Below are 115,343 nucleotides of genomic sequence, written 5' to 3' on the forward strand. Positions count from 1 at the left end.
CGGTCACCTGGTGCAGCATGTCGACCCCGGGTCGCAGCAGCTCCTGATCACCACGGAACTTGTTGATCACGAACCCGGCGATGTGTGCCTGGTCCTCTGCACTGAGCAGGGCGACGGTGCCGAACATGGCGGCGAAGACGCCGCCCCGGTCGATGTCACCGACGACGATCGCCGGCAGCCCGGCGTGCCGGGCCAGCCCGAGGTTGACGAAGTCGCCCGCCCGCAGGTTGATCTCGGTTGGGCTGCCGGCCCCTTCACAGATCACCACGTCATACTCGCCACGCAGCTCGGCGAGGGTGGCGTGCACGGTGTCGGCGAGGCGGGAGCGCATCGCGCGGTAGTTGGTCGCGGTGACGGTGTCGACCGCCTCCCCCAGCAGCACGACCTGGCTGGACCGGTCACTGCCCGGTTTGAGCAGGACCGGGTTGAACCGCACCTGCGGCTCCAGCCCGCAGGCGGCTGCCTGCACCGCCTGGGCCCGACCGATCTCACCGCCCCGGCCGTCGGACCCGACAACCACCGCCGAGTTGTTGGACATGTTCTGTGCCTTGAACGGCGCGACCCGCACTCCGCGCCGGTTGAGCCATCGACAGATCCCGGCGGTAAGCAGGCTCTTGCCCGCGTCGGAGGTGGTCCCGGCGACCAGTAGGCCACCACCACCGGCGGGGCCAGCATTCCCCGGCACCCCGGACTCCCTTCCACTCCTGGTACTGCCGCTACCGGCGGCGAATTGTCCGTAGGGCGGCCCTGACCATCTGTACGGTCAGCTGTGCGGCGGCCAACTGCACGGCCGGCGCCGCGAACCCGGACGCGACGGCAGCGGTGTCGCCGACCCGCCGGGACAGGGTGGCTGCCCGGCGGATCTGCCGAGGCGAGGGACGCGGACCGTCACCGAGATACGGACGCACCTCGGAACGCCCGAAGTAGATGTTGCGTCCACCGAGCCGGATCCCGAGCGCCCCGGCGAACGCCGCCTCGCACTGACCGGCGTTGGGGCTCGGATGGTCGGCGCGGTCGCGCCGCCACACCCGCCAGGCCCGTGCCCGGTCGCCCTTGACCGTCGGCGACCACCACACGGCGGCCAGCCCGGTGAGCCGCGACGGCACGAAGTTGAGCAGGTCGTCGAGTCGCGCCGCAGCCGTGCCGAACCGTTCGTAGCGCGACGACCGGTGCCCGATCATCGCGTCCAACGTGTTCGCCGCCCGGTAGCCGACCAGGCCGGGCAGACCGGCGACGGCACCCCAGAACAGCGGCGCGACCACGGCGTCCGAGGTGTTCTCGGCGACCGACTCGACGGTCGCCCGGGCCAGCTCCGGCGCGTCGAGCGCGGCCGGATCCCGGCCGCAGAGATGGTTGAGCCGGCGTCGGGCCGCTGGTACGTCTGCTCGGCGCAGCGCCCGCGCCATAACGTCCGCCTCGGTCCGCAGCGTACGGCCGCCGAGCACCGCCCAGGTGGTGCCGGCGACGATTGCCACCCGGGCGATCGGATGCCGCCGGGTCAGCACCGACGCAGCCACGGCGGCGATCACCGGCCCCCCGACGGCCACGGCTGCGTAGGCGACGCCGGCCCGACGGGTCGGCCGGTACAGCCGGCGCTCGGCGGCACCGGCCAACCGGCCGTACCCGGCGACCGGATGCCAGCGGCGGGGGTCGCCGAAAAGGGTGTCCAGGGCATAGCCGGCGACCAGGCCGCCGGCCGTGGCGGCGGCGGCCGACGTGTTGACCCTGCCAGCGCTGGTAGCCACTCCGGCAGCCTACGTGGGGCCGGTGACAGGTGACGGGTCGGCCGACGGTCACCTGTCACCGGGCGGCTGACCGTCGAAGCGGTGGTACGGGCGGGTCGGCCCGCACCACCGCGCTCGTCGGCATGAACCGGGCCAGGGTCAGACCGGCACCGCCGTCCGGCTGCGCGACCGCCGGGCCCGGCCGGACGAAGCCGGCCGATCCTCGGCCGGCAGCGGATCGCCGGTCGGATCGTCGGGAACCCCGTCGCCGCCGAGCGACTGCGACGACGATGTGTCCACCAGCATGTCCAATAGCTCGTCACGGTGACCGGCGTCGTCGCCGGTCGTCGTGGTGCCGGCTCCGGCGTCCTCGGTCGAAACGGCGGCTGCGCCGGCCTGGGCCGAGGCGGCTGCCTCGGCGGCGAGCACGTCCACCGCCAGCGTGATCGGCCGACCACCCGGACGGTTCGGTTCCCCTTCGACCGGCGACGGCACCGACGATTCCAGGAACATCGGGTCGTCATCACCGTCGAACAGCTCGTTGCGGGTCGCCGGCACCTCGGCGGCCGGCACCTCGGCGGTGGCCTCGCCCTGCACCCGCCGCTCCGGGTCGTCCCCGTCAACTTCGCTGGTCGCCAACGTCGGCCGGTTGCGGGTGAACCGGCCCCGTCCCCGGGCCAGGTCGTGCCCGACCGCCACCGCCTCCATCTCGTACTGCAGGCGGTTGGTGCCGTCGCCGTCGACCCAGTCGCGGGTGTAGAGCCGGCCGACCACGACGACCGGGTCGCCGAGCATGACCGAGGAGCAGACCCCTTCGGCCAGTTTGCGCCAGCAGTTCACCCGGACCCGGAGGCTGTTGCCGTCGACCCAGCGGTTGCTCTCCCGGTCGAGCCGGCGCGCCGTCGAGGCCACTTTGAAATTGGCGACCAGCGTGTTGGTCTGGGTGGTACGCCGCCACTCCGGCGTGGTCAGCACGTTACCGACAACCGTTACGTACGTATCGAACATCGCATCTCCGCAGGGGCTCGTCGGGTTGATCTGATCGAGTCGACTCGACGCACAGCCTCGATTGACGGCACCCCTGCCGCCAGCCACCGGCCGGTGGTTCTGTGGACAGAACCACGGCTGTGGACAACCGCACCGATACCGAGTTGATCTGCTAAGACGCGACACGGAACCGGCGGGTGGGCCGCTGCTCAGCGGCCCACCCGCCGGATGGAAGTCGGATGGTGTCCGGTGGTGACCGGTAGGATCAGCTACCGACCTCGGACCGGCTCTTGGCGATGAACCTGGGAAGACTGTCCTTGACGTAGTATCCCCAGGCATCACTGCAGCCGCCGTAGCACTCGAACTGCGGCACGAGCCCCTCGTGGGTGAACGTGACCTCCGTTTTGCCGTCCTTCTCTGCGATGTCGAAGACGACCCGCGTGTCCTTCCACTCTGTCCTGTCCGCCACGAAGGTGATGTCGGCCTCGGTGACGAGCCAGACGACCTTCTTTCCGGGCACGAACTCGGTGACCTTCTGCTTCGAGTAGTGCAGCGCGCCGTGTCGGTAGGTGAACTCGGCGCCGAGACTGTCCGCCGTTCCCTCGATCTCCCCGTCCCACCACCCGCGTACGTCGTTGATGGCGTGGAAGACGTCCTCGGGGTTCTGGTGCACGCTGAAGGACGTCGTGTAGCTCTCGCTCATGTCTTCCTCCTGGTTGGGATGTTGCGGTGGACGCAGGTGCCCCGGATACGAACACGACACCGCGGCGGGCGGTCTATCGGTCCTCGCCGCCCGGCGAGATTCACGCCTCTCCTCGCCAGCGTACGGCGCACCGGACGATCCCCGGGGATCCTGCTCTACATCGGGCAAAATCGGAGAACTGTGGGACCGGTCGTCGGTCCGGAGATGCTCGCGGTGCCCTTGCCGCCGCACCGGATCGGTACCGTGGAGTTCCGGAGCAGTTGCGGATGCCGGCAGCACGGCACCTCGACCCACGAGTTGGAGTGAACCCATGCCACTGATGCCCAGGGACGAGGCCATCGATTTCAATCGAAGAGTTATCGAGGAGTTCCGCGCGAACGCAGGCCGAGTCGGCGGAATCCTGGCCGACTCCCTCGTCATCCTGGTGCACCACGTCGGCATCCGGACCGGGATCGGCCGGGTCACGCCGCTGATCTGCTTTCCGTTCGATGACCAGCGCCGCTACGCCGTCGTCGGATCCAACGGCGACTCTCCGGTCCGCCCGGCCTGGTGCGCGAACCTGGCCGCCATGGCGAGCACGACCGTCGAACTGGGCGAGGAGACCTTCTCGGTGACCGTCGAGCCACTCGACGATGGCACCCGCAGCCGATTGTGGTCGGAACTGTTCGGCGAGGCCACCGGCCCGGACGAGTTCGCGGCCAGGACCGGGCGGCAGTTGCCGATGTTCCTGCTGACCCGCACGACCTGACGGCACAACTCCGGTCAGCGGGGCGGCCACCTGGCCAGTTCAGCACATCTGCTTGCACCACGCAAGCCAACATGCCAGACTTTGGCTTGTGCTGGGACGCCTGTACGCCAACGAGGTCTGCTCTGCCGCGCGGACACTCGAGGTCGTCGGCGAGCGCTGGAGCCTGCTCATCATCCGCAACGCGATGTTCTTCGGGATGACCCGGTTCACGGACTTCCAGCGGGACCTGGGTGTGGCCACGAACATCCTGGCCAAACGGTTGAGCGAGTTCGTCGAGGCGGGCGTCTTCGAGACACGGCCGGGTGCCGGTGGCGCCCACGTCGAATACGTGCTCACCGAAAAGGGTCGCCAACTGCAACCGGTCATCCTCGCACTCACCGAGTGGGGTGACCGGTGGGCCAATCCGGAGGGGCGGCCGGTCGCCTTCGAACACGAAGGCTGTGGCGGCCACGTCAGTCTGCAGGTCGGATGCGCGGGTTGCGGCACCTCTCCGTCGTCCAGCGACGTGACGGCGCGCGTCGACTCCCGGTTCATCGCGCTGCGCGAGCAGCGCAGACAGCGACGCTGACCCGCCGCAACCTCGACCGTGCTGCTGGTGCGGCCAGATCTGCCGGTGCGGCACCGTGCCAAGGGTGCGGGTAAACGGTGTGGTCCGCTGGCCGCGCGCCCAAATGGACGCGTGGCCGGACCCGTGGGTCCGGCCACGCGTACGAGGCAACTTCTACAGGAACATCGTGTTGGGCTCCAGGCCGCACAGGACACGGCCGTAGGTTTCCAGGTTCGTGTTCGGGTGCATGATGCCGTGCAGGTTGATCGTCTGGACGTCCCGCTCGATCCGCTGGATCGGCACCTCGGAATACACCGACGAACCGCCACTGGCGTTGTTCAGGATGTCCACGGCCTCCTTCGCCCGGGCACAGACGGCACCGGCGTCCATCCGTGCCGCAGCGCGGTCCTCCAGGGTCCACGGCTCGCCGCTGAGGGCCTTCTCATCGAGCCGGCGGACTGCCCGGTGCAGGTGGAACTCGGCTTCGTCGATCTTGACTCGCGCCTCGGCGACCTGCAGGTGGGTCAGCGTCGCCTCGATCTGCTTCTCGTAGTTCGTGTAGGTGATCCGCCGGCTTGGCAGCCGCTCCATGAAAGCGTCCCAGGCGGCCCGCGCCATGCCGAGCGCCGGTGCGGCTGCCACGGCGACCGCAAACTGCAGGAACGGCACCCGCCACGCCTGATAGTCGGCGTTGATCTTCGACGCATGCTGGTTGTGCATCATGACCGGCACCATGTTCAGCACCCGGTTCTCGGGCACGAACAGGTCCTGGGCGATGGTCGTGACACTGCCGGTGCCGCGCAGGCCGACCGTGTGCCAGTCGTCGACGATCGTCAGGTCCGAGACCGGAACGACCGCCATACCCGGCACCATGTTGCCGTCACCGAGGTCGATCATGATGGAGTGGGTGTCCCACTGCGCCTGCGGGGCACCGGTGTTGAAGTGCCAACGACCGTTCAGGATGTAGCCACCCTCGGTCTTCACGGCGACCCCGTTCGGGCCGACCGAGCCGCAGAACCGGTCCTCCGGGTTCGCGAAGATCTCGTCCTGCGCCTCGTCGGGCAGCAGGCCGGCCAGCCAGGCACCGATCGTCATGGTGCTGATGGTCCAACCGGTGGAGCCGTCGCCGTGGCCCAGCTCTGCGACCACGTCCACCACCGTACGCGCGTCCGGCACGGTGCCGCCGTAGCGCGCCGGGAACCGCAACCGCAGCAGCCCGGCGTCCTTCAGCGCGTCGAGCACCTCCGCGTGCAGGGCGCGGTTCTCCTCCTGCCACGCGGCGTGCTTCTGGATCAGCGGGATCAGGTCCCTGGCCCGCTGTACGAGTTCGGGCTGTGGCGCGGACTCGATTACCGTCATCTTTACTCCTCCAGACGAAGGCAGAAATTGGTGCCTGGCGCAGCTACTGCGGCAGGATGTCGGGGGGACGTCCCGTCGTCACAAACTCTGGCATGAGGCCCCTACGGTCCACATCTCTCACGTTGCTCAGGAACGAACTGCATACTGAGCCGCCGGCCGAGTTCCAGTCCGACAGAACATTCGTGGGCTGAACACAGATGGGCAGTGGACGCCATTTCGACGACGTCCACTGCCCATTACTTACCTGCCTCGGGCGGCACCGCCCGTCATGGTCTGTCGCTCAGGCGGACTGAGCTGCGGCGATCTGCGCCGCCATCTGTGCGTACTGGCGCTCCAAGTTCTTCCCCCCGCCCGAACGCCAGCTGTCGGCCAGCGGCTCGGCCATGGCATCGGGGAAGATCTCCTCCTCGCCCTTTTCCAGCCCGTCGTAGACGTTCTTGGCCACGTGCTCGGGCGCCGCCTTGGCCATCACGTCGAAGCCCTTGGTCATGTCGGTGTCGACGAGCCCGGTCATGACGGCGTGCACGCCGACGCCCTTACCCGCCAGCAGACCACGAAGCGACTGCGACAGGTTGAACGCCGCTGCCTTGGCCGCCGAGTACGACGAGACCAATGGGAACGGCGCGAACGCGTTCACCGAAATGTTGTTGATGATCGCACCCTGGGACCGGATCAGCGCCGGGAGGAACGCCTGAATGGTGTCGTACACGCCGAAGAAGTTCACCGCGAACATCTTCTCGAGCACCGCGCGATCGCTCAGGTCGTCGAACGTGACCTCGCCGGCGTTGTTCACCAGCACGTCGAGTTCGCCGACGGTCTTCGCGGCCTGTGCGATCTGCCCCGCGTCGGTCACGTCCAGCGTCACTGCGGTGACCCGCCCGTCCGGGTGGTCGAACGGCTGACGCGTCCCGGCGTACACCCGCTTCGCGCCCCGGTTGAGCGCCTCCTCGAGCAGCGCCCGGCCGATGCCGCGGTTGGCGCCGGTCACCAGGACCGTCTTACCGGTGATCGTGTGCATTCCGTACTCCCTTTCGTATGGACATGCTTCTGACACCCGTCCGATCAGGACGGGAGCTCGACCGACTGCCGGTGGTTGAAGAAGTTCCGCGGGTCGTAGGCCTTCTTCACCGCCTGCAGCCGGCGGTAGTTCTCCTTGTAGTAGAGGTCGTACCAGGCGAAGGCCGACCCGTTCCAGGCCGGATCGCTCAGGTCGGCGTCCGGATAGTTGACGTAGCAACCGTCGGTCTGGTCGTTCGGTACGGGCACGCCGCCGGTGTCCGCGAAAGTGTCACGGTAGGTCTCCCGGGCCCACGCGATGTTCGCCGCGTCGTCCGCCGGATTGGCCCACTGCGCCTGCCAGAGCAGCTTGTAGGCGGCCTCCCGGTGGGGAATCGCCGTCGCGGCGTCGGGCACGGCCGCAGTCCTGCCGCCGTACGGGCTGATGACGATGTTCAGATTCGGATTGTTGATGTCCGACCGGGTCATCGCCCGGTAGATCGCGGAGGCCTGCGCAGTGGTGAAGGTGTCCTTCATGAACGCGGACTTGTACTCGCCGCGTAGCGTCGGGTCGTTGTTCAACGTGTTGGTGGTACCGGTGAGCTTGCAGAACTGCAGCCATGGCATGGTGCTCTGCGAAGCGAACACGGCCGGTGTCACACCGTTCTGCAGATGGGCCAGGTAGCTGTCCAGCATCTGTTGCGCGTTCGGCACGGCGGAGTCGACGAAGGCGTACATGTGTATTTCGCCGTTGGACCGGTGGAACGACTGGATCAGGCTCGTCACCTCGCGGGTGGGGCTGTCCGGGGAGATGTTCGCGACGTGCCAGCTGGCGTAGTTCTGGAGCAGGCGGATGTAGTCGGCTTCGGTCATGGTGCTCCAGCTCCATAGGGCGAAGCTGGACAGTACTTTGGACGGCGGTTTCGGCAGAAGCTGCGCCGGGGACCGGCCGTGCGCTCCAGGCGAGCGGAAGAAGTACCGGGTGACGACACCGAAGTTCCCACCGCCGCCACCGGTGTGGGCCCACCACAGGTGGCGGTGCGGGTCCCGCTTTTCCCGCGTGGCGATGATCGTGTTGACCCTGCCGGCGGCGTTGACCGTGACCACCTCGACGGCGTACAGGTGGTCGACGATCAGTCCGTTGCGGCGGACAAGCCAGCCCCAGCCGCCGCCGGCGACGTGGCCGCCCATTCCGACGGAGTAGCAGACACCGCCAGGCAGCGTGACGCCCCAGGTCTGGTAGAGCTTCTCATAGACGTCGAGCAGAATGGCGCCGGCCTCCACCGCAACAGCCTTCATTCTCGCGTCGTAGTAGATCCTATTCATGTTCGTCATGTCGATGATCGTTTCGACTTCACTGTTGTAGACGAAGTCTTCGAAACCGTGACCGCCGCCCCGGACGGTCAATTTGGTTCCGCGACGCACCGCGCGTCGGACGATCGGGGCAACCTGGTTCGGGGAATCCACCACGTACACCGAGTTGGGTGTCGCGGTCCACCGGTTGTTCAGCCCCATCACAAGGTCGGGGTATTGGGGGTCAGCCGGAGTGACGGGCGCTACCAGCGCACCCGACGCTCCACTCCCGTGCGCGAGTGCCGTGCCGGGCAGTGCGGCACCGGCCAGGGCGACGCCTCCGGCCCCTGCGGCACCGGCAAGTAACGTACGCCGTTCGAACTTCCGCTCTTCGTTGGTCATGGCAATCCTGTCCTCTCTGAATCGAGACAGTGAGAGCGGACGACACCAATTCCCCTGGCCACGTCCGCGCATCGGTCGCCAGGCTATGATCCGGCGACACCCGCCTGCTTCCTTGAAATTGCCCTCTCCCAGTGACCGCTTCTTTTTGCCACTACTCGCTGCGGTTGATTGAATTTCCGTCCGTCAGGATCGCGATTAGGCCGGCGACGACGGCGGCAGTAGCCAACAGGGCAATACGGAAGTGGCCGAGGAACATGAAGAATTGGCAGAGTCGAGCGCGCGTCCCGGTTCCGGGCAGCGACCCGAACCCACCGTCCGATGTGGGTGACCAGTAGTCAGGTGACCGCCCCTCGGCGGGGACCAGCATCGCACCGGCGCTGCTGCGTCACGCCTCGGGCTGCACTTGGAGAGGACTGGAGACGATCGCGGAGAGACAGCAATCGAGAAGTATACATTCTTCGCCAATCGTCATAGCTTGGACGCAACCCGCCATATGCGGTCGACAAGAGGGAGAGGTAGAGCCATGTCGCCACGGTTGGTCGATGCTCGGGTCAGGGGATCGCGGTTGACACTGAAACGGATGATCGTCGGAGGGATCACCGCCCTGGCGGTGATCGTCGGTAGTGTCGGGGCAGCGGTGGCTCACGGCTCGAACGGCGGCTCCGACGCCACCGCAGCGCGAGGTGGACACGCCCAGCGGGAGCCGGTCGTCGGTCGCGCGGTCTTCGACCGGACCTTCCGGCATGGTCTGGTCCGCACCGACGGCGGCAAGGTGCACTACGTCAAGGGCGGTTCCGGGCCGGCGCTCGTGCTGCTGCACGGCTGGCCCGAGACCTGGTGGGGTTGGCATCTGGTGATGCCCGAGCTGGCCAAGACGCACACGGTGATCGCGTTCGACCTGCCCGGCCTCGGCTACTCCGCGATCCCGCGGGACGGCTACGACCAGAAGACCACGGCCGCCCGTCTGCATCAGGCGGTGAACCGGCTCGGGTACCGCGAGGTGAAGGTCATGGGGCACGACATGGGCGTTCTGGTCGGCTACGCCTGGGCCCGGGACTACCCACAGGAGGTGACCCGCCTGGCGGTGCTCGACTCGCCGCTACTGGGCTTCGGCTTGGAGGACGCGTATCCGCTCAGCTTCCACTTCAAGCTCAACATGGCGCCGTCGCCGGTGCCGGAGAAGATCGTGGACAACAGCGACGTCTCCACCTACCTGAACTACGTCTTCGAGTTCGCGGCGGTCCCCGACGCGATTGACCGGGACAGCCACATCCGCGCCTACCTGCACCCGGCCCGGCGCAGCGCCGGCTACAACTACTACCGGGCCTGGCCGGAGAACGCGGAGGACACCAAGGCCCACGCCGAGTCCAAGCGGCTGACCCAGCCGGTGCTTGCGATGGGTGCCGAGTTCGTCTTCGGGCTCGGTGTGGCGGCCTCGTTCGAGCAGGTCGCCGATGATGTCCGAGGCGTCGTGGCCCCCGGGGCCGGTCACTGGATTCAGGAGGAAACTCCGGAGTTCCTGATCGACTGCGCCAACCTCTTCTTCGGACCTGAGGGCGTACCCGCGCCCACCGAGCCGCTCTCGAGCTGCGTCGCCTGACCGGCCTTTGCGGGCACGGTTCACCGCTACCGGTGGACCGTGCCCGCGCCGTGACCAACGGTCACCGCGCTGGAGGCGAACCAAAGACATCGATGGTCACGACTGGCGGAAAGTGTGTATTGCCAGCATGTGAACCTTGCTTGACGGCACGCCGACACGCCCCACACGTGACTTGCGTGACACAAGTAGACGCATTAGCCTAGGTCAGTGGGTGCGCGACACAAGCCGGCCATCCAGAAAGGATGCCGACGTTCCGACAGCTCCGCCCGATGCGGAGCATTGCCGACTTCCGCGACGCACGGTCGCGGGACGTCGCCAACCCCTTTTCCGCATACCACGAATGCGAGGAAATCATGACTGGGCCGAGTTACACCACCGAGTTCACCGTGGACCAGTCCCCGAAGGAGGCGTACGAAGCCATCACCAATCCGCAGGGATGGTGGTCGGCCGAGATCGAGGGCAGCGCCGAGAAGGCCGGCGACGAGTTCCGGTACCACTTCGAGGACCTGCACCGCTGCACGATCCGGGTGACCGAGTCGGTTCCCGGCGAGAAGGTCGCCTGGCACGTGGTGGACAACTACTTCTCGTTCGTCAAGGACAGCTCCGAGTGGGTCGACACCACGATGACCTTCGACATCTCGGAGGAGGGCGGCAAGACCAAGGTCCTCTTCACCCACCACGGGCTGGTGCCGGAGTTCGAGTGCTACAACGCCTGCCAGGAAGGGTGGGGCAACTACATCAACGGCAGCCTCAAGGAACTGATCGGCAAGGGCCAGGGCGCGCCCAACGCCACGGGCCAGGCACAGACCACGGCCGAGGCAGAGCTCGGATCGGCCAGCCGCTGATCCGCCGTAGAGCCCCGGTCAACCCGACCGGGGCTCTACACGCCGGCCGTCCAGGCAGTTGCCCGGGCTCATCCGGACCGTCACCTGTGCACGTCCGGGCCGGCACGCATAACGCTCACCCGGATCGCCACCCGCTTGTCGCGGCGCATCGCAGCCCGATAGTCGTCCCAGTCGGAATGCTCTCCGGCGATCCGTCGGTAGTAGTCGACCAGCACGTCGAGTGCTTCGGGCAGCCGTACCACCTCCGCACGCCCGTCGATCTGCACCCAGTCGCCAAAGAACCGGTCCGTGGTCACGCAGAACGTGACCCGCGGATCGCGCAGCAGGTTGTGGACCTTGACCGCACCTTCCCTGGTGCTGACCAGCACTCGGCCGGCGTCGTCGACCGCGACCAGCACCGGACTGGTCTGCGGCCGGCCATCCGGATGCCGGGTCACCATCACCGCCCGATGATTCGCCCGCAGGAACGCCGTCGCCTGTTCAACCTTCATCCCGTACCTCCTCGCGCCACGCACCGCCGCTCGGCCGCTGCCAGTGCCGCCTTTGATTGTGCGACGCGCAGCGCGGTGCTACCCGGAGGTAACCGTCCGGCGGTACGGTCAAGGTCGTGCAGCCTGACATCCTCGGACTCCCGTACGAGCAGCAGGTCATCGAGCTGGCCCCAGACGACGAGGGTCCGGTCGTCGCGACCCTGGTCCGGCGCCGGGCGGACCGCCCGGCCGGGCGGGCGGTGCTCTACCTGCACGGCTTCGTCGACTACTTCTTCCAGACCCATCTGGCAGACCACTTCGTCCGTGGCGGCTGGGACTTCTACGCCCTCGACCTGCGCAAGTACGGCCGGAGCCTGCTTCCGCACCAGACCCCGAACTTCTGCCGCGACCTCAGCGACTACTTCCCGGAACTGGACGCCGCCGCCCGGATCATCCGCGAGCAGGACGGCAACGAGACGTTGCTGATCAACGGCCACTCCACCGGTGGGCTGATCGCGGCGGTCTGGGCCGACGCGCGGGCCAGCCAGGGCATCGCGCCGGACGGGTTGTTCCTGAACAGCCCGTTCTTCGACCTCAACGCACCGTGGCTGCTCCGCCGGCCGGTGGCGGCGGCCGTCTGCCGTCTCACCGGCCGCTCGCCCTACCGCATCGTCCCGGTCGGGCTCTCCCGGGTGTACGGGCAAAGCGTGCACGCCTCCCAGAACGGAGAATGGGACTACGACCTGGAGTGGAAGCCGCTCACCGGGTTTCCGGTGCGGGCCGGTTGGCTGACCGCGATCCGCCGCGCCCAACGACAACTGCGTGCCGGACTGCAAATCACCGCGCCGGTCCTGCTGGCCTGTTCCTCCCGGTCCTACCGCAGCCACAGCTGGCACGATTCGGCTACCCTGGCCGACGCGGTACTCGACGTCGAGCACATGGCCCGGTGGGCCCCCCGGCTCGGCCGGCACGTCACCGTGGTCCGCATCGACGGCGGCCTGCACGACCTGACCCTGTCCCACCAGCCAGCCCGCGACGAGCTGTTCAGCGAGCTGGACCGCTGGCTGCGCGGCTACTTCACCACCGAGCCGCTAGGCCCGGACCCTGGTCAACCGGTGGCGGCGCAACGCCCGGTCGACCGAGGGTTACCGGAGACCGACTGACTCGTCACGGCAACCCGCGACCACTACTATGTGCACGCCAGGACAAGATCAGCAAGCGCCCGTAGCTCAGCGGATAGAGCAGGGGACTTCTAATCCCAAGGTCGTAGGTTCGAACCCTACCGGGCGCACCATCATCGCCCCAGGTCAGAGGACCTGCGGTCGCCGGCCGTCCACAGCCATAGGACGCGTTGACGCGCAGCCAACCAAGGTGACCTAGGGTTGTCGAGTGCCAACGTTCTGGATCGGCTACATTGAGGTACCGCCGAGTATCGAGTCAAAGATCCGCTCCCGGCGTGGTGTCACCGGCGATCAGGTCCGAGCCGCGTGCCAGTGGCCAGCGGTCCCACTTCGCGTTGGATGGCACGACCATCCCAATCCTGGTAGTCGCACACGATGAGCGGGGGACGGCTGCTGCGGGTGATTCTGCAGCCGGTGGACGTCAAGGATGGCACTTGGTGTGGCGGATGAGGGGGATGCGGGTAAGCATGCAGCAGGATGAGCTGGCCGAGTTCGACGTGACCGAGGATGTGTTCGACGCCATGCTGGCCGATAGCGAGCCCGTCCGGGTGACGGGTCCGTTTGATCAGCTCCGGCAGGTTCGCTTCGAGTTGGTCAGCGGGAGACTCCGTACCTATCGCTGGCGACTGGTCGGTACGAACGGTGAAATCCTGGCCACCAGTGCTTCGAGCTACCGCAGTTCCGACGACGCACGCCGTGCACTGGAGGCTCTCACGGTCGCGGTGCAGCAGGCCCCGATCGTCGACCTCGACGAGGCTGACGACCCGGCTACCCGGCGCAAGGCCGGCTGAGCCATTGCGGTACGGGGTGACGCCGCCCAGCATCGACGTACCGCAGCGCCCACTCACCGTCGGTACCGTTCAGTCCGGGTCGCCGATGGCGGCGACCGGGCTGACCCGGGCGGCCCGGCGGGCCGGCGCCAACCCGGCCATCGCGGTGATCACCGCCAACGCCGCGACGATCGCCAGCAGCTGCCCGGCCGGCAGCACCGGCGGCATCCCCAGCCGCAGCGCCTCGAACGACAACCAGGCCAGCGGTACGCCGAGCGCCAGCCCCAGCACCGCGCCGACCACCCCGTACAGGCCTGATTCCACCAGGATCATCGCCCGCAGCCGGCGCCGGCTCAGACCGAGCGCCCGCAGCAGTCCGACTTCCTGGGTGCGTTCCAGCACCGACAGCGCGGTGGTGGTGCCGACCCCGACCACCGCGATCAGCACGGTCATCGCCAGCAGCCCCAATGCGATCAGGAACAGCGACGTCACCTCGGCGTCGGTCGCCTCGCGGTAGTCGGACAGCACGGCCACGTCGGCACCGACGGCGACCCCGAGCTGCCGTACGGCGGCCACTGTCGCGTCGCGGGTACCGACGCCGTCGGCGAAGTCGGCCAGCAGCCCGGTCCGCGTACCGCCGAGCCGGTCCAGGTCGCCTGGCACCAGTACCACATCGGACTGTAGTGGCGCATCGCCGCCGAGCACCGCCGCGACGGTCAGGTTCAACTGCCCGGCCTCAACCCGGTACGCGAACTGGTCGCCGGCCTGGGCGGCCAGGTCCCGGGCGACCGCCTCGCCGAGCACGACCCGGCCCGGCCCGAGGTCGGTCAGCGCGCCGTCGGTGCTGACCAGCATCGTCAGCCGGGGCAGTGCGGCTAGGTCGACGGCGATGGTGGCGTACGACCGGTCGCCGATGGTCGCCTGGGCCTGCTGGAACGGGGTGACGTGGCGGACGGCGTCGAGCGACCGGAGCTGCTCGACCACAGCCGGGGTGATCGGCTGGTCGTGGGCGAACAGTGCCAGGTCGGCCGGGGCGCGGGCGGCCAGTTCTTGGTCGGTGAAGGCGCGCAGGCTGGCAGTGCCGACGGTGGCACCGGTGCCGGTGGCGATGACCGGTGCAGCGGTCGGGTCGCCCCCGTACAGCCGCAGAGTGCTGCCCGGTCCGACGCCGAGCCGGTCGGCGGCGCACCGGTTGACAGCAATCTCCCCCGCCGCGGCCGGGTAACGCCCGGCGCGCGCGTCACGGCCGGTATCGCCGATCGTGACCATTGCCTTGCGGGCCTGCTCGGCGTCCAGGTCGATCAGGTAGCTGGCACCGTCCGCCTGCACGGTCCTCACCGCCAGGCTGTGTGCGACGACGTCGTGCAGTTCAACCGCCGTCTGCTCCTTGCTGGTCCGCAAGGTGTACGCAATCAGCCAGATCGCCACACAGCTGAGGGCCAGCACGCCGTACTCGCTGAGGTCGGCGAGGCCAACCGGGTGCCGGTCATCGGAGAGCAGTACCCGGCCAACCGATCGCCAGGTCCGCCAGCGAGGCACGGTACTGCCAGGCGACAGTGGCCACCGCCGTCGCGACGACCAGGTCGAGCAACGTCCAGCGGTACTGCGACGTCGGCCGGTACGGTGAGGTCGACGCGGGTGGCATGCCGCCCAGCCTAGGTCGCGATACCGATCAGCTGGTCGGGAAGTCCTCGCCGAGGACGGTACGCAGCCGCTGCAGCGCCCGCATGCTGCACATCTTCACCGCCGAGGTGGTGATGCCGAGGATCTCGGCGACGGTCTGCACGCTCTGATCCTCCCAGTACCGCAGCACCAGCACCGCCCGGTCGCGCACCGGAAACTCCGCCAGCGCCTGCAGCAACGCCATCTGCAGCTCGGTCGAGCCGCCAGAGCCGGTCGGCCGAGCCGCCGGCTCGGGCGGCTCGGCGAGCACCAGCTCCGTGCGGCTGCGCCGCTTCATCGCGTCGGAGACCGCGTTGATCAGCACCCGACGGCTGTACGCGTCCAGGTTCGCCGTGGGCCAGATCCGGTTCCACGAGGCGTACATCCGGGTGAAGGTGATCTGGGTGAGGTCCTGCGCGAGATGCCAGTCCCGGCACATCAGGTACGCGACGCGGCGCAGCCGGGGAGCCGCGTCAACGACGAACGCGGTGAACGCCTCGTCCCCGGCCACTCGCTGATTCCGACGGCTGGCGGCCCAGCGGGCCAGCGGACCGCCGCCGCGCTCAGACCTCGTCGGTGCCGGCTCCGCCGGTAGGTCCACGGCGACCGGCGCTACGACCCGAACCCCACTCACTCGCCCACCTGCTTGTCCGTGCCGTACAGGCAGAACCAGCCGGTGACTGTCTCGACGCCGGGCATCGCCTGTAGTCCGCCGCTGACCTGCTGGTACGCCGATGGGTTCGCCAAGGTAATCCGAAAAGACTCCGGCAACTGATCTGGGGTCACCTTCTCCATCAGGTCGGGATGATCGAGCAGAACAGCAGGATCGTCCTGGTACCGCCGTACGAACCGCTGGTATGCGTCCTGCCGGCTCTCATACGCCACCGACCCGACCTGCGGGTCGGCCCGCAGCGCCGCGTCGACAGCGCGCCGCTGCTCGGCGGTCACGTCGACGCTCAGGTAGACGGCGGCTTCGGTCGCCACGTCAGCGCTGGTGGGACGCACCAGTTCACAGCCAGGCGAGGCCGACGGCATGGCGGCCTGCGCCGGCACGGGCTCGGGCGCGTCCCTGACCGGGAGCAGCACGCCCACCGCGACAAGCGCCACGGCAGCGGCGGTCGTCGTGGCGGCGTACCCAATCTGTCTGCGTCGACGTAGTCGGCTCCCGCCGGCCATGGCCACTCGGGCCAGGTCGTCCAGTGGCGCCGGTGGTGCCGGTTCGCTGTCGAGCGCCCGGTCGAAGTACGTCCGCAACTGTTCCATGCAGAAGAAGACCGGTCGACGCGGCGGACCGGTCACGGCCGGGAGCCGGTGATCCGCAGATCGATCCGGTCCGGCTGGTCGTGCGTATTTGTGGGTGTCCGGTGGTACGGATATCGTGCTGAGTCCGGTCCGGCAGGGCGCGCCGCCTGGCCGACTACCAGGAAGGCCCGAACTTGTCCTCCGCCACGAACTCCGCCCCGGCCACCACCGCTGACGACGTGACGGACCAGGACGCCGTAGCCGAGCCGGCTGACCAGACGGCGGCGGACCAGGCACCGACCGACCCGCCAGCGGCGGAGGGCGGGCCGGACCAGGCGACGGCGCAGAATGGCACAGCACCGCCGGCCAACCGGTGGCGTCCGCGGGTACGGCGTACCGCCCGATGGTCGGCCGACGTGCTGGCGGTCGGCGGCGTGCTGGCCGCGATGACCCTGCCGTACCAGCTGGATCTGATTGTCCCGGTCGCGTTCGCCCGCATCCCGGTCGAGGCGCTGGTCGCCGCCGCGCTGCTGCTGGTGCTGCCGGGCCGGGTCCGCACCCCGGTGGCTGCCGCGCTCGGCGCGCTGCTCGGCGTACTGATCACGCTGAAGGTCGCCGACATCGGCTTCTTCTCGGTGCTGGACCGGCCGTTCGACCCGGTCCTGGACTGGGGTCTGCTGGCCGACGGGTTCCGGTTCGTCGACGCCTCCTACGGCCGGGCCGCAGCGGTGGGCGCGGCGGTCGGCACCGTCGTGCTCACGATCGCGGTGCTGACGCTGCTGGTCGCCGCGACGCTGCGGCTGGCCCGGCTGTTGGCCGCACACCGACGGATCGGCGGCGGTACGGTTGGTGCGCTGACCGCCGGCTGGCTGGTGTTCGCCCTGCTCGGTACGCAGGTGGTGGTCTACCAGGACGAGTGGCGCACGATCGGGCTGCCGATCGCCGACCGGGCGACCGCCCGGTTGGCGTACGACCACACCATGCAGATCGGCGCGAGCCTGCAGGACCGGCAGGAGTTCGCCGAGCTGGCAGCGGTCGACGCGTTCCGGGACGTGCCCGGCGACGAGCTGCTGACCGCGCTACGTGGCAAGGACGTTCTGCTGGCGTTCGTGGAGAGCTACGGCCGGGACGCGGTCACCCACCCCGACTTCAGCCCGCTGATCGGCGATCTGCTCGACGACGGTACGCAGCGGTTGGCGGCGCAGGGGTTCCAGTCGCGCAGTGCGTTCCTCACCTCGTCGACGGTCGGGGGCAGCAGCTGGCTGGCGCACGCCAGCACCCTGTCCGGGCTGTGGGTGGACAACCAGCAGCGCTACCGCAGCCTGGTGACCAGTGACCGGCTGACGTTGACCCGGGCGTTCGGCCACGCCGGCTGGCGGGTCGCCGGCTTCTTCCCCGGCAACAGCCGGGCCTGGCCGGAGGGGGCGTTCTTCGGCTACGACCAGGTCTACGACTCGCGCAACATGAGGTACGCGGGCGACAGGTTCAACTTCGCCTCCATCCCCGATCAGTATGTGCTGTCGGCATTCGACCGCTTCGAGCGGCGCGACAACGACCAGCCGGTGATGGCCGAGGTGGCGTTGCTGTCCAGCCACGCGCCGTGGACCCCGCTGCCGCAGCTGGTCAACTGGAACACGGTCCGCGACGGTTCGGTCTTCGACCGGGAGGCGATGGCCGCCGGCCAGGCCAACAAGTCCGCAGAGGACGGATTGCGCAGCGACTACCCGAAGGCGGTGGCGTACTCGTTGAGCACGATCATCTCCTACATCGAGTCGCAGGGCGACGACGATCTGGTGGTGGTCTTCCTCGGCGACCACCAGCCGGCGCCGGTGGTGACCGGTCCGGGGGCCAGCCACGACGTGCCGGTCACCATCGTCACCAGCGACCAGGCGGTCCTCGACCGGGTCGCCGGCTGGGACTGGCAGGAAGGGCTGCGCCCCGGTCCGCAGGCCCCGGTGTGGCAGATGGACTCGTTCCGGGACCGGTTCCTGACCGCCTTCGAGTAGGAGCTCCGCTCGTCACATGAGCCGGTCTCGTAAGGCCGGCCATTATGCACTGTCTCAGCCGTACGGCTGATGGCTGTACCCGCGACTCGGGGCCTAGCGTCGACTTTCGACCCTTGAGATCCATCGCCCGGCGGCCTGGACACCCCTGGCCGTTCGGGTTGTGGATCGTCACGGACTCCCGAGGAGACATTTTGAGGAAGCCCTCGTCGAGGCGCCACTCGCCGCCGAACGGCCGTCCGCAGCCACTGCCCGCGACCAGCCGGTCCGGCAACCGCCGTCTGATCGCCCTGCTCGTCGCCGTCGTCGCGGCGGCGCTGCTGCCGGCGGTCGGCCCGACCACGGCCGCCAGTGCCGCGCCGCAGGAAGGTACGCCGATTGCCGGCACCCCGTGGGCCGTGCTCGACGACGTACCGACGGCCAGCCGGTCCGGTCGCGCGCCGGACATCCAGGCGCACCGGTTCGCGGCGTACACCCTGGACCGGGAGGCGATCGCCGCCCAGCTGGACCGGGCGCCGGACGAGTCGGACCGGGCCGCCGCGACGGCGCCGCTGGTGCTGACCGTGCCCGACCCGGACGGAGTGGTGCAGCGGTTCGCGGTGGTCGACTCTCCGGTGATGCAGGACGGACTCGCCGCCCGGCACCCGGACATCCGGACGTACGCCGGCACCGGCGTCGACGACCCGACGGCGACGATCCGGGCCGACCTGACCCCGCTCGGCTTCCACGCCTCGGTCCGCTCGTCGACCGGGTCCTGGTACGTCGACCCGTACCACCGCGACCAGAGCGTCTACGCCAGCTACCACGCCGGTGACCTGCTGAACCGGCACGGCCCGCTGACCGAGCGGGGCGACGTCGACACCACCGCCGCGCAGATCGACGCGGAGGTCGAGCAGGCCCAGGCCGACCACCCCGCCGGGTCGCTGGTCAAGCTGCGCACCTACCGGCTGGCTTTCCTCACCGACCCGTCGTACGCCGACTATTTCGGTGCGGCGAACGTGACAGCTGCCAAGGTGACGCTGGTGAACCGGGTTACTCAGATCTACGAAGACGAGACCGCGATCCGGCTCGTGCTGATCAACGACACCGACAAGACCAACCTGAACACCGCCGAGCTGGCCACCGGCCCGGACGGGCCGTGCGGCTCCGCGCCGTGCTTCTCCGCGGCACAGCTGACCGGGTGTTCCGGCGCGACGCTCAACCGCAACCGGATCGTGCTGGGCCAACTGGTCGGGGCGAGCAGCTACGACGTCGGGCACATCGGCTTCGGTCTGCCCGGCGGCGGGGTCGCCGGGCTGGGGGTGGCCGGCGGCGACGGCAAGGCGCGCGGCTGCACCGGCCTGCCGAACCCGATCGGCGACTTCTACGCCGTCGACTACGTGGCGCACGAGATCGGCCACCAGTTCGCCGGCAACCACACCTTCAACGGCACCCAGTGGAACTGCTCCGGCGGCAACCGCAGCGCCACCAACTCGTACGAACCGGGCAGCGGTTCGTCGATCATGGCGTACGCGGGCATCTGCCAGCAGGACAACCTGCAGCCGCACACCGACCCGTACTGGTCGCAGCGCAGCTACCACGAAATCACCACGTTCGTGAACTCCGCCCGGCCGGCGATCAACGAGGTGCAGACGGTGTCGCTGCGCGACTTCGACACTGTCGGCGACTCGTTCCAGTTCACCTTCAACGGCCGGAACTCCCGGCAGATCGGGTACGGCGAGAGCTACACCACCGCCTACATCAAGGAGACGATCGAGTCGATGACCGGCTGGCCGGACGGCGCGACGGTGACCGTCGCGGCGTTCGGCGGTGTAGGGGCGCTCGACAACACTGGTTTCCAGGTGACGTTCAACGGCGGAGCCGTGGCGCGGACCAACGTACCGCCGCTGGAGTTGATCCCCCATTCCGGCATGGACGGCTTCGTCGGTGAGACCGCCAAGGGCGGCCCGGTCGACAACGGCGGCTGGCAGGTTACCGAGACCACCAACCACGCCCCGGTGGTGACCGTGCCGGACCAGTTCACCATCCCGGTGCGAACCCCGTTCGCGTTGACCGGCAGCGCCACCGACGCCGACGGTGACGCCCTCACCTATCTGTGGGAGCAGAACGACCGCGGTGGCATCGCCGGGGTCAGCACCGCCGGCACCGCGTTGACTGACAACGTCAAGACCAACGGCCCGCTGTTCCGGGTGTTCGGCACGGCGGCGCTGGTCGGCCCGGACGACACCGAGCAGTACTACTCCCCCGGTCTGAACGCGGTCGACGACGACCCGACCCGGGTCTTCCCGGACATGGCGCAGATCCTGGCCGGCAACACCAACGCGGTGACCGGTGCCTGCCCGGCCGCCCCGGCACCACCGGCCAGCGGCAGCGCGTCGAACCTGCCGCAGGCGCTGGTCGACTGCTACTCGGAGTTCCTGCCGACCGCCGACTGGGTGGGCTACGCCAACGACCGGACCATGCACTTCAAGCTGACCGCCCGCGACGGCCGGGTCGGCGGCGGGGTCGGCAACGCCGAGACCGCGGTCATGCTGGCCCCGGACGCCGGTCCGTTCCTGGTCACCTCGCAGCCGGTTCCGTCGTTCTACCTCGGCGGCTCCGTTCAGGAGGTCAGCTGGGACGTGGCCGGCACCGACGCAGCGCCGGTGAACGCCGCACAGGTGCGGATCTCACTTTCGACGGATGGGGCGAAGACCTTCCCGTACGTGCTGGCCGAGGCGGTGCCGAACGACGGCAGCGCCACGGTGACCTTGCCGAACATCGACACCACCACCGGTCGGATCAAGATCGAAGCGGTCGGCAACGTCTTCTTCGACCTCAACGACGCCGACATCCGCATCGACCAGGTCCGCGCGGCCGAGGTGGCGTACACCGGGGACACACTGGTGCACCCGGAGGGTGGCGCGGAGCAGGCGCAGGTGTTGCTGCGGGCGGCGGTGAGCGCCGAGGCCGGCGACGTCCGAGGTGCCCAGCTCGCCTTCACCAGCGGTGACACCACCCTGTGTGCCACCGAGGTGAAGTTGTGGGGCAGCGACCGCACCGGCGGGATGGCCAGCTGTACGGCGACCCTGCCGGTCGGCAACCACCCGGTGACCACCACGGTCGACGGCCGCTACACCGGGTCCGTCACCGCGACGGTGACCGTCTCCCCGCCGACCAGGCTGCGGTTCCTCGGCGACGGCTATCTGCGCAGCGAGTCGACCGCTGGCGCCTACCCGCTGGACCCGGATCACCGGATCGAGTTCGACCTCGATGGCCGGATCACCTACGGCGAGAGGCTGGTCGGCAAGGTGCTGGTCGGCTACCGCTCCGGCGACCAGCGGTACAAGTTCCAGGGCAACGTTCTGGAGTCGTACGGCTCGTACGCTCTCGGCGGTGGCCCCGCCACGGCGCAGCTGCGCTACCAGGTGACGCTGTTCGACCTGTCCACCCCGCAGCAGCCGGTGGCGGTGGCGACCGGACTGACCATGCGGGTGAGCGCGACCCTGGTCAGCGGGCCGGGCCAGCTGGACAAGATCGGGATCACCGTCTGGGACGGTGACACGCTGATGTTCTCGTCGAGCTGGACCGGCACCGCCACCGAGGAGATCAACCTGACCGCGTCCGGTGGTGACCTCGTCCTGTACTAAGGGGCTGGGAACTGCCGACCACTGCTGACAGACGCCCACCCGGCGAGCCGCGTGGGCGTCTGTCAGCGCCGGCGGACGGCGTGCAGCACCGCGTCGTGAACGGTTACCGGGTTGCCGTCCGGGTCGGTGCCCGGCCGGGGCACCGTCTCGGCCCGGATGCTGGCCCACTGCCGCGGGTCCAGCACCGCCGCCACCTGCTCGGCGGTGAACAGCAGGTCCCGCATCCGGGGCCGGCGCAGCCCCGGCACGTCCAGGTCGGACGGGTGGTGGCCGACGATCAGCAGGGTGCCGCCGGGGCGTACCGCCGCCGCGAGCCGGCGGTGCAGCATCGCCCGGTCCGGGTCCGGCAGGTGCATGAACTGGGCGGTGACCAGATCGAACCGGTCGGGCCCGGGGTCCCAGGTACGGATGTCGGCCGGCTGCCAGGTGAGCCGTTTCGCCACGTCGTCGTCGGACGCCGCCGTCTGCTCGGCGGCCCGGCGCAGCGCCACCGCCGACACGTCGACGGCGGTCACCTTCCAGCCCCGGCCGGCCAGCCAGATCGCGTCGGCGCCCTCGCCGGCGCCGACGTCGCAGGCGGTGCCGGCGGGCAGTTCGGTCGCGACGGCGACCAGTTGCGGGTTCGGGTTGCCGCTCCACACCCGGTCGACGGAGCCGTACCGTTCGTCCCAGAATGTCGGGCTGACGATCTCGGCCACGTCCGCCGGCCCGTGGTGCACCGGCAGATCGCTGTCGTCCGCTCCTGCCACAGCGGCCCGGTGCCGGCGGACCGCGTCGGCGGTGTCCTCCTCGGCCAGGTCGCCGTTGACCGCCGCCGCCGCCATCGCGCCGGCCGCAGCCGCCGCCATCACCTGGCCGAACGGGTTGGTCAGGTTGCCGGCCGCCCAGACTCCCGGCACCGGGGTACGCCCGGTCGGGTCCGCCTCGACCTGCTCGGCCATCCCGCTCGGATGCCTGGTCAGCGGCACCCCCAGCTTGGTCAGCAGCCGGTCGTCGACCCGCAGCCGGGAGGCGACCGTCACCGCCGCCCGGGGCACCATGGTCCCGTCTGCGAGCCGCACCCCGGTGAGCCGGTCGTCGGCCACCTCCAGCCCGACGACCTCGCCCGGCACCACCCGGACGCCGCGGGCCGCCAGCTGTTCGGCCTGCTCGTCGGTGAGGTCGACGCCGGTGTGGGTGAACAGCACCAGGTCGGAGGTCCACTGCCGGAACAGCTGCACCTGGTGCAGCGCCATCTCGCCGGTGGCGAGCACCCCGACCGGCTGGTCCCGGACCTCCCACCCGTGGCAGTACGGGCAGTGCAGCACGTCGCGGCCCCAGCGGTCCCGCAGCCCGGGGATGTCGGGCAGTTCGTCGACCACGCCGGTGGCGAACAGCAGCCGCCGGGCGGCCACCGTACGGCCGTCGGCCAGGCTGATCTCGAATCCGCTGTCGACCCGCTCGACCGCCTCCGCCCGGCCGGGCAGCACCACGCCGCCGTACCGTTCGACCTCCTGCCGGCCAGCGGCGACCAGCCCGGCCGGGCTGATGCCGTCGCGGCTGAGGTAGCCGTGCACGCCGGCCGAGGGCGTGTTGCGGGGTTCGCCCGCGTCGATCACGATCACGGCCCGCCGGGCCCGGGCCAGGGTCAGCGCCGCGCTCAACCCGGCGGCACCGCCGCCGATCACCGCCACGGCGACCCGGTACGTGGGTCCCCCCACCTTGTCGTCAGCCATCCTGACCACCTCCGGCACCCACGATCCGCCGCCGCCAGGGTAGCGGCAAACTTCCTTGCCGTTTTGGCAAACGCCGGTGGTCGGCAGGCTCCGCGAAACTCACCACCGGTCGTGGTGCAGGGCGTCGGTCACCGGCCGGCGCCGCCGCCAGCCGTGCCGCTCCAGGTCGGGTTCGTCGGCGAGCCGGCTGACCGGCCCGACGCAGAGCCAGGCCACCGGTCGGATGCCGGCCGGGATGGCGAGCAGGTCCCGCAGGAACGGCTCCCGGTAGAAGGAGACCCAACCGACCCCGAGACCTTCCGCGGTGGCCGCCAGCCAGAGGTTCTGAATGGCCAGGCAGACCGAGTAGAGACCGGCGTCGGCGATGGCGTGCCGGCCGAGCACCGCCGGGCTGCCCCGCTGCGGGTCGCAGGTCACCACGATCGACAGGGTGGCCTCCCGTACCCCGTCGATCTTGATGTGCGCGAACCGGGCCGCCGCGACCGGGTCGAGGGTCTGCGCGAACGTCTGCCGTTCCTGCTGCACATGGGCGTGGAAGGCGTCACGCACCGCCGGATCGCGCACCAGCACGAAGTCCCACGGCTGGGTGAGCCCGACACTCGGCGCGGCGTGCGCGGCGGTTAGCACCCGGTGCAGCACCTCGTCCGGCACCGGCGCGCCGGTGAACTCGGCCCGCACGTCGCGGCGCCGATGAATGACGTCGTACAGGTCGATGAGCATCGCGCCCCATTGTCCCAAGCCGCGCCGGGAATCCGGTTGCCGGCCGGGGCCCGGCCTGATCGGATGGCGGCCGTGCTGGTCAGGCGGGAACGAGCTGGCGACGTCGCGGCGGTCCGGGAGGTGGTGGCAGCAGCCTTCAGCCGGCCGCCGGCTGCGCACCGGCCGGAGCCAACGGACCGGCCGGGGACCGTGACCGAAACGCCGGCCGAGGTCGGGCTGCTGGACGAACTGCGTGCCGACCCCGCGTGGATCCCGGCGCTGTCGCTGGTCGCCGTCGCCGTCGACGCCGGCGCTGGACGCGGGCAGGACGGGCACCTGCCGGGCCTGGACGCCACCGGCGAGGTCGTCGGGCACGTGGTCTGCACCCGGGGACAACTCGACAGCCGGCCGGTGCTGGGCCTCGGCCCGCTGGCGGTACGCCCGAACCGGCAACGCGCCGGCGTCGGCTCGGCGCTGATGCACGCGGTGCTCGCCGCCGCCGAAGCCCGCGACGAGACACTCGTCGCGCTGCTCGGCGAACCGGCGTACTACCGCCGGTTCGGGCTGCGGCCGGCCAGCGAGTTCGGCATCGTCGCGCCCGATCCGCGGTGGGGGCCCTACTTCCAGGCCCGTCCGCTGGGCGGGGCCACGCCGACACCGGGCCGGTTCCGCTACGCCGAACCGTTCGAGCGGCTCTGACCGCTCAGCTGTTCGGCAGGGATGCGACCGGGGCGAGCCGGTGGACCGGCACCGGGTTGCGCCGGGTGTTGCCATGGTTGGCCGACGTCACCGCCCAGACGACGGTGCACAACCCGTCGGACGCCGCAGCCTCGCGGGCGGCCAGCCCGCTCAGATAGTCGGCCTGGAACTGGGTGAGAAGGTGGTGCCGACCGGGAAAGAGCAGGTAGCGGGCCATGGCACGTTGATAGCCTACGGCCGCCGTGACCGGCCGGGCAGGGTCGCCACGGCCCATGACCGGGGACGTCGATGCCCCAGGGAGGGGACGGGCACGGTGGATGCGAGCACCCTGCTGGTGGAGACCTTCGACCGGTTGCCCGAGTTGGTCCACGCGGCTGTCGACGGGCTGAGCCCGGAGCAGCTGCGCTGGTCACCAGCGTCGGGCACGAACCCGATCGGCTGGCTGGTCTGGCACCTGACCCGGGTCCAGGACGACCATCTGGCCGAGGTGATCGGCGAGCCGCAGGTCTGGGCCGGCGACAGCTGGGCGCGGCGGTTCGGCCGGACCGCCGATCCGGCGGACACCGGGTACGGGCACAGCGCCGAGCAGGTGGCGGCGGTGGCGCCGGAGAGCGCTGCCGCGCTGGTCGACTACTACACGGCGGTCGCCGACCGGACCCGGCGGTTCCTGGTCGGCCTGACCGACGCTGACCTGGACCGGATCGTCGACCAACGGTGGGATCCGCCGGTGACCCTCGGCGCGCGGCTGGTCAGCGTGGCCAACGACAGCCTGCAGCACGTCGGTCAGGCCGGTTGGCTTCGAGGGCTGCTCAGCGCGACCAGCTGACCGCGACCGGCCACCCTTTTGACAGGGTGTGCCGCAATAGGCATGCTGTGTCTCCTGGACCGAGGCATGCCCTGTCTCCCGGCTCGCCGGAGCACCCGCGCAGAGGAGTCCCCTCATGTCCGTACCCGTGTCGGAGAGCGCAGCCACGCCGCAGTCCGCGCCGCTTCCGGCTGCCCGGCGCGGCGGCGACGCCGGGGCGTTCCTGCGCGAGTTCCTCCGGTCGCCCACCCGGATCGGTGCGGTCGCCCCCAGCTCACAGCGGTTGGCCGAGGCGATCACCGCGCCGGTCCCGGAACGCGGCGACCCGGTCGTCGTCGAGCTCGGGCCCGGCACCGGTGCCTTCACCGGGGTGATCCAGCAGCGGCTCGGCGGCCGGGGTCGGCACCTGGCGATCGAGCTCAACCCGACACTTGCCGACCTGCTGGCCGGACGGCACCCGCAGGTCGAGGTGATCGTCGGCGACGCCGCCGACTGCCGGACCCTGGTAGCCGGGCGGGGCCTGGCCACCGCCGACGTGGTGGTCAGCGGGCTGCCGTGGGTCTCCTTCCCGCGTGATCTGCAGCTGTCCGCCCTCGGCGCGGTATGCGACGTGCTGGGGCCGGACGGGGCATTCACCACATTCGCGTACGTACTGACCGCGCAGACCCCGCCGGCCCGTCGGTTCCGGCAACTGCTGCGGGACCGGTTCGAGGAGGTGGTGATGGGGCGTACGGTGCTCGGCAACCTGCCGCCAGCCTTCGTCTACCACGCCCGCCGGCCGCGCCGCTGACCGCTCTTGCCGGCTGCGGCCGCGCCGCTGACCGATTGCCCGCCGGGCGTCAGCCGGACTCGGCGAACCGCTCCACGTCGTCGATCCTGCCCAGCACCAGGACGATGTCGCCGTACATCAGGACGGTGTCCGGGGTGGCGTAGGTGAACCGGGCGTCCGGGCCCCGTGCCTCGCTCTTCACCGCCACCACCGTCACGCCGTACCGGGACCGGACCCGCGACTCGCGCAACGGCACGCTGACCGCGTCCTGCGGCGGAGTCGTCTTGACCATCGCGAAGTCCCGGTCGACCTCCACGTAGTCCAACAGCCGCCCGGTCAGCAGATGGGCGACCCGCTCGCCCATGTCGTGCTCCGGCAGGATCACGTGATGGGCACCGACCCGTTCCAGGATCCGGCCATGCTGCCGGCTGATCGCCTTCGCCCAGATGTCCGCCACGCCGAGCTCGGCGAGCAACGAGGTGGCCAGGATGCTGGCCTGGATGTCGGTGCCGATGCCGACCACCGCCCGGTGAAATTCGTTCACCCCGAGCTGGCGCAGCGCCTCGACGTCGGTGGCGTCGGCGGTGGCCAGATGCGGCAGCTGCCCGCTGTAGCTCTGGGTGGTCCGGGCATCGCCGTCGATACCGAGCACCTCGGTGCCCCGGTTGTTGAGTTCGACGGCGAGCGCCCCGCCAAATCGGCCGAGCCCGATCACCACCACCGGTTCGTTGCGTGCGTCAGCCAACGATGATCCTCTCCTCCGGAAGTTCGTAGCGCCGGCTCCGTTCCCGCAGCGCCAGTGCCGACGCCACGGTCAACGGCCCGATCCGGCCCATGAACATCAGCACGACCAGCAGGACGTCGGCCGCTGGTGGCAGGCCGGCGGTGATGCCGGTGGACAGCCCGACGGTGCCGAACGCCGAGACGACCTCGAACAGCACCTGGTCGAGCGGGTACCGGGTCATGGCGAGCAGGGTGAAGGTGGCCACCGCCACCGCGCCGAGGGACAGCAGCAGCACCGCGAGCGCCTGCCGCTGGTTGCCCTCCGGCACCCGACGGGAGCCGACGTTCACCCGGGTCTCGCCGCGCATCTCGGCCCACAGCACAAAGGCCAGCAGGCCGACCGTGGTCACCTTGACCCCGCCGGCGGTGCCGGCGCTGCCGCCACCGATGAACATCAGGATGTCGCTGAGCAGCAGACTCTCCGGCCGCATGGCCGCGATGTCGACGCTGTTGAACCCAGCGGTACGGGTCATCACCGAGGCGAAGAAGCCGGCCAGCACCTTGTGCGCGCCGTCGAGTGGGCCGAACGTCGCCGGGTTGCGCAGCTCGACCAGGGTGAACACGATGGTGCCGACGGCCAGCAGGCTGGCCGTCAGCACCACGGTGATCCGGGTCAGCACCGACCAGAGGCGGGGACGGTGCCAGCACCGGAGCAGTTCGAAGACCACCGGGAAGCCGAGTCCGCCGACGATCACCGCCAGGGCGACGGTGGTGGTGATCCAGGGATCGGCGGCAAAGCGCATCAGACTGTCGGTGTACAGGGCGAAGCCGGCGTTGTTGAACGCCGAGACCGCGTGGAACACCCCGTGGTACGCGGCCCGACCCCACGGGTAGTCGTAGCCGACCGCGAACCGTACGGTCAGCACCAGCGCGACCACGAGTTCACTGGCCAGGCTGAACAGCACGATGTTGCGCACCACCCGGCGGACGTCGCGCAGGCTCAGCGTCTTGGTCTCCGCCTGGGCGAGAAACCGGGCCCGCAGGCCGAGGCGGCGGGACAGCAGTACGGTGAACAGCGTCGCCAGGGTCATGATGCCCAGTCCGCCGATCTGGATCAGGCCCATGATCACCAGTTGGCCGAACGCCGACCAGTGACCCCCCGTGTCGACCACCACCAGCCCGGTCACGCAGACCGCGGAGGTCGCGGTGAACAGGGCGTCGATCAGCGGCGGCGAGGTGCCGGACCGGCTCGCCGCCGGCAGCATCAGCAGCGCCGTACCGAGCGCGATGGCGGCAGCGAACCCGCCGGCGATCACCTGGGCCGGGTGCTGGAACCGGTCGGCACCGCGCCGCCACATCGGGACCCGCCACCGACGACGCCGGCCAGCCGAGGTCGCGGTGGGGCCGGTGGCGGGCCGGTTGCCGCCATCAGGCAGCCTGTCGGGCATGTCTCTCCAGGATCCGGGGCCCGACCCCCACCGCGAGGACCGAACCGCCAGGTGGGAGCGCCAGACAGCGGCCGGGTTGACCGTGCTCGCCGTGGCGTTCCTCGTCGTCTATGCCGCGCCCATTCTCTACCCGCAGATGCCGGCGCGCTGGCACGCCGTGTGTGTCGCTGCCAACATCGTGATCTGGGCGCTTTTCTGGGTCGACTACCTCGTCCGGCTGTGGCTGGCCGGCGACCGGTGGCGGTTCGTCCGCGCCAACCTGTTCGACCTGATCGTGCTGCTGCTGCCCATCCTCCGGCCGTTGCGGATGCTCCGGCTGGTCACCGCGGTGCTCCTGCTGACCCGACGCACCGAGGTCTGGGCCCGTGGCCGGCTGGCGCTCTACGTCGGCTCCACCACGGTACTGCTGGTGATCGTCTCCGCGCTGGCGGTGCTGGACGCCGAACGCAGCCATCCCGACGGTGCGATCAACACCTATCCGGACGCGCTGTGGTGGTCGGTGGTCACCATCACGACCGTCGGCTACGGCGACTACTACCCGATCACCAGCACCGGCCGGTTCGTGGCGCTGGCACTGATGATCGGCGGTATCGGCCTGATCGGTTTCGTCACCGGCTCGCTGGCCAGCTGGATCGTGGAGCGCATCTCCGCAGCGGGCGAGGCCGACACCGCCGAGTCGCCGGCGACCCGCGCCGACGTCGTCGCGCTCACCGAGGAACTCGCCGCGTTGCGGGCCGAGGTGGCCGGATTGCGGGCCGACCGCCAGCCCAGTGCCGAGCTGCCCGGACCACGGCCGGCCGACCGGTCCGGTTGACGCCTCGTCGGCGGGCGGCGCTCGGCGGGCAGAGTCAGGCCCGCAACTGCGGCAGTACGTCGGTCGCCACCTCAGCCAGCACCCGCTCGTCGCCGGCGTACCAGCTGCTCCGGCGCGGCCAGTGGGTGATCACGTCGGTAAACCCGAGCCCAGCGGCCCGGTCGACTGCGGCGGCGAAGAAGTCGGCGCTGGTCAACGAAAAGACCGGTGCCGAATCCAGCGACAGGTACCGGCGCAGGCTGCCGGAGTCCCGCCCCGCCCGGTCCAACGCCGTGTCGCACCGCTGCGCCAACTGGCCCACCGAGGCCCACCAGGCGGCCTGGTCGTCGAAGACGGTGCCGGTGGTCACCCAGCCGGTACCGAACCGGGCGGCCAGGTCCAACGACCGGGGCCCGTTGGCGGCCAGGACGAACGGCACCCGGGGGCGCTGCCGGCAACCAGGGGCGCTGCGGGCGTCGACCGCCCGGAAGTACCGGCCCTGCCAGGTGACCCGGTCGGTCCGCAGCAGCAGGTCGAGCAGCTCGACGAACTCGGCGTACCGGTCGGCGCGGGCGCGCGGGGTCAGCGGCGGCATGCCGAGGACGGTGGCGTCGAAGCCGAGCCCGCCGGCACCCACCCCGAGTAGCACCCGGCCGTCGGAGATGTCGTCCAAGGCAGTGATCTCCCGGGCGAAGTGCACCGGGTGCCGGAAGTTCGGCGAGGCAACCAGGGTGCCCAGCGGGATCCGGGAGGTGATGGACGCGGCGGCGGCCAGCGTCGGTACCGCGTCGAACCACGGCCCGTCGACCAGATCCCGCCATCCCAGATGGTCGTAGGTCCAGGCGTGGTCGAAGCCCCACTCCTCGGCCTGGCGCCAGCGGCGCGACGTCACCGACCACGGCTCGTCCGGCAGAATCACAATCCCAACCCGCACGGTCGATACCCTACGCCCGGATGTCCCGTCAGGCCGGCTGGCGTTCCCTGCGGTGAATGTCCATCCGGCCACGACCGAACGCGTCGATATGGCCCCACCTGCCGGGAATGTCCAATAGTTCGATCCGGCCCATGCTGATCGGCAACGCCGGGTCGACCACCAGGTGCTCACCCTGCGGCTCCAGGCCGAGCAGGGTCCGCAGCAGCAGCAGGGTGGCCCCGGTCGACCAGGCCTGCGGGCTGCAGGAGGTCGGATACTCCACCGGATACTTGGTCAGCGCCCGGTCGTAGCCGCCGAACGCCTCCGGCAGCCGGCCGTTGAAGTACTGCGCGGCGTTGATGATCCCGTCGGCGATCCGGGCCGACTCCTCGACGAAGCCGTACTTGCGCAGGCCCCAGGCGATGAACGAGTTGTCGAACGGCCAGACCGTGCCGACGTGGTAGCCGATCGGATTGAACCGGCCCTCCCCCTCGGCAAGGGTCCGCACCCCCCAGCCGGAGAACATCCGCGGGCTGACCAGGTGCTTGGCGATCTTCTTGGCCTTGCCGGCATCGACGATGCCGCTCCACAGCAGGTGGCCTATGTTCGACGACAACGCGTCGACCTGGCCGCCCTCCGGGTCCAGCGCGAGCGCGAAGTACTCCCCGTCGGCGACCCAGAAGTCCCGGTTGAACCGATGTTTCAGGTCGGCCGCCTCCCGCTCCAACTGGTCGGCGTACCCCGGGTCGTGCCAGATCTCGCGGGCCAGCCGGGCGCCGCGCATCTTGGCGTCGTACGCGTACCCCTGCAGCTCACAGGTCGCCCGGGGGTAGCCGGGCAGCCGGCCGTCGCGGTAGCAGATCGCATCCCAGGAGTCCTTCCAGCACTGGTTCTCCAGCCCGGTCTCCTCGTTGCGCCGCTCGTACCACAGGTAGCCGTTATTGAGCAGATCACCGTAGGTGTCGATCCAGCACAGCGCCTGCCGGGCCTCGACCTCCAAGGCCCGGACCAGCTTGACGTCGCCGCTCCACCGCTCGTACTCGTCGAGCAGCACGACGAACAGCGGGGTCGAGTCGGCTGCTCCGAAGTACGGAGTGTGCGGCTGCTCCTCGAAGGCCGACGACTCGCCGTACCGGATCTCGTGCAGGATCTTTCCCGGTTCCTCGTCCCGGAAGTCGTCGAGCTTGCTGCCCTGCAACCCGCCGAGCAGCCGCAGGGTAGACGCCGCCAGCTCCGGAGCGAACGGCAATGCCTGCAGGCTGGTGAAGATGCTGTCCCGGCCGAACATGGTGGCGAACCACGGCACACCGGCGGCCGGCACCGACTGGCCGGCCAGCGACAACGGGGTGTAGCGCAGCGCGGCCAGATCCACCAGGCTCCGCCGGTACGTCGACGCGAGCGGCTCACACTCGCAGGACAGCCGGGGTGCCCGGGCGATCCACTCGTCCAGTTCCCGGCGCATCTCCGGCTTGGCCCGGTCGAAGTGCTGACCGAGCATCCCTTCGCGCAGGTCACGACCGTCCGGACCGATCGCGGTGGTCTTCACCTTGATGTGGGTGACCCACCGGCCGTGCGGCTCGACGACGATGGTGAAGCTGAGTCCGTGCTCGTCGATCGCCGCCGGCTCGCTGCTGGAGATGACCGTCTCCCGGTGGAAGCTCTCCCGCTGGTAGCCGAGCCGCAGGCAGTCCCGGTCGACGTGGGCGTAGTGCTTGCCGACCTTGTTCCGGACGTCCTTGATCTCGAACAGGTCGGCGAAGTCACTGCCCGCCTCCAGCCGGACTTTCAGCTCCACCGGCTCCTGGGCATGGTTGAGAATGGTAATTTCCTCGTCGAAGCTGCCGCCCACCCAGCGCTGCCGGATCACCGACATCTCGGCATCGACGTAGTGGGTCGGCTCGCCGGGCACCAGGAAAAACCGTGCCTCGAAGTACTGCAGGTCATCGACCGACAGTGAGGACAACCGCTCACCGTCAATGGTCAGCTGCCACTTCGACAGGAACCGGGTGTCGAACGAGAACAGCCCGGTGGGTGCCGCCGGAGAGGCGTCGATGTCGCCCTGACTGTCACTGACCACGAAGGTGTTACCGTCCAGGATACTGACCATTCCCTCGGTCATTGCTCAGTCCTCTCCCGCCGGGCGAACGCGCGTGGGTCGTGGGAACCGGGTGGGCCGGGCATCATCCGCTCGATCAGGATCAGCAGGCGAAGATCGCCGAGCACCATGATGTCGCCGCGTAACATCGCCGCCATCGGGTTGATCTCGCCCCGGGCCATCCCTTCGAAGACCTCCTGATCGGTACGCAGCACGCTCTCTGCGTCCCGCTGCTCGCGCACCAGGCTGGCCCGGCCGTCATCGAAGGTGACGAACCAGTAGTCCACCTGTTCGTCGTGTGCCAGGTCGAACCGCACCGTCCCGGAGATCTGCCGCAGCAGCGCCGCGTTCTCCTTCTGGCCGAGGCGGTCGAAGAACTCCCGCGTCGCCGGCATCGGTTCACGCGCCGAGGCCGTCCGTGTGGTCTGCGCCCGCTGCGTCGTCTGCGGCATGATCCGCTCCCTCCACCCAGTGGCAGGGTCGCGGCCGATCGGGTGGTACGGCATCACCCGTACCGGGTGAAGCCGGCCCGGGTGTCAGGGCAGAGCTCCGGTACCCGGTCAGTCGGCGGAGATGCCGTACGCAGTCCAGCCCCGGTCGCGGAACCCGGCGGCCGAGGCCACCTTCGCCGACGCGGCGTTGCCCACCGCGTGCAGGTAGGTGGGGACGGCGCCGCCGTCGAGCACCCGACGGGCGGCCTGGGCGACCAGCCGGCGGGCCAGACCACGATCACGGGCCGCCGGTACGGTGCCGACCGCGATCTCCTGGCCGTGCGCGCCGTGCCGCTTCAGCCCGACCCCGGCCAGGAACGTCCCCTCGGCGTCCCGGGCGACCAGCACCGGGTTGGTGAACTGCCGCAGCCAGGGCGGCAACGACTCGTCAGCGGAGTCGATCCAGTCCCCGGCGTCGGGCAGCGGCGCCGGCGCCAGACAGTACCGGAACACGGTGCGCTGCGCCCGCCAGCCAGGACGGCCGACCGCGGTGGGCAACTTGGCCAGCAGATCGGTGAGCGGCAGGTCGGTCAACGCGCGTACCGCCTCGACCTTGTCGGGTGGCACGGACAGCACCGCGCCGCCGGGCGCCCCGACGCCGACCACCGGATGGGGTCGGCCGTCCCAGCCCGGTCGAATCCGCCGCTCCGAGCCGACCACCTGCAACGCCCGGCCGGCCGGCCACTGGCCCAGCCAGCTGACCAGATGATGGTAGAGACGCTTGTCCAGCATCCTGCCTGCCTCCTGCCGTACGGGACGGCCGGCGCGCCGCCCTGATGGAGAAGCCGTTCCCCGCCCGGACATGCCGCTATCTCGAAGTGCCGCTGTCTGCCCTGCCGAAAGTATGCAGCTTTTCCGGCCGATGTGGTCAGTTGGCCGAAGATGTGCGAACCAGTGTCCGGATCTGGCGCAGCAGCACCGACAATGCTGCGAGGTCGGCCGGCGAGTGGGCGAAATCCTCCATCGCCCGCCGTACCCGGGCCACCGCGCTGGCGTTGTCCTGCTCCCACTGTTCGGCCCGGTCCTGCACCGCCACCTCGCCCGGGGTGGCGGTGAGCACCTCGACGGTGAGCGCCGCCAGCGCGGCGTACAGGTCGTAGCGCAGCGCGGTGCGGGCCAGCGTCTGCCAGCGGTCCCCCCGGGGCAGCAGCGAGATCTTGCTCAGCAGCCAGTCGACCCGGAACCGTTCGGACAGCATGAAGTACACCGAGGCGACCTCGGTGACGTCACAGCCGGTGTCGGCGGCGGTCTCCACCACGTCGAGCAGCCCGAAGCTGTACATGATCCGAGTGGCCCGATCGGCGAGATCCGGCGGCAGGCCGCGACCGGTCATGGTGTCGACGTGGGCCCGCAGCGACTCCCGCTCGTCGCCCCGGAAGTAGTCGCCCAGCTCCGGCAGCAGCCGCGACACCCCGTCGCGCAGCCGGGCGGTCTCCCCTGGCACGTCCAGCGGGGACTTGCGGTTGGTGACCAGCCAGCGGACAGCCCGGTCCAGTAGTCGCCGGCTCTCCAGATAGACCGATACCTGCGCGGCGGTGCCGACCACGTTGTCCAGCGCGTCGATGTCTGCCCACAGCGTGTCGAGCCCGAACACGTCGCGGACCACCACGTAGGCCCGCAGCACGTCGGCCGCCGACGCTCCGGTCTCCTCCATCGTCCGGTAGACGAAGGACATGCCACCCCGGTTGACCGCCTCGTTGACCAGGCTGGTCACCACGATCTCCCGGCGCAGCTGGTGGTCGGTCATCCGGGCGGCGTACCGCTCGCGCAGCGGGGTCGGGAAGTAGTTGGCCAGCACCCGGTCGGTCCACGCCTCGTCGGGCAGCCCGTCGGCCAGCACCTGTCCCTCGATGGAAATCTTGGCGTAGGCGAGCAGCACCGCGAACTCGGGCAGGGTCAGCCCGTCGGCGCCGGCACGGATCCGCTCGGCCAGATCCTCGTCGGACGGCAGCGCCTCCAGCTCCCGGTCCAGCTGCCCCGACTGTTCCAGGTCGGTGATCATCCGCCGGTGCACCGGCAGCAGCGGACGCGCCTGCGCGCAGGCGTTGGCCAGGGCCCGCGCCTGGTCGTAGTTGTCCCGCAGCACCAGCGCGGCGACCTCGTCGGTCATCTCGGCGAGCAGGGCGTCGCGCTGCGGCACGGTCAGCTCCCCGTCGGCCACCGCACCACCCAGCAGGATCTTGATGTTGACCTCGTGGTCGGAGCAGTCCACCCCGGCCGAGTTGTCGATGAAGTCGGTGTAGATCCGCCCGCCGGCGATCGCGTACTCGATCCGGCCCCGCTGGGTGAGCCCCAGGTTGCCGCCCTCGCCGACCACCTTCGCCCGCACCGACCGGCCGTCGACCCGGATCGCGTCGTTGGCCTTGTCGCCGGCGTCGACGTGCGACTCGCCGGAGGCCTTGACGTAGGTGCCGATGCCGCCGTTGAACAGCAGGTCCACCGGGGCGCGCAGGATCGCCCGGATCAGCTCCGGCGGGGAGAGCAGGTCGACCCCGTCGTCGAGGCCGAGCGCCGCGCGGACCTGCCAGCTGACCGGCACCGACTTGGCAGTACGCGGGTACACCCCACCGCCGGCTGAGATCAGCCCGGTGTCGTAGTCGGCCCACGACGACCGGGGCAGGTCGAACAGCCGCCGCCGCTCGGCGTACGAGGTGGCCGGGTCCGGGTCCGGGTCGAGGAAGATGTGCCGGTGGTCGAAGGCGGCGACCAGCCGGACGTGTTCGGACAGCAGCATGCCGTTGCCGAACACGTCACCGGACATGTCACCGATGCCGACCACCGTGAAGTCCTGCCGTTGGACGTCCACCCCCAGTTCCCGGAAGTGCCGCTTGACCGACTCCCAGGCGCCCCGCGCGGTGATGCCTATCTTCTTGTGGTCGTAGCCGGCCGACCCGCCGGAGGCGAACGCGTCGCCCATCCAGAAGCCCCGGGAGATCGAGATCGCGTTGGCCACATCGGAAAAGGTCGCGGTGCCCTTGTCTGCGGCGACCACCAGGTACGGGTCGTCGCCGTCGTGGCGCACCACCCGTTGCGGCGGCACGATCTGCCCGGCGACGATGTTGTCGGTGACGTCCAGCAGACCGGAGATGAACTGCTGGTAGCAGGCCACCCCCTCGGCCTGGGCCGCCTCCCGGTCCGGTGGCTCGGCCGCCGCCCGGCCGCGTGCCGTACCACCGGGCTGCTTCACCACGAAGCCGCCCTTGGCACCGACCGGCACGATCACCGCGTTCTTCACCATCTGCGCCTTGACCAGGCCGAGCACCTCGGTACGGAAGTCCTCCCGCCGGTCCGACCAGCGCAGCCCGCCCCGGGCGACCTCACCGAAGCGCAGGTGCACGCCCTCGAACCGGGGCGAGTAGACGAAGATCTCGTACGCCGGCCGGGGCGCCGGCAGGTCCGGGACGGCCTGCGGGTCGAGTTTGATCGCCACGTACGGGACCGGGCGGCCGTCGGCGCCCCGCTGGTAGAAGTTGGTCCGCAGGGTGGCCAGGATCAGCGTCAGGTAGCTGCGCAGGATCCGGTCCTGGTCGAGGCTGTCCACCTCGTCGAAATGGCGGCCGATCACGGCGACCAGTTCCTGGCCGCGCCGGCGGCGGCGCTCATCGTCGACGTCGGGCCCCGGCGCGAACCGGGTCTCGAAGAGTTGGATCAGCAGCGCGGCGATCGCCGGGTAGGCGACGAAAGTGGACTCCATGTACTCCTGGGAGAAGACCGCGCCGGCCTGGCGCAGGTACTTCGCGTACGCCCGCAGCACTACCACCTGCCGCCAGGTCAGCCCGGCGCGCAGCACCAGCTCGTTGAGGCCGTCGATCTCCGCCTCACCGCGCCAGGCCGCCGAGAACGCGTTCTCCACGTGCGGCCGAACCTCGGCCATCGCTCGGGCGCCGACCGGCAGCCGCAGCCCGAAGTCGTACAGGTAGATCCGCTGGTCGACCCGGTCGATCTCGTACGGCCGTTCGTCGATCACCTGCACACCGAGAGAGTGCAGCACCGGCAGCACATCGGACAGCACCATCGGTTCGCCGTACCGGTAGACCTTGAACCGCACGTCCCGCTCGTCGACCCCGGTACCGCCGGGTGGCCGGAACAGGTGCATCTCCAGCTGGCCGGGCTCCTCCAGCAGTTCCAGCTTGGCCAGGTCCTGAACCGCCTCGTACGCGGTGTGCTCCTCCTTGTACCCCTCCGGGTAGGCGTCGGCGTACCGCCGGTGCAGTGACTTGGCCGACTCGTCGCCCAGCTTGCGTTCCAGCACCAGCCGGAAGTCGTCCTCCCACAGCCGGGTGGCCTCGGCGAGCAGTTCAGCGAGCCGGTCCGGGTCCAGCTCGACGGGGGGCGACGCCGGGTCGGTACGCACGATGAAGTGCACCCGGGCCAGCATCGACTCGGTGACCCGGGTGGTGTAGTCGACGCCGACCCCGTTGAGCTCGCGCAGCAGGATCTGCTGCATCCGCAGCCGGTTGTGCGTGGTGAACCGGTCCCGGGGCAGGTAGATCAGGCAGGACAGGAACCGCCCGTACCCGTCGGAGCGCAGGAACAGCCGCAACTGCCGGCGGCCGGCCATCCGCAGCACCCCGAGTACGGCGTGGTAGAGGTCGTCGGTGCGGATCTGGAACAGCTCGTCGCGCGGGTAGGTCTCCAGGATCTGCAGCAGGTCCTTGCCGGAGTGGCTACGCGGGCTGAGCCCGGAGCGTTCCAGCACCTCGGCGACCTTGCGCCGGACCACCGGCAGCTCCTGCACACTGGTCCGGTACGCGGCGGTGGAGAACAGCCCGAGGAACCGGCGCTCGCCGACCACCGCCCCGGCCGAGTCGAAGACCTTGACGCCGACGTAGTCGAGGTAGGCGGCCCGGTGCACGGTGGCCCGCGAGTTGGCCTTGGTGATGATCAGCAGCCGCTGTTCCAACGCCTTCGCCGCCGCCTGCGGGGTCATCGAGGTGAGCGGGCGCGGCCGGGTCTGGTCCTGGCGCAGGATGCCGAGCCCGGAACCGAGCACCGCGACCAGCGCCTTTTCCCCGTCTCCGCTGTCGACCAGCCGGTACTCCCGGTAGCCGAGGAAGGTGAAGTGGTCGTCGGCCAACCAGCGCAGCAGCTCGACCGAGTCGGTGAGGTCCTTCTCCGGCACCGGCGGCGCTTCGGGTGACCCGGGCTCGGCCCGGTCGAGTTCGTCGGCCAGGACCAGGGCCCGCTGGCGCATCCGGGGCCAGTCCTCCACCGCTTCCCGCACGTCGGTGAGGACCCGCTGCAGGTCACGGCGCAGCCGGTCCAGGTCGCCGGCGATCCGGATCGGGTCGATCTCGATCCGGATCCAGCTCTCCACCAGGTCGCCGTCGATCGCGTCGTCCGGCTCGACGTCGGCCGCCACCTCGGTGAGCTGGCCGAGTGGTTCGCGGCGGACCACCACCAGCGGGTGCACCAGCAGATGGACGTCGAAGTGCCGTTCGGCCAGCAGCGCGGTCACCGAGTCGACCAGGAACGGCATGTCGTCGGTGACGATCTCGACGACCGTGTACGGCCGGCCGTCGCCGGGCGGGGTCAGCCGCAGTTTCAACTCGCCGGGCAGCCGGTGCCCGGCCAGCTCCCGGTGCGCCCGGGCGGCGTCGAGCATTTCCTGCGGACGGCAGCCGACCAGCTCCTCGTCGGCGGCGAACCGCCAGAACCGGTCCACCAGGCAGGCGGCGTCGTGGTCGGTGTCGGCCAGCGACACCGCCTGGGCGATCAGCCGCTCGGCGCTGGGCATCGGTTCGTCGTACCCGGTGTCGTCGGTGTCGTCGACCACGGCGGCCAGCGCCGACTCCGGCGGCGCGAAGGTCTGGAGGTCGAACACCTCGTCCGGATCCAGCTCGGACTGGCGGTGCGGCCCGGCGCTCTGCCGGCGACCCTGCCCGTCACCGCCCGAGGCCTGGCGTTTCGACTTCGTGACCGGACGGCGGTTCATTGGCGCAGACTCCCCTCGGCCCCACCACGCTGTGGGGTCAACCTCGGCCAAGCCTATTCCTCCCGGATCGTCGTTCCGCCGGCACACCGGCCCCCTGTCGTCGGCTTGGCGACACCGTTTGACCACGTCGTGTGATATGCCCTGGACGAAACGGGACAGCGGTTCATCCGGTACCCCGAGGGACAGCGGTCCATGCGCGCACGTACTACCGTTCCGGTGTCCGCCATGCGTCCGGAAGGGGGCCGTCGCATGCGCCGCAAGGCGACCGTCGCGATCGTGCTGCTACTCGCCGTCACCACACTGACCAGCTGTTCCTCCGATGACGGACCGGACGCCACAGTCGCGGCCTTCATCGACGGATGGCACTCCGGTGACCTTACCGACATCGGCTTCATCACCCCGGCCGGCGAACGGGTGCCCGCCACCGACGTCACCGAGGAGCTGACCGCCCTCGTCGGCGATCTGCAGGACACGCCGCCGCAGCTGCGCCCGGACGGCGACGCCGAGGTGACCGAGGACATCGCGACCGCCACCATCGCCGTCGAATGGACGCTCCCCGGCGATGTGCGGTGGAGCTACCCGACGTCGGTCCGGCTACGCCGGGGCGCCGACGACGCCTGGCAGATCATCTGGGAGCCGGCGATCGTCCACGAGCGGCTCGGCAGCGGCGACCAGCTGGCACTGAACCGGCTCGCCCCGCCCCGCGGCGCCATCCTCGACGGGGCCGGGCAACCGATCGTCGCGCCGCGCCCGGTGGTGGTGGTCGGCGTACAGCCCGGCGAGGTCGACGACCCGGCCGCCCTGGCCGCCCAGCTCGACGCCGCGTTCCGGGCGATCCGACCGGCGATCAGCCCGCCGGTGGACGTCTCCGGGCTGGCGGACCGGCTCGACGCGACGAAACCGGACGCCTTCGTCGAGGTGGTCACCCTGCGCGAGGAGGCGTACGAGCAGATTCGGGACCGGATCTACGAGCTGCCCGGCACCAAGTTCCGCCGGCAGGAGTGGGACCTGGCCCCCACCCGGGAGTTCGCCCGCGCGCTGCTCGGCACCGTCGACCCGGTGCAGCGGCAGGACATGGAGGCGCACCCCGGCCGGTACGAGGTCGGCGACCTGGTTGGCCACGGCGGCTTGCAGGGCGGGTACGAGGAGCGGCTACGCGGCGTCCCCGGGTACTCGGTGCAGATCGTCGGGACCGCCCCGGACGGCAGCGTCTCCGGCGACGAGGTGGTGTTCCGCGCCGACGCCCAGCCTGGTGAGCCGTTGCGGACCACGTTGGACACGGCCGTGCAGACCGCCGCCGACGCCGCGCTGGCCGACGAGGGGCAGCGCGCCGCGCTGGTGGCGGTGCGGGTCAGCGACGGCGCGCTGGTCGCCGTCGCCAACGGCCCCGACGGTGGTACGGAGAACCTGGCGTTGACCGCGCAGGTCCCGCCCGGCTCCACGTTCAAGATGGTCAGCGCGCTCGGCCTGCTCGAAGCCGACGCGGTCGACCCGGACGCACCGGTCGACTGCGCGGAGACGGCCACCGTCGACGGGCGCACGTTCACCAACTCGGACGGCTTCGAGCTGGGCCGGGTGCCGTTCCGGACCGCCTTCGCCAAGTCGTGCAACACCACTTTCGTCGAACTGGCCCCGCGGTTGGAGGCGGACGGGCTGGCCGAGGCGGGCCGGCTGCTCGGGCTGGAGGGCGAATGGCGGCTCGGTGTGTCCGCGTTCACCGGCAAGGTCTCCACCGGTGGCCCGCCGGCCGAGCGGGCCGCCGCCGCGTTCGGTCAGGGCACCACGCTGGTCAGCCCGCTGGCGATGGCCGGGGCGACCGCAGCCGTCGCCCGTGGTCAGTGGCGGCAGCCGACGCTGATCTCGGAGCCGGCACCACAGTCCCCGGCACCGGACGGTCCGCAACTGGACGCCGCCGCCGTCGACGCGCTACGGACGATGATGCGTGAGGTGGTCACCGATGGCACCGGGCAGGCGTTGCGGGACGTGCCGGGCGAGCCGGTGCACGGCAAGACCGGCACGGCCGAGTACGACGACGACCCGACGAACACACACGCCTGGTTCATCGGCTGGCAGGGCGACCTGGCCTTCGCCGTCTTCGTCGAGCAGGGCGGATCAGGATCCGGGCGGGCGGTGCCGATCGCGGAGGAGTTCCTGCACGAACTCGCCGCCGGATGAACGGTGAAACCACCTGCTTGACCAACACAACGGTCATCGCTACCTTTTGCCACGACGCCCCGACACACTCGGTACGGGTGATGAATGTGGATGTCCGTGGCTGAGGTCTGGTTCGGTGTACTGGGCCCGCTGGCGGCGCAAACCGGATCGCAGACGTTGGCCATCGCCGGGCCCAGACAGCGCAACGTGCTGGCGGTACTTCTGGTCAACGTCAACCATTCGGTTCCCGTCTCGGAACTGGCGGTCGCCGTCTGGGGAGACGCCGCTCCCGAGGCCGGCCGGCGCCAGATCCAGAACGCGGTCTCACAGATCCGTGCCACACTGGCCCGTTACGGACACGCAGGGCCGCAACGGAACGAGTTCGGCTACAGCCTCTGCGTCGCGCCCGAGAACCTGGACCTGCTCCAGTTCGAGCTGCTTGTCGCCAGGGGCCACGAGTTCGAAGCCGACGGTGATCTGGCCCGCGCTGCGGACAGCCTGCGCGCGGCCCTCGCACGGTGGCGTGGCCCGGCACTGGCGGACCTGGGCGGCGACCGGATCCGTGCCCTCGCCGCCCACCTCGACGAACGGCGGCTGGCCGTCGTCGAGACGTACGCGCGGCAGGCGCTGGCCAGCGGCCCGGCCGACCGGCTGGTTGACGACCTGGCCGGACTCGCGAAACGCCATCCGCTTCGTGAACGGCTGACCGCCGCGTACATGCATGCCCTCTACCGGGCGGGCCGGCAGGCCGACGCGCTGGCGGCGTACCGGCAGGCGGCGACCTCCCTCGGCGACGAGTTGGGGGTCGATCCCGGCCCGGAGCTCGCCGAGATGTTCCAGCGGGTCCTGCGTCACGATCCAGCGCTCGATCCGCCGCCCGCCGCCCGCACCGCGAACCGGCGGTCTGCGGCACGCGACGAGCCCTGGCCGTCCGGTGACGGGTACCCGTTCAGGGATCGCCGGAGCGGACCGGTTGTCGTACCGGCGCAGTTGCCGGCCGACGTCGCGGAGTTCACCGGTCGCCAGACCGAGCTTGACTGGCTGGATGGGCTCCTGGACGCCGGGTCAGCTGCCGATGCCGGGACGGCCGGGTCCACCGTCACGGTCGCCATGATCTGTGGCCTGGCAGGTGTCGGAAAAACCGCGCTCGCGGTGCGCTGGGCGCGCCGAGTCCTCCACCGGTTCCCGGACGGTCAACTCTTCGTCGACCTCCGTGGTGCCGACGAACACGACCCCCTGTCCCCGGCGGAGGCGCTGAGCGGATTCCTGACGGCGCTGGGTGTGCCCGGTGTCGAACATCCGGACGACCTCGCCGCGCGTGCAGCCCGGTTCCGCACCGCAGTCGCCGGCCGCCGGCTGCTCGTCGTGCTGGACAATGCCGCGACCGCCGAACAGGTACGGCCGCTGCTTCCAGGCACCGGATCGTGCATGGTGCTGATCACCAGCCGGGACACCGTCGCAGGGCTGGCCGCCGTGCAGGGCGCACGGCGGCTGACACTCGATCTGCTGCCGGAGCCGGATGCCGTCGACCTGCTGCGCCAACTGATCGGCGCGCCGGCGGTCGCCGAGCCCGAGGTCGCCGCCGGGCTGGCGATCCGCTGCGGGCGGCTCCCACTCGCGCTGCGGATCGCGGCCGAGCTGGTGGTCTCGCGTCCGGACACGGACCTCGCAGGGCTGGTGTCCGAATTATCCAGGTGGCAGGGCCGGCTCGACATTCTGGATATCGGTGACGATCCGCGGGCAGCGGTCGGCACCGTCTTCTCGTGGTCGGTCCGACACCTGCCCGAGCCAGCTGTCCGGGTGCTACGGCTGCTCAGCGTGCACCCCGGCCCGGACCTCGACGCGTACGCCGTCGCGGCGTTGGCCGGGACCGGACTCGACCCCGCCCGGCTGGCGATGGCCAGGCTCGTCCGAGCGCACCTCGTCCACCCGACCCGGCCCGGTCGGTTCGGGATCCATGACCTGGTACGCGCCTTCGCGGCCGGACTGAGCCGCGACACCGACACCGGGACCGACCGGCGGGCGGCCCGGCAGCGGCTCTTCGACCATTACCTGGGCACCGCGAGCACCGCCATGGACCGGCTGCATCCGGCCAACCGACCGTACCGACCCGATGTCGCGCCGCCGACCCCGCCGACGCCGGACCTCTCCGATCCTGCCGCCGCCGCCCGCTGGCTCGACGCCGAACTGGACAACCTGATCACGATCTCCACCTACGCCGCCGGCCACGGCTGGTCACGACACGCGGTGGCGCTGTCGGGGGTCCTGCACCGGTATCTCGTCAACGGCCAGTGGCCGGCTCACGCCCGCACCGTCCACACCAACGCGCTGCTGGCCGCGCGGCAGGTCGGTGACCCGGGCGGGCAGGCCCGGGCGCTGCTCGGTCTCGGCAGCGCACATTTCCACGCCGCCCGCTTCGGGCCGGCCGCCGCCCGGTTGAAGCAGGCCGCCGCACTGTTCCGGCACACCGCCGACCGCACCGGAGAGGCACGGATGTTGGGCACGCTCGGCTGTGTCGAAGCCCGACAGGGCCGGTACGGGTCGGCGATCGGCAGCCTGCGGCGTTCGGTGACGCTCCTGCGGGAGCTCGGCGACCGCAACGGGGAGGCCAACGGCCTGAACAATCTCAGCTGGGTGGAGCTGGACCTCGGGCGCCCCGAGCAGGCCGCCGGGTACAGCCGGCGGGCGCTCGGCCTGTACCGCGACATCGGCGACCCGGTCGGCGAACCACATGCCCTGCTCAGCCTGGGCAGGGCCGAGGCGATGCTCGGCCAGCCGCAGGCCGCTTCCGCTCGCTACGAGCAGGCCCGGCGACAGTTCCTCCGGCACGACGACCGGTTCGGGGCCGTCCTGGTCCGCCTCAGCCTCGGCATGTTGCAGAACCAGCTCGGCGAGTGGACCAACGCCGCAGAACTACTCACTGAAGCGTTGGCGCTGGCTGCCGGTGACCGGGCCAGGGAGGCGGAGGTGCTCAACGAACTCGGCATCGCCGCCCACGGCGCCGGCAGATGGGTCGACGCCGTCTCCCGTCACTCGACGGCTCTGGCGGTCGCCACCGATACCGGCGTGCCCCGGGAGTGTGCCCGGGCCCATGCCGGCCTGGGGCGGGCGTACCGGGGCAGCGGCGACCTCGACCGGGCACGACAGCATGCCGAGGAGGCGGGAGCCTGGTACGCGCGGCTTGTCCCCGCCGCTCTGCCAGAATGACGGGCCTCGACCAGCGGATACGAAGCAGGGCACGACCGGGCAGGCACCCGTCGATGCGTTCGACGGGTGCCGCTGGAACCGGCCGGTCAGGATCCCCGGGGCTAAGATCCAGGAACGACGGAGAAGCCGAAACACCCGAAGAACTGTTCTATCCCGTAGACGGGGAACATCATATTGTTCCTGGTGACCGGACCGTAGACCCCGTCCTTGGAGATTCCGGCCTCTGACTGGAGCCACCTGATGGCCGCCTCGGTTTTGGCACCGTAGATTCCATCAGTCGCCAGACCCGCGTTGTAACACTTGTTGAGTACCCACTGCAAACGAGTCACACCGTGGCCACTGCTACCCCGACCAAGGACACAGTTCGCGTTGTTCCCCGACGATACCGGGGCTGCCAGATTGCCGCCGGTCGACGTGTGCTGGAACGTGTGTTCCGTGTCGCACTGTGGATACGCGGCCGCCGCGCCGGTGGAGCCTCCGAAGACGAACACCGCCGTGGACATCAGGACCAATACGAGAGTGAAGGAGACAAGACCGTTCCCCCGCACCCCAACGAATACCGGTGATTTCATTGACATCTCCTTTCCGACAACTGGCTCCACCGTTCAGCGGTAAACGTCGACCTGATTGGCGATGACCCCGTTCGCCTTGTAGTCGGCCCGATGCGACGGGTAGTTGTTCTGGATGCAGATGGTGTAGCACAACTCGTAGTGCCCCTGGGCGTAGACCCGGTACGCGGAACTACTCGGATTCGAGATCCACTTGTTACCGGCGCCCCGCCAGTTCCAACCCATACCGACTCCGACATTGGCGCTGGTGTTCTCGGTGACGTCCACCTTCGCGGACCCGTTGAAGCACCACCGCACGCGGTGCTGCCACGTGTGCTGAGTGACGCCCAACGACTTGGACGTCAAATTGCGCCGATGGATCCAGCACTCCGTCGCGGCCACGCCGAAAGTCGGCGCCTCCTCGACTGACTCGGTGACGACGATCAGCATCGGGGTGCGGCCGGCGGCGGCCGATCCTGTCTCGACGTACACGGTCTCGGTGAAGGTACGGGTCTGGCCGACCCGCAGTTGCGAGGAATCGGCCACCGGCCCGGGCGCCGCGGCAGCGGCCGGGGCGGCCGCTGCCACCCCGGTCATGGACAGGGCCGCAGCCAGCACACCCATCGCCAGTCTCTGTACTACTCTCACGGATCCTCCCGATGCTCGTCAGTGGCACGGCCGGCGGACCGGATCGGATCAGGTCGGATCGGATCGGATCAGGTCCGTACGGCCCGCTGGACCGGGCTTGCCGGTCGCGGAGAGTCTGACACCCACTGTCCTCGATCCGTCCCGCAAGTTTCATCGGGAAGACGCTTCGGGCAACCGCAGGGCCGTGGTCGGGCTGGACGGCGTCGCAACGGGCCGCGTTAGCTCATCGATTCGAACGCGCGCACGCTAGTCGACTTCGACGGACGGTGGCGGTCCCACCAGCGGCACGTTGCCGGCCTGCACCGGTCCGTCCTCCGAACCGGACGGTGCCGCGCCCTCCTCAGGGAGGGGCGCGTTGGTGGCGGGAGTGGCCGGGGCGGTGCCGACCGCACCCGGCCGCGGTCCGTCGGCGACACCGACGGGCGGTACGGCGCGCCGCAGCCGCCCCGGCTTGGCCGGCGCGGGGACCGGCGCGGCGCCTCCCGCCGCTGGGACGTCCTCCGCCACTGGGGCGTCCCGCGCCACCGGGGGCGCATCCGCCACCGAACTCGCCGGTCCGGCCGACTCCCGACCGGCGTGCACCGGCCGCAGGCCGGCCACCAGGGTCGAGACGATGTCGGCCGCGTAGCTGCTGTCCGGGTCGTAGTCAGGGTCGAAGACGGTCAACTCGACGCCGAGGCAGTGCGGGGTGTCGACCAGGTCCGCGAGCAGCAGCTCCAGCTCGGCGAAGGCGATGCCGCCCGGATCCGGCGCGTCGACCGCCGGCATCACCGCCGGGTCGAGCACGTCCACATCGACATGCACCCAGTAGCCGGCACAGTCGGCCAGCTGGTCGCGGGCCCACTGGGCGCTACGCGCCGCCCCCTCCGCACGCAGCTCCGGCACCGGTCGGGTGACGATCCCGGCCGCCTGGAGATCCAGCCGGTACTCGTCCTGGGCCCGGATGCCGAGCACCACGACGTCGATGTCCCGGAAGTACGGCCGGCGGCCCTCGATCCCCGCCAGATCCGGCTGGCCCCGGCCGGTGACCAGGGCCAGCCCTTCGCCGGCCGCCGCACCGACGTAGGAGGCGTTGCCGGGATGCCGGAAGTCGGAGTGCCCGTCAACGTAGACCAGGCCGATCCGCCCGCCGACCGCCTCGCCGAGCCGGTGCATGGCGAGCGCCCCGCCGAGCAGGATCGAGCAGTCGCCGCCCAGCACCACCGGGAACTCCCCGGCGTCGATGACGGCACCGATCCGCCCGGCGAGGGCGATCGTGTACGCCGAGATCGACCCGGCGTGGCAGACCCCGTCGCCGGGTCGCCAGTCCGCCGGGTCGTACCGGGGCGGGGTCAGACACCCGGCGTCGCGGGCGCCGAGGCGACCCACCAGCTGATGGTCCCGAAGTGCGCCGGGCGCTTTCGCGCAGCCAGGCACCGACGTCCCGGTCGGCGGTCGCAGACCGAGGTTCGACGGTGCGTCCAGTACGGCGATCCGGCGCATCGGCGGGGCTCAGAACAGTGCGCTGGCCAGTGCCCGGCGGGCCCTGGTCACCGCCGGGTCGTCCGGACCGGCCATGGTGAACAGCGACACCAGGTGTTTGCGGACGGTCTCCCGGTCGTCGCCGGCGCTGCGCCGGACCAGGTCGATCAACCGCTGGTACGCCTGCTCCGCCTGACCGCCGAGCACCTCCACGTCGGCGGCGAGCAGTTGAGCCGGAACGTCGTCCGGTGCCGACGCCGCCGCGTCGAGCGCGGCCGCCGGCTGCACCCCCTGCACCCGGCGGGCCAGGGCGACCTGGGCCAGCCCGGCCTCGGCGGCGGTGTCCGCCGGCGCCTCGTTGAGGATCTTCCGGTAAGCCTGCTCCGCAGCGTCCAGGTCGCCCATCATCAGCGCCTCGTCGGCGGCGTTGAGCAGCGGATTCTCCGGCTCCTCGACGGTGACGCCGCCAGCTTTGAGCACGGCGCCGATCCACTGCCGCAGCTGGGCCTCCGGCACCACACCGGCGAACGCGTCGACCGGCTGGCCGCCGACGACGGCGTACACCATGGGGATGCTCTGCACCCGGAACATCTGCGCCAGGCGCTGGTTGCTGTCAACGTCGATCTTGGCCAGCGTCCAGGCGCCACCGCCCTCGGCCGCGAGCCGCTCCAGCAGCGGCGACAGTTGCTTGCAGGGCTCGCACCACTCGGCCCAGAAGTCGATGACCACCGGTGTGGTCATCGAACGTTCCAGAACCTCGGTCTGGAAGGTCGCCTCGGTGACGTCGATGACGGCACCGGCTGCCGCCGGTGCGCCGGCCGCCGGGCCGCCACCGGCCCGGGTCGGGGTCCCGTCCGGCCGGTTCCCGCCGGCCGGCGCTGCGCTGCGCAGCGAGCTGAGGTCTACCGCGCCGCGAGTGAAAATCGACGGGGTGGTACGTGGGTCGCTCATGGTTACCTAGTCTCGCACGCGCAGGGCGCGTCCCAACGCCAGCGCCACCGCCCCGAACAGCAGCATGACGCCGATCACGGGGAGCAGCACGGCGACCGGCCAGGGCCAGCGGACCGGGGCCAGCGGGACCGCCTCCTCGACGGTGACCGGCAGGTAGCTTCCGCTCAGCCACCAGGCGAGCAGCGCACCGCCGAGCCCGGTCACCGTGGCCAGCAGCACTGCGGGCAGCCCGCTCCAGCGCAGCGAACCGGCCGCCGACCGGGACGGCAGTCCCTGGGTCCGCAGCGCTGTCAGGTCCTCGGCGCGGCGCCGCCGTTCGACCATGGCGAGTAGCACCATCCCGGAGCCGGCGAGGATCACCGCCAGGGCGGCGGCGAGCAGGTGGAACCAGATCGCCAGGGCCGGTGCCTGCCGGTCCAACCCGGCCCGGAGCTGCTCCGGGGTGAACTCGCCGGTGACGGTAAGCCCGGCCGCGTCCAACTGCTCGGCGATGTCGGCCGGTGCCCGGGGACCGAGCCAGACCTGGGCCGTTTCAAGTCCGGTCTTCTCCGGCACCGCCCGTACGGCGTACTCCATGTCGACCAGGAAGCCGCGGTCGCCCAGCGCCGGCAGCGCCGGGACCGGGTCGACCTCGGACGTCAGCTGCGCACCGGTGGGCAGCAGCGCCGTGGTCGGGTTCAGCCCGGGCGGCCGGTCGTCGGCCAGGGCGGTCACCGCTGGCAACGGGTACGGCGTGTCGGCCGGCAGCGCCCACGGGTCGGGGGCGGCCCCGCCGGCGAGCAGTCGCAGCCCGCCCGAACCGGCCCCGGCCGGGTCACCGGACGGATCGCGCCAGCGCCGCCCGTCGGTGAGTTCCGCCGGGCCGAGCAACCGCTTCCCGTCGACGGAGAGGCCGGTGAGGGTCACCTCGCGGGCCTGCGAACCGGCCGCGCTGTCGGGGTCGGCCGCGCGGCCGATGCCCGGTTCGACCCGGGCGGACAGCCCGGCGAGCTGGCATCCGGCGGCACAGTCGACCGGGATCCGGTAGGTGTGCCGCCCCGGCCGGGCCGGCGTCGCTTCGGCCACCGCACGCCCCGACGCCGCACGCAGATGAACGGTGAACCACACGTCGTCGGCCGGTCCGGTCTCCTGCGGATCCGATGGTGGGCCGGTCTGCTCCGGATCCGCCGGCTCACCGGTCTGCCGCAGATCGGCGACGGCGACGACCAGGTCCACCGAGATCATCGTCCCGTCGACGGCGATCGGTTCGATGGCCTGCCGTCGTAGCGTCGCGGCGACATCCGCAGGGCCCGCCGGACCGAACTCGGGTCGCCAGCGGGCGGTGGCGGCCAGCGCCGACGTGTCGGCGAGCAGCACCGGAACGTCGGCGTCGGTGCTGGCGAACCCGACCGCCATCGCGTACTCGCCGCTCGGATCGACGGTGCGCACGGCGGTCAGCAGCGTCCCGGCGTCGACCGGCAGCAGGGTCAGCACCCGGTCCGCCCCGGCCTGCACCTCGGCCAGCGCCGCCCGCGACTGTCGGGCCACGTCGAACGCGCTGGCCGCGTACCCGGTCAGCACCACGGTGACGGTGAGCAACGTGAACAGCCGTTGGCTGGCCGGCTGCCGGGCCAGGTGCAGCAGCCCCAGCGCCGGGCCGAGCCGGCCCCGGCGCAGTGCGACGGCACCGAGCCGGCCAGTCAGCGGTGCCACCAACCGCGCCGCCAGCAGCGCCACGGTGACCCCGATCAACGCCGGCACCAGCAGCGACAGACCGACCAACTCGCTGTCGAACAGCCGCAGCTGCACCACGGCGACCACGGTCAGGGCCACCATCACCGTCTCCGCCAGCAGCGACGCCCACCGCCGGGACCGGGCCGGCACCCGGCGCAGCAGGTCGACGACCGGGCTGGCCAGTTCCCGGCGCTGGGCGGCCAGTACGGCGAGCAGCGCACCGACGAACGCGGCGCACCCGGCCAGCACAGCCGCCCCTGAGGAGACCGGAGCGAACCGGCCCTCCTCCAGTCGCAGGCCGGCGAGCAGCCCGACGGCAACCGAGCCGAGCAGGTAGCCGACCGGCGCGCCGAGGGTGATCGCGACCGCCGGCTCACCGGCGGCCAGCGTCCACCGGGTCCGCCGGGGCGTTCCGCGCAACGCGATCAGGCCCAGCTCGGTACGGCGGGCCACGGTGCCGGCGGCGACCGCGACGAAGACGACGAACAGGCAGAGGACCACCAGCGGGACGGCCGCGACCGGCACCACCTGCCGGGTCAACGCCTGTGCCGCCGAGATCCGCTCCAGCAGCGGGCCGACGTCGTCGGACAGGTTGACGTACCCGCCGCCGTCGGCGCGAACCTGCTCCTCGAGGCTGTCCAGCCGCTCACCGAGCGCCGTCAGCCGGTCCGGTCCCAACGCGGCGGACTCGGCCAGCGCGTCGACGCCCCGGTAGTCGCTACGCCGGTCGATGGCGTCGACGGCGTGCCGACCGGTGAAGACCGGTTCGCGGTAGGCGTCCGGCGCGCCGGGCACGAAGTACGGTGTCCGGCCCCAGTAGAGCGCATCCGGGTCCACCGGCTGGTAGACCCCGACGACGGTGATCCCGGCCGGTACCCCGCCCGGACGGTAGATGCGCTGCACCGGGTCGTAGTCGGCCCACGTGACGGTGACCGGTGTGCCGGGGGCCAGGTCGAGGCGTCGTGCCGTGTCCGCCCCGACCACGACCTCGTACGGCGACATCAGACACCGCCCGGCGACCATCCGCAGGTTGGCGCAGACGTCCTCGCGGAAGACCAGGTAGGAGATGTCGGTGCCGGCGGGTTCCAGCCCGAGCACCGGCATCTGCACTGTGTAGACGGTGCGGAAGCCGGGCAGGTCGAGCACGGCACCGGTGACGGCCCGGAAGCCGTCCTCCTCGCCGGGTGCCACGTCGGGGATGGACAGGGTGACCGTGCGGTCGGCGCGGTCGGCGGCGGCGATCTCCGCCGCTACGACGGCCCGGTCGGCGGCGGCCAGGTACGCCGGGCCGGTCACCGCGGCGGCGGTGGCGAACGCGCTCAACAGGAAGACGACCAGCGCCTGCCCGCGCCGGGCGGCGACCATGGACAGCAGCAGGGAGATCATCCGACGCCTCCGGGCCCGGCCGCCGGTGGGTTCGGCCCGGCCGGCGGGGCGACCCGGGAGTCGACGGCCCGGACCAGCCGGGCACCGGCGAACGCCGCGGCCGCGCCGAGCACCGCGGCCGCGACGAGCGTGCTCACCAGCAACGGGACAGCCTGTGGACCGATCCGCAGCGGCAGTACGGCCCAGTTGTCGACGAAGATCGGCATCGTCTGCCGGATCGGCAGCTGGGCGAGCACGGTGGCCATCAGGCCCACCACCACCGCGATTCCCACGGTGACGGCGTATCCGCCGTAGGCGATCCGGGTGACGGCGCGGGCCGGGAGCCCCTGGGCCCGCAGGGCGGCCATCTCGGCGGCCCGGTCGTCGCGTTCCACCGCCGCGACCACCGCCAGCGCCCCGGCGGCCAGCAGCAGCCCGATCAGTCCGGCGGCCAGCTGGAACCGCAGCGCCGACGGCGGACCCTGGCGGCCGAGCTGCTCGATCACCTCGGTCCGGGAACCGGTGTCGATGATGGTCAGCCCTTCGGCGGTGAGCCGGTCGGCCAGTTCCGCCGGCGCGTCGGGAGCGAGCCAGACCTGCGGCACGTCGCCGGTGCCGGCCCCGTCGGCCAACCGGTCGGCCCGCTCCAGGTCGACCAGGTAGCCGCGCAGCCGGGCCTGCGGCAGCGCGTCGGCCACCGTCACGTACCGCACCGGCAGATCCGCACCACCGAACACGGCGAGCCGTGGCTCGCCGGCAACGTCCGGGGCGAGCTCCGGTCCGGAGCGGACCACCGGCACCGGCACCGGCGCGTCGATCGGATGGATCCGGGTGGACCGCTGCCGGTCCGCCCGGCCGGGTGGCGGCGGGGTGGTGACGGTCGCGCCGTCCGGCCCGGTGGTCAGCCGGGGGCCGATGGCACCACCGGCGACCGCGCCACGCCAGTTCCCGATATCGCCGAGATACGCCGCGTCCAGCCGGGGTGTGGTGGCCCCGGCCAGATCGTGCAGGGTGATCGTGAGATCGGGCCCGGCCGGCACCGGTACGCCGTTCCGGGCTGGTTGGACTAGTTCGAGTGACGCCAGCCGGCAGCCGTCCGGGCCGCAGCCGGTCACCGTGGCGGGATGCTCGGCACGATCGGTGCCGAGCAGGTCGAACACCACCTGCACCGGGTCTCCAGCCGGGTCGACCAGGTGCGCCACGACGCTGACCGGCACCTCGTCCGGTCCGGTGGCGGTCAGAACCAGCGGACCGTCGCCGACCCGAACCTCGGTGGCCGGCGGGGTGAGCGCGGCGGCGACCTCGGCGGCGACCGGGCCGTAGCCGGGGTGCCAGGTGGCGACCTGGGCGAACCGGGAGGCGTCGACGGCGAGCACGTACTGGGCCGATCCGGGATTGTTGCCGACCACCGCCATCGCGTACCGGCCGGACGGGTCGGCGGCGCGGACCGCGGCCAGCAGGTGGGCCCGGCTGCGGGCCTGCACGGTGAGCACCTGGTCGGCGCCGGTGGCGTGGGTGGCGCGGACGGCCCGCGCGGAGACCGATTCGGTCCAGCTGCCGATCGCGGTGCCGAGCAACGCCACCCCGACGGTGAGCAGGGCGACCAACCGCGCGGTCCCCGGCCGGCGGGCCAGGTGCAGCGCGGCCAGCGCGGCGGGCAGCCGACCGGCGCGCAGCAGGACCGCGGCGGCCCGCCCGGCCACCGGGGTGGCCGCCCGGCCGGCGATCAGCGCGATCGCCAGGGCCAGCAACGCCGGAGCGAGCAGCACCAGAGCACCGGCCTCGTCCGGCTCGGCCCCGCCGACGGACGCCTGGTAGAGCCCGGCCCCGGCGACGGCCACCGCGATCAGGTCGACGACGTCGGCCCGCCAGCCGCGCTGCCGGGCCGGCACATGCCGGAGCAGGTCCACCACTCCGGCCCGGGCATTGCGCAGGTCGGCGGCGATCGCGGCGACCAGCGCACCGGCGACGGCGGTGCCGGTCGCGGCGAGGGCGAGCCGGGTGGCGGAGCCAACCTGCTCCGGGTCCGGGCCGGCACCGGCGAGCAGCCGTGCGACCACCAGGCCGGCGGCGGTACCGACCAGCGCGCCGACAATCATCGGCAGCCCGCTCTGGCCCACGGTGAGCAGCCACACCCGCCATCGGGCACCGCCGCGCAGTTTGACCAGTCCCAGGTCACGGCGGCGGTGTTCGGCGGTGTGCCGGACGGCGAAGAACAGGGCGAACCAGGACAGCAGCAGCAGTTGCCCGGCGGCGACGGCGACACCGAGCTCGACCAGTTGGCGGTGGCGGGCGATCTGGTCCACCAGGATCGCCGCGTCGGTGCGGACCTGCCAACGGCCGACGACGCCACCACCGTCGGAGCGGCGGACCTCGGTGGCCAGGTCGACTCCGGCGAGGTAGGCGGCGGCCGGCAGCACCAGGTGGTGGGCGGCGAACAGGTTGTCCACCGGTACGGCGGCCAGCGTGCCGGCGGTGGCGAAGACCGGGTCACCGCTGTCGGCGTCGGTACCGCCGCTGCCGAGGTCGTCGAACGCCCAGTACGGATCCCCGGGATCAGTCACCTGGTAGGTCCCGGTGACGGTGAGAACCACCGGCGCGCTGCGCGTCGCCTGATGGGTGACCTGGTCACCGGCCCCGACGCCGAGCCGTTCGGCGCTGCGGGCGCTGAGCAACGCCTCGCCGGGGCGCAGCGGGCAGGTGCCGGTGACGGTCAGGTGTTCGCAGACCTGCTCCCGGTGCGTCAGGTTGGCGGCCAGCTCGGCCTGGCCGCTGGCGACGGGCCCGGTGCTCCACACCGAACTGCTCGCCGTCGCACCCGGGTAGCCGATCATCTCGGCGCCGGCGTGCCGGGCCCGGTCGACCAGGTCGGCGCCGGTGGCGTCGAGCTCGGAGCGGTCCCCGGCGGCTGGGTCGACCTGCTGGTCGGCAGCGACTTCGGCGGCGGTGCTGGCGACCCGGCCGGTGGCGCGGGCGGCCAGCAGGTTGGGGCCGGCCGCGTCGACCGCGGCATCGGCGACGGTACGGGTGGTCGCCGCCGCGTACCAGGGGGCGGCAGTGGTGGCGGTGACCGCGAGTGCGGTGAGCACCAACAGGGCGACGGCCTGGCCGGCCCGGGCCCGGACCGCGCCAACGAGCAGGGCGAACATCAGACTCCTGTGCTGTTGACGCCGTCGGGCAGCAGACCGGGCGGGGCGGCCCCGCCCACGACCAGGGTTACCGCGCCGTCGGCCTGGGCCACCCGCAGCAGGGTGCCGGGTGGAAAGTCGCCGAGCACCTCGGGCGGCAGCTGCACCGTACCGTCGCCGGCCACCACCGCGAAGTCCTCACCGTCGCGGCCCTCGGCGCCGACCCGGCCGTCCCGTATGGTCACCGCCCGACCGAGCCGGGCACCAACCTGCGCGTCGTGGGTCACCACCACGATCGTGGTCTTCCGTTCCCGGTTGATCGTCTCCAGCGCGTCGAGCACTTCGTCGCGGCCCCGGGTGTCGAGTTGACTGGTCGGCTCGTCGACCAGCAGCAGGCCGGGCGAAGCGGCGACACCGACGGCTAGCGCGGCCCGCTGCCGGGCGCCCGGCGTCAGCTCGGCGAGCCGGTCGCTGCCGCGGCCGGGCAACCCGACCAGGTCGAGGATGCGGTCCGGGTCGTCCAGGTCGATGCCGGCGGTGGCGGCGGCCCGCCGCTGGGCCAGCCAGACGTTGCGGCGCAACGTCGCGTACGGCAGCAGGTTGCGGGCGGCACCCTGCAGCACCACGCCGATCTGGGTGCCCCGCAACCGGGCGACCTCCCGGTCGGAGAGCTTGCCCAGGTCGTAGCTGCCGACGCTGACCCGGCCGGCGGACGGGCGCATCAGCCCGGCGAGCAGCGCCACCAGAGTCGACTTGCCGGAGCCGGACGGCCCCACCAGGGCGAGCATCTCCCCGGGGTTGATCCGCAGGTCGACGCCGGAGAGCGCGACCACGTCACCGGCCTCGCCCCGGTAGATCTGCACCACCCGTCGGCAGCTCACCGCAAGTCCCGTCACGGCGTATTGCCTACCATGTATCCGCCGGAACCGCTGCCCCCGATTGGTGGCCGGCACCGGGCCCCCAGGTCAGGAGCGCGGGGTCGGATCAGAACCGGGCCGGCTCGCGGTAGATGCCCCACTCGACGCGCAGCGCGTCGCAGATCTCGCCGAGGGTCGCCTCGGCGCGGACCGCGTCGAGCATCGGGGGCACCATGTTGTCGCCGCCCCGGGCTGCGGTGACCAGGTCGTCGAGGCGGCGGCGGACCAGCGGGTCGTCCCGGTCGGCCTTGCGGGCGGCGAGCAGCCGGCGCTGCTCGGTCTCCACCTCGTGGGAGATCCGCAGGATCTCCAGCTCCTTGGCTACCGTGCCGGTGTGGCAGTTGACACCGACAATCTTCTTCCGCCCGTCCTCGACCGCCTGCTGGTACGCGAACGCCGCCTCGGCGATCTGCCCGGTGAACCAGCCGTCCTCAATGCCGCGCAGGATGCCGGAGGTCATCGGCCCGATCGGGTGCGGGCCGTCGCCGCCGAGCTGGCGGATGCGGGCGAAGATCTCCTCTGCCTCGGCCTCGATCCGGTCGGTGAGCGCTTCGACGTACCAGGCGCCGCCGAGCGGGTCGGCGACGTTGGCCACCCCGGTTTCGTCCATCAGCACCTGCTGGGTACGCAGCGCGATCTCAGCCGAGGAGTCGGTGGGCAGTGCAAGGGTCTCGTCGAGGGCGTTGGTGTGCAGCGAGTTGGTGCCGCCGAGCACGGCGGCGAGCGCTTCGACCGCCGTACGTACCACGTTGTTGACCGGTTGCTGCGCGGTCAGTGACACCCCGGCGGTCTGGGTGTGGAACCGCAGCCAGAGGGCGCGTTCATCGGTGGCACCGTACTCGTCACGCAGCCAGCGGGCCCAGATCCGTCGGGCGGCGCGGAACTTGGCGATCTCCTCGAAGAAGTCGACGTGCGCGTCGAAGAAGAAACTCAGCCCGGGGGCGAACCGGTTGACGTCCAGCCCGCGGGAGAGCCCCAGCTCGACGTAGCCGAAGCCGTCGGCGAGGGTGTACGCCAGCTCCTGCGCGGCAGTGGAGCCGGCCTCCCGGATGTGGTAGCCGGAGACCGACAGCGGCTTGTAGCGCGGGATCCGCTGCGCGCAGAACTCCATCAGGTCGCCGATCAGCCGTAGGTGCGGCTCGGGGCCGAACAGCCACTCCTTCTGGGCGATGTACTCCTTGAAGATGTCGGTCTGCAGGGTGCCATCCAGGGTGGCCAGGTCGGCACCCTGCCGTTCGGCGGCGACCAGGTACATGCAGAACACCGGCACCGCCGGTCCGGAGATGGTCATCGAGGTGGTGACCGCCGCCAGGTCGATGCCGTCGAAGAGCACGTCCATGTCGGCGGCGGAGTCGATCGCCACCCCGCAGTGCCCGACCTCGCCGAGGGACTGCGGGTCGTCGGAGTCGCGGCCCATCAGCGTCGGCATGTCGAACGCCACCGACAGTCCGCCGCCGCCGGCGCCGAGGATCATCTTGTAGCGCTCGTTGGTCTGCCGGGCGTTGCCGAAGCCGGCGAACTGCCGGATGGTCCAGGTCCGCCCCCGGTAGCCGGTCGGATACAACCCCCGGGTGTACGGGTACTCGCCCGGCCAGCCGATCCGTTCGAAGCCGGGATGGTCGGCGCCGTCCGGCGGGCCGTAGACCGGGTCGACCGTCGTACCGGACAGGGTGGTGAAGTCCGCGTCCCGTTTCTTGGCAGCGTCGTAGCGGGCCTGCCAGCGGGCGCGACCGGCGGCGATCTGTTCGGCGTCCATTGAAGGGCCTCCTCGGGTCCGGGCGGATCCGAGTCTAGAGCCCGCACTGAACGATCGCTAAGCCCGCTGTGTGGGACCGGCGACGGAAGCCGCTCAGCCCGCCCGCCGTAGCCACTCCCGGACATGGTCGGCAACCCCGTCCACCGGCACCCGGATCGTCTCCCCGGTGGCCCGGTCGGTCACCTCGACCAGACCTTCAGCAAGCGACCGCTTGCCGACGGTGATCCGCATTGGGATACCGGTCAGCTCCACGTCCCGGAACTTCACCCCGGCCCGTTCGGACCGGTCGTCGATCACCACGTCCACCCGCTCGGCGAGCAGCCGCTGGTAGATCCGCTCGCCGGTCTCGGCGACCGGCCGGTCGTCGACCTGGGCGACGACCACCGCCACCGAGAACGGGGCGACCGCCACCGGCCAGACGATTCCCTTGGCGTCGTGGTGGCTTTCAACGATCGCCGCCATCGCCCGTTCCACCCCGATCCCGTAACTGCCCATCACCACCGGAATCCGGTCGCCGGCCGGGTCGAGCACCGCCGCGTCCAATGCCTCGCTGTAGCGCTGCCCGAGCTTGAAGATGTGCCCGACCTCGATCGCCCGGCGTACCCGCAGCGGCTCCCCGCACGTCACGCACGGCTGACCGGCGGCCACCTCGCGCAGGTCGGCCCAGCTGCCGACGGAGACGTCCCGGCCGACGTCGACGCCACGCAGATGGACGCCGTCGACGTTGGCGCCGGTGAACATGTCCCGCCGGCCGCGCAGCGCCTCGTCGGCGATCACCGGCACCCCGGTCACCCCGACCGCGCCCAGGCTGCCCGGGGCCGCCCCCAACGCCGCCCGGATCTCGTCGGCGGCTGCCGCCCGCAGCTGCACCGCACCGGTGGCGTCGGCCAGCTTCTGCTCGTTGAGCGGATGGTCGCCGCGCAGCAGCACCAGGGTCAGCTCGCCGTCGAGCACGTACACCAGGGTCTTGATCTGCCGGTCGGCCGGCGCGGCGAAGCGCACCGCGAGGTCGTCGATGGTCCGTACGCCCGGGGTGTCGAACGGCTGCGGGGCGGCGGACCCGGCGGCGTCCGTCCATGGATCGAGCCGCGACGTCGCCTTCTCCAGGTTCGCGGCGTAGCCGCAGGCCGGGCAGTCGACCACCTGGTCCTCGCCGGTCGGTGCCGGGCACATGAACTCGACCGACGCCGACCCGCCCATGGCACCGCTGGACGCCTGCACGGCAACCGCCGGGACGCCCAGCCGGTCGAAGATCCGCCGGTACGCGTCGTGGTGCAGGTCGAAGGACCGGTCCAGCCCGGCCCGGTCCAGGTCGAAGCTGTACGAGTCCTTCATGGTGAACTCGCGGGTGCGCAGCAGCCCGGCCTTGGGCCGCGGCTCGTCCCGGAACTTGGTCTGGAACTGGTACCACAGCTGCGGCAGCTCCCGGTAGGAGTTCAGCTCCCGGGCGAGGATCGTGAAGACCTCTTCGTGGGTCATGCCCAACGCCAGGTCGGCGCCCCTGCGGTCGCGCAGCCGGAACATCTCCTCACCCATCGAATCCCACCGACCGGTCCGGCGCCAGATCTCCGCCGGATGCAACGCGGGCAGGCTGAACTCCTGCGCCCCGATCCGCGTCATCTCGTCGCGGATCACCTCGATGACCTTCGCCCGTACCCGCACCGCCAGCGGCAGCAGCGAGTAGTGGCCGGCCATCAACTGCCGCAGGTAGCCGGCCCGCAGCAGCAGCCGGTGGCTCGGTGCGTCGGCCTCCGCCGGGTCCGCACGCAACGTAGGAATGTGTAGTCGGGACCAGCGCATGAACGGCCTTCCTCACTTCCGGCGGCGGCGCGGCACTCAGCAACGACACAGGGTAAACCGGGTCGGGTCCCAGGTAGCGCGGTGCTGGTCGATGAAGTCCCCGACGACAACGTCTCCTACCGGGCGTACCGGTGCGCCCGGCCCGGTCGTCCTGACCGGCATATGCTCGACGGCGTGGACTTGCGGATCTTCACCGAACCTCAGCAGGGTGCCAGCTACCAGCAGCTTCTCGCGGTGGCCCGGTGCGCCGAAGACGCCGGGTACGACGCATTCTTCCGGTCCGACCACTATCTGGCGATGGGCGGCGACGGACTGCCCGGCCCGACCGACGCCTGGACGACCCTCGCCGGGCTGGCCCGGGACACCAGCCGGATCCGGCTCGGCACCCTGATGACCGCGGCCACCTTCCGCTACCCCGGCCCGCTGGCGATCACCGTCGCGCAGGTCGACGAGATGAGCGGCGGCCGGGTCGAGTTCGGCATCGGGGCAGGCTGGTTCTCGGCGGAGCACACCGCGTACGCGGTCCCGTTCCCGTCGCTGGCCGAGCGGTTCGACCGGCTCGACGAGCAGCTGGCGATCATCACCGGCCTGTGGGAGACCCCGGTCGGCGACACCTTCGACTTCCTGGGCAGGTACTACCAGGTCACCGACTCTCCGGCGCTGCCCAAGCCGGTGCAGCGGCCCCGGCCGCCGTTGCTGCTCGGCGGGAAGGGCCGCAAGCGGACCCCGCAGCTGACCGCCCGCTACGCCGACGAGTTCAACGTGCCGTTCGAGGGCCTCGCCGAGTCGGCGCGGCTGTTCCAGCAGGTGCGGACGGCCTGCACCGAGGCGGGCCGCGATCCGGACGGCCTGCGGCTGTCCAACGCGCTGGTGCTGTGCTGTGGTCGTGACGACGCCGAGGTGGCGCGGCGGGCGGCGGTCATCGGCCGGGAGCCGGACGAGCTGCGCGCCAACGGCCTGGCCGGCACGCCGGCCGAGGTGGTGGACAAGATCGGCCGGTACGCCGAGATCGGCGCCCAACGGATCTACCTGCAGGTGCTGGACCTGGCCGACCTGGACCACATCGAGCTCGTCGCCGCCGAGGTGGCACCGCAGTTGTGACCCGCTGCCGGGCCGGCCGATGTCGGAATGCCGGCCGGTGCCGGAATCTCGACTGGCTGGTGTTCGAGCAGTCCGGCGTCCTCACCTCGACGCAGGCCACCGAGCATCTGGGCCGGTCCGGGCTGCGCCGGCGTATCGGTCGTGGGCAGTGACGGCGGATCTGTGCCGGGATCGTGTCCACCAGCAACGGGCCGCTGACCGCCGAGCAGACACTCTGGGTGGCTGTGCTGTTGGCAGGCCCGACGGCGCTGCTGGGCGGGCTCACCGCAGCCCGTGAAGGAGTGCTGCGCTTCGCGGGTGGCGCGGGTCCGATCCAGGTACTCGTCGACGGTGACCGGCAGTACCCGGAGCTACGTCGTCGGCTGCCCCTCGACATGCCGGCGATGATGGTCCGGCGGACCACGGTGACGCCCGAGGAACATCACCAGGTGGGTCGCCCGATGCGTACCAGCATGGCGCGGTCGCTGGTCGATGCCGCAGAATGGGCCCGTTCCGACGACGAGGCGCAGGCGATCATCGCCGCCGGTTGCCAACAGCGTCGGGTCGTTCCGGCCGAGATCCTCGCCGCCCTGCGCTGGCTGCCCCGGGTCCGGCGACGCCGGTTGATCGCCGCTGCGGCGGCGGACGCCGATGGTGGGGCGACCGCGCTGTCCGAGATCGATTTCGTCCGGCTCTGCCGGCGGCATCGACTGCCGCCACCGGACCTGCAACAGCGGCGCAAGGACCGGGCCGGACGGGTGCGTTACCTCGACGCGTGCTGGCGTCGCCGGCGACCGGATCCTCCGTTTCCCGGCCTATCTGATCCGGGTGCGCCCGGCCGAAATAGTCGACCATTGACCGCGGCGCTCCGAGCGGCCGGCTGGCCGGGTTGAACCTGCCCGCGCCGGCTGAGTTCGCCGCGTGCCGACCGAGTCCCGCCGCGATCTAGAAGAACCATGGTCGATATACCGGCCAGATCCTTCTAGATCACTCGTAGGTCGGGCCATGGCCGGGTCAGTTCGGCCCGGCCGTCGAGCAGGTGCAGTTCGGCGTCGCAGGCGGCAGCCGCCTCCGAGTCGTGGGTGGCGAAGACGACGGCTGCACCCCGGTCGGCCTCGGCCCGCAGCAGGTCGAGGACCAGCTGACGGTTGGCCGCGTCCAGCTCGCTGGTCACCTCGTCGGCGAGCAGCACGTCACCGTGCAGCGCCAGCGCCCGGGCCAACGCGGTCCGCTGCTGCTGGCCGCCGGAGAGCTCCTCGACGAGTTGGTCGGACTGACCGGCGAGGCCGAGCCGGTCGAGTGCGGCCGCGCCGGCCCGCCGCGCTGCCGCTGGGCTCATCCCGACAGCGATCAGCGCCACCTGCAGGTTCTCCCCTGCTGTCAGTATCGCGGCGAGACCGTTGTCCTGTGGGACCAGCACGACCTTGCGATCCACGGCGTGGTCGCGGCCGCGCAGCGGTTCACCGCCAAGCGAGATGGATCCGCCGATCGGCCGCAGCAGGCCGGCCATCGCCGATAGCAGGGTCGTCTTGCCCGCGCCGGACGGCCCGGTGACCGCCAGCAGGTGACCGGGTCGCACGGTCAGCGTCACGTCACGCAGCACCGGCTCGGCACTGAGGTAGCCTACGGTCGCAGCCGCGAGCTCGATGATCGGGAGATCGACGGTGGTGGGCACGCGCCGACCCTAGCGGACCTCGCGTCGGTGCGCCGACCGCGCCCTGCGGGAGCAGCCGGTTCAGCGGGGGGATGGCAGCCGTCGGCATGGCATGGGGTGGAAGCGGGGTGGGCCCGGTCAGCGCGACGGCGGGGCCGGCCCGGTCAACTCGGTGAGTAGCCGATCGGCGGCGGCGTACGGGTCGAGCCGGCCGGCGAGCACCTCGGCGGCGAGTTCGGCGGGCAGCGTACCGTCGCGCAGCGAGCTGATCCGCCCGCGCAGCGTGCCGATCGCGATCGCCTCGACCTCGGCGGCGACCCGCCGGGCCCGACGGGCGGTGAGCTCGCCCCGGCCGGCCAGCCAGTCGCGGTGCCGTTCGATCGCGGTCACCAGTTCGTCGAGACCGTCGCCGTGGGCGGCCACGGTCCGCAGCACCGGCGGGCGCCAGCCGCCCGGGGCGGTGGCGGTCAGCGCGAGCATGCCCTTCAGGTCCCGTACGGTGCCGTCGGCGCCGTCGCGGTCGGCCTTGTTGACCACGAAGATGTCGGCGATCTCCAGGATGCCAGCCTTCACCGCCTGCACGGCGTCACCCATGCCGGGGGCGAGCAGCACCACCGTGGTGTCGGCCAGCCCGGCCACCTCGACCTCCGCCTGCCCGACGCCGACCGTCTCGATCAGCACGACGTCGCAGCCGACGCCGTCGAGGACCCGGACCGCCGCCGGGGTCGCCGACGACAGCCCGCCGAGGTGGCCCCGGCTGGACATCGACCGGATGTACACGCCCGGGTCGGTGGCGTGGTCCTGCATCCGTACCCGGTCGCCGAGGATCGCACCGCCGGTGAACGGGCTGGACGGATCGACGGCGAGGACGCCGACCCGCAGGTTCCGGCCGCGCAGCACCCGGACCAGCTCGCTGGTGGTGGTCGACTTGCCGACGCCGGGGGCGCCGGTCAGCCCGACGACCAGGGCGTGCCCGGTGTGCCCGGCCAGCTCGGCGGCGATCCGCGGCAGCTGCGGCCCACCGGACTCGACCAGCGTGATCAGCCGCGCGACGGACCGAGCGTCGCCGGCGCGGGCCCGCCGGACGAGATCCGGTACGTCCCGGGAGCCGCCCCGGCTCACCTGGCCGTCGGAGCCTGCGGTCACTTCGCCGTCGGAGCCTGCGGTCACTTCGCGGTCGGCACCCGCAGGATCAGGGCGTCGCCCTGCCCGCCGCCACCGCAGAGCGCAGCGGCGCCGGTCCCGCCGCCGCGTCGGCGCAGCTCCAGCGCGAGAGTCAGCGCCAGCCGGGCGCCGGACATGCCGATCGGGTGACCGAGAGCAATCGCGCCGCCGTTGACGTTGACGATGCCTGGATCGACGTCGAGGTCCCGGGTCGACTGGACGCCGACGGCGGCGAACGCCTCGTTGATCTCGATCAGGTCGAGATCGGTGACGGTCATCCCGGCCTTGCCGAGGGCGTGCCGGATGGCGTTGGACGGCTGGGAGTGCAGCGAGTTGTCCGGGCCGGCGACGTTGCCGTGCGCGCCGATCTCGGCGATCCAGTCGAGGCCGAGCGCCTCGGCCCGGGACCGGCTCATCACCACCACGGCGCACGCGCCGTCCGAGATCGGTGATGAACTACCAGCGGTGATGGTGCCGTCCGGGGTGAAGGCGGGACGGAGCCGGGCCAGCGTCTCGACGGTGGTGTCCGGCCGGATTCCCTCGTCGTTGAGCAGCCGGACCGGGTCACCCTTGCGCTGCGGCACCTCAATCGGGGTGATCTCTTCGGCGAAGACGCCGTTCTTCTGGGCTACTGCGGCCCGCTGGTGGCTGGTGGCGGCGAAGGCGTCCTGCTCGGCCCGGCTGATGCCGAGCCGGGTGCCGTGCCGCTCGGTCGACTCGCCCATCGCGCAGCAGTCGAACACGTCGGTCAGCCCGTCCAGGGCCATGTGGTCGGCGACCACCACGTCGCCGTACTTGTAGCCGGCACGCTGGCCGCGCAGCAGATGCGGCGCGTTGGTCATCGACTCCATCCCGCCGGCCACCACGACGTCGAACTCGCCGGCCCGGATCAACTGGTCGGCGAGCGCGATCGCGTCGAGACCGGAAAGGCAGACCTTGTTGATGGTGAGGGCGGGTACGCTCATCGGGATACCGGCGCCGACCGCGGCCTGCCGGGCCGGCATCTGGCCGGTGCCGGCCTGGAGCACCTGGCCCATGATGACGTACTGCACCTGATCGGGGTCGACGCCGCCGCGACCGAGGGCGGCGGAGATCGCGGTCGAGCCGAGGGCGGTGGCCGGGAAGTCCTTCAGGTTGCCGAGCAACCGGCCCATCGGGGTGCGTGCGCCGCTGACGATCACCGAGGTCATGGGATTCCGCCTCCGCACAGTGGGACAAGGCCGGGGTGCCGGCGACAACTTAACGATGGTTCGGCCAGACTATCGCCATGACGGAAGAAGCTCCTGCCGAGGCCGCTGCGGACTATGTCACAGACATCGGCCTGCTGAAGATCGACCATGTCGGGATCGCTGTGGCGGATCTGGACACCGCGCTCGATTTCTACACCCGCACCTTCGGCATGCGCTGCGTACACCTGGAAGTCAATCACGCCCAAGGGGTACGCGAGGCCATGCTCGCCGTCGGGCCGGTGCCCGACGGCGGTCAGGTGCAGCTGCTCGCCCCGTTGTCTGCCGAGTCGACCATCGCCAAGTTCCTGGACCGCAACGGCCCCGGGATGCAGCAGCTGGCGTACACGGTGGTGGACATCGACGCGGCGTGCGCGGCGCTGCGCGAGCGCGGACTACGGCTGCTCTACGACGCACCTCGGCCGGGCACCGCAGGTTCGCGGATCAACTTCGTGCACCCGAAGGACGCCGGCGGCGTCCTGGTCGAGTTGGTCCAGCCGGCGGCGACCCCGGACCAGCCGGCCTAAGTCACAAACCGGCCCGGTCGTACCGACTGGCCGGCCAGTTCCGGTCCGCTGATGCGGATCGACGGACCGGAACTGGTCGGTCGGGAATGCCGAAAGGAAGCGGGCCGGACAACTTCACCGGTTTTCAGGTACGGCGTCCGACGGCGGGCCACCCGGCGTGGCACTGGCGGCGTAACGGTTCGTCGTCGGCTGGCCCGCAGGCTGAGCCACGGCCCCACCCGGCGTCGCCCGGAAAGCACCCAGAGGAACCGCTCTGAGCTGCTCATACATCGCCATGACCGGGCTCTGGACGGAGTGCACGGCGATGACCCGACCACCCGAAAGACTTCGTTGCGTACGCATACGCCTACAATTCGTATACCGAGCGCCGGTCGGCCAAGGAAAGATGACCATGTCGGCTATCGTGGTGACGGGCAGTTCGCTCTTGCGAAACACCCTGGTACATCTGCCACTATGTCTCAATGCCCCAGCAGCAGTCCTCCCTTGCGTTCTTCGATAACGCCAGCGCTCCGCACGACTTCACCGTCGTGCTTCGTGGCTACGACCGCAACCAGGTGGATGACCACCTGCAGCGCCTGGTAGCCGCCCTCACCCAGTCGGAGCAGGCTCGAGCTGAGGCCGAGCAGCGGATGAACGACGCGCAGCGCCGGCTCCGCCAGGCCGAGCAGCGGCTCAACGCGGTCGAACAGAAGCTCACCGACACCAACAAGCAGCTCGAGGAGAACAACCGGCCCACCCTCTCCGGCCTGGGAACCCGGGTGGAGCAGATTCTCCGGCTGGCCGAGGAGCAGGCCAACGACCACCGCGGTGAGGCCAAGCGGGAGTCCGAGGGCATCCTCTCCGCGGCCCGGCTGGAGGCCCGGGAGATCACCGACAAGGCGCGGGCCGAGGCCGCCGCGATGAAGGCCGGGGCCGAGCGGGAGGCGGGCAGCGTCCGGACCGCGGCTGAGCGGGAGGCGGCCGAGGTCCGGGTGCAGGCCCGCCGCGAGGCGGACACGCTGCGGGCCGACGCGGAACGGGAGACCAAGCAGCTGCGGGCGGTCACCGCCCACGAGGTCGCCGAGCTGAAGTCGACCGTGGAGCGCGAGGTCGCCACCCTGCGGGCCACCGCGGAGCGGGAGATCACCCAACTGCGGGCCAAGGCGGCCCGGGAGGCTGAGGAGAAGCGGGCCGAGGCGACCAAGCTGCTCACCGACGCCCGCGACAAGCGGGACAAGGATCTGCAGGCACTGGAGCTGCAGCTGGCTGAACGCCGGGAGAAGGCCGAGCGGGAAGAGTCCGAGCGGCACGCCGCCCAGGTCGCACAGACCCAGCGGATGGTCGCCGAGGCCGAGGGGCGTGCCCGGGCCGCCGAGGACCGGTCCAAGGAGATCGAGCAGCGCGCCGAGGCACGCCGGATCGAGTCCGAGCGGTCCGCCCAGGAGACCGTGGACAAGGCGAAGTCGCTGGCGGACAAGACTCTCAACGAGGCGCGCAGCGAAGCCAACCGACTGCTCACCGAGGCCCGGACCGAGGCCGAGCTGACCACCCAGGCCGCCCGCCGCGAGGTCGAGGACCTCAACCGGCAGAAGGACGCGGTCACCTCGCAGCTGGGCCAGATGCTCTCCGGCCTGGCCGGCATCGTTCCCGGCGTGCCGGCGGGCGGCGCGGACAGCGGCAAGGCCGACGAGAACGCCGAGCCGGTCAACGCCAAGTCGGCGAGCTGACCACTGATTGGACACCGTTCAGCGAGCTGACCAGCTGAACCGAACCGCCGAAGGGCCGCGCCGGTGCTCCGGCGCGGCCCTTCGCGTTCGGTGCCCGGTCCCCTGCTGTGCGTGTCCCGGCCAGCCCTGCCGCCCGGCGGCGACGCGCACGATCACCGCCGGTGATGCGGCATACCCGCTGGGCGAATGGTTCACACCTGGCAAATCATCCGAAGTGACGCGCGTCCTGTCAGGAGCATGGGTATCGCCCCGCAACAGGGCGTTGCGTGTGAGGATGGAGCCATGGCGCAAGGCGAAGAACTCTTCAACCTTGACGGGGACTCCGGATCGGGGCCCAACTTCGAGCTGGCGATCCGGGGGTACGACAAACGTCAGGTCGACCGCTACATCGCCCGTACCGAGAACGAGCTGGCCACGCTCGGCGCGGAACGGGAACAGATTTACGTGCAGATGCACACCCTGGCTGCGCAGATCGAGCAGCTCCAGGCCGATCTGACCGAGGCTCGGAGGGAGACCAGCTTTCTGGACCAGGTGTCGTTCCGGCACCTCGGCCCGCGGGTCGAGCAGATCCTCGGGCTCGCCGAGGACCAGGCTGAGGAGATCCGGTTCAACGCGGCCGAGGAGATCGACTCCCGCCGCGCCGAGGCCGAGCAGGTGCTCGCCGACGCCCGGCAGCAGGCCGACACCGCGATGCGCGACTTCGAGCTGGCGCTCGCCGCTCGCCGCGCGGAGGAGGACCGCGCCAACGCCGCCCGCCGCGCCGAGGCCGAGGCGACCGTGACCAGCGCCCGTGAGGAGTCGGACAACCTGCGGGCTGCGGCCGAGGCCGCTCTCGTCGCTGCCCGGGAGGAGGCCAACCAGCTCATCGCCACCGCCCAGCAGCAGGCCGACGACGCGCTGCACGCGGCACGACGGGAAGCCGACGACACCGTCAAGGCCGCCCAGCGGGAAGCCCGGCAGACCGTCACCACCGCCCAGGAACAGGCCAGCAACGCGGTCAGCACCGCCCAGGAGACCGCCGACCGGACCCTGGCCGACGCTCAGGCCGAAGCCGAACGGCTGGTCACCCAGGCCCGGATGGACGCCAGCCGCATGGTCACCACCGCCCAGGAAGAGGCAACCAACCTGCGCGAGGCCGCCGAAGCGGCGGTCGCCGCCGCCCGGCAGGACGCCGAACGGATCCGTACCGAGGGCGAGGCCGCCGCCGAGTCGGCCCACCGGGAGGCCGCCCAGGCCGTCGAGCAGGCCACCGAGTACGTCACCCGGACGCACGCCGAGACCGACGCGTTCGTCGCGCAGACCCGCGCCGAGCTGGACCAGGAGCTCACCGCCCGACGTGACCAGGTCGAGCAGGAGCTGACCACGCTGCGCAGTACCGCCGAAGCAGAGGTCGCCGAGCTACGCGACGGCGTACAGCAGGAGGTCGACCGGCGCCGCGCGACGATGGAGCAGGAGATCGGCGAGTTGCGGACCGCCGCCGAGCAGGAGGTGGAGCAGTGGCGCAGCACCACCCAGGAGATCATCACCAACCAGCGCGGTGAGGCCGAGGAGTACGCAACCCACATCCGCTCCCGGGCCGAGGAGCAGGCGGTGACCATCCGCCAGCAGGCCGAGGAGTACGCGCTCAGCACGCGGGGCAGCGCCGACGAGCACGCCGCGAGTGTCCGACGTCTCTCCGAGGAGCACGCGGCGATCGCCCAGCGCCAGCTGGCCAGCAGTCAGCAGCAGGTGGCATCCGCCCAGCGTGAGGTGGTCTCCGCCGGTCAGCAACTCACCGAGGTGCTGCAGGAGGTCGCCGAGGCGCAGCAGGCACTGGCCGACCTGCGGCACCAGATGGTGCTCACCCGGCAGGAGTCCGACGAGGCACGGCGTACGCTCAGCGCGGTCCAGGCCGAGCTTGCCGGCGAGCAGCAGCGCCTCGCCGGGATGCGGGAAGCCGAGCAGGTAACTCTGGCGCAGGAACCAGAGCCGGCGGAACAACAGCCCGAGCCGACCGCACAACAGCCTGAGCGGGCACCGGCGACGCAGGCTCCCGCGGCGGAGCCGGAGCAGACCCTACCGGTGGACGCGGTCCCGACCGAGGCGGTGTCGGTCGATCAGACCGCCGAGAAGGTCGTTGCGGGCGCGCCCGAGCGCAAGCGCCGTACCCACGCCTGACCCCGGCCCGCGGACCGCCGATGATCCTGCCGTGCACATGTGGGGTGGCCGGCTTCACTCCTCGGTGAGCAGCCCATCGCACTCGACGTGGCGCTGCCCGGTGCGGGGGCAGACGAACCGGCCGTCGCCGTCCGCGACCAGCGGTACGCCGGCCCGGCCGACCCAGCCGACCCGGCGCGCCGGCACCCCGACGACCAGGGCGAAGTCCGGGACGTCCCGGGTGACCACGGCCCCGGCGGCGACTGTCGCCCAGCGGCCGATACGCACCGGGGCGACACAGACCGCCCGGGCACCGATCGCCGCGCCGGTGCCGATGGTGACACCGACCGCAGTCCAGTCGTCGCCGGTCTTCAGCCGCCCGTCCGGGGTGACCGCCCGGGGGTACTCGTCGTTGGTCAGCACCGCCGCCGGCCCGATGAACACTCCGTCGTCGAGCTGCGCCGGCTCGTAGACGAGGGCGTGATTCTGCAGTTTGACGTTGTCGCCGAGCCGGACCCCCGGACCGACGTACGCTCCGCGGCCGATGATGCAGTTGCGGCCGACCGACGCGTCCTCGCGGACCTGGGCCAGGTGCCAGACGCGGGTGCCGGCACCGATACTCGCCGTGTCGGCCACGTCGGCCGAGCCGGCGACAGTGGCGTCGGCGTCAGTGGCGTCCGGACGCGCTGCGGTTGCACTCATGAGCCGTGATCCTTCCTGGTCACCGGCAGTGTGCCAGAACTGCCGGAGGTGCGGCGCACACGGTAGGGGGTCACCGGCGCCGCCGATGTCGGGAAACCGACCCTGCGCCCCGAAGCGGCCGACTCTCCGGCTGGAAGGGACCGACCCTCCGGGCCGGCACTGGCCGACAGGTGGACCCAGGCCGACGAAGGTACCTCGTGACCTCGCGGTTGTGCCGGGTTTACGTCACAGTGCTGGCGTCGGCGTGGCAGCGCTCGGTAGCTTCCCGAACGGACCCTCTCCGCCGGGCCCACCGATGGGCCGCGCCCATCCGGCGGTGGCCCGGGTCGGCCCGGCTCGCCCGGGTCAGCATGCCCCCCGACGAAATGGACATCCGTGACTCATCCGCCTGCCATGCCGGACGAGCCCATCGGCGTAGCCGTCATCGGCGCCGGCTACTGGGGCCCCAACCTGGTCCGCAACTTCATGTCCAGCCCGGCGTTCCGGCTGCACTGGCTCTGTGACCTCGATCTCGGTCGGGCCCGCGCGGTGCTCGGCGACTACTCGACGGTCGGCGCGACAGACGACCTGGCCCGGGTACTCGCCGACGACTCGGTGCGTGCCGTGGCGATCGCCACACCGGCCGGCACCCACCTCGAGGTCGCCCTCGCCGCGCTGCGCGCCGGCAAGCACGTGCTGGTCGAGAAGCCGCTCGCCGCCAACCACGCCGACGGAACGCGGCTGGTCGCCGAGGCCGAGCAGCGCGGACTGACCCTGATGTGCGACCACACCTATTGCTACACCCCGGCGGTGCTGCGTATCCGGGAGATGCTGCACTCCGGCGAGCTGGGTGAGCTGCACTACCTCGACTCCGTACGGATCAACCTGGGCCTGGTGCAGCGCGACATCGACGTCGTCTGGGACCTCGCCCCGCACGACCTGTCCATTCTCGACTTCGTGCTGCCGCCAGGGGTACGGCCGGTGTCGGTCGCGGCGCACGGCGCCGACGGCATCGGCGCCGGCCGGGCCTGCGTGGCGTACCTCACCCTGCGGCTGAGCAGCGGCGCGATCGCCCACGTGCACGTCAACTGGCTGTCCCCGGTCAAGATCCGTACGACGATCATCGGCGGGTCGAAGCGGACCCTGGTCTGGGACGACCTCAACCCGGGCCAGCGGCTCGCCCTGTTCGACCGGGGCGTCGACGTCGCCACCTCCGACGAGCTCGGCACCGAGGCCCGTCGGGACATGCTGGTGTCGTATCGCTCCGGCGACATGGTCGCCCCGGCGCTGACCGAGCGGGAGGCGCTGCGCACCATGGTCGACGAATACGCCCGCGCCATCCGTACCGGCACCCCGGCGTTGACCGACGGCCGTTCCGGCCTGCGGGTGCTGGCCATCCTGGAAGCCGCCACCCGCAGCCTCGCCGCCGGCGGCACGATGATCCCGCTGGACGAGGAGCCCGCCGCATGACCGTCGCAGCCACTCCCGGCGCCGCTCCCGCGGTCGACCTGGCCAACTCGACCGTGCTGGTCACTGGCGGCGCCGGCTTCATCGGCTCACACCTGACCGAGCATCTCGTCTCGCTCGGCGCGCAGGTCGTGGTGCTGGACAACTTCCGCAACGGCACCCGGGAGAATCTGACGTTCCCCGGTGCCGAGTCGGTCCGGGTGATCGAGGGCGACATCTGCGACCCGCAGACCTGCCATGACGCGATGGCCGGGGTCGACGTGGTGTTCCACCTGGCCTGCCTCGGGGTACGCCACTCGCTGCACAGTCCGGTGGAGAACCACCAGGTCAACGCGCTCGGCACACTCAACGTGCTGGAGGCGGCGCGGGCCGCGCAGGTGTCCCGGCTGCTGTACGTGTCGACTTCGGAGATCTACGGTCGGGCGCTGGAGTTCCCGATCACCGAGCAGACCACCCCCTGGCCACTGACCGTCTACGGCAGCAGCAAACTCGCCGGCGAGCACTACGCCCGCTCGTACCTGGAGTGCTGGGGGCTGCCGGTGGTCTGCGTCCGGCCGTTCAACAACTACGGGCCGCGGTCGCACTTCGAGGGTGACTCCGGCGAGGTGATCCCCCGGTTCATCCTGCGGGCGCTGGCCGGGCAGCCGCCGGTGGTCTTCGGCGACGGCAGCGTCACCCGCGATTTCCTGTACGTGCGGGACTGCGTCGAGACGCTGGCCCGGGTCGCCGAGTCGACCGAGCTGGTCGGCGAGGTGGTCAACCTCGGGTACGGCGAGGAGCTGTCCATCGGGCTGCTGGCCCGCACGGTGCTGGAAGCGGTCGGCCGCACCGACCTGCAACCGGTGTACGAGCCGCCGCGCCCGGCCGATGTCCCCCGGCTCTGGGTGGACACCTCCAGACTGCGCAAGACGGTCGACTTCGCCCCCCGCGTGTCGTTGGCCGAAGGCATCGGCCACACCCTCGAGTACTTCCAGCGGTTGCTGCGCGAGCAGCCCGGTGCGCTGGAGCGGATGCAGACCAGGAACTGGAGCCAACCGGCATGAGCGAGACCAGTCCGCGCCGCATCCAGGTGATGCTGCCGATGCTCGGCGAGGAGGAGGAGCAGGCCGCCGCCGCGGCGATCCGCTCCGGCTGGGTGGCCCAGGGCCCCCGGGTGGCGCAGTTCGAGCGCGAGTTCGCCGCCGTCGTCGGCGCCGACCACGGGGTGGCGGTCAGCTCCTGCACCACCGCGCTGCACCTGGCGCTGGTGCTACACGGCGTCGGCCCCGGCGATGAGGTCGTCGTGCCGTCGCTGTCGTTCATCGCCACCGCGAACGCGGTCCGGCACGCCGGTGCCGAGCCGGTCTTCGCCGACGTCGACCTGGTCACCGGCAACCTGACCGTCGAGACGATCGAGGCGGTACGCACCCCGCGTACCCGGGCGGTGATCGCGGTCCACCAGGGCGGCATGCCGTTCGACACGGCCACGCTGCGTACGGCGGCCGCCGGCTGGGGCGTACCGCTGATCGAGGATGCCGCCTGCGCGGCTGGTTCCCGCGCGTACGGCCGACCGGTGGGTGCCGGGGCGACGGTCTCCGCCTGGTCGTTCCACCCGCGTAAGGTGATCACCACGGGTGAGGGTGGCATGCTGACCCTGGACGACGCCGACGGTGCGGCCCGGCTGCGCCGGCTGCGCGAGCACGGCATGAACGTCTCCGCCGCCGACCGGCATGCCAGCGCCCAGCCGGTGCTGGAGGCCTACCTGGAACCGGCCTTCAACTACCGGATGACCGACATCCAGGCGGCGGTCGGCCTGGTCCAGGTCGGTCGGCTCGCCGGCCTGGTCGCCGGCCGGCGGGCGCTCGCCGCCCGCTACCACCAACTGCTCGCCGGCATCGACGGCCTGGTAGCGGTGGTCGACCCGGCGTACGGCGAAACCAACTTCCAGTCGTTCTGGGTACGGGTCGACCCGGAGTTCGGCGTGAGCCGCGACGACGTGCTCACCGGGCTGTCCGACGCCGGGGTGTCGGCCCGGCGCGGCATCATGGCCGCTCATCTGGAGCCGGCGTACGCCGACGTCACCCCGGCCCCGCTGCCGGTGACCGAGCGGCTGACCCGCGACTCGCTGATCCTGCCGCTGCACCACGCCCTCACCGAGGCCGACCAGGACCACATCGTCGCGGTGCTGCGCAAACTGGCCGGCCGATGAGGGATCTGCTGATCGTCGGCGCCGGCGGGTTCGCCCGGGAGACCGCCGCCGCCGTCGCGGCGGTCAACGCGGTGTCGCCGACCTGGCGGCTGCGCGGCTTCCTCGACGACGACCCGGCGCTGCACGGCAGCCGGCGGGTTGACGTACCGGTGATCGGTGGCACCGACCTGGTCGCCGAACTGGCCGACGCGGCCGTGCTGGTCTGCGTCGGCAACCCCCGCAACTACCGGTCCCGGCAGCGGCTGGTCGAACGGTTCGGCCTGCCAGCGCAGCGCTACGCCACCGTGGTGCACCCGGCGGCCCGGATCGGTGCCGGCTGCACCGTCGGGCCGGGCAGTGTGCTGCTGGCCGGGGTGGATCTGACCGCCGAGGTGTCCGTCGGTGCACACGTCGCGGTGATGCCACAGGTGGTGCTGACCCACGACAACGTGATCGGGCCGTACGCCACGATCGCCTCCGGGGCGCGCCTCGGCGGCGGAGTACGGCTCGGCGACGGCGTCTACGTCGGTGCCGGCGCGCTGCTGCGCGACGGGATCGCCGTCGGTGCCTGGTCGCAGCTGGGCATGGGCTCGGTGGTGCTGCGCGACGTACCCGCCGACGAGGTGTGGGTCGGCGCGCCGGCCCGCTTCCTGCGCCGCGCCAACGCGCCGGTTGACGGCCCGGCCGACACCCCGGTTGACGGCCCGGCCGACGCCCCGGCCGACCACCCCGCCGATCGAACGAACGAGTCGCAGTTGAGGAGTCACGCGTGAGCAGCATCCCCCTCGTCGACCTGGCCGCCGCCCACACCGAGGTGGCCGAGGAGGTCGATGCCGGTTTCAAGCGGGTCCTCGCCGGCACCGCGTTCATCGGCGGCGCCGAGGTGACCGCCTTCGAGGCCGAGTACGCCACGTTCAGCGGCGTGCCGCACTGCGTCGGGGTGGCCAACGGCACCGACGCGCTGGAGCTGGCCCTGCGGGCGGTCGGGGTCGGCCCGGGCAGCGAGGTGATCCTGCCGGCGAACACGTTCATCGCCACCGCCGAGGCGGTCGCCCGGGCCGGCGCCCGGGTGGTGCTGGTCGACTGCGACCCGGCGACGTACCTGATCGACGTGGACGCGGCACTGGCCGCGGTCACCCCGGCCACCCGGGCGATCGCCCCGGTGCACCTGTACGGCCAGCTCGCCGAGGTGGACCGGCTGCGCGCCGGGCTCGCCAGCCTGTCCGCCACCGGGCAGGAGATCGCGATCGTCGAGGACGCCGCGCAGTGCCAGGGGGCGACCCGGCACGGCCGGGGCGCCGGTGCCGACGGGATCGCCGCCACCAGCTTCTACCCGGGCAAGAACCTCGGCGCGTACGGCGACGCCGGCGCGGTGGTCACCGCCGACGCCCAGCTCGCCGCTGACGTCCGGCGGATGTCGGCGCACGGCAGCGTCCGCAAGTACGTGCACGAGGTGGTCGGCTTCAACAGCCGACTCGACGGGCTGCAGGCGGTGGTGCTGCGGGCCAAGCTGGCCCGGCTGGCCGACTGGAACGACCGACGGCGCGCCATCGCGGCCCGCTACCACGAGCTGCTGGCCGGCCTCGACGTGGTCCGGCCGGTGACGCTGGACGGCAACGTGCACGTCTGGCACATCTACTGTGTCCGGGTGCCCGGCGGGGCTACCCGGCGGGACGCCGTGCTGGCCGTGTTGAACGCCGCAGGGATCGGTGCCGGCATTCACTACCCGGTACCGGTGCACCTGACCCCGGCCTTCGCCGATCTCGGCTACCCGGCCGGGTCGTTCCCGCACGCCGAGTCGACCGCGCCGGAGCTGCTGTCGCTGCCGATCTACCCGCAGTTGACCGCCGAGCAGCAGGACCGGGTCGTCGAGGTGCTGGCCGCCGCGCTGGCGGGTTGACCGGACAGTCCACCGTGTACGTCACCCTGCGCGACCGGCCCGGCGCGGACTCGGGCACCCCGGGCCGGGCCGTCGGCCGGCGGGTGTCCGGCACCGTGCTGCTACTCGGCACGGTCAGCCTGCTGACCGATGTCTCCTCGGAGATGGTCGCCTCGGTACTGCCGCTGTACCTGACCGTGGTGGTCGGGCTCAGCCCGGTGGCGTACGGCTTTCTCGACGGCGTCTACCAGGGGGTCAGCGCGCTGGTCCGGATCGCCGGCGGGTACGCCGGGGACCGCGGTGGGCACCCGAAGTGGGTGGCGGTGGTCGGCTACGGCGCGTCGGCGTTGAGCCGGATCGCCATGGTGCCGGCCCAGGGGTTCGCCGCGATCACCGCGGTGATCACCACGGACCGGCTCGGCAAGGGGCTGCGCACCGCGCCCCGGGACGCGCTGATCGCGGCCTCGTCGGACCCGGCGATGCTGGGGCGGGCGTTCGGCGTGCACCGGGCGTTGGACACGCTCGGCGCCGCGCTCGGGCCGCTGGTGGCGTTCGCCCTGCTCGCCGCTGTCCCGGGCAGCTACGACTCGGTGTTCCTGGTGTCGTTCGCGTTCGCGGTGGTCGGCGTGGCGGTGCTGGTGCTGTTCGTGCCGAACCTGTCGACCGCGGTGGGCGCGGTGCGGTTCGGGGTACGGCGGATGGTGGCCGAGGTGACCGGTGCGCGGCTGCGCCGGCCGCTGCTCGCCGCCGGGCTGCTCGGCCTGTCGACCGTCGGCGACGGCTTCCTCTACCTGACGTTGCAGGACCGCGACGACTTCGCCGCGCTGTACTTCCCGCTGTTGTTCGTCGGCACCAACGTGGCGTACCTGCTGCTGGCGGTGCCGATGGGCCGGCTGGCCGACCGGGTCGGCCGGGCGAAGGTGATGGTTGCCGGGCACGGCGCGCTGCTCGCCTGCTACCTGCTGGCCGCTGTGCCGGCCGGCGGCGTCGGACTGACCGTCGCGGTGCTGCTGCTGCTCGGCGTCTTCTACGCCGCCACCGACGGGGTGCTGCCGGCGCTGGTCGCCCGGTTGGTGCCGGCCCCGGCCCGGGGCAGCGGGATCGCCGCCGCGCAGACGGTGGTGGTGCTGACCCGGTTCGTCTCGTCGGTCGCTTTCGGTCTGTTGTGGTCGGTGACCGGTCCGGCCGGTGCGGTGCTGGTCTTCTCGGCGGTCCTGGCCGGCGGCATCCCGACGGCCTGGTGGCTGCTGCATGGCGTGGACCGGGCTCCGGCGGCCGGCGACGCCGTACCGGCGGGTGGGGGGTCCTGATGGGGCTGCGGGTCCGGCTGGCGGTCCTCGCCGCGATCGTGCTGCTGGTGACGTTCGGCGCCGGCGGGTACGTGTGGCAGGTCCGGCAGTCGCAGGCCCGGGTGCAGGCCGACGCCAGCCCGGTGCCGGTGCGAGCCGACGTGGCTGCGGTCCGCGCCGAGGCGCACCTGGTGTTCCGCTCCACCGCGCTGGGCACCGGCTACGGCGAGATCGCGATGACGCCGCTGAGTGACCCGGACGGTCCGCGGGCGCTGACCGGGGCGAGCTGCGAGCGGGTGTACGCCACCGACTCGCAGACCATCTGCCTGTCCGCCGAGCGTGGGCTGCTCACCGTGTACCGGGCGCAGCTGCTGGACACCGGGTTCGAGCCGAAGCAGGACCTGCCGTTCACCGGGATCCCGTCGCGGGCCCGGCTGTCGCGCGACGGTACGTTGGCCGCGACGACGTCGTTCGTGGCCGGCGACTCCTACGCCAACCCGGGCGAGTTCTCCACCCGTACGGTGATCACCCGCACCGACGGCGAGATGGTCGGCGACATCGAACAGTTCCCGCTCTACGTCGACGGTGAACTGGTCACCGCGGTCGACAAGAACCTGTGGGGGGTCACCTTCGCCGACGACGACCGGTTCTACGCCACCGCCGCCTCGGGTGGCCGGACCTGGCTGGTCGAGGGGAGCATCGGCGGGCGCCGGGTCGACGCGCTGCGGGAGGACGCCGAGTGCCCGTCGTTGTCACCGGACCGGACCCGGGTGGTGTTCAAGAAGCGCGGCGACCTGCCGCCCGGCCAGTGGCGGCTGGCCGTCTACGACCTGGCCACCGGCACCGAGACCGTGCTGGCCGAGACCCGCAGCGTCGACGACCAGGTCGAGTGGCTCGACGACGGAAACGTCGTCTACGGGCTGCCCCGCGACGCGGACGGCGGTGCGGCGACCAGCGACGTGTGGCAGGTCCCGGCGGACGGTTCGGGAGCACCGCAGGTACTGGTGCACGATGCCTGGTCACCGGCGGTGGTCCGGTGACCCGACGAAGGAGATCATCTTGACGGAGCTTGCCGTGGTCACCCCGAGCTTCGGCCCGGATTTCGAGTTGTGCGCCGCGTTGCACCGCTCGGTGCTGGCCCACTCACCCGCCTCGGTGCGGCATCACATCATCGTGCCCCGGGCGGACCTGCCCCGCTTCGGCGCGCTGCGGGGCGACCGCACGGTGCTGCACGACGAGGCCGAGTTCCTGCCGTCGTCGGTCCGGTCGCTGCCGGGGACGAAGTACTCGGTGAACCTGCGCCGGCCGTTCCCGCCGCTACGCGGCTGGATCCTGCAACAGGTGATCAAGTTGTCGGCGGCGGCCCGGATCCCGGCGGACGTCGTGGTGCTGGTCGACTCGGACATCGAGTTCGTCCGGCCGTTCTCCGCAGCGACCTTCCGCCGCGACGACGTCGTACGGTTCTACCGCCAACCGGACGAGGTCGACCAGCGGCTGCCCCGACATGTCCGGTGGCACGAGGTGGCCCGCGCGTTGCTGGGGTTGCCGGCGCAGCCGCCGCCCTACCCGGACTATGTCTCGTCCCTGCTGGCCTGGGATCCGCAGATCGTCCGAGGGCTGCTGCAGCGGATCGAGTCGGTCACCGGGCGGCGGTGGGTCGATGTCGTCGGCGCACAACTGCACTTCTCCGAGTGGACGCTGTACGGCGTCTACGTCGACGAGGTGCTCGGTGGCCGGGCGGCGACCGGGTACGCCGCGACTGGCAGCCGGTGCCACGCGTACTGGGACGAGGTGCCGCTCGACGAGTCGTCGGTGGCCCGTTTCGTCGCCGGGATCGGCCCGGACGACGTTGCCGTGATGATCTCGGCGAAGTCGCGGACGCCCTTGGAACTTCGCCGGGCGGCGATCACCGCGCTGACCGGCTGAGCGACCGGTCAGTACGCGCCGCAGCTGGAACCGCCGTCGACCCGGTAGACGTGCACGGCGTTGCCATCGATGAACGAGTCGGTGAACCGACCGTCGTCGGCGAGCAGGGTGCGGTCCTCATCGAGCACGGTGATCCGGGCGTCACCGACGCACGGCAGTTGGAACGTCGCCTCGGCGACGCTGCCACCCGCCGAGCCGGCGAGCAGGTGGAAATGGCCGTCGTACCATTTGGTGGCCAGGTCGACGCCGGCGGAAACGCTGGCCACCCCGTCGGCGTACGGCGCATTGAGCACCGGCGCGAGCTGGGTGATCCGGGCGTTGACCGCCGCGACGGCCGACCGCACCGGCGCATAGCAGGGCTCCCGCAGGGCGTGCTGGCTCTGGCAGGGGCCGCTGAAGCTGTGGTTGAAGTAGACGATCCCTCGGGCGCCGTGAATGATGCTGCTCCACACCGCCGCGACGACCTGCTCCGGGGCGATCGTCGGGTAGTGCTCCTCGTTGAACGGACGCCCGACCTCGACGAAGCTCCAGACCGGTCGGCTGCCGGGCGGCGAGACCAGGGACCGGACCCGGTCGACGGTACGGCCGTAGTTCGCGGCCCGGTGGCACAGCTCGGCGGGCAGCCGCTCGGCTCCGTCGACGGTGGTGAGCTGGTCGGGGTCGAAGAACCGACCGCCTTCGCTGTGCCCGCAGATGCCACGGTCGGTGAACCAGTAGGTGTCGACCGACACGACGTCGGCGAACTCGTTGACGAAGCGGGCGGCATCGGCGTCGCTCTGCCAGAACGCAATTCCCTTGCCGTAGTTGGCCATCCGCAGTCGCTGGTCGTCCGGGAGCCGGTCGAGGATGTCGCGCTGCACGGTATAGCCGCACTCGCCGTCAGCCGGTTGGCAGATATCACCCTGCCCAGGAAAGTTGCCAGTCCAGGGATCGTCGCCCGGCCCCGCCCACATGTCGGCCTCGTCGGAGATCAGCCAGCCGCCGGTCTCGTCACCGTGTTCGCCGATCGGGCTGGTGATCGTGTGCATCCCAGCGGCTCGGACGAGGTCGAGGTTGGTGGTGCCGGTCAACTCGACGTACGTGTTGAGGCCGATCTCGGCGTCCTTGGCGGTGTCGGCGGGGTCGGTGACGCTTTCCAGCCAGACCCCGATCGGGAAGAACCCCGCATCGGTGGGCAGGGACGGGGAGAAGCGGTCGTAGAAGTCCGGGCCGCCGTCGACCGGGCGCAGCGTCGCACCGGCACCGCCCGCAGTCGCGACCGTGCCGGGGGCGATCCCAGCGGCGACCGGGCCTCGGGCCGTGACGCTGATCGCCCATGCCGTGCCCGCGACGCCGAGCGCGCTGAGGACGATCATGCTGACGATCAAGATCCAGCGCCGACGTGACGTGGCGGCGACGACCATGGGCGCCCCTTTGTACGGCACCTACCGGCGCCAGTGATTCAACCAGAAGTAGTCGGACAACCACGATGAGCGGAGAGTCCGATGCTACCAACAGCCGTCGGCGACAAACGCCCGCTTTGCCCGCCACTTTCCGCGTTCAGCAACGCGCTGTCCGGCAACCGACAGTAGCGCAGCAGTGGTGGCGCCCAGGTACGATCGCGCCGGTACCCCGACCCCCCGCTGCACGGAGTTCTCACGTGATCAACCGACTCGCGGACCAGGCCAAGGGCCTGGTCCAGTCCCGTATGACGGCGGCAGAGATCAACCGGCGGCAGGTTCCAACCTTCCGGACCACCGACGTACAAACCGGCACACCGACCGTTTACTACCTCGCGCCGGACAACCCGCGGCCCAGCGGCGGGGTACGGGTCATCTATCGCCATGTGGACCTGCTCAACGACATGGGCGTCCGGGCGTACGTCATGCACAAGGACCCGGCGTTCCGCTGCACCTGGTTCGCCAACCAGACACCCGTCGTCGCGGCCGCGAGCGCCTGCCTCGGCCCGACCGACATCCTCGTCGTCCCCGAGTGGTACGGACCCGGTCTGACCGCGATCCCGACCGGGCCACGCCTCGTGGTGTTCAACCAACGGGCGTACGACACCTTCGACCACATCCCGTACCCGGACACCCGCCCCGGTGCGCCCTACGCCGACCTACCCGGTATGACCGCGCTGCTGGCCGTCTCGCATGACAACGTCGAGCTGCTCAGCCATGCCTTCCCCGACATTCCGGTGCGGTTGACGCGCAACGTGGTCGACCCCGACGTGTTCGCTTTCGGCAGTTGGCCCAGGCGACGACGCATCGCGTACGTCGGGCACCGGCGGGCCGACGAACGCGACCAGTTGCTGCACATACTGCGGTCCCGCCGGGTGCTGGACGGCTGGGAGGTCACCCGGATCGCCGGACGCACCGAGCAACAGACCGCGGAGATCATGCGTGACTGCGCCATCTTCCTGAGCTTCAGCGACCGCGAGGGGTTCGGTATGCCACCCGCCGAGGCGATGTCCTGCGGCGCGTACGTGGTCGGCTATCCGGGCCTGGCCGGTCGCGAGTTCTTCGATCCGGCCCACTGTGCGCCGGTGCCCGACGGAGACCTGTTGGCCTTCGCCCGCGCCGTCGAACAGGCCTGCGCCACCTGGGCCACCCAGCCGGAGGAACTGGCCAGACGGGCGGGTGCCGCCTCGGCTGCGGTGCGGGACCGCTACACCGTCGCCGGCCTACGTCACGACCTCACCGCCTTCTACCGCCCGCTGCTCACCACCGGCTCACCACCGGCTGACCACGGGCTGACCACGGCCTGACCACCGGCGCGGAACGCACCCACCGACCCGTCAGCCGCGCCAAAGTCCCGCCACCGGTCGGGCCCGGTCAGCTGTCCGGCCCGCACCGGTCGGCCTGGTCAGACGCCGTACCGGCTCCAGGTGCGGTAGCGGGCATCGTTGCGCAGTCGGCGCCCGACCACGCTGGCGGCGAAACCCGGCACCAGCGGGGCGAACCGTGGACCGATCGCCCGACGCCGCTGCAGCCCCGCCCAGTGCGGTAGCTGCTCTGCCGCCGGATACGTCTCCCGGGCGAACTCCACGTACCAATCGACCGGTTCATGGTCGGTCAGTCGCCGGTCGTAGGCATGACACGCCGATTCGAGAGCCTCGGTGGCCAGCGCCCGACGGGCCAGGTCGTGCAGCTCCCGGGCCCGGGGCAAGCTGCCACCGGGACCGCCGAACAGCACGTCGAAGGCGGTCCGCCGCTCGATAAGGTCGGTCCGCCGCCCGGACGCTGCGGTGACGCTGACGCTGGCCGCGTGTTCCCGGTGCCAGGCCTGATCGGCACCGTCGACGTGGCCGACGTCGGAGACCGCTGCCACCCGCATCCAGGCCTCCATGTCGCAGGCGTACCGCATCCGGCTGTCCCACGGGCCGACCTCGGCGTAGACGCTGGCCCGGACCACGGCCTCGGGAGTGGTGATGCAGTTGACGCCCAACCGGCACCGCTGGGCGATCCACTCCTCGCCGGACCAGATCGTCCAACCCGTGGCCTCCGAACGGAACTCGGTCGGCACCTCACCATGGAAGTGCACCGGGTGGCCGTACACCAGACCGACCTCGGGGAACTTGTCAAACAGCCGCACCGCGCGGGCCAGTGCCCCCGGGGTCAGCAGGTCGTCCGCGTCGAGCCGGACAACGAACTCCCCCGTGGCCACCGCCAGCCCGTCGTTGAACGCCACACACGGGCCGTGGTTGGTCTCGTTGTGCACCACGACCAACCGGGGTTCATTGGCCCGGAGCGTGGCCAGCACCTGCCGGGTGTCGTCGGTGGAGCAGTCGTCCACGACGACGACCTCGATCTCGACGCCCTGCTGGGCTAGGGCGCTGCCAACGCTCGACGGCAGGAACCGCCCGTAGTTGTAGCTCGGGATGATCACCGAGACCCGGGGGGTACGGGCCGGGTCGCCGGCTGGGACGGGTGCCGGGACCCGGGTGCGGGGCAGCAGCGCCCGGCGAGCTGACATTGACATACGTCAACCTCTTTCAGGGTCGGACAGCCGTGGCGAGCGGCGTCGTCGGGGCAGGTGGCTCCGGAGGTGGCGGACCGGGCTGCGCCGGGGCGGCCGGCCCGTGCTCCGCCGACTGGTCGGCCGGTCCAGACTCAGCCGACTGGCCGGCCGCCTTCAGATCCCGCAACCGCTGCCGCAGCCAGGGCAGCAACGGCCCGGCGAACGCCACGGTCATCACGGCACCGCCGGCCAGCAACTGCCACAGCGCGCCCGGCACGGTACGCACCACCAGCAGGCCGAGCGCCACCGCAGGCACCGCCACGACCAGCGGCAGCACCAGCGCACCGGCCAACGCCCGCAGCCGGACCCCGTGGCGACGCAGCGCGACCGCGTACATCGGCAGGATGAGCAACGCGCAGACCAGCGCATGCCCGACGCCGGCACCGACCAGGCCGTACCAGCGCACGCCGAAGATCACCGCGGGGAAGAGCGCGGCCAGCCAGACCACCTGGGCGACGAACAATGCCCGGCTCGCACCGACCGCGATCAGGAAGGTCGCCACCAGGTCGAACAGCACCCGGAACGCCCCGAAGAAGGCCAGACCGGCCAGCGCGTCGGCCGCCATCGACCAGCGTTGGCCGTACAGCAACGGCACCACGACACTGGCCAACCCGGACAGCAGTACGCCGACGAGCAGCGCGACGGTCCAGGTCAACGCGGCGGCCGAGACGAATCCGGCGGCCTTACGCCGGGGGTCGGTCACGGTGGCGAAGGCCGGCAGTGCCACCGCCCGGATCGCCACCCCGAGGGCGCTCATCGGCCAGGTGGAAATGTTGAACGCCAGGGTGTAGAGGCCGAGCATCACCGTTCCTGCGGTGGCCCCGACGGTCAGGTGACCGACGTTCATCACCACCCAGGACAGTACGTTGGCGCCAGCCAACGGCACGCCGAACCGGATCAGGCTGCGGGCCACCGCCGGGTCGAACCCGAACGTCGGCCGGGACCGGGTCAGGACGAACTGCATCACGGTGACCATCGACTGGGCCACCACCCGGGAGATCGCCAGCGACATCGCTCCGAAACCGAGCAGCACCAGGGCGACCGTGACGGTGGTGCTCACCACCAGGCTGGCACCGTCGAGGCCGAGCTGGGCACGTTGGCGGAACTCCCGCTGCATGACCGCGTACGGCACCACCGACAGGCCGCTGAGCACCAGCGTCAACGACATCACCTGCACCACCGGGGTGGCCTGCGGGCTGTCCATCGCCGCCGACACCGGCCCGGCCGCCAGCGACATCGCACCGGCCAGGCCCAGGCTGGTCAGCAACGAGATGGTAGTGACGGTGCCGGCGCGGCCCTGCACCCCGTGCCGGATGATGTCCGCGCTCATCCCGAGGTCGGCCAGGGACATCACGATGGTCTGCACGGTCAACGCGACCGCGAAGACGCCGAACTCCTCCGGGGCGAGCAGCCGGGCCAGCAGGACGCCGACACCGAGGCTGCCGATCCGCAGGGCGATGCTGTTCAGGGTGCTCCACGCGAGGGCGCGCTTGACCCGGGCACCGAGCGGGGCCGGTGCCGCTGCGTCAGCTGTCACTGCCGCTCCCGGCCCCGGTCCGGCCGGCGGCGAACCGCTGCCGGGCCAGGCTCGCCTTGAAGTTCAGCAGATGGGCGGTCGGATGTGCCATGGCTCCGGCCCGGCGCGGCAGGTTCAGCCGTTGCTGCACCGCGCGGGCGTAGATGTCCGTCTGCCGCCGGCCGGCGGCCTGCAGGCTGAACCGTTCGACGACGGTACGGCGGCCGAACTCGCCCAGCTCGGCCCGCTGCCGGGGGTCGGCGGTGCCGAGTTCGGTGAGCGCGGCGGCGACCCGGTCGGTGCCGTCGGTGCCGTCGCCGAGGCCGTAGAACCCCTGATCGAGAAAGACCGGCAGGGTCTGCGGGGTGAGCGGCAGCCAGAACCCCTGCTCGCCCTGCACGACGACGGGCTTGGCGAAGGCCATCGCGCGCAACGCCGACGACCCCATGCCGATGACGATGTCGGCGGCGGCGTACGCGTCGTGCGGGTCGAGCATCGCGCCGGTGAGGGTGACCACCTCTGCGCCCCGCTCGGCGTTGGCCTTGTCGGCCGTCTGCTGGATCTCGGCGCGGGCCTCGCCGTCACCGACGATCAGCAGCCGCATCCGCAGCGCCGGGTCGATGCCGACCATCGCCCGGGTCGCGGCGAGCAGTCCTTCGAGTTTGAGTGCCGCCGCCAACCGGGAAACCGACACCACGGCGATCTCGTCGGCGGCGATGCCGAGGGCACGCCGGGCCGGCCCGGGATCGGCGACCGGGGCGTTGGCGTCGGTGTCGATAGGCGGTTCGATGACGTGCACCTCGGTCCGGTGCGGGCGTTCCTGGGCGGCGATCTGCTCGGTGCCGACGATCAGCGGCAGGTGCCGGGGCACCCAGGCCGGGACCTCCATGGAGAGCACGGTGACCACGAGCGGCACCCCCTGGCGCAGGTACGCGCCGTAGGCTGCCTCCAGGCTGGGCGCCCACTCGTAGGCGTGGACCAGGTCGATGCGGCGGTGCCGGACCACGGCGGCGATGGCGGCGACGTTGCGCGGTGACGGCGCCTCGCCCTTCGGTGGGGCCTGGACGAACTCCAGGCCCCACTCGTCGACCATGCTCCGCAGCTCGCCGTCCGGACCGTAGATGATCACCTCGTGCCCGAGTTTGGCCACGGTCGCCGCGATCTCGATGGCGTTGATCTGGCTTCCGCCGATCTCCATCGTGTGCAGGCAAGTGAGGATACGCACCTAGTGTCCCTTTCAGTCGCGGCGAAGCCGCCCTGCCGATGATTCAACGGCTTCGCCGCGACTGTCCTCAAGAGTTAGGCGTGAACACGACATCTACCCAGTAGTTGTGGTTGACCGAGTGGCCGGGGAACACCCAGCCGTACGGGTCGTAGTGGTACACACCCCCGCCGACCAGCACGTGCAGCGGCGACCGGTCCAGTTCGGTCTCGGCGAACTGGTTGGCCGTCACCGCGTACTGGCCGACCGATGTGTGGTATGAGGCCACATAGGTGGTGTTCGCGAGAATAGGCACCGGCTGGTCGAAAGTGACCGTCTGCCAGCCGGATTCCGTCTCGTCGGTGAACTCCGCCGTCGCCAACCGGACACCTTCCGCCGTCCAGAGCGAGCCACGGTGCGTACCGGTGTTGGCCGGGCCCTTGTAGAACCGGACACCGGTGATCTGGCCGGCGACGTCGGAGCGGAACCGCACCCCTACCTCAACCGCGTCCTCGTCGGCCCAGTTCACCGCCGCGGGCACGTCTTCCGGGCCGAAGATGCTGACCGGTGGCGCCGACGGGTCGGGGCTCGGGGTCGGCTCAGGGCTCGGCGACGGCGAGCCGGTCGGGGTCGGCTCCACGGTCGGACTCGGCTCGGTCGACGGCGATGGTCCCGTCGACGGCGTCGGCGACGGTCCGGCCGGTGACGGACTGGTGGTCGGCGTGGGGTCGGGGTCGGCCCCACCGGCACCGGGGACGTACAGCGGGTCGACCCAGTAGTTCGCCGAGTTGTACGTCCCGGTGGGGAACCCGCCGCCCGAGCCGTACCGGTAGACACCGTTGTCCCCCGCCGGGGCACTCAACTGGCCACGGCTGTAACCGGAGTTGAAGAACCCGGCATCGAACGCGTAGTTGCCGTTCGGCGCGTAGTACGACAACACGTACGTCGTACCCGCCGACACCGCCACCGGCTCAGCGAACGCCGCCGCCTGCCAACCCGCACCCTCACCCTCCGGGAACGTCACCTCCGCCAACGGCGCACCACCACCGACCGGCCACAACCGACCGACCTGGCCACCGGTGTTCCCCGGCCCCCGGTAGAACCGCATCCCGACCACCTCACCGTCCACCGACGGGGTGAACTTGACGCCCACCTCCACCGGCTCGCTCTCACCGACCGACGACTGCTGCGGGACCGCGTCCGGCTCGAACAGGGTCACCACGTCGTCGGAGAAGGTCGTGGTGAACGACCAGGTGTGCGGCTGCGCCATCGGCACCCCGCCGCTGCTGGCCCGTACCGAGGCGGTGTAGGTGTGCAACGACTGCAGCGCGGTGTCCGGGGTGAACGTCGCGAGTCGAGTCGTCTGGTCGTAGGCCACCGTGCCGGCGACCGGCTCGGCCGCCGCGTCGAACAGCTCGAACTCCAGCGACGACTCGTCGATGTCGATGTCGAAGTGGGCGGAGGCCACCACCTCGGCCGCCACGCCGGTGGCCCCGGACGTCGGTACGGTCGCGGTGACCGCCGGTCCGACCTCGCCCGGCCTGCCGGTCGGCGACGGGGATGGTGTCGGCTCCGAGAGCGTATCGGTCGGCAGGAAGTACGGGTCGATCCAGTAGTTCGCCGCACCGTACGTCTGGGTGGGGAAGCCACCGCCGACGTTGTAGTTGAACACGCCGTTGTTCTCCGTCGGGGAGCTCAGCGGGCCACGGCTGTAGCCGGAGTCGAAGAATCCAGGGTCGTAGGCGTAGTTGCCGTTCGGTGCATAGTACGACAACACGTACGTCGTACCCGCCGACACCGCCACCGGCTCGGCGAACGCCGCCGCCTGCCAACCCGTACCGCCGCCCTCCGGGAACGTCACCTCCGCCAGCGGCGCACCACCACCGACCGGCCACAACCGACCGACCTGACTACCCACGTTCCCCGGCCCCCGGTAGAACCGCATCCCGACCACCTCACCGTCCACCGACGGAGTGAACTTGACGCCCACCTCCACCGGGTCGCTCTCCCCGACCGAGGGATGTTGCGGGACCACGTCCGGCTCGAACAGGGTCACCACCTGATCGGAGAAGCTCGAGGTGAACGACCACGAGTACGGCGCGTTCATCGGCACGTCGGCGTCGTCACGTGCGGTAACCGTCGCGGTATACGTCGTCTGCTCGGTCAGCGGCACCACCGGGGTGAAGGTGGCCCGGCGGGCCGCGGCGTCGTAGCTGACGGCACCGGGCACCGGCTCGTCGGCCGGGCCGACCAACGTGAAGTCGATGCTGGCCTCGTCGACCGGCTTGCTGAATACGGTCGACGGGGTCACGTCAGCCGGCACGTTAGCCGCGTCCGCGATCGGCACCGTCGACGACACCGTGGGTGGCGCGTCGTCGGCGGTCACGAAGGTCACGTCGGCGTAGTAGTTGGTCGAACCCCACGAGTTGTTCGGGAAGCCCGCCTCGTCCTCCCGGTAGACGCCGTTGCCCACCGTGCCTTCGGTGGCGGGCGCCAGCAGCGGGCCGGAGACGTGGTCGGTCAGGAAGTAGCCGCCGTCGCTGGCGTACCGGCCTTCCGGCGCGAAGTAGGAGACCACGTAACTGGTACCGGCGGAGACCGGGACCGGGGTCGACAGGCTGACCTGCTGCCAGCCGGTCTCGGTCTCGTCTGTGAACACCGCCGTGGCCAGCACCGAACCGCCGTTGGTCCAGAGCGTGCCCCGGTGCTCGCCACCGTTGCCCTCGCCCTTGTAGAAACGCAGGCCGGTGATCAGACCGTCGATCTGGGGGGTGAACCGCACGCCGACCTCGACCGCCGGCTGGGTGCTCAGCGGCTCGCCGTCCGGTCGGCCGTTGTCGGTCTCGACGAACGCCGGGGTGTCCGGCACCGCCTGGCCGAACAGCGAGTACGGCCCGGATACCGACAGGGCGACCGGGTCGGACGGGGCGCCGATGTTGCCGCTGTCGTCGACTGCCCGCGCCAGCACCACCTGCGAGACGGTGTCGGTGGGCAGGAACTCGTACGTCCAGGAATGCGTACCGGTGGTGGCCGGGTGCCAGGTGCCGCCGCCGTCGGTGGAGACCTCGACACCGGCGACCAGCCCGCCGCCGGCGTCGGACGCGGTACCGGTGACCGTGACCGGCGCGCCGTGGGCCACGGCGCTGCCGTCGGTCGGTCCGGTGATCGTCACGTTGGGCGCCAGAGCGTCGGCGGACTCACCGGTCACCACGATCCCGCTCATCGGGGTGGTCGGGGCCGCGCCCATGTCGGCGAAGAGATTGACCGTGGCCTGCTGGATCGCGTCGTCGGCCGGCGCACCCGAGCCGCCGTCGTGGTAGGCGTCGAGCCCCCACGCCCACTGGATGGTGCCGGCGCCGAAGACCAGCGCACCGCTCGGCGCCCGGTACATCGTCATGTGGTGGGTGGTCTCCCCCGGCTTGTTCTCCGGGCCGTAGCCGACGAGGTACTCGGGGGTGTGGCCGGTCGTGGTGGAGAGCCGGAAGGTGCCGGCCGGCCGGAAGCCGTTGTCGAGATCCTCGTTGGACTCGTAGCCGACGGTGTGCGGTGCCAGGGTGGCGGTCTGGCCTGGAGCCAGCTCGGCCACACCGGTGTGCCGCCAGAACCGCAGTCTGCCCTGCTCGGCGGGGACCTGCATGGCCAGGTCGGTGTTGTTGGCCATGTAGAGGTTGCCGACCAGCGCGTTCTCCGGCTCACGCAGCTCGCCGGTCGGGAAGCGCGGGTCACGCCACACGCCGGTCCACTCGTCCGACGGGTCGATCCGCGCGTTGTCCCAGGTCTCCTTGTAGCAGACCAGCGTGCGGTACGGCGTACCGTTGCCGTCGACGCTGTCCTCCCAGCGGACCTTCCAGTAGACCTCATTGCCGGTGAAGAACGCCAGGTGCACCCCGGCGTCGCGGGCCGCCTCGACGTTGGCCCGCTGCTGCGGCGACCAGTACTCGTCGTGCCCGACGGAGACGTACACTTCGTGGTTGAGCAGCGACTCACCACGGACATCCGCGTCGAGCCCACTGATGTAGCTGACGTCGTATCCGTTGCGCTCCAGGAACCGGATCATCGGATACTCGTTGGCGAAGAGGAAGTCGCGCCCCTGCTGAGCGCCCCGGGTGGCGAACGGCCGGTTGTAGCTGAGCTTGTAGGCGCGGTATGTCGGGCCTTCCCCCCAGTAGAAGTCCGCACCGCCGTAGCGGTTGTACGCCTGCCAGGTGGTGTCGGAGGTCTGGAACACCAACTTCGAGGTGCTGGTGTCGTCGCGCACGATGAACGGGATGTGGCTGTCGCCGCCGGTGTCCGAGCGGACGAGCCGGGCGATGTAGACCCCGGAGACGGCGTCGACCGGTACGTCCCAGGTTGCACCGACCTGCCAGGTGCCACAGTCGAAGATCTGGGTGTCGGTGGCGTGCACACAGTCAGCGTCGGCGTTGGCCGCCAACGGCAGGCTCGGGGTCAGGGTCGCCCACTCGCGTGCGCCGTCGCCGCCGTACCAGCCGAGCCGGTAGACCTTGATCGTGTACGCGGACGCCTCGGTGCGCACCTTGAAACCGATTTGTTCCCCGGCGTTCACGCTTATCGAGGTTGCGAAGCCCTGGATCGTGGGGTCACCGACCCCGGAGATGTCCCACACCGAACTCGGCGTTCCCGACTTGCTGTTCTCACAGGCGATCACGTTGATCGGAGGTGCGCATGGATCGGTGGACGCAGATGCCGCCGGCATCGCGATCATCAGGGTCGCCATCATGACGATGGCGGTCGCGACGGCGACGAAGTGCCGCCGGCCGCGATCTACAAATTGAGATACGCCCGCTCTCACCGAATGTCCCTTCAGGAGCCAGCCCGACGCGATACCGCGTGCCTCCCCCAGCTACGCAGCGCCGACGCTACCAGCGTGAGTCAACCTCACAACCGGGCATGTATCTGACCCTCGGCGCGACCCGGACAGCCCACCCATCACCCATTCGGACAACCGGGCCCAGGGCAACGCGTAATGATCCGCATTCACACGGTTAGTTGATAGACGTTCTTTGAGATGTCGGATCGACGACCGGGGTGGCCAATGAACCGGGTTTCTCGGGCACCGGCACCGGCTTCGTTACGAACCGAACCACCGGGGCGTGGACGTCCGCACCCGCAACGCCGGGTGACTAAGCCGCCACACAGCACCGCACATGCCCACCATCAACGACATCGCGGTAGCGTAGGTACTGAAGCTCAGCGAGTCGAAGGTGAAGCCTGCCGCGATCGCGACCAGCTGCACCGCGACGAGGATCGAGCATAGGTGCCGGTCACGCTCCGACGTCGACCTGCGCCGGGCGAGTAGCGCGACGACGATCGCGGTGACGTGCAGCGCGGCGAGCACCACGACCCCGATCACCCCGTTGGTCAGGGCGAAGGCCAGCCACTGGTTGTCGAGGTACTGGTACTGCGGGGACACCCACGTCCCGGTCCCCCGCCCGAACCACGGTCGTTGGGTGAAGTAGTACCCGACCATGTCGTACCGCTCGGTCCGCGAGGTGATGCTCGGGTCTGTGCTCGCCCCGAGGAACATGTTGGTGATCGTGGTGACGAGTGACGGCTTCGCCACCGCCATTCCGGCGAACATGACCAGACCCAGCGCCATCATGTTGTAGCGCATCCGCCACGCCCAGCTGGGCATCAGGACGAGCAGCACGATCGCCAACGCCACGAATCCGGTCCGGGACATCGTCGCCGGGATCGCCGCTGCGATGAGCAATGCCAGGAATGCGAACATCTGCCGTTGTCGGGAAGTAGCCGAAAAACGTGCAAAGTGGATCGCGAACGGCAGCGCCATCGCCATCAACAGACTGAACTCGATGTAGTGGAAGGTCGTGCTGGGCACCCGTACGCCGCCGCCACGAATCTCCAGGCCGACGACCCAGCCTTTCATCTGCAAACCAGGCACCCGCATGTACTGGGTAAGATCAAAGTACAAGAACGCCTGAATCAGCCCGACCACGGCGACGAAGGCACAGCAGTAGACAAACACCCGCAATACGCCGTCAAGACGGTCCCAGTTGGGCATGCCGTCGGCGGTCAACAGGATCACCCCGGAGATCGCCGCTGCGGTCAGCATCCAGCGGTCCGCCGAGTTCGCCTCCATCACGGTCAGCCCGCGGAGGAAGCCGACCGCGTACGACAGCAGCATCGACAGCAGGAAGGCCAGGATCGCCCAACGCAGCGGTTGCGGTCCGGTGAGCACCAACCGCGAGTTGAGCCGGGCCGTCATCCACCAGAACCACATCAGGATCGCCACGACCAACGCCGGGCGCCCCAGATCGGTCATTCCGGGCAGAATAAGGTGCGACGGGATCAGTGTCAGCAGACAGACCATCAGCGACAACATGACCGGCGCGTCGATCCTGGTCAGCCTGCGGCGGGTCACATAAGTGCGCTCGCTGATCCATGCCGGTTCGAGGTCTGCCGGGTGAACCCCGGACGACATCACCGGGTCCTGCCCTCGGTCATCGTGCCTGGCTGCCGTTCTTGGACGTCTCCGACGGCGTCCACTGCTCACGGCCAGCACCGGCCTTGGGCAGGATTATCGTCGCGTCGTCACGGACCGCGCGAATCACTGCGGTCTCGTCGTTGGCCGACGGCGTGACCGGCTGCTGGGTGGCTGGCTGCGGCTGGGGCGGCTGTTGCGGGCCAGCTGACCGTTGCTGCGTGGGCAGCTGCGAGCCGGAGGCCTCCCCGTCAGCATTGTCGGCCCGGTCGTCGACCGCCCGGAAGGTCAGCGAGCCACTACCAGCGGGCCCGCCGATCTGCACCGGACCGCCGACCAGCCCGCTACCGGCCACCGGTGCCTCACCCGGCGACGGCTCGGCGCCTCGATGCTCATCCGGACGGCTCGTTGAACGGCTCTCCTGGCGACCCTGCGAGGCGTTGCCGGAGCTGTAGACACCGCCGGACTTGCTCGCCGCCACGCCGTCGCGGTCACTCGCCCGCGGGCTCGGGACCGGCTGTGGGCGCGACACCGACCGCGTCTGATCGGTCCGCCCGGACATCGGTGGAATGGTGATCGTCTCGTCGGTGCCGGTGGTGACCGGCGCAGCAGCCACTGGACGGGGCCGGCGCCGCCGTAGCAGTCCGTCGATCCCGATGGTGAGCGCCGCGCTGAGCAGGACGCCGACCCCGGCGACCGCGATCATCGCCCGGTTGACCTTGGAATTGGCCTCCTGGATGTTGTCACCCCGGTCGAGACGACGTGCGGTGATGAAGCTCTCCTCGTTCGCGCCGTAGTCGGCCTGCAGCCCGACCACGCTCGCCTCCAACCGGCGCACGACCTCCTCGGTCGTCTCGGTGGCCTGCTCCTCGGACTCGCCGACCACCTCGATGGTCATGATCGGCTGCTGGTTGTCGAGGGTGATCGCGACGCTCTCGCTGAGACCGGCGGCGTCCAACTGCTTGAGCACGGCCTGGTCCTGCACCGTAAGGGCGGCGGCCCGGCTCAGCGACCCCAGCCCCAGCTCCAGCCAGGGGTTACGGGGAGTAGTAGGGGCATCCTCGTCCGGGGCGGTGTTGGCTGCGGTGGGCGGGATCAGCTGAACGTATGATGTCGCGATATAGTCCGGTTCGACGCTCATTCGGGTCCATCCGGCAGCCGCGACCGAGATGAGCAGCAGCGGTGCCGCGATGTACCACCGCCGGAACAGCAGTTTGGTGAGATCCCAAAAGTCCACTGCTGTCCTTCCATTGGGTGGCGAGGTCGGGGCGCTCGTCTTCCATCGTATGGCCAGCCGAGAAGCATGAAGGTACGGCGTGGGACGTGGAGGCCCGCGCCGGGGTTCAGTGTCCGGGCCGTGCGGGCACCTCCGCAAGCCTCCGGTCGCCGCCCCATCCCGGACATATGTCCCGTTACGCCACACCGAACGACCGAGCAGTACCGAGAGTCACCAACGCGACACCTCCGGCCCCCACCGTCAGGGGGACATACCAGTGGGCCGGGTGGATGCCCAGGGCGTCCACCCGGCCCGTCGGATCGAACCTTACGGCGTGATCTTGTAGATGTGGTAGGTGTGCTCCGCAGCGAAGGTGTCCCGGATCGCACCACCGCTGATCGGCAACGAGCGGTTCTCGAACAGCACCTCGGCGGTGTCACCGGTCACGCCGGGCGGCAGGGCCAGCGAGTGGTCACCAGTCGGGGTGTCCTTGCCGACCATGGCGAAGACGTAGAACGAGCCGTCGTGGGCCTTGAGCATCGTGTCCAGTCCGTTGTTGAACTCCCACTCGTAGGACTGGGTGTTCAGCACCGGCGCCAGGCTGGTGATGCGCTTGTTCACCTCGGCGACGGCCGGACGGACCGCGTCGCCACACCGCTCCCGCAGCACGTGTTGCGAGAGGCACGGCCCGCCGAAGTTGTGGTTGAAGTACTGGATCCCACGAGCCTCGTTGATCACCGAGTTCATCACCGCACCGGTGACCTGCTCACCGGTGATGGTCGGCGCCCAGTCCTCGGTGAACGGGTGCCCCACCTCGACGAAGGCCCAGACCGGCTGTCGCTTGCCGTCCATCGCGTCGAGTTCACGCATCCGCTGCATGGTGAGCCCGTAGTTGGCCGCCCGCCGGCAGTTGTCCTTGTTCACGCCGTACGTCGGGCCTTCCGCCGGAGCGGTGCAGACATGCGGGTCGGTGTACCAGTAGATGTCGTTGGAGACCACCGAGCTGAAGCCGTTGACGAACTTGCTGGCGTCGGAGTCGGACTGCCAGAACATCACGCCCTTGCCGTAGTTGGCGTAGCGCAGCCCGCGGTCACCGGACGGGACGGTGGCCGACTCCTTCTTCATCACGTCCAGTCCGCAGCCGTCCCGGCTGGAGGTGCAGATCGGGCCTTGGCCGGGGTAGTTGCCGGTCCAGGTACCGTTGCCCGGCCCGCCCCACATGTCCGCTTCATCACCGATCACCCAGCCGACGCTCTCGTTGCCGCGGTCGCTGAACGGCTGCGGGATGAAGGCGTACATGTCGTTGCGCCTGATCAGCGAGACATCCGACTGGTCGGTCAACATGACGTAGGTGTTCAGACCGGCCGCCTTGTCCCGGTCGATGTCCTGCTGGGTGTACACACCCTCGTACCAGACGCCGATCGGGAAGAAGGACGGGTCGGTCCAGCCGGACGCCCGCGCCTGCGGGAAGTTCGCGTAGAAGGCCGGGCCGCCCTCCCAGGGCACCCGGGGCAGGTCGAGTACGGCCGGCGTACCGCTGGTCGGCGAGGCCGACGGGCTGGCCGACGGCGTAGCGGTCGGGCTGGCCGACGGCGACGGTGTCGGCGACGGCTCGGCGGAGGCCGTCGGGGACGGCGTCGGTTCCGGCTGTTGCGACCCGGTCGGCTCGAAGGCGAGGTCGACCCAGTAGTTGCTGGCCTTCCAGGTCTGGCGGGGGAAACCACCCGATCCGTACGCGTAGACGCCGGCGGTGCCGTCGGCCCGCAGCGGCCCGGCGGACACCGGCCGCTCGAAGTAGCGCTGGGTGGCCCGGTACCGGCTGGTGTGGTAGGAGGCGACGTACACCTCGCCCGCCTCGACCTCAACCGGCTCGGGCAACGCGACGTGCTGCCACCCGGAACGGGACTCCCGCTTCGGTACGGCGGTCGCCAGTCGCTCGCCGTCCGCGGTCCACAGGTTGACCCGGTGTCGACCGCGGTCCCCCTTGGCCTTGAGGAAACGCACCGCGGTGACCACCCCGTCGCGGTCGGCGGTGAAGCGTACGCCGAGCTCCACCGGCCGGGTGTCCGGGTCGACCGGCACCCGGGACACGTCCGTCTCGGCGAACAGGGTGAAGCCGTCGACCTGCTCCCCGGCGACCGACGCGGTGACCACCGTCGCGGTGGCGAGGAAACTGGCCACCACCGCGCCGATCATCACCAGCCGACCGCGACGGCCGGTGGGGCGACGCAGCATCCGCCGCCGGCCACGACCAGACCCGGCCACGCTCGCGTGCCGGCCGGTCGCGACCGGCCCGCTCTCCGCGGTGGGGCGCGGCGACGGACGACCGGGCCGCCGGGCGCGCGGTGACCCGGGTAAACCGGACGAACTACCCGTGGACGACCCCGGGAACGGCTCGTCCCGCCCCCCGTCCGGCTCGAAAGAATCCTTGCTTACCACGAGATGTACACCTCTCGGGACATGGTCCGTTGTCGGTATTGCGTTCGGCGGATCTCCCCCAGGCATCCCCGTTCCGACGGTACGCAGCGAACTACGCCGCCCGATCGGGGCCAAGGCTGACGTTAACCCAGGCCACGGACCCGCCCAAGGAACTTAATGCTCTCTTATGGCAAACCGGCACGACCCTGAGCCCACTCGCCGCCGAGGTGAATGGCGAAGTTCACTCACCTCACACATCGACAGATCGAGATCGTTTACCGGGCTCTCGGACCGGATCCGAAGGCGTCGACCGCCGATTGTGGATCAGCGGTACCACCGCTCGACACCCCACCGGTGGGCCGCCCCCAACCGGAACGCACGCTCCATCCAGGAGAACGCCGCCTCAACTCTGCGGCAACAGTGATCGCCACATAACAGAACGCTGCCGGAACAAGATGCGGCGCGGTGAGAACAACCCGCCGCAACCAGGACCACGGGCGGGAACCGGGCACCGGATCGAGTGCCAACTCAGCGCCTCGCGGATCCGTTCGGACGAACTCCCAGAACTCGGCGTTACCGGCACGAGATCTGGCCACTCGCCGGACCAGCTCACCCGTGCGCCGCGGTGCCACCACCCGTACGGGCAGGTCAACGTCCCGCTTCTCGTCGGCGCTGACCACTGCGTCGAGAAACATGTCGTCGGCAATAATGTCCGGAAAATTGGTGAATCGCTCCCGTGCGGCGGCGGAGATCGCGATCAACCCACGGCCGAAGAGGCGGCCACTGAATATCGGCAACCGCGCATTGATCGCGTAGTAGCCACGCACCGGCCAGGTACTCGCGGAGGTGTCGATCACGGGTCGTGGCGCCGCCGCCTCCACCCCGGGTTCGGCGATCGCGGCGGCCAGCGCGCGTAGAAGTTCCACCGGTACCGCGATGTCCGCGTCCAGATAGATCCGGACGTCCCCCCCGGCGATCTCGTCGGCGGCGTTGAGCGCGGCAATTTTCGACGGCGTGGCGATCTCCAGCACCCGGGCACCGCACGACCGGGCGACCGCCGCCGTCCGGTCGGTGCAGCCGTTGGCGGCCACGATGATCTCGACGTCCGGCCCGAAGGATGGCGATTCGGTCATTGCACGCAAGACCGGGCCAATCCCTTCTTCCTCGTTGAAGGCCGGCATGATGACGGTAATCTGCACAACCACGATGCTTCCATTCACGGACGATGCGACAACCAGTCGAATGGGCAACCTCACTATCGCCTAGCTGACACCGATTGGACCATCCGGTGGACCACCACGCCGAGTACGGTGCAGCTTGTGCCTCGTGACCAGTACCCCGTTACCGTAAATAGGCATCGGATCACTCTAAGCAATGTCGCCTTTGATCCCGTTCGAGAAGAAGACGTCATTCGCCATGTCATCGCCGCACTAGACGCAGGCTCCGGCGGCCAGATCATTACCCCGAACGTGGACATTCTGCGCCGCGCCAACCGCGAAGAGGAGTGCCACGGGCACATAGAGTCATCAACTCTGGTGGTAGCGGACGGTGCGCCACTGATCTGGGCCAGCCGGATCGGCGGTGACCCGCTGCCGGCCCGGGTCCCCGGATCCGACCTGATCTGGAGCCTGTCCCGGGCGCTCGGCGAACAGGGCCGGTCGGTCTACCTGCTCGGTGGTGAGCCGGGCACGGCGGTGCAGGCCGCCGCCGTACTCCGTCGCGAGTTCCCCCAGCTCACCATCGCCGGCCAGCTCAGCCCGCCGTTCGGGTTCGACCGGTCCGAGGAACAGCTCAGCCAGATCTGCACCGAGGTGGCCGCCGCCCGACCGGACCTGATCTTCGTCGGGCTCGGCTTCCCCAAACAGGAACGGCTCATCGCCCGGCTCCGGCCGATGCTGCCGAACACCTGGTTCATGGGTTGCGGAGCGGCGATCGGCTTCGTCGCCGGGGTACACCGTCGGGCCCCCCGCTGGATGCAACGCATTGGGTTGGAGTGGATGCACCGGCTGCTCCGCGAGCCACACCGGCTCACCCGCCGCTACCTGCTGCACGACGTACCGTTCGCGCTGCAGCTGCTCGGCGGCAGCGTCCGAACCCGGTTGCGGCGCGGCGACCAGGCCACGAACACCGGCAGCGGATCTGCGCTCCCGCCGACCCGGCACATCCCGGCCCCCCGGGACGGCCAGAGCAGCCAGGGCAGCCAGGGCAGCCAGGGCGGCCAGAGCAGCCGGGACAGCCGGGGCGCCAACCGTCCCGACCCGGTCGGCTCCGGGAACCACCCGTGAGCCGCCCCGACGTCTCGGTCGTCATCGTCTCGTACAACACGAGCCAACTGATCGTGCGCTGCCTGACCGAGCTGTACGCGAGCCTGACGCCGGACGTCACAGCCGAGGTGGTGGTGGTCGACAACGCCTCCACCGACAGCTCCGCCGACACCATCGCCGAGCGGTTCCCGCAGGTCCGCCTGGTACGGCTGACGGAGAACGTCGGGTTCGGCCGAGGCATCAACCGTGGGGCGGCGGTCAGCACCGGGCGCTACCTGCTCTGCCTGAATCCGGACACGGTTCCGGTCGGCCATCCGGTCAACGAACTGGTCACCTTCGCCGACCTTCACCCCGGGCACGGCCTGTACACCGGACGCACCCTGCACCCCGACGGCACCGACGACAACTACTCCTGCTGGGGCATGCCCACGGTGTGGAGCATCTTCGGCTTCGCCAGCGGGCTGTCGACCGCGTTCCGCGGCCGGGCCTGGGCGGATCCGGAAGCGCTGCCCGGCTACGACCGCAGGTCGGTACGCGAGGTGCCGGCGCTGTCCGGCTGCATGCTGCTGATCGAGCGCGAGCTGTTCGGCCGACTCGGCGGCTTCGACCCGCAGTACTTCCTCTACAGCGAGGACATCGACCTCAGCACCCGGGCCAGGGCGCTGGGCGCCCGACCGGTGCTGACCCCGACCGCTCAGGTGGTGCACCTGGTCGGCGCCTCGTCCAGCTCCGAGGGGCAACGGATCCGGATTCTGCGCGGCAAGGCCACCTACGTCCGGCGGCACTGGTCGCCGCTGCGGGCCTGGACCGCCGTCCGGCTGCTGGTCGCCGGGGTCGGTCTACGGGCGGTGGGCAAGACGCTGCTCGGCCGGGACCGGTCCCGGGGCGTCGACTGGATCGAAGTCTGGCGTTCCCGCCGCGACTGGGCCGCCGGCTACCCGTCGGTCGAGGAGGATCGGCCGACCACCGAACGGCTCGAACCGGCCGGCTGACCGCCCCGGATGACCTACCCTGCGGGCACGTCGTGCGTGGGCCGCACCCGTGCGGTCACCCGCCGTCGGCCTGCCGTTGCGGCGGCCCGGCGACCGGGACGTCGGCGAACGCCGCTACCGTCCGGTCGGCGTACGCGTTGGCGTCGCCGTACTCCATCGGACCGTCCCAGCTGGTCGGCAGCGGCACCGTGACCTGCGGCGCGACCCGACGGACCACCTCGTCGAGCACCCGCTCCACCTGGCCGACCCAGAGATGGCGGGCACCTGCGACCCCGACCACCTCCGCCTGTCCGACCACAGCGAACCGCCGGGTCGCCTCGTCCGGCCGCAGGTAGTCGTCCAGCTCCGGAACCAGCGCGGTGAGTGGCTTGCCGGACGCCGACCAGGTGGCCAGGTCGGCGTCGGTGGCGAAGCGCAGCGGCGGCGACAACAGGATCGCGCCCTCGACCGCCGGGTCGCAGCCGTAGCGCAGGGCCAGGTCGGTGCCGAACGACCAGCCGAGCAGCCAGATCCTGGGTAGCTCGGCGAACTCTGCGTACTCGATCGCCGCCGCGACGTCAAACCGCTCCCCCTCGGCCGAGTCGAAGCTGCCGCCGCTGGTGCCGCGCTCGCTGCTGGTGCCCCGGGTGTTGAACCGGAGCACGGCCACGTCGGCCAGCGCCGGCAGCCGCCAGGCGGCCTTGCGGAACACGTGGCTGTCCATCATTCCGCCGTGGGTGGGCAGCGGATGCAGGCAGACCAGCGTGGCGACCGGCGGACGATCGGCTGGTAACGCCAACTCACCGACGAGGGTAAGCCCGTCGGCGGTGTGCAGCTCGATGTCGCGGCGCTCGGCGGGCAGGATCGACATGGACCGGATCGGCTCGCTCACCCGGCCAGTCTCGCACTGCCCTGACCCGCCGGACCGTCGGGGATCAGCCGTAGCGGGGCGCGGAGCGGGATCGCTCGACCGCCGGCCGCCGCTGCTCGCGGGCCCGCCAGCAGCCGGAGTGCCAGTGCCGCCGGTCGGTCAGGTCGCCCCGGCCGTCCGCCGGCCAGGCGACCACGTGCGGCACACCCGGCCGGATCTCCTGCAGACACCCCGGGCAACGGTACGTCTTGGTCGCCGCCGGACCGGGCACCGACCGCACCATCCAGTCGCCGTCGCTGAACGACTGCACGGCGGCGACGCCCCGGCGCACCCGCTCCGGGTCGACCGGCTCGGGCTGGCCGGAATCGCCGTGGCCGGCGCGACCGGCGGACCGGCGGGTCGGACGGTTGCGGCGCGGACTCATGATCGCAAGGGTACGTCGCCGCTGTGGCGCCCTGCTCAGCCGGCGTGGTCGCGGAAACCGCCCCCGGTGCGCCGGCCGAGCCGACCGGCGGTCACCAGGTTGCGCAGCAGCGGGGCGGGTGCCAGCCCGGGCTCGGGCAGCTCCCGGTGGATGGCGGTCTGGACGGCCAGCGCCACGTCCAGGCCGACGGTGTCGAGCAGCTCGAACGGCCCGGCGGGATAGCCACAGCCGAGTTTCATCGCCGCGTCGATGTCGTCCGCCGTCGAATAGTTGCTCTCCAGCATCCGGACCGCGTCGTTGAGGTACGGCACCAGCAACGCGTCGGCGATGAAGCCGGCGCGGTCGCCGCAGGTCACCGCGGTCCTACCGAGTGCCGCGCAGAGTTGGTGCGCGGCCCGCACCGCGCTCGGCGAGGTCCGGACGGTACGCACCACCTCGACCAGGCGGGCCCGCGCCGCCGTACCGCCAACGAAGTGCAGTCCGACCACGTCGGCCGGCCGGCCGGTGGCCATCGCCACGTCGATCACCGGTGCCGTCGACGGGCCGACCACCACCACCAGGTCGACGGCGGCCAGGTCACGCACGGCCTGGTGGTGGTGGTCGGCCGCCGGGACGCCACCGGGGTCGGCCACCGCGACGACGTCGACTCCGGCGGCGGTGAGGACGTCCGCGACGTCGGTCGCGGCGCTGCCCGACCCGACCACCCCGACCGTACGGGGTGCCGGCTCAGCGGCCTCAGCGCCGGCCACCGGGCTGAGGTCGTCCGGGGCGAGCCGCGACGAGCCCGGTGCCTGGTAGGTGTAGAACCCCCGGCCGGACTTGCGGCCGAGCAGCCCGGCGGTGACCATCTGCCGCAGCAGCGGCGCGGCCGCGTGCCGGCGGTCGTGGCCACCACGCTGGTACATCGTCTCCAGCACCTGGTAGGCGGTGTCCAGGCCGATCAGGTCGAGCAGCGTCAACGGGCCCATCGGCAGGCCGTGGCCCTGCTGCATGGCCGCGTCGATGTCCTCCCGGCTGGCGTACCCGGCCTCGTACATCCCGACCGCCTGGTTGAGGTACCCGAACAACAGCGCGTTGGCGATGAAGCCGGCGCGGTCGGTGACGCTCACCCCGACCTTGCCGAGCCGGGCGCAGAGCGACTGGACGTCGCGGGCCACCTCCGGCGCGGTCACCACGGTGCTGATCACCTCGACCAACCGCATCACCGGTGCCGGGTTGAAGAAGTGCAGCCCGATCACCTGGCCGGGACGTTCGGTGGCGACAGCGATCTCGGTGACGCTCAACGACGAGGTGTTGGTCGCCAGGACGGCCCCCGGTGGGCACACCCGATCGAGCTCGGCCAGCAGGCGTCGCTTGAGATCGAGCCGCTCCGGGACCGCCTCGACGGCAAGGTCGACGTCGCGGAGTGCGTCGAGTCCGACCGCGAAGGTCACCCGGGCGTGCAGTGCGTCCCGGTCGGCCGGATCGAGTTTGCCGCGGGCGACGGCCCGGTCGGTGGACGCCGTCAGGTTGACCCGGCCCTTGTCCAGCGCCGCCCCGTCCACCTCGACGGCGACCACGTCGACGCCGTTGCGGGCGAAGACCTCGACAATCCCGGCACCCATCGTGCCGAGCCCCACCACTCCCACGGTGTTGAACTCGCGCGCCATCTGGTCTCCGTCCGTCACCTGCGTCGGCCCCGATGCATGGCGAGTCTGCCACGAGCCGCCGCGCCGCCGCTCAGGAGAGCACCACGACCAGCCAGGTCAACCAGCCGACCAGGAAGATCCCCGCCAGCCCGGCCATCAGCAACGTGCTGGGCCGGCGTCGGGGGCGCATCGGCTGGGTGGGCTCGCCGAGCGCGGTGTGCAGCGGCGAACCCGGCCCGGTGGTCGGGCGCACCGGTGCGCCGGGCAGCGCCGCCGTGGCCGGTCGGGGGATCCGGGTGCCGACCGGGTCGGTGAGCGCCGAGGCCGGGTCGTAGAACCGCAGTTCCACGCCACCGATCCGGATCCGGTCCCCGTCGCGCAGCTCGGTCGGCTGCCGGATACGCAGGTCGTTGACCCAGGTGCCGTTCGTCGACTCCTGGTCGGTCAGCACCGTACGGCCGCCACCGGCGGTTAGCACCGCGTGGCACCGGCTGACCTTGATGTCGTCGATGGTGATGTCCAGGCCGGCGTCCCGACCGATCACCCGTTCCCCGGGGGACAGCCGGTAGCTGGCCCCCGGAGTCGGGCCGGTTATCACCTGAAGGAGAGGTAGCAGCGACTGGTGTTCGGACATCAGCTGGTGAAGTGCCTTCCCCCCTCGACAGCGACGCACGTCGCGCCACCCGTTGCAGCCTGCCAGCTCGCGCCGACCCGGGACATGGTCCCTTGTCCGGTGTTGGCCGCCGGCCGGGTCAGGTCCGCGCCACCGATTCGACGGTGGTCCGCGACAACCGGACACCCGCCCTGACGCCAGGTGGCCAAGGCTGTCATTGCATCGCCAAGAATCGAAGTCTCGCTACCCGCGAGTACCCTTTACGGCTAACCTCGGACAATACTGCGCGGCGGGCAGGCGGAGCGATCCGGGGCCGGTGCGCAGCCGCAGCTGGTGGAGGAGGCCAAGGTGACGGTGGTACGGAACCCAAGCCTGCCGGTGGTCGACGACGGGCACCTTCTCTCCTGCCACCCGGCGACCGGTGCGCAGGTGGGCCGGGTCCCGATCGCCGACCGCGATCAGGTCGCGGCGGCGGTGGCGGCGGCCCGGACCGCCGCCGATTGGTGGGTCGGAATCGGCCACGCGCAACGCCGCCGCCGGCTGCTGCGCTGGCGGTCGCTGCTCGCCACCCGGATCACCGAACTCGCCGATCTGGTCAACCGGGAGTGTGGCAAACCGGTGGCCGAGGCGGTCGTCGAGATCGCCGCCGCGATCGAACACATCGACTGGGCGGCCCAGCACGCCAGGCGGGTGCTCGGGGTCCGGCGGACCCGCACCCGGCTGATCACCGCCGAGTTCAGCGGTCACCTGGAGTACCAACCGCTCGGAGTGATCGGGGTGATCGGCGCGTGGAACTACCCGGTGCTCATTCCGATCGGCCCGATCGCGTACGCGCTGGCCGCCGGCAACACGGTGGTCTTCAAACCCAGCGAGTACACCCCGGTGACCGGACAGTGGCTGGTCGACACGCTCACCGAGGCGGTCGGCGCGGAGTCGGTCCTGACGGCCGTACACGGGCTTGGCGACGTCGGCGACGCGTTGTGCCGGTCCGGCGTGGACAAGCTCTCGTTCACCGGCTCACCACGGACCGGCCGCCTGGTCATGGCGGCCTGCGCCGAGACACTCACCCCGGTGGTGATCGAGGCCGGCGGCAAGGACGCGATGATCGTCGACGACGACGCCGACATCGACGCGGCGGCGGAGGCCTGCGTCTGGGGAGCGATGACCAACGCCGGGCAGAGCTGTATCGGCATCGAGCGGGTGTACGCGCTGGCCCCGGTGTACGACGCGTTCGTCACCGCGGTGGTGGACCGGGCCGGCCGGCTGACTGTCGGTAGCGGGCCGAAGGACCAGGTCGGGCCGATCGCCGTGCCCGGCCAGCTCGACGTCATCCGACGGCACATCGAGGACTCGCTGGCCGCCGGTGGGCGGGCGGTGCTCGGCGGTGCCGCAGCGGTACAGCCGCCGTACGTGCATCCGACCGTACTGGTCGACGTGCCGCCCGACTGCGCCGCCGTCCGGGAGGAGACCTTCGGACCGACCGTCACGATCCACCGGGTCGAGACCATCGACGAGGCGATCACGGCGGCCAACGACACCCGCTACGGGCTGGGCGGCGCGGTCTTCGGCAAGCGGCGGGGGATCGCCGTCGCCCGCCGGATTCGCAGTGGAATGGTGTCGATCAACTCGGTGCTCACCTTCGTCGGGTTCAGTGAGCTGCCGTTCGGCGGAGTCGGCGAATCGGGTTTCGGCCGGGTGCACGGTGAAGACGGGCTGCGGGAGTTTACCCGGTCCAAGGCGATCACCCGCCGCAGGGCACCGTCGCTGCTGCCGACGATGACGTTCGAGCGGACCCCGACCGACGTGGCCCGCATCGTCAAGGTGATCAAGCTGCGGTACGGCCGCGACTGATCGCGGGTCAGCCGGCGATCGGCTGGTGCGCGCCGAGGCTGGCCTGGTCGGCGGCGGTGGTGCCGGCGATCCACCCGGCCCGGTTGTGACCGGCGATCGACCGGCTGGTCACCGTCGGGAAGAGCCGCTCGGTGGCCCGGTCCACCTGCTCGTCGCGGGCCGCCAGCACCGGCACCAGCGCGGTGCCGGTCCGCGCGGCCGCCTCTCGACCGACGTCGTCGGCGGCGGTACGCAACCGCTGCCCGATCCGCACCGCGTACGCCTCCAGGAAGGACTGGCGGAACGACCGGGTGGTCGACTGCCCGCCCCGGCCACGCTGCGGGCCGTTGCGCAGCATCGCCGCGGTGGCCTGTACCAGCAGCGAGGTGTGCAGCAACTCAACCGACTCGCAGTCGGCGGCGAACCCGACGACGGTGGCGAAGCCGAGATTGTTGGACCACACCGACCGGCAGCCGTTCGCCTCGGCGACCTGCTGCAGCAGCAACGCCTTGGCCTGCTCGTACGGTGCTTCCAGACCGATCCGGACGGCCACCGGGTCGACCTGTGGCCCGCCGGCACCGGTCTGCTGCGCGACGAGCAGCGCATGGTCGATGCGGTGCCGGGTCATCAGCTCCTGGGCCTTGGCCGACAGCGCTTCGGCCTCCTCCGCGAATTCGGTCGACTCGGCCTTGGCCAGCAGCGCCCGGATCCGGCCGAGCTGACGCTCGTCCACATCGTCCGTCCCGGCCGCCCCGGAGGGTGCGGCGGGGGTCGGCCGCCGACGCTGCTGCGTCCCGTCGTCACCGGGGCGGACCGTGCCGGGCAGCGGGGCCACCAGCTCCAGTCTCGGCAGGCCGATCAGCAGCCCGGCCACTCGCACCGCGAGCAGCACGGCAGCGGTCCGGTCCAGCTTGACTCCGGCCGCCCAGGCGGTCAGCCGGTGGTCGGGCCGAGCAGCACCCCACACGTCGAGGTCGAGATCACGCAGCTGGCGGTGCCAGCGGTCGGCGACCGTCGCCGGCGCGTACCCGCGCAGCTGCGCCGCGACGTACCCGGCGGTCAGGCTCACCGCCCGCTTGCCGAGCTCGCGGCCGGCCACCCGCAGCACGTCGGCCGGCATCCAGCCGTGGCCCCACAGCCCGGCGGCCACCTGCCGCAACGCCTCGTCTACCGCCTGGTCCACCAGCCGGCCGTCGGCTGCGACCAGCGCGGCCACGCACTCGTCGAGGTCGTCCGGTCGGTCGGCCGTCGCCATTCGGGCCGCCCGGCGCAGCAGCTCGTCGACCCGCTGCGCCTCGGTCGGTGGCTGGTAGAAACCGAACCCGTCGGGGTACGCCGCGCCGGCGGCCTGCGCCCGTTGGCGTTGCCGCTGCTCCCTGGCTTTCTTCTTGGCGGCTCGACGTTGCTGGTTGCGCACACCCATCGGGGAACTCCAGAAGCTCGGTGTCGGAGCTGGTCAAAGTTCGGAGCTGGTCAAAGTTCGGTGCTGGTCCGAAGGTTGCTGCTGGTCGAAAGTTGACGGTGGTCAGAACAGGGTGAGCTCGTCCCGCTCGATGCCCCGCAACTTGTCGTAGTCGACCACCACGCACCGGATGCCGCGGTCTTCGGCCAGCACCCGGGCCTGCGGTTTGATTTCCTGTGCCGCGAAGATGCCGGTCACCGGCGCCAGCAGTGGGTCTCGGTTGAGCAGTTCGAGGTAGCGGGTCAGCTGCTCGACACCGTCGATCTCGCCCCGACGCTTCACCTCGACCGCGACGCTCGCCGCGCCGTCGCGACAGAGCAGGTCCACCGGGCCGATCGCCGTCATGTACTCCCGCCGCACCAGGGTGAAATCGTCACCGAAGGTGGTCGGGTTGGCGGCGAGCAGTTCCTGGAGATGCGCCTCCACCCCGTCCTTGCGCAGACCGGGGTCGACACCCAGGTCGTACGACATCTCCTGGAGAATCTCCTCCAGGGTGATCCGCAGCTCCTCGCCGGCCTTGTTGACCACCCGCCACATGCCCGGCGTCTCCTCCAGCCGGCACGGCGGGCTCATCCAGTTCAGCGGCTTGTACGCCCGATCGTCGGCGTGAATCGAGACCGATCCGTCCGCTTTGACCATCAACAGCCGGGTGGCCGGCGGCAGATGCGCCGAGAGTCGACCGACGTAGTCCACCGAGCATCGAGCAATCACCAGCCGCACCCGACGAGGGTAGCGCCAGCGGTGCCCGCGTACCGCGCAGGGCTGGCGCGGCGGTGCGATCCTGGTGACGTGTTCGAACTGCTGACCGGGACCGGGCTGGCCTCATCCGCGGGGCTCAACGCCTACATCCCGCTGCTGACCGTCGGCGTGCTCGCCCGCTACACCAGCCTGATCACGCTGCCGGACGGCTGGCAGTGGATGTCCGACGAATGGGTGCTGGGCATCCTCGCCGTCCTGCTGGTTGTCGAGGTCGTCGCCGACAAGGTGCCGGTCGTCGACCACGTCAACGACGTGGTGCAGACGGTCGTCCGGCCGACCGCCGGCGGGCTGGCGTTCGGAGCGGGGTCGGCGTCGGAGACGGTGACGGTCAGCGACCCCGGAGGGTTCTTCTCCTCGGACCAGTGGGTTCCGGTGCTGGTCGGCGTGCTGATCGCGCTCGGCATACATCTACTCAAGGCGACCGCCCGACCGGTGATCAACACCGCCACCGCCGGGATCGGCGCGCCGGTGGCGAGCACTGCCGAGGACGCGACCAGCGTGGTGATGTCGGTCGTCGCGATCCTGCTGCCCGTCCTGGTGCTGGTCTTCCTGGTGGCATTGCTGATCGGCGGGCCGCTGCTGATCCGCCGGGCCCGGCAGCGCCGCCGGGATCGGCAGGCGGCCCGGGCCGCCGGATACCGGGTCTGACCGGACATCCCGGGCCGCGCATCGCATCGCCTCACCGCCAGCGGAACAAGCGGGCCGCCAGGGCACCGACCACCGCCAGGTAGCTGACCATCACCAGCAGGTGCAGCGGACGAACCGCCTGCCCGGCCCAGCTGGCCTGCAAGGCCTGGCTCAGTGCGCCGAGCGGGGTGAGGTCGCTCAACCGGCGGATCGTCTCGGGCATCATCGGCCCCGGGGTCCACACCCCGGCGAAGAACAACATCGGGAAGTAGACCAGCATGCCGATGGCGTTCGCCGCCCGCCCGGTCGACGCCAGCGCCGCGATCAGCAACCCGACCGTGAAGGTGGCCGCCCCGCCCAGCAGGAACACACCGAGGAAGCTAACCGGATGCTCGGGCAGCGGCACCCGGAACGTGACCGCCGCCGCGGCGACGGCCAGACCGACCGCGAGCGTCGTCGCGGCCACCGAGACCAGCAGCTGGGCACCGAGCAGCTTCGCCGGGCGTACCGGGGTGGTGGCCATCCGGCGCAGCACCCCGCGTTCCCGGTACCCGGCCACGGTCGTGGGCAGGGTGGTGATCGCGACGGTGGCGACCGCCATCGCGACCACCACCGGCAGATAGATGTCGATCGGCCGCAGCCCGGCGAGCTCCGCCACCGGGGTACGGAAACCTGGCATCACCCCACCCAGCACGACGACCAGCAGCATCGGGAAGGCCAGCGACATCACGATCGCCGCCGGGTCCCGCAGGAACAGTTTGGCCTCCATCACGGTGAGCCGGCGCAGCGCGGTCACCGGTCACCTCCGGTGAGGGCGAGGAACGCGTCGTCCAACGTCGCCTGCTGCAGGCGCAGCTCGCGCGGCGTGACGCCGTGCCGGGACAGCGCCGCCGCGACGGCGAAGAACAGCTCCGCACCGCCGTCGACAACGACCTCACGACCTTCGATGGTCACGGCGGTAACCTGCGGCAGCTCGGCCAGCAGGGCGAGGTCGAGCGGTCGGTCCGGGACGAACCGGATCCGCTGCCCGCTGTCGACGCTGGCGGCCAGCCCGGCCGGGGTGTCGAGGGCGACCACCCGGCCGGCGTCGATCACCGCGACCCGGTCGCAGAGCCGCTCCGCCTCCTCCATCAGGTGCGTGACCAGCACCAAAGTGACGCCCCGGTTGCGGACCGATTCGACAAGTCCCCAGGTGTCCCGGCGGGCCGCCGGGTCCAGCCCGGTGGTCAACTCGTCGAGGAACGCCACCTTCGGGTCGCCGACCAGGGCCAGGGCGACGGACAGGCGCTGCTTCTGCCCGCCGGAGAGCTGGCCGAAGCGGGCGTCGTGCCGAGCGGACAGGCCGAGCAGGTCGAGCAGCTCCCGCCAGTCGGCCGGCTGCCGGTAGAAGGAGCTGTAGAGCTCCAGCGCCTCCCACACCTTGATCCGCTCCGGTAGCTGGCTTTCCTGCAGCTGCGCCCCGAGTCGCTGGCGCAGCCGCGCGCCGTCGCGTTGCGGGTCCAGGCCGAGCACCCGTACGGTGCCCCGGTCCGGCCGGCGCAGCCCGAGCGCGCACTCCACAGTGGTGGTCTTGCCGGCACCGTTACGGCCGAGGATCCCGAAAATCTCCCCCTCATCGACGGTGAACGACACGTCGTCCACCGCGATCAGGTCGCCGTACCGCTTGTGCAGCTGCTCGATCTCGATGACGGACATGGCGTCGCTCCTCAGCTCTCCTCAGCCGGAGATCTTCTTCAGTGGCAGCCGGCGGACCAGCAGCCAGGTGACGGCACCGGCGACCAGCAGGGTCAGCAGCGCGATCGCCGTTCCGGTGCCAGCGTGTGCCTCGTCGTCAAGGCCGAGCATCCGGGCGAGGCCGAACCCGGTCCATTCGGTACGGAAGCCGATCTCGACGACGAACGCCGGCAGCAGCACCACTGGCAGCAGCAACGTCCCCCACCACGGATTGAGCAGGTGGTAGACGATCGCGGTCAGTACCCCGGCCGCCATGTAGCCCAGGTTGACCAGGCTGTACTCCAGCCAGATCGCGGCGGCGTCGCCTGCCGAACCGACCAGGTACGGCTCGGTGAGCCCGTCGAGCAGACCGAAGACGTCGAGGGTCAGGTATTCGAGGCCGAAGCCGAGCGTCGTCAGGGTGGAGAAACCGAGGGCGTACGGCACGAGGAAGCCCCAGGAGCCAATCAGCGCGTCCCGCCGGGTGACGCCGTGGGCGACGAACATCGGCAGGTAGGTGCCGACGGCGATGATGCCGAACACGAAGGTGAACCAACGCGGTGCCTGCAGGCCCATGTTCTGCCACATGCTCGCTTCGACCGTGCCGAACCGGGCGATCAGGCCGACGACCACGGCCCAGACCAGGTAGATGATCGTCCAGTACCACCCGGCCAGCGGCAGCGACCGGCGCAGCAGCGTACGGGTGACCTTCCAGGCGGTGGCGTTCATCGCCGGGCCTCCTTGTCCGTGGTGTCCGCCGTGAGGTGTACGAACAGGTCCTGCAGCCCGATCGGGCCGAGCTCCAGGCCGGCGGCGCGGGCGGCGGCCCGGTCGCCGTCGTCGACGGCCCCGAAGACGGTGGTGGACCGGGTGCCGCCGAGCTGCTGGCTGCCGAGCACGGTGCGTCCGGTGACGAACGCGTCGACGGCGGCGGCCGGGCCGGTCACTGCCGTCCCCCGGGCCCGCAGCGTCTCGGTCTCCTCGTGGGCGACCAGCCGACCCCGGTGCAGCACCACCACCTCCTCGAACAGCGACCCGACCTCCTCGATCAGGTGGGTGGAGAGCACAATGGTGCGCGGGTGCGCGAGGTAGTCGTTGAGCACTTCCTCGTAAAAGGCGTACCGGCTGGGTGCGTCGAGGCCGAGGTAGGCCTCGTCGAAGATGGTCAGCGGTGCCCGGGCGGCCAGCCCGAGGGTGACGCTGAGCGCCGACTTCATGCCCCGGCTCAGCCCGTTGAGCCGCTTGCGCATCGGCAGGTCGAACCGCTCGACCAGACGGGCGGCGTAGTCGGCGTCCCAGTTGGGCCGCAGTGTCGCGGCGAGGTCCAGGATGCAGCTGACCCGGTCGGTGTCCTGGGCGTCAACCCGGTCCCGGACGAACGTGATCTGCGACATGATCGCCGCGTTCTCAAACGGGTCGGCGCCGCCGATGCGCGCCGTGCCGCTGGTGGCGGCCCGGAAGGCGGACAGTACGGCGAGCAGGCTGGTCTTGCCGGAGCCGTTGCGGCCGAGCAGTCCGTAGATCTTGCCCGGGACGAGAGTGAGGTCGAGCGAGTCGACGGCGACGGTGTCGCCGTAGCGGACGGTGAGATTGCGGGTCTCGATGCCCAGGCCGGTCACTGGTGTTCCCCTCCTGCTGCGTGTTGAATGCGGGCGACGACCTCGGTCAACGGGATGCCGATGATCCGGGCCTCGGTGACCATCGGGTCGACGACCTCGGTGAAGAACCGGTCGCGGCGTTGGCCGCGCAGCGTCTCGCGGGCGTTGGGGCTGACGAACATCCCGATGCCCCGCTTCTTGAACAGCACGCCCTCGTCGATGAGCTGGTGGAAGCCCTTGGCGGCGGTGGCGGGGTTGATCCGGTAGTAGCTGGCGTACTGGTTGGTGGACATGACCTGCTCGCCCTCCTGCAGCGCCCCGCTCAGGATGTCGTTTTTGATCTTGTCGGCTATCTGCTGATAGATCGGACTTCGATCATCGAACACGGGAGCACCTCTGGTTCACTGGTTCATTACTCGTGTAATGAACCGTAGCACCGGCGAACCAACCCAGTCCAGCCCGCCAGCGGTGTCCGTCACCACCACGACACCCGGGCGCCTTCCCCCGCACGGCAGGGGCGATAGTTGACGCCATGAGCGACAAGGCGGCGGACGCGCCGGCCATCGAGGTACGCGGGCTGCGCAAGATGTACGCCGGGACACCGGCGGTGGACGGGGTCGACCTGACCGTGCGGCGCGGCGAGGTGTTCGCTCTGCTCGGCCCGAACGGCGCTGGCAAGACCACCACCGTCGAGATCCTGGAGGGCTACCGCCGCCGCGACGCCGGCGAGGTGCGGGTGCTCGGCGTCGACCCCGACCCTGGTACGCCGCAGTGGCGCTCCCGGATCGGCATCGTGCTGCAGGGCACCGGCGAGTTCGACGAACTGACCGTCGCCGAGGTGGTCGGCCACTTCGCCGCCTTCTACCCGGCACCGGACGACCCGGCGGCGGTGATCGACCGGGTCGGCCTCGCCGGCAAGGCCCGCGCCCGCACCCACACGCTGTCCGGCGGGCAGAAGCGTCGCCTCGACGTGGCGCTCGGCATCGTCGGCCGACCGGAACTGCTCTTCCTCGACGAGCCGACCACCGGCTTCGACCCGGAGGCCCGCCGCGAGTTCTGGGAACTGATCCGGTCACTCGCCGGTGCCGGCACCACCATCCTGCTGACCACCCACTACCTGGACGAGGCCGAAGCCCTCGCCGACCGGGTCGGGGTGATCGCCGCCGGTCGGCTCGTCGAGGTGGCACCCCCGGCCGAGCTGGGTGGTCGGCGGGACGCCCTGGCCACCGTCGCCTGGCGTACCGCCGACGGGACGGCGCACCGCGAGGAGAGCGCGACGCCGACGAAGCTGGTCGCCGAGCTGGCCGCGCGCTTCGACGGCGAGGTCCCCGGCCTGACCGTCACCCGGCCCACCCTGGAAGACGTCTACCTGCGGATGATTGGACACAAGTGAACGCGACCACCGGCGGCACCGCCGGCGCTGTGACCTCGCCGGCGGCCGGCACCCCCGGCACCTCATCGGCCGTGCAGCGGATCGGGCCGGCGCGGCTCGGGCTGCGGCAGGGTCGGCTGGAGATCCGGCAGTTCATGCGCAGCCGCGAGTCGGTCGTCTTCACGATGGCCTTCCCGGTCATCATGATCCTGATCTTCGCGTCGATCTTCACCGGCGAGATCACCGACGGCGTACGGTTCACCCAGTACTTCATCACCGGCATGATCGCCACCGGACTGATGACCGTCGGCTTCCAGAGCCTGGCCATCCAGATCCCGATCGAGCGGGACCGGGGTGTGCTCAAGCGGCTGCGCGGCACCCCGATGCCGAAATGGGTCTACTTCGCCGGCAAGGTCATCATGGTGGCGGTGATCGGCTTCGCCGAAACGGTGCTCCTGCTGGCCGTCGCCACCCTGCTGTTCGACCTGCAACTTCCGGACACGGCGTTCAAGTGGTTCACCCTGGGGTGGGTGTCGGTGCTCGGCATCACCGCCTGCACGCTGTGCGGCATCGCCTTCTCGTCGCTGGCGCGCAGCGGTCGCAGCGCCTCGGCGGTGGCCACCCCGGTGTCGCTGGTGCTGCAGTTCACCTCCGGCGTCTTCTTCGTCTTCACCGCGCTGCCCGGCTGGATGCAGCAGATCGCCGCGCTGTTCCCGCTCAAATGGATGTGCCAGGGGCTGCGCTCGGTCTTCCTGCCGGAGGCCTTCGGCACCCAGGAGCCAGGCGGCTCGTTCGAGCTGGGCATGGTCGCGCTGGTGCTGGCCATCTGGTGCGTCATCGGCCTGGTGCTCTGCCTGACCACGTTCCGCTGGACCACCAAACGCGACGGCTGACTCCCTCTGGGCCCGAGGTGCTCGCCCAAAGCTTGATGCCTCAGGTGCATCTTGATGCACCTGAGGCATCAAGCTAAACCGGTACCACCAACCCCGCGAGGCGACACGACCGCCGACACCTGGCCGTGGTCGAGGACCACGACGGAATGGGACCACGGTCGGCTCACCGTCCGGCGTTCACGAAAGCGACGATCTCGTCGAGCCCAGGACGGTAGCCGTCGTTGGTGTCCACTTCGATCTCGGGTACGTCGAGTCGGACGGGCTGGAAGCCGTGGTGGCCGACGGTATGGGTCTGATGGTCACCGAGGTACGTATCGGCGTGGGCGCGCCGGGTTGCGTTTTCGTTCTGCCGCCGCTGGACGCGGTCGAAGGCCGCCTGCGCGGCGACCCGGCAGTGCACCACCCGGATGTCGGCGATTCCGATCAACGGCTGCAGGCCCGGCCGCCACAGGCGGTCCTGGAAAGCCGCCTCGGTGACCGTGGTGACCCCAGCGGTCAGCAGCAGTCGCAGCACGTTGAAGAAGGTGGGCAGGGTTCGAAGGGTCAGCTCGTCGCTCGGTGCGGCGATGATGCCGCCGGCAGTGTGGACCATGCCCTCCTTGATCTCGTCGCGGCAGATCGCCGGGCAGCCGATCCGCCGGGCGAGCAGGTGGGCAAGCGTCGTCTTGCCAGCCCCGGGTGGTCCGCTGATGACGACAAGGGTCGGCTTTGTTTCCACCACGTCGTTATAGCGCGGCGGCCGGTGCACGGGCAGGGACGGCCCTGAGTAGTCGGCCCTGAGTAGTCATAGTCATCTACGGCCAGAAATATCCCCGCCAACTGGCCACCAGCGAAGACCGAACTGGCCACCGACACACCGCCGGCTGACGCGGATGATCATCCGCGCCCTGCCGAACGCTATCGAGGTGAGGCCTACGCACGTTATCTTCGCGTTTTAACGTGCGTAGGCCTCACCTGATCATGAACTACGGCCGCCCGAGCCACCCCTGTCCGCCCAACGCCGACACGCAGTCACTTTGGTTCGGCCACGAACACGCCGACTCCTTCGAGGGTCTCGGTCAGCCCGGTGGCACGGAGGATCATCATCGCCTTGCCGACGACGGTGTCCGAGACGTCGTACTCGCGGCAGAGCTGTGAGCGGCTGGGCAGCTTTGTGCCCGGTGGCCACTCGCCAGACTCAATCTTCGCTCGTAGCTCGTCGGCAAGAACTTGGTACTGCTGCTTGGGCATACACACTCCCCGGATGGCATGCCCATTTGATCACGCTTCTACCTCCGACCTCAACCAGTTGCACGTTGCTCGTTGACCTACAACCGGTGGCGATTGTAGGTTGATGGCGAACGCCCCCGGATGGCTCTTGGGGCGGTCACCTCCGGTCGGGGCGTGTAGCGAGTCACGCCGTTGGGCGTCCCGGCCCCGAAGGTTCGCCCTGGTCGCCGTACCGCCGAGGAGGGCTGCGGTGATCGGGGTGGGGGTGGCCCCGCCGGCATCGGCAAGCGGCAGGGCCACCCCGTCCACCCACCAACAACACCCAGATGAGCGGAACCACCAGCGGCAGCAGCGAGCAATGGGGAGGAACACGAGATGCGTGAACTGTGGCGCCGGTGGCAGGTCCGCCGGCAACGACGCACCATGGCCACCACACCACCGGCTAACTGGCCCGCCGGCAGCGCCACCGGTGTCTACCGGGCACCCGGCAACCCCGCCGGCCACAATCAGCGCGGGTCGGCGTACCGGCCGATCCGGCCCTGGCAGGTCCGCAGCCACCGCTTCCCGACGGTCCCCCGGCGCGGCGGCGGCCGAGGCCTGGACCCCAGCGAGGACGCCGCGTTCCTCGACCGCGTCGCCCACGATCTTGGCGTCGTGTACGCCGAGCTCGAACGCACCTGGGAGCAGAACGACCGGATCAAGGACGCGCTGCGCCGCTGGCAGTCCGCGCAGGCGACGCCCACCCGGCACGGCGTCTACCAGGCCGGCGCGCGCCGGTGACCGGGTCGACGCCGGTCGCCGGCAGCGGTGGCGGTCCGGCGCTGACCGTACGGACCGCCACCGCCGCCGACGTCGAGCCCCTGGCAGAGTTGCTGGCACAGGCGTGCGTACTGGACCCGGTTGTGTCCTGGCTGATCAGCGACCACGCGTTGCGGTACCTGACGATGCACCGGTTCTTCACCGCCGAGCTGGAGTACGCCGTACGGCACGGCATCGTCGACGTGGTCGGGCACTGCGACGGCGTGGCGATCTGGTACCCGCACCCGGCAGACCGGCTCCTGGCGGCGGAACATCAGCGGCGCCGGTTGCGGGCCTGCGGTGACCGGCACGGCCCGTACGCGCACTACACCTTCACCGCCGGCCGCCTGGAACCGACCGGCCGACACCACCATCTGGCGTTCCTGGCGGCGGCACCCTGGCTACGCCGCCAGGGAATCGGGTCGACGCTGCTCGCCGCGCATCATGCCCGGCTGGACCGGATCAGCATGCCGGCGGTGGTCGAGGCGAGCAGCCAGCGGCAGCGGGCGTTCCACGAACGCCACGGCTACCGCGTCGTACGGGTGGCGCACCTGCCGGCCGGCGGGCCGCCGCTGTGGGCCATGCGCCGCTCCGGCGACCCGGTCGACCAACCACCCCTGGCGGCGGCGCTGCGCGTCGGCTGAGCCGGTGCGACTGCTACGGACGGTAGACATCCGCTCGGTGGTCGATGCGGGTGACATGCACTGTCCGGTTGTCCTCGTCGATTCGGTAGACCACCCGGTAAGGGCCGCGCCGTGCCGAGTGATAGCCGGTCAGCTCGCGGGTCAACGGCTTGCCGACCACGTACGGCCTTTCCAGTAGCAGGCCGGTCAGGAACTGACCGACGGCCATCGCGACGGCCAGCGGCAGGCCGACAGGTGGTCCCTCGGTCAGGGCTCGCCGGGCAGCGGGCGCTACGGAGAGTCGGCACGCCTCGTCGCTCACTGCTGTTCGCGCTCCGCGCGGTCAGCAAGCTGGCGCAGTAGTTCGTCAGCGTCGACGCCGTGGCCAGCGGCGCGCGGGCCTTCACCCCCGGCCTGAAGGCCGGAGCACTGGCCCGCATTCCGGTAGCTGGCGTCGAGGATGCTCCTATAGATGTCAAGCTGCTAGTTCAAGATCTTTTGAGGTGATGAGCTGGTAAAGCTCGCGCGCGACGTAGCGCTTGAGGCAGCGGATGATCTCTTTCTTGGACAGGCCTTCCTTGGTGCGCTGCTCGGCGTAGGCGCGGGTGCGCGGATCCCAGCGCAGCCGCACGAGTACGACGCGGTAGAGGGCGGCGTTGGCCTGTCGGTCGCCGCCGCGGTTGAGTCGGTGGCGGTTGGTCCTGCCGGACGAGGCGGGGATCGGGGCGACACCGCAGAGCATGGCGAACCCGGCCTCGGAGGTGAGCCGGTCGTGGTTCTCGCCGACGGTGACGAGCAGCTGACCGGCGACGTCGGGGCCGACGCCGTGGGCGGCGAGCAGGCCAGGGTTGATGGCGGCGACGAGCGGTTCGAGTAGTTCGTCGAGTTCGGTGATCTCGGCGGACAGTTGCTGGTGGCGGCGGGCGAGCGAGCGCAGGGCGATCGTGGCTGCGGTGGCCGGAGCTGCGGCGTCGGCCGGGTCGAGCTGCAGGCTGGCGCAGGTGGCGATCAGCTGCTTGACGGCCAGGCCGCGCAGTTGGGCGCGTAGCTGGTCGGGGGCGGTAACGATCAGTGCCTTGATC

General features: G+C 70.8%; 96 protein-coding genes, 1 tRNA gene and 1 pseudogene (2 of these 98 cut by a window edge). 38 read left to right on the forward strand and 60 right to left on the reverse strand.

Going from position 1 to position 115,343, the window contains the following annotated elements:
- From O7610_RS14500 to O7610_RS14515, 4 genes are all read right to left on the reverse strand, one after another.
- Window positions 1-685 carry the beginning of a cobyric acid synthase gene (locus tag O7610_RS14500; RefSeq protein ID WP_281551275.1) on the reverse strand. The gene continues 920 nt to the left of window position 1, outside the view, so the window shows 685 of its 1,605 coding nt (coding positions 1-685); its start codon is at window positions 683-685; its stop codon lies off the left edge, out of view.
- Window positions 686-716: 31 nt separating this feature from the next.
- Window positions 717-1,745: a cobalamin biosynthesis protein gene (locus O7610_RS14505; RefSeq protein ID WP_281551276.1), complete on the reverse strand. Its 1,029-nt coding sequence runs from the start codon at window positions 1,743-1,745 to the stop codon at window positions 717-719.
- A gap of 138 nt (window positions 1,746-1,883) precedes the next feature.
- Window positions 1,884-2,732, reverse strand: a complete 849-nt coding sequence (locus tag O7610_RS14510; RefSeq protein WP_289213493.1) for a single-stranded DNA-binding protein — start codon at window positions 2,730-2,732, stop codon at window positions 1,884-1,886.
- A gap of 244 nt (window positions 2,733-2,976) precedes the next feature.
- The gene (locus tag O7610_RS14515; RefSeq protein WP_281551278.1) at window positions 2,977-3,414 is read right to left on the reverse strand and encodes an SRPBCC family protein; all 438 of its coding nucleotides are present in this window, start codon (window positions 3,412-3,414) and stop codon (window positions 2,977-2,979) included.
- 319 nt (window positions 3,415-3,733) lie between these two features.
- Here O7610_RS14515 and O7610_RS14520 point away from each other — a divergent pair, with 319 nt between their 5' ends.
- Both O7610_RS14520 and O7610_RS14525 read left to right on the forward strand, forming a co-directional pair.
- Window positions 3,734-4,162 (forward strand): nitroreductase/quinone reductase family protein, encoded by a 429-nt coding sequence (locus O7610_RS14520; protein WP_281567289.1) that lies wholly within the window; start codon window positions 3,734-3,736, stop codon window positions 4,160-4,162.
- 88 nt (window positions 4,163-4,250) lie between these two features.
- Window positions 4,251-4,730 carry a winged helix-turn-helix transcriptional regulator gene (locus tag O7610_RS14525; protein ID WP_281551280.1) on the forward strand — a complete coding sequence of 160 codons (480 nt, stop codon included), beginning with the start codon at window positions 4,251-4,253 and terminating at the stop codon, window positions 4,728-4,730.
- Between the two features lie 153 nt (window positions 4,731-4,883).
- On the opposite strand, the gene O7610_RS14530 is transcribed toward O7610_RS14525, so the two are convergent.
- The 3 genes from O7610_RS14530 to O7610_RS14540 form a co-directional block, all read right to left on the reverse strand.
- The gene (locus O7610_RS14530; RefSeq protein WP_281551281.1) at window positions 4,884-6,068 is read right to left on the reverse strand and encodes an acyl-CoA dehydrogenase family protein; all 1,185 of its coding nucleotides are present in this window, start codon (window positions 6,066-6,068) and stop codon (window positions 4,884-4,886) included.
- 280 nt (window positions 6,069-6,348) lie between these two features.
- Entirely contained in the window at window positions 6,349-7,086 is a 738-nt protein-coding gene (locus tag O7610_RS14535; RefSeq protein WP_289213494.1) for an SDR family NAD(P)-dependent oxidoreductase, read from the reverse strand.
- Window positions 7,087-7,130: 44 nt separating this feature from the next.
- A complete protein-coding gene (locus O7610_RS14540) occupies window positions 7,131-8,759 on the reverse strand; it encodes an FAD-binding oxidoreductase (protein WP_281567288.1) in 1,629 nt (542 codons plus the stop codon).
- Window positions 8,760-9,339: 580 nt separating this feature from the next.
- Between O7610_RS14540 and O7610_RS14545 the strand changes: the two genes are divergently transcribed.
- Together O7610_RS14545 and O7610_RS14550 are read left to right on the forward strand one after the other, a co-directional pair.
- Window positions 9,340-10,359, forward strand: coding sequence for an alpha/beta fold hydrolase (locus O7610_RS14545; protein WP_281551283.1), 1,020 nt, complete (start codon window positions 9,340-9,342; stop codon window positions 10,357-10,359).
- 353 nt (window positions 10,360-10,712) lie between these two features.
- A complete protein-coding gene (locus O7610_RS14550; protein WP_281551284.1) occupies window positions 10,713-11,204 on the forward strand; it encodes an SRPBCC family protein in 492 nt (163 codons plus the stop codon).
- Between the two features lie 80 nt (window positions 11,205-11,284).
- On the opposite strand, the gene O7610_RS14555 is transcribed toward O7610_RS14550, so the two are convergent.
- Window positions 11,285-11,695: a PPOX class F420-dependent oxidoreductase gene (locus O7610_RS14555; protein ID WP_281551285.1), complete on the reverse strand. Its 411-nt coding sequence runs from the start codon at window positions 11,693-11,695 to the stop codon at window positions 11,285-11,287.
- Between the two features lie 116 nt (window positions 11,696-11,811).
- Between O7610_RS14555 and O7610_RS14560 the strand changes: the two genes are divergently transcribed.
- The 3 genes from O7610_RS14560 (at window position 11,812) to O7610_RS14570 (ending at window position 13,646) form a co-directional block, all read left to right on the forward strand.
- The gene (locus tag O7610_RS14560) at window positions 11,812-12,837 is read left to right on the forward strand and encodes an alpha/beta hydrolase (protein WP_281551286.1); all 1,026 of its coding nucleotides are present in this window, start codon (window positions 11,812-11,814) and stop codon (window positions 12,835-12,837) included.
- Between the two features lie 55 nt (window positions 12,838-12,892).
- A tRNA-Arg gene (locus O7610_RS14565) sits at window positions 12,893-12,968 on the forward strand.
- 354 nt (window positions 12,969-13,322) lie between these two features.
- Complete coding sequence (locus tag O7610_RS14570) at window positions 13,323-13,646, forward strand: YegP family protein (protein WP_289213495.1); 324 nt, start codon at window positions 13,323-13,325, stop codon at window positions 13,644-13,646.
- 69 nt (window positions 13,647-13,715) lie between these two features.
- On the opposite strand, the gene O7610_RS14575 is transcribed toward O7610_RS14570, so the two are convergent.
- From O7610_RS14575 to O7610_RS14590, 4 genes are read right to left on the reverse strand one after another with little or no spacing between them, the layout of a single operon-like run.
- Window positions 13,716-15,071, reverse strand: a complete 1,356-nt coding sequence (locus O7610_RS14575) for an FtsX-like permease family protein (protein WP_281551287.1) — start codon at window positions 15,069-15,071, stop codon at window positions 13,716-13,718.
- 40 nt (window positions 15,072-15,111) lie between these two features.
- Window positions 15,112-15,270: a hypothetical protein gene (locus O7610_RS14580; protein WP_281551288.1), complete on the reverse strand. Its 159-nt coding sequence runs from the start codon at window positions 15,268-15,270 to the stop codon at window positions 15,112-15,114.
- Window positions 15,271-15,297: 27 nt separating this feature from the next.
- Window positions 15,298-15,921, reverse strand: a complete 624-nt coding sequence (locus tag O7610_RS14585) for a SigE family RNA polymerase sigma factor (RefSeq protein WP_281551289.1) — start codon at window positions 15,919-15,921, stop codon at window positions 15,298-15,300.
- The gene (locus O7610_RS14590) at window positions 15,918-16,586 is read right to left on the reverse strand and encodes a permease-like cell division protein FtsX (RefSeq protein ID WP_281551290.1); all 669 of its coding nucleotides are present in this window, start codon (window positions 16,584-16,586) and stop codon (window positions 15,918-15,920) included. Before O7610_RS14590 ends, O7610_RS14585 begins: the two co-directional genes overlap by 4 nt.
- Before the next feature lie 137 nt (window positions 16,587-16,723).
- Between O7610_RS14590 and O7610_RS14595 the strand changes: the two genes are divergently transcribed.
- Together O7610_RS14595 and O7610_RS14600 are read left to right on the forward strand one after the other, a co-directional pair.
- Entirely contained in the window at window positions 16,724-18,535 is a 1,812-nt protein-coding gene (locus O7610_RS14595; protein ID WP_281551291.1) for a sulfatase-like hydrolase/transferase, read from the forward strand.
- Window positions 18,536-18,726: 191 nt separating this feature from the next.
- Entirely contained in the window at window positions 18,727-22,161 is a 3,435-nt protein-coding gene (locus O7610_RS14600; RefSeq protein ID WP_289213496.1) for a reprolysin-like metallopeptidase, read from the forward strand.
- Between the two features lie 62 nt (window positions 22,162-22,223).
- Here O7610_RS14600 and O7610_RS30870 read toward each other — a convergent pair whose 3' ends face one another.
- The 3 genes and pseudogenes from O7610_RS30870 to bluB form a co-directional block, all read right to left on the reverse strand.
- A complete protein-coding gene (locus tag O7610_RS30870) occupies window positions 22,224-22,910 on the reverse strand; it encodes a class I SAM-dependent methyltransferase (RefSeq protein ID WP_502959109.1) in 687 nt (228 codons plus the stop codon).
- Window positions 22,911-23,876, reverse strand: a pseudogene (locus O7610_RS30875) (NAD(P)/FAD-dependent oxidoreductase); the annotation flags it as partial.
- 99 nt (window positions 23,877-23,975) lie between these two features.
- Window positions 23,976-24,590, reverse strand: coding sequence for a 5,6-dimethylbenzimidazole synthase (bluB, locus tag O7610_RS14610; RefSeq protein ID WP_289213625.1), 615 nt, complete (start codon window positions 24,588-24,590; stop codon window positions 23,976-23,978).
- A 69-nt stretch (window positions 24,591-24,659) separates the two neighbouring features.
- Here bluB and O7610_RS14615 point away from each other — a divergent pair, with 69 nt between their 5' ends.
- Window positions 24,660-25,274, forward strand: a complete 615-nt coding sequence (locus O7610_RS14615; RefSeq protein ID WP_289213498.1) for a GNAT family N-acetyltransferase — start codon at window positions 24,660-24,662, stop codon at window positions 25,272-25,274.
- 4 nt (window positions 25,275-25,278) lie between these two features.
- Here O7610_RS14615 and O7610_RS14620 read toward each other — a convergent pair whose 3' ends face one another.
- On the reverse strand, window positions 25,279-25,491 hold the full coding sequence (locus O7610_RS14620; protein WP_289213499.1) for a hypothetical protein: 213 nt from the start codon (window positions 25,489-25,491) through the stop codon (window positions 25,279-25,281).
- Between the two features lie 96 nt (window positions 25,492-25,587).
- Between O7610_RS14620 and O7610_RS14625 the strand changes: the two genes are divergently transcribed.
- Entirely contained in the window at window positions 25,588-26,100 is a 513-nt protein-coding gene (locus O7610_RS14625) for a mycothiol transferase (protein ID WP_289213500.1), read from the forward strand.
- Between the two features lie 115 nt (window positions 26,101-26,215).
- Window positions 26,216-26,869, forward strand: a complete 654-nt coding sequence (locus tag O7610_RS14630; protein WP_281551296.1) for a class I SAM-dependent methyltransferase — start codon at window positions 26,216-26,218, stop codon at window positions 26,867-26,869.
- A 49-nt stretch (window positions 26,870-26,918) separates the two neighbouring features.
- On the opposite strand, the gene O7610_RS14635 is transcribed toward O7610_RS14630, so the two are convergent.
- Both O7610_RS14635 and O7610_RS14640 read right to left on the reverse strand, forming a co-directional pair.
- Entirely contained in the window at window positions 26,919-27,593 is a 675-nt protein-coding gene (locus O7610_RS14635; RefSeq protein WP_281551297.1) for a potassium channel family protein, read from the reverse strand.
- Entirely contained in the window at window positions 27,586-29,019 is a 1,434-nt protein-coding gene (locus O7610_RS14640; RefSeq protein WP_281551298.1) for a TrkH family potassium uptake protein, read from the reverse strand. The genes O7610_RS14635 and O7610_RS14640 overlap by 8 nt, the downstream gene beginning before the upstream one ends.
- Here O7610_RS14640 and O7610_RS14645 point away from each other — a divergent pair.
- Complete coding sequence (locus O7610_RS14645) at window positions 29,018-29,833, forward strand: potassium channel family protein (protein ID WP_281551299.1); 816 nt, start codon at window positions 29,018-29,020, stop codon at window positions 29,831-29,833. The genes O7610_RS14640 and O7610_RS14645 overlap by 2 nt on opposite strands.
- Before the next feature lie 34 nt (window positions 29,834-29,867).
- Here the strand turns inward: O7610_RS14645 and O7610_RS14650 are convergent, their stop codons facing one another.
- The 5 genes from O7610_RS14650 to O7610_RS14670 all read right to left on the reverse strand — a co-directional run bounded on the left by O7610_RS14650 (window position 29,868) and on the right by O7610_RS14670 (window position 39,246).
- Window positions 29,868-30,746, reverse strand: coding sequence for an LLM class flavin-dependent oxidoreductase (locus tag O7610_RS14650; protein ID WP_281551300.1), 879 nt, complete (start codon window positions 30,744-30,746; stop codon window positions 29,868-29,870).
- 28 nt (window positions 30,747-30,774) lie between these two features.
- Complete coding sequence (locus O7610_RS14655) at window positions 30,775-32,844, reverse strand: amylo-alpha-1,6-glucosidase (protein WP_281551301.1); 2,070 nt, start codon at window positions 32,842-32,844, stop codon at window positions 30,775-30,777.
- Window positions 32,841-33,272 (reverse strand): SCP2 sterol-binding domain-containing protein, encoded by a 432-nt coding sequence (locus O7610_RS14660; protein ID WP_281551302.1) that lies wholly within the window; start codon window positions 33,270-33,272, stop codon window positions 32,841-32,843. Before O7610_RS14660 ends, O7610_RS14655 begins: the two co-directional genes overlap by 4 nt.
- Window positions 33,273-33,380: 108 nt before the next feature.
- Window positions 33,381-34,043 (reverse strand): GNAT family N-acetyltransferase, encoded by a 663-nt coding sequence (locus tag O7610_RS14665; RefSeq protein WP_281551303.1) that lies wholly within the window; start codon window positions 34,041-34,043, stop codon window positions 33,381-33,383.
- Between the two features lie 136 nt (window positions 34,044-34,179).
- A complete protein-coding gene (locus O7610_RS14670) occupies window positions 34,180-39,246 on the reverse strand; it encodes an NAD-glutamate dehydrogenase (RefSeq protein WP_289213501.1) in 5,067 nt (1,688 codons plus the stop codon).
- Between the two features lie 249 nt (window positions 39,247-39,495).
- Between O7610_RS14670 and O7610_RS14675 the strand changes: the two genes are divergently transcribed.
- Window positions 39,496-41,421 (forward strand): penicillin-binding transpeptidase domain-containing protein, encoded by a 1,926-nt coding sequence (locus tag O7610_RS14675; RefSeq protein ID WP_289213502.1) that lies wholly within the window; start codon window positions 39,496-39,498, stop codon window positions 41,419-41,421.
- A 96-nt stretch (window positions 41,422-41,517) separates the two neighbouring features.
- Window positions 41,518-44,607 (forward strand): AfsR/SARP family transcriptional regulator, encoded by a 3,090-nt coding sequence (locus O7610_RS14680; RefSeq protein WP_289213503.1) that lies wholly within the window; start codon window positions 41,518-41,520, stop codon window positions 44,605-44,607.
- A 101-nt stretch (window positions 44,608-44,708) separates the two neighbouring features.
- Here the strand turns inward: O7610_RS14680 and O7610_RS14685 are convergent, their stop codons facing one another.
- From O7610_RS14685 to O7610_RS14725, 9 genes are all read right to left on the reverse strand, one after another.
- A complete protein-coding gene (locus O7610_RS14685; RefSeq protein ID WP_289213504.1) occupies window positions 44,709-45,179 on the reverse strand; it encodes a peptidoglycan-binding domain-containing protein in 471 nt (156 codons plus the stop codon).
- A 33-nt stretch (window positions 45,180-45,212) separates the two neighbouring features.
- Window positions 45,213-45,803, reverse strand: a complete 591-nt coding sequence (locus O7610_RS14690) for a hypothetical protein (protein ID WP_289213505.1) — start codon at window positions 45,801-45,803, stop codon at window positions 45,213-45,215.
- 246 nt (window positions 45,804-46,049) lie between these two features.
- Entirely contained in the window at window positions 46,050-47,285 is a 1,236-nt protein-coding gene (locus O7610_RS14695) for an arginase family protein (protein WP_289213506.1), read from the reverse strand.
- A 9-nt stretch (window positions 47,286-47,294) separates the two neighbouring features.
- Window positions 47,295-48,215 carry a tetratricopeptide repeat protein gene (locus O7610_RS14700; protein WP_278171101.1) on the reverse strand — a complete coding sequence of 307 codons (921 nt, stop codon included), beginning with the start codon at window positions 48,213-48,215 and terminating at the stop codon, window positions 47,295-47,297.
- Between the two features lie 6 nt (window positions 48,216-48,221).
- Entirely contained in the window at window positions 48,222-51,314 is a 3,093-nt protein-coding gene (locus tag O7610_RS14705; RefSeq protein ID WP_289213507.1) for an FtsX-like permease family protein, read from the reverse strand.
- Entirely contained in the window at window positions 51,311-54,442 is a 3,132-nt protein-coding gene (locus O7610_RS14710) for an ABC transporter permease (RefSeq protein ID WP_289213508.1), read from the reverse strand. Before O7610_RS14710 ends, O7610_RS14705 begins: the two co-directional genes overlap by 4 nt.
- A complete protein-coding gene (locus O7610_RS14715) occupies window positions 54,442-55,317 on the reverse strand; it encodes an ABC transporter ATP-binding protein (RefSeq protein ID WP_289213509.1) in 876 nt (291 codons plus the stop codon). Before O7610_RS14715 ends, O7610_RS14710 begins: the two co-directional genes overlap by 1 nt.
- A gap of 88 nt (window positions 55,318-55,405) precedes the next feature.
- Entirely contained in the window at window positions 55,406-57,094 is a 1,689-nt protein-coding gene (gene icmA, locus O7610_RS14720; RefSeq protein ID WP_289213510.1) for a coenzyme B12-dependent isobutyryl-CoA mutase large subunit, read from the reverse strand.
- Window positions 57,095-57,187: 93 nt separating this feature from the next.
- Entirely contained in the window at window positions 57,188-58,894 is a 1,707-nt protein-coding gene (locus O7610_RS14725) for a proline--tRNA ligase (protein ID WP_289213511.1), read from the reverse strand.
- Window positions 58,895-59,068: 174 nt separating this feature from the next.
- Between O7610_RS14725 and O7610_RS14730 the strand changes: the two genes are divergently transcribed.
- Together O7610_RS14730 and O7610_RS14735 are read left to right on the forward strand one after the other, a co-directional pair.
- Window positions 59,069-59,995: an LLM class F420-dependent oxidoreductase gene (locus tag O7610_RS14730; protein ID WP_289213626.1), complete on the forward strand. Its 927-nt coding sequence runs from the start codon at window positions 59,069-59,071 to the stop codon at window positions 59,993-59,995.
- Between the two features lie 173 nt (window positions 59,996-60,168).
- Window positions 60,169-60,867, forward strand: a complete 699-nt coding sequence (locus O7610_RS14735) for a hypothetical protein (RefSeq protein ID WP_289213512.1) — start codon at window positions 60,169-60,171, stop codon at window positions 60,865-60,867.
- Between the two features lie 89 nt (window positions 60,868-60,956).
- On the opposite strand, the gene O7610_RS14740 is transcribed toward O7610_RS14735, so the two are convergent.
- The 3 genes from O7610_RS14740 to O7610_RS14750 all read right to left on the reverse strand — a co-directional run bounded on the left by O7610_RS14740 (window position 60,957) and on the right by O7610_RS14750 (window position 63,982).
- Entirely contained in the window at window positions 60,957-61,625 is a 669-nt protein-coding gene (locus O7610_RS14740) for an ABC transporter ATP-binding protein (protein ID WP_281555685.1), read from the reverse strand.
- Between the two features lie 141 nt (window positions 61,626-61,766).
- Window positions 61,767-62,774: a methylmalonyl Co-A mutase-associated GTPase MeaB gene (gene meaB, locus O7610_RS14745; protein WP_281555686.1), complete on the reverse strand. Its 1,008-nt coding sequence runs from the start codon at window positions 62,772-62,774 to the stop codon at window positions 61,767-61,769.
- 20 nt (window positions 62,775-62,794) lie between these two features.
- The gene (locus O7610_RS14750; RefSeq protein ID WP_281551316.1) at window positions 62,795-63,982 is read right to left on the reverse strand and encodes an acetyl-CoA C-acetyltransferase; all 1,188 of its coding nucleotides are present in this window, start codon (window positions 63,980-63,982) and stop codon (window positions 62,795-62,797) included.
- A 77-nt stretch (window positions 63,983-64,059) separates the two neighbouring features.
- Here O7610_RS14750 and mce point away from each other — a divergent pair, with 77 nt between their 5' ends.
- From mce to O7610_RS14765, 3 genes are all read left to right on the forward strand, one after another.
- Complete coding sequence (mce, locus tag O7610_RS14755; protein ID WP_281551317.1) at window positions 64,060-64,545, forward strand: methylmalonyl-CoA epimerase; 486 nt, start codon at window positions 64,060-64,062, stop codon at window positions 64,543-64,545.
- A 461-nt stretch (window positions 64,546-65,006) separates the two neighbouring features.
- The gene (locus tag O7610_RS14760; protein WP_281551318.1) at window positions 65,007-66,251 is read left to right on the forward strand and encodes a DivIVA domain-containing protein; all 1,245 of its coding nucleotides are present in this window, start codon (window positions 65,007-65,009) and stop codon (window positions 66,249-66,251) included.
- 282 nt (window positions 66,252-66,533) lie between these two features.
- Complete coding sequence (locus O7610_RS14765) at window positions 66,534-68,408, forward strand: coiled-coil domain-containing protein (protein ID WP_281551319.1); 1,875 nt, start codon at window positions 66,534-66,536, stop codon at window positions 68,406-68,408.
- 54 nt (window positions 68,409-68,462) lie between these two features.
- Here O7610_RS14765 and O7610_RS14770 read toward each other — a convergent pair whose 3' ends face one another.
- The gene (locus O7610_RS14770) at window positions 68,463-69,089 is read right to left on the reverse strand and encodes an acyltransferase (RefSeq protein WP_281551320.1); all 627 of its coding nucleotides are present in this window, start codon (window positions 69,087-69,089) and stop codon (window positions 68,463-68,465) included.
- A gap of 393 nt (window positions 69,090-69,482) precedes the next feature.
- Between O7610_RS14770 and O7610_RS14775 the strand changes: the two genes are divergently transcribed.
- The 8 genes from O7610_RS14775 to O7610_RS14810 are packed head-to-tail and all read left to right on the forward strand — an operon-like array spanning window position 69,483 to window position 77,796.
- Window positions 69,483-70,538, forward strand: a complete 1,056-nt coding sequence (locus O7610_RS14775; protein ID WP_281551321.1) for a Gfo/Idh/MocA family protein — start codon at window positions 69,483-69,485, stop codon at window positions 70,536-70,538.
- Window positions 70,535-71,578 carry an NAD-dependent epimerase/dehydratase family protein gene (locus O7610_RS14780; protein WP_281551322.1) on the forward strand — a complete coding sequence of 348 codons (1,044 nt, stop codon included), beginning with the start codon at window positions 70,535-70,537 and terminating at the stop codon, window positions 71,576-71,578. The genes O7610_RS14775 and O7610_RS14780 overlap by 4 nt, the downstream gene beginning before the upstream one ends.
- A complete protein-coding gene (locus O7610_RS14785) occupies window positions 71,575-72,723 on the forward strand; it encodes a DegT/DnrJ/EryC1/StrS family aminotransferase (RefSeq protein ID WP_281551323.1) in 1,149 nt (382 codons plus the stop codon). Before O7610_RS14780 ends, O7610_RS14785 begins: the two co-directional genes overlap by 4 nt.
- Window positions 72,720-73,475 carry an acetyltransferase gene (locus tag O7610_RS14790; protein ID WP_289213513.1) on the forward strand — a complete coding sequence of 252 codons (756 nt, stop codon included), beginning with the start codon at window positions 72,720-72,722 and terminating at the stop codon, window positions 73,473-73,475. The genes O7610_RS14785 and O7610_RS14790 overlap by 4 nt, the downstream gene beginning before the upstream one ends.
- Entirely contained in the window at window positions 73,472-74,602 is a 1,131-nt protein-coding gene (locus tag O7610_RS14795; RefSeq protein ID WP_281551325.1) for a DegT/DnrJ/EryC1/StrS family aminotransferase, read from the forward strand. Before O7610_RS14790 ends, O7610_RS14795 begins: the two co-directional genes overlap by 4 nt.
- Complete coding sequence (locus tag O7610_RS14800) at window positions 74,599-75,891, forward strand: MFS transporter (RefSeq protein WP_281551326.1); 1,293 nt, start codon at window positions 74,599-74,601, stop codon at window positions 75,889-75,891. The genes O7610_RS14795 and O7610_RS14800 overlap by 4 nt, the downstream gene beginning before the upstream one ends.
- Entirely contained in the window at window positions 75,891-76,910 is a 1,020-nt protein-coding gene (locus O7610_RS14805; RefSeq protein ID WP_281551327.1) for a TolB-like translocation protein, read from the forward strand. Before O7610_RS14800 ends, O7610_RS14805 begins: the two co-directional genes overlap by 1 nt.
- Window positions 76,911-76,929: 19 nt before the next feature.
- On the forward strand, window positions 76,930-77,796 hold the full coding sequence (locus O7610_RS14810) for a DUF6492 family protein (RefSeq protein ID WP_281551328.1): 867 nt from the start codon (window positions 76,930-76,932) through the stop codon (window positions 77,794-77,796).
- Window positions 77,797-77,804: 8 nt separating this feature from the next.
- On the opposite strand, the gene O7610_RS14815 is transcribed toward O7610_RS14810, so the two are convergent.
- Complete coding sequence (locus O7610_RS14815; protein WP_281551329.1) at window positions 77,805-79,151, reverse strand: hypothetical protein; 1,347 nt, start codon at window positions 79,149-79,151, stop codon at window positions 77,805-77,807.
- A gap of 284 nt (window positions 79,152-79,435) precedes the next feature.
- Between O7610_RS14815 and O7610_RS14820 the strand changes: the two genes are divergently transcribed.
- The gene (locus O7610_RS14820; RefSeq protein WP_289213514.1) at window positions 79,436-80,542 is read left to right on the forward strand and encodes a glycosyltransferase; all 1,107 of its coding nucleotides are present in this window, start codon (window positions 79,436-79,438) and stop codon (window positions 80,540-80,542) included.
- A gap of 98 nt (window positions 80,543-80,640) precedes the next feature.
- Here O7610_RS14820 and O7610_RS14825 read toward each other — a convergent pair whose 3' ends face one another.
- From O7610_RS14825 to O7610_RS14840, 4 genes are all read right to left on the reverse strand, one after another.
- Complete coding sequence (locus O7610_RS14825; RefSeq protein WP_289213515.1) at window positions 80,641-81,756, reverse strand: glycosyltransferase family 2 protein; 1,116 nt, start codon at window positions 81,754-81,756, stop codon at window positions 80,641-80,643.
- Window positions 81,757-81,769: 13 nt separating this feature from the next.
- Entirely contained in the window at window positions 81,770-83,332 is a 1,563-nt protein-coding gene (locus O7610_RS14830; RefSeq protein WP_289213516.1) for a lipopolysaccharide biosynthesis protein, read from the reverse strand.
- The gene (locus O7610_RS14835; protein ID WP_289213517.1) at window positions 83,322-84,536 is read right to left on the reverse strand and encodes a glycosyltransferase; all 1,215 of its coding nucleotides are present in this window, start codon (window positions 84,534-84,536) and stop codon (window positions 83,322-83,324) included. The genes O7610_RS14830 and O7610_RS14835 overlap by 11 nt, the downstream gene beginning before the upstream one ends.
- A 67-nt stretch (window positions 84,537-84,603) precedes the next feature.
- On the reverse strand, window positions 84,604-89,046 hold the full coding sequence (locus O7610_RS14840) for a DUF4082 domain-containing protein (RefSeq protein WP_289213518.1): 4,443 nt from the start codon (window positions 89,044-89,046) through the stop codon (window positions 84,604-84,606).
- Between O7610_RS14840 and O7610_RS14845 the strand changes: the two genes are divergently transcribed.
- Window positions 89,039-89,305, forward strand: a complete 267-nt coding sequence (locus O7610_RS14845; RefSeq protein WP_281551335.1) for a hypothetical protein — start codon at window positions 89,039-89,041, stop codon at window positions 89,303-89,305. The genes O7610_RS14840 and O7610_RS14845 overlap by 8 nt on opposite strands.
- A 296-nt stretch (window positions 89,306-89,601) precedes the next feature.
- Here O7610_RS14845 and O7610_RS14850 read toward each other — a convergent pair whose 3' ends face one another.
- The 4 genes from O7610_RS14850 to O7610_RS14865 all read right to left on the reverse strand — a co-directional run bounded on the left by O7610_RS14850 (window position 89,602) and on the right by O7610_RS14865 (window position 95,856).
- Window positions 89,602-90,972 (reverse strand): O-antigen ligase family protein, encoded by a 1,371-nt coding sequence (locus O7610_RS14850; RefSeq protein ID WP_281551336.1) that lies wholly within the window; start codon window positions 90,970-90,972, stop codon window positions 89,602-89,604.
- Window positions 90,973-90,991: 19 nt separating this feature from the next.
- Entirely contained in the window at window positions 90,992-92,209 is a 1,218-nt protein-coding gene (locus O7610_RS14855; RefSeq protein WP_281551337.1) for a hypothetical protein, read from the reverse strand.
- 306 nt (window positions 92,210-92,515) lie between these two features.
- A complete protein-coding gene (locus tag O7610_RS14860; RefSeq protein ID WP_281551338.1) occupies window positions 92,516-94,453 on the reverse strand; it encodes a DUF4082 domain-containing protein in 1,938 nt (645 codons plus the stop codon).
- Window positions 94,454-94,881: 428 nt separating this feature from the next.
- The gene (locus O7610_RS14865; RefSeq protein ID WP_289213519.1) at window positions 94,882-95,856 is read right to left on the reverse strand and encodes a glycosyltransferase; all 975 of its coding nucleotides are present in this window, start codon (window positions 95,854-95,856) and stop codon (window positions 94,882-94,884) included.
- Between the two features lie 69 nt (window positions 95,857-95,925).
- Here O7610_RS14865 and O7610_RS14870 point away from each other — a divergent pair, with 69 nt between their 5' ends.
- Both O7610_RS14870 and O7610_RS14875 read left to right on the forward strand, forming a co-directional pair.
- The gene (locus O7610_RS14870; RefSeq protein ID WP_502959097.1) at window positions 95,926-96,891 is read left to right on the forward strand and encodes a WecB/TagA/CpsF family glycosyltransferase; all 966 of its coding nucleotides are present in this window, start codon (window positions 95,926-95,928) and stop codon (window positions 96,889-96,891) included.
- Window positions 96,888-97,862: a glycosyltransferase family 2 protein gene (locus O7610_RS14875; protein WP_289213521.1), complete on the forward strand. Its 975-nt coding sequence runs from the start codon at window positions 96,888-96,890 to the stop codon at window positions 97,860-97,862. The genes O7610_RS14870 and O7610_RS14875 overlap by 4 nt, the downstream gene beginning before the upstream one ends.
- Window positions 97,863-97,917: 55 nt before the next feature.
- Here O7610_RS14875 and O7610_RS14880 read toward each other — a convergent pair whose 3' ends face one another.
- The 4 genes from O7610_RS14880 to O7610_RS14895 form a co-directional block, all read right to left on the reverse strand.
- Window positions 97,918-98,733, reverse strand: a complete 816-nt coding sequence (locus tag O7610_RS14880) for an alpha/beta hydrolase (protein WP_281551342.1) — start codon at window positions 98,731-98,733, stop codon at window positions 97,918-97,920.
- 43 nt (window positions 98,734-98,776) lie between these two features.
- Complete coding sequence (locus tag O7610_RS14885; RefSeq protein WP_281551343.1) at window positions 98,777-99,136, reverse strand: Rv1322 family protein; 360 nt, start codon at window positions 99,134-99,136, stop codon at window positions 98,777-98,779.
- Between the two features lie 35 nt (window positions 99,137-99,171).
- Complete coding sequence (locus tag O7610_RS14890) at window positions 99,172-100,785, reverse strand: 3-hydroxyacyl-CoA dehydrogenase family protein (RefSeq protein WP_281551344.1); 1,614 nt, start codon at window positions 100,783-100,785, stop codon at window positions 99,172-99,174.
- 70 nt (window positions 100,786-100,855) lie between these two features.
- Window positions 100,856-101,398, reverse strand: a complete 543-nt coding sequence (locus O7610_RS14895) for an FHA domain-containing protein (RefSeq protein WP_281551345.1) — start codon at window positions 101,396-101,398, stop codon at window positions 100,856-100,858.
- A 327-nt stretch (window positions 101,399-101,725) separates the two neighbouring features.
- On the opposite strand from O7610_RS14895, the gene O7610_RS14900 reads away from it, so the two are divergent.
- Window positions 101,726-103,228: an aldehyde dehydrogenase family protein gene (locus O7610_RS14900; RefSeq protein WP_281551346.1), complete on the forward strand. Its 1,503-nt coding sequence runs from the start codon at window positions 101,726-101,728 to the stop codon at window positions 103,226-103,228.
- Between the two features lie 7 nt (window positions 103,229-103,235).
- On the opposite strand, the gene O7610_RS14905 is transcribed toward O7610_RS14900, so the two are convergent.
- Complete coding sequence (locus O7610_RS14905; protein ID WP_281551347.1) at window positions 103,236-104,630, reverse strand: DUF2786 domain-containing protein; 1,395 nt, start codon at window positions 104,628-104,630, stop codon at window positions 103,236-103,238.
- Window positions 104,631-104,732: 102 nt separating this feature from the next.
- A complete protein-coding gene (gene nucS, locus O7610_RS14910) occupies window positions 104,733-105,389 on the reverse strand; it encodes an endonuclease NucS (protein ID WP_278171154.1) in 657 nt (218 codons plus the stop codon).
- Between the two features lie 69 nt (window positions 105,390-105,458).
- On the opposite strand from nucS, the gene O7610_RS14915 reads away from it, so the two are divergent.
- Entirely contained in the window at window positions 105,459-106,076 is a 618-nt protein-coding gene (locus O7610_RS14915) for a DUF4126 domain-containing protein (protein ID WP_281551348.1), read from the forward strand.
- Between the two features lie 31 nt (window positions 106,077-106,107).
- Here the strand turns inward: O7610_RS14915 and O7610_RS14920 are convergent, their stop codons facing one another.
- Genes O7610_RS14920 through O7610_RS14940 form a run of 5 tightly spaced genes read right to left on the reverse strand, consistent with a single transcriptional unit; the run spans window position 106,108 to window position 109,752 of the window.
- Complete coding sequence (locus O7610_RS14920) at window positions 106,108-106,851, reverse strand: ABC transporter permease (RefSeq protein WP_289213522.1); 744 nt, start codon at window positions 106,849-106,851, stop codon at window positions 106,108-106,110.
- Window positions 106,848-107,750, reverse strand: a complete 903-nt coding sequence (locus tag O7610_RS14925) for an ABC transporter ATP-binding protein (protein WP_289213523.1) — start codon at window positions 107,748-107,750, stop codon at window positions 106,848-106,850. Before O7610_RS14925 ends, O7610_RS14920 begins: the two co-directional genes overlap by 4 nt.
- A 21-nt stretch (window positions 107,751-107,771) precedes the next feature.
- Complete coding sequence (locus O7610_RS14930) at window positions 107,772-108,497, reverse strand: hypothetical protein (RefSeq protein ID WP_281551351.1); 726 nt, start codon at window positions 108,495-108,497, stop codon at window positions 107,772-107,774.
- Window positions 108,494-109,387, reverse strand: coding sequence for an ATP-binding cassette domain-containing protein (locus O7610_RS14935; RefSeq protein ID WP_289213524.1), 894 nt, complete (start codon window positions 109,385-109,387; stop codon window positions 108,494-108,496). Before O7610_RS14935 ends, O7610_RS14930 begins: the two co-directional genes overlap by 4 nt.
- Complete coding sequence (locus O7610_RS14940) at window positions 109,384-109,752, reverse strand: GntR family transcriptional regulator (RefSeq protein WP_281551353.1); 369 nt, start codon at window positions 109,750-109,752, stop codon at window positions 109,384-109,386. The genes O7610_RS14935 and O7610_RS14940 overlap by 4 nt, the downstream gene beginning before the upstream one ends.
- 146 nt (window positions 109,753-109,898) lie before the next feature.
- On the opposite strand from O7610_RS14940, the gene O7610_RS14945 reads away from it, so the two are divergent.
- Both O7610_RS14945 and O7610_RS14950 read left to right on the forward strand, forming a co-directional pair.
- Window positions 109,899-110,759 carry an ABC transporter ATP-binding protein gene (locus O7610_RS14945; RefSeq protein WP_289213525.1) on the forward strand — a complete coding sequence of 287 codons (861 nt, stop codon included), beginning with the start codon at window positions 109,899-109,901 and terminating at the stop codon, window positions 110,757-110,759.
- 29 nt (window positions 110,760-110,788) lie between these two features.
- On the forward strand, window positions 110,789-111,631 hold the full coding sequence (locus O7610_RS14950) for an ABC transporter permease (RefSeq protein ID WP_289213627.1): 843 nt from the start codon (window positions 110,789-110,791) through the stop codon (window positions 111,629-111,631).
- A gap of 163 nt (window positions 111,632-111,794) precedes the next feature.
- Here the strand turns inward: O7610_RS14950 and O7610_RS14955 are convergent, their stop codons facing one another.
- Both O7610_RS14955 and O7610_RS14960 read right to left on the reverse strand, forming a co-directional pair.
- On the reverse strand, window positions 111,795-112,349 hold the full coding sequence (locus tag O7610_RS14955) for a P-loop nucleotide/nucleoside kinase family protein (protein WP_289213526.1): 555 nt from the start codon (window positions 112,347-112,349) through the stop codon (window positions 111,795-111,797).
- 293 nt (window positions 112,350-112,642) lie between these two features.
- Window positions 112,643-112,861 (reverse strand): winged helix-turn-helix domain-containing protein, encoded by a 219-nt coding sequence (locus O7610_RS14960; protein WP_281551357.1) that lies wholly within the window; start codon window positions 112,859-112,861, stop codon window positions 112,643-112,645.
- Between the two features lie 354 nt (window positions 112,862-113,215).
- On the opposite strand from O7610_RS14960, the gene O7610_RS14965 reads away from it, so the two are divergent.
- Window positions 113,216-113,620 (forward strand): DivIVA domain-containing protein, encoded by a 405-nt coding sequence (locus O7610_RS14965; protein WP_289213527.1) that lies wholly within the window; start codon window positions 113,216-113,218, stop codon window positions 113,618-113,620.
- Window positions 113,617-114,282 carry a GNAT family N-acetyltransferase gene (locus O7610_RS14970; RefSeq protein ID WP_289213528.1) on the forward strand — a complete coding sequence of 222 codons (666 nt, stop codon included), beginning with the start codon at window positions 113,617-113,619 and terminating at the stop codon, window positions 114,280-114,282. Before O7610_RS14965 ends, O7610_RS14970 begins: the two co-directional genes overlap by 4 nt.
- 13 nt (window positions 114,283-114,295) lie before the next feature.
- On the opposite strand, the gene O7610_RS14975 is transcribed toward O7610_RS14970, so the two are convergent.
- Both O7610_RS14975 and O7610_RS14980 read right to left on the reverse strand, forming a co-directional pair.
- A complete protein-coding gene (locus tag O7610_RS14975) occupies window positions 114,296-114,583 on the reverse strand; it encodes a type II toxin-antitoxin system RelE family toxin (RefSeq protein WP_281551360.1) in 288 nt (95 codons plus the stop codon).
- Window positions 114,584-114,736: 153 nt separating this feature from the next.
- Window positions 114,737-115,343: the 3' portion of an IS110 family RNA-guided transposase gene (locus O7610_RS14980; RefSeq protein ID WP_289213628.1), read on the reverse strand. 464 nt of this gene lie beyond the right edge of the window; the window shows 607 of its 1,071 coding nt (coding positions 465-1,071); its start codon lies off the right edge, out of view; it ends in the stop codon at window positions 114,737-114,739.

The organism is Solwaraspora sp. WMMA2065 (assembly GCF_030345075.1).
Taxonomy (GTDB): Bacteria; Actinomycetota; Actinomycetes; order Mycobacteriales; family Micromonosporaceae; genus Micromonospora_E.

Excerpts from the sequence above, each read along its gene's own strand:
- O7610_RS14890 (WP_281551344.1), bottom strand. The coding sequence starts at position 100,785 with ATGGCGCGCGAGTTCAACACCGTGGGAGTGGTGGGGCTCGGCACGATG.
- O7610_RS14655 (WP_281551301.1), bottom strand. The coding sequence starts at position 32,844 with ATGACCGAGGGAATGGTCAGTATCCTGGACGGTAACACCTTCGTGGTC.
- O7610_RS14580 (WP_281551288.1), bottom strand. The coding sequence starts at position 15,270 with ATGCCACCCGCGTCGACCTCACCGTACCGGCCGACGTCGCAGTACCGC.
- O7610_RS14925 (WP_289213523.1), bottom strand. The coding sequence starts at position 107,750 with ATGTCCGTCATCGAGATCGAGCAGCTGCACAAGCGGTACGGCGACCTG.
- O7610_RS14630 (WP_281551296.1), top strand. The coding sequence starts at position 26,216 with ATGTCCGTACCCGTGTCGGAGAGCGCAGCCACGCCGCAGTCCGCGCCG.
- O7610_RS14930 (WP_281551351.1), bottom strand. The coding sequence starts at position 108,497 with ATGAACGCCACCGCCTGGAAGGTCACCCGTACGCTGCTGCGCCGGTCG.
- O7610_RS14660 (WP_281551302.1), bottom strand. The coding sequence starts at position 33,272 with ATGCCGCAGACGACGCAGCGGGCGCAGACCACACGGACGGCCTCGGCG.
- mce (WP_281551317.1), top strand. The coding sequence starts at position 64,060 with ATGACGGAAGAAGCTCCTGCCGAGGCCGCTGCGGACTATGTCACAGAC.
- O7610_RS14770 (WP_281551320.1), bottom strand. The coding sequence starts at position 69,089 with ATGAGTGCAACCGCAGCGCGTCCGGACGCCACTGACGCCGACGCCACT.
- icmA (WP_289213510.1), bottom strand. The coding sequence starts at position 57,094 with ATGGACGCCGAACAGATCGCCGCCGGTCGCGCCCGCTGGCAGGCCCGC.
- O7610_RS14850 (WP_281551336.1), bottom strand. The coding sequence starts at position 90,972 with ATGTCGTCCGGGGTTCACCCGGCAGACCTCGAACCGGCATGGATCAGC.
- O7610_RS14665 (WP_281551303.1), bottom strand. The coding sequence starts at position 34,043 with ATGCTGGACAAGCGTCTCTACCATCATCTGGTCAGCTGGCTGGGCCAG.
- O7610_RS14885 (WP_281551343.1), bottom strand. The coding sequence starts at position 99,136 with ATGAGTCCGCGCCGCAACCGTCCGACCCGCCGGTCCGCCGGTCGCGCC.
- O7610_RS14805 (WP_281551327.1), top strand. The coding sequence starts at position 75,891 with ATGGGGCTGCGGGTCCGGCTGGCGGTCCTCGCCGCGATCGTGCTGCTG.
- O7610_RS14790 (WP_289213513.1), top strand. The coding sequence starts at position 72,720 with ATGAGGGATCTGCTGATCGTCGGCGCCGGCGGGTTCGCCCGGGAGACC.
- O7610_RS14520 (WP_281567289.1), top strand. The coding sequence starts at position 3,734 with ATGCCCAGGGACGAGGCCATCGATTTCAATCGAAGAGTTATCGAGGAG.
- O7610_RS14615 (WP_289213498.1), top strand. The coding sequence starts at position 24,660 with ATGGCGGCCGTGCTGGTCAGGCGGGAACGAGCTGGCGACGTCGCGGCG.
- O7610_RS14540 (WP_281567288.1), bottom strand. The coding sequence starts at position 8,759 with ATGACCAACGAAGAGCGGAAGTTCGAACGGCGTACGTTACTTGCCGGT.
- O7610_RS14710 (WP_289213508.1), bottom strand. The coding sequence starts at position 54,442 with ATGTTCGCCCTGCTCGTTGGCGCGGTCCGGGCCCGGGCCGGCCAGGCC.
- O7610_RS14550 (WP_281551284.1), top strand. The coding sequence starts at position 10,713 with ATGACTGGGCCGAGTTACACCACCGAGTTCACCGTGGACCAGTCCCCG.
- O7610_RS14530 (WP_281551281.1), bottom strand. The coding sequence starts at position 6,068 with ATGACGGTAATCGAGTCCGCGCCACAGCCCGAACTCGTACAGCGGGCC.
- O7610_RS14685 (WP_289213504.1), bottom strand. The coding sequence starts at position 45,179 with ATGAAATCACCGGTATTCGTTGGGGTGCGGGGGAACGGTCTTGTCTCC.
- O7610_RS14705 (WP_289213507.1), bottom strand. The coding sequence starts at position 51,314 with ATGATCTCCCTGCTGCTGTCCATGGTCGCCGCCCGGCGCGGGCAGGCG.
- O7610_RS14670 (WP_289213501.1), bottom strand. The coding sequence starts at position 39,246 with ATGAACCGCCGTCCGGTCACGAAGTCGAAACGCCAGGCCTCGGGCGGT.
- O7610_RS14555 (WP_281551285.1), bottom strand. The coding sequence starts at position 11,695 with ATGAAGGTTGAACAGGCGACGGCGTTCCTGCGGGCGAATCATCGGGCG.
- O7610_RS14825 (WP_289213515.1), bottom strand. The coding sequence starts at position 81,756 with ATGTCAATGTCAGCTCGCCGGGCGCTGCTGCCCCGCACCCGGGTCCCG.
- O7610_RS14945 (WP_289213525.1), top strand. The coding sequence starts at position 109,899 with ATGAGCGACAAGGCGGCGGACGCGCCGGCCATCGAGGTACGCGGGCTG.
- O7610_RS14510 (WP_289213493.1), bottom strand. The coding sequence starts at position 2,732 with ATGTTCGATACGTACGTAACGGTTGTCGGTAACGTGCTGACCACGCCG.
- O7610_RS14515 (WP_281551278.1), bottom strand. The coding sequence starts at position 3,414 with ATGAGCGAGAGCTACACGACGTCCTTCAGCGTGCACCAGAACCCCGAG.
- O7610_RS14785 (WP_281551323.1), top strand. The coding sequence starts at position 71,575 with ATGAGCGAGACCAGTCCGCGCCGCATCCAGGTGATGCTGCCGATGCTC.
- O7610_RS14775 (WP_281551321.1), top strand. The coding sequence starts at position 69,483 with ATGCCGGACGAGCCCATCGGCGTAGCCGTCATCGGCGCCGGCTACTGG.
- O7610_RS14725 (WP_289213511.1), bottom strand. The coding sequence starts at position 58,894 with ATGCGCTGGTCCCGACTACACATTCCTACGTTGCGTGCGGACCCGGCG.
- O7610_RS14645 (WP_281551299.1), top strand. The coding sequence starts at position 29,018 with ATGTCTCTCCAGGATCCGGGGCCCGACCCCCACCGCGAGGACCGAACC.
- O7610_RS14675 (WP_289213502.1), top strand. The coding sequence starts at position 39,496 with ATGCGCCGCAAGGCGACCGTCGCGATCGTGCTGCTACTCGCCGTCACC.
- O7610_RS14965 (WP_289213527.1), top strand. The coding sequence starts at position 113,216 with ATGCGTGAACTGTGGCGCCGGTGGCAGGTCCGCCGGCAACGACGCACC.
- O7610_RS14760 (WP_281551318.1), top strand. The coding sequence starts at position 65,007 with ATGCCCCAGCAGCAGTCCTCCCTTGCGTTCTTCGATAACGCCAGCGCT.
- O7610_RS14700 (WP_278171101.1), bottom strand. The coding sequence starts at position 48,215 with ATGAGCGACCCACGTACCACCCCGTCGATTTTCACTCGCGGCGCGGTA.
- O7610_RS14535 (WP_289213494.1), bottom strand. The coding sequence starts at position 7,086 with ATGCACACGATCACCGGTAAGACGGTCCTGGTGACCGGCGCCAACCGC.
- O7610_RS14640 (WP_281551298.1), bottom strand. The coding sequence starts at position 29,019 with ATGCCCGACAGGCTGCCTGATGGCGGCAACCGGCCCGCCACCGGCCCC.
- O7610_RS14545 (WP_281551283.1), top strand. The coding sequence starts at position 9,340 with ATGATCGTCGGAGGGATCACCGCCCTGGCGGTGATCGTCGGTAGTGTC.
- O7610_RS14750 (WP_281551316.1), bottom strand. The coding sequence starts at position 63,982 with ATGACCTCGGTGATCGTCAGCGGCGCACGCACCCCGATGGGCCGGTTG.
- O7610_RS14765 (WP_281551319.1), top strand. The coding sequence starts at position 66,534 with ATGGCGCAAGGCGAAGAACTCTTCAACCTTGACGGGGACTCCGGATCG.
- O7610_RS14815 (WP_281551329.1), bottom strand. The coding sequence starts at position 79,151 with ATGATCGTCCTCAGCGCGCTCGGCGTCGCGGGCACGGCATGGGCGATC.
- O7610_RS14905 (WP_281551347.1), bottom strand. The coding sequence starts at position 104,630 with ATGGGTGTGCGCAACCAGCAACGTCGAGCCGCCAAGAAGAAAGCCAGG.
- O7610_RS14780 (WP_281551322.1), top strand. The coding sequence starts at position 70,535 with ATGACCGTCGCAGCCACTCCCGGCGCCGCTCCCGCGGTCGACCTGGCC.
- O7610_RS14695 (WP_289213506.1), bottom strand. The coding sequence starts at position 47,285 with ATGCGCCGGATCGCCGTACTGGACGCACCGTCGAACCTCGGTCTGCGA.
- O7610_RS14960 (WP_281551357.1), bottom strand. The coding sequence starts at position 112,861 with ATGCCCAAGCAGCAGTACCAAGTTCTTGCCGACGAGCTACGAGCGAAG.
- O7610_RS14620 (WP_289213499.1), bottom strand. The coding sequence starts at position 25,491 with ATGGCCCGCTACCTGCTCTTTCCCGGTCGGCACCACCTTCTCACCCAG.
- O7610_RS14895 (WP_281551345.1), bottom strand. The coding sequence starts at position 101,398 with ATGTCCGAACACCAGTCGCTGCTACCTCTCCTTCAGGTGATAACCGGC.
- O7610_RS14570 (WP_289213495.1), top strand. The coding sequence starts at position 13,323 with ATGCAGCAGGATGAGCTGGCCGAGTTCGACGTGACCGAGGATGTGTTC.